Source organism: Azospirillum sp. 11R-A, from assembly GCF_049472615.1.
Classification (GTDB): Bacteria; Pseudomonadota; Alphaproteobacteria; order Azospirillales; family Azospirillaceae; genus Azospirillum; species Azospirillum palustre.
In genome coordinates this window covers 281,102-394,268 of record NZ_JBCEBL010000002.1, presented here as the reverse complement: position 1 = coordinate 394,268, position 113,167 = coordinate 281,102, and the positions used below count along the sequence as shown (strand labels likewise).

General features: G+C 67.8%; 101 protein-coding genes (1 of these 101 only partly in view). 49 read left to right on the top strand and 52 right to left on the bottom strand.

Annotated elements, in window-relative coordinates:
- Nucleotides 1–36, top strand: the 3' end of a protein-coding gene (locus tag VH569_RS05430; protein WP_423314466.1) for a PLP-dependent aminotransferase family protein. The gene continues 1,479 nt to the left of window position 1, outside the view; the window shows 36 of its 1,515 coding nt (coding positions 1,480–1,515); its start codon lies off the left edge, out of view; it ends in the stop codon at nt 34–36.
- Between the two features lie 49 nt (nt 37–85).
- Here the strand turns inward: VH569_RS05430 and VH569_RS05425 are convergent, their stop codons facing one another.
- The 4 genes from VH569_RS05425 to VH569_RS05410 form a co-directional block, all read right to left on the bottom strand.
- Nucleotides 86–865 carry an amino acid ABC transporter ATP-binding protein gene (locus VH569_RS05425; RefSeq protein WP_423314465.1) on the bottom strand — a complete coding sequence of 260 codons (780 nt, stop codon included), beginning with the start codon at nt 863–865 and terminating at the stop codon, nt 86–88.
- Entirely contained in the window at nt 852–1,502 is a 651-nt protein-coding gene (locus VH569_RS05420; protein WP_423314464.1) for an amino acid ABC transporter permease, read from the bottom strand. The genes VH569_RS05425 and VH569_RS05420 overlap by 14 nt, the downstream gene beginning before the upstream one ends.
- Nucleotides 1,495–2,169 carry an amino acid ABC transporter permease gene (locus VH569_RS05415; RefSeq protein ID WP_423314463.1) on the bottom strand — a complete coding sequence of 225 codons (675 nt, stop codon included), beginning with the start codon at nt 2,167–2,169 and terminating at the stop codon, nt 1,495–1,497. The genes VH569_RS05420 and VH569_RS05415 overlap by 8 nt, the downstream gene beginning before the upstream one ends.
- 186 nt (nt 2,170–2,355) lie before the next feature.
- Nucleotides 2,356–3,159, bottom strand: coding sequence for a transporter substrate-binding domain-containing protein (locus VH569_RS05410; protein ID WP_377811750.1), 804 nt, complete (start codon nt 3,157–3,159; stop codon nt 2,356–2,358).
- Nucleotides 3,160–3,369: 210 nt separating this feature from the next.
- On the opposite strand from VH569_RS05410, the gene VH569_RS05405 reads away from it, so the two are divergent.
- From VH569_RS05405 to pyk, 5 genes are all read left to right on the top strand, one after another.
- Nucleotides 3,370–4,311 carry a MurR/RpiR family transcriptional regulator gene (locus VH569_RS05405; RefSeq protein WP_423314462.1) on the top strand — a complete coding sequence of 314 codons (942 nt, stop codon included), beginning with the start codon at nt 3,370–3,372 and terminating at the stop codon, nt 4,309–4,311.
- Between the two features lie 327 nt (nt 4,312–4,638).
- Nucleotides 4,639–5,706: a hypothetical protein gene (locus tag VH569_RS05400; RefSeq protein WP_423314461.1), complete on the top strand. Its 1,068-nt coding sequence runs from the start codon at nt 4,639–4,641 to the stop codon at nt 5,704–5,706.
- Nucleotides 5,703–6,710: a hypothetical protein gene (locus VH569_RS05395; protein ID WP_423314460.1), complete on the top strand. Its 1,008-nt coding sequence runs from the start codon at nt 5,703–5,705 to the stop codon at nt 6,708–6,710. Before VH569_RS05400 ends, VH569_RS05395 begins: the two co-directional genes overlap by 4 nt.
- 10 nt (nt 6,711–6,720) lie before the next feature.
- A complete protein-coding gene (locus VH569_RS05390) occupies nt 6,721–9,711 on the top strand; it encodes a hypothetical protein (RefSeq protein WP_423314459.1) in 2,991 nt (996 codons plus the stop codon).
- A 279-nt stretch (nt 9,712–9,990) separates the two neighbouring features.
- Nucleotides 9,991–11,415 carry a pyruvate kinase gene (gene pyk / locus VH569_RS05385; RefSeq protein ID WP_423314458.1) on the top strand — a complete coding sequence of 475 codons (1,425 nt, stop codon included), beginning with the start codon at nt 9,991–9,993 and terminating at the stop codon, nt 11,413–11,415.
- A gap of 42 nt (nt 11,416–11,457) precedes the next feature.
- On the opposite strand, the gene VH569_RS05380 is transcribed toward pyk, so the two are convergent.
- The gene (locus tag VH569_RS05380; RefSeq protein WP_109453031.1) at nt 11,458–11,883 is read right to left on the bottom strand and encodes an Lrp/AsnC family transcriptional regulator; all 426 of its coding nucleotides are present in this window, start codon (nt 11,881–11,883) and stop codon (nt 11,458–11,460) included.
- Nucleotides 11,884–11,956: 73 nt separating this feature from the next.
- Nucleotides 11,957–12,442: an acyl-CoA thioesterase gene (locus VH569_RS05375; RefSeq protein ID WP_423314457.1), complete on the bottom strand. Its 486-nt coding sequence runs from the start codon at nt 12,440–12,442 to the stop codon at nt 11,957–11,959.
- A gap of 425 nt (nt 12,443–12,867) precedes the next feature.
- Here VH569_RS05375 and VH569_RS05370 point away from each other — a divergent pair, with 425 nt between their 5' ends.
- From VH569_RS05370 to VH569_RS05360, 3 genes are all read left to right on the top strand, one after another.
- A complete protein-coding gene (locus tag VH569_RS05370; RefSeq protein ID WP_423314456.1) occupies nt 12,868–15,132 on the top strand; it encodes a carbohydrate-binding domain-containing protein in 2,265 nt (754 codons plus the stop codon).
- Nucleotides 15,133–15,693: 561 nt separating this feature from the next.
- On the top strand, nt 15,694–15,888 hold the full coding sequence (locus VH569_RS05365; RefSeq protein WP_376966383.1) for a hypothetical protein: 195 nt from the start codon (nt 15,694–15,696) through the stop codon (nt 15,886–15,888).
- Nucleotides 15,889–16,037: 149 nt separating this feature from the next.
- Nucleotides 16,038–17,417, top strand: a complete 1,380-nt coding sequence (locus VH569_RS05360; protein WP_423314455.1) for a chloride channel protein — start codon at nt 16,038–16,040, stop codon at nt 17,415–17,417.
- 22 nt (nt 17,418–17,439) lie between these two features.
- On the opposite strand, the gene VH569_RS05355 is transcribed toward VH569_RS05360, so the two are convergent.
- The 3 genes from VH569_RS05355 to VH569_RS05345 all read right to left on the bottom strand — a co-directional run bounded on the left by VH569_RS05355 (nt 17,440) and on the right by VH569_RS05345 (nt 20,647).
- Nucleotides 17,440–18,393 carry an aldo/keto reductase gene (locus VH569_RS05355; RefSeq protein WP_423314454.1) on the bottom strand — a complete coding sequence of 318 codons (954 nt, stop codon included), beginning with the start codon at nt 18,391–18,393 and terminating at the stop codon, nt 17,440–17,442.
- Between the two features lie 27 nt (nt 18,394–18,420).
- The gene (locus tag VH569_RS05350; protein ID WP_423314453.1) at nt 18,421–19,653 is read right to left on the bottom strand and encodes an MFS transporter; all 1,233 of its coding nucleotides are present in this window, start codon (nt 19,651–19,653) and stop codon (nt 18,421–18,423) included.
- Nucleotides 19,654–19,759: 106 nt separating this feature from the next.
- A complete protein-coding gene (locus VH569_RS05345) occupies nt 19,760–20,647 on the bottom strand; it encodes a LysR substrate-binding domain-containing protein (protein WP_423314452.1) in 888 nt (295 codons plus the stop codon).
- Nucleotides 20,648–20,790: 143 nt separating this feature from the next.
- Between VH569_RS05345 and VH569_RS05340 the strand changes: the two genes are divergently transcribed.
- The 4 genes from VH569_RS05340 to VH569_RS05325 all read left to right on the top strand — a co-directional run bounded on the left by VH569_RS05340 (nt 20,791) and on the right by VH569_RS05325 (nt 26,377).
- Entirely contained in the window at nt 20,791–21,543 is a 753-nt protein-coding gene (locus VH569_RS05340) for a TSUP family transporter (RefSeq protein WP_376966371.1), read from the top strand.
- Between the two features lie 712 nt (nt 21,544–22,255).
- Nucleotides 22,256–23,668, top strand: coding sequence for a replication initiation protein (locus VH569_RS05335; RefSeq protein WP_423314451.1), 1,413 nt, complete (start codon nt 22,256–22,258; stop codon nt 23,666–23,668).
- A gap of 261 nt (nt 23,669–23,929) precedes the next feature.
- On the top strand, nt 23,930–25,447 hold the full coding sequence (locus tag VH569_RS05330) for a diguanylate cyclase (RefSeq protein WP_423314450.1): 1,518 nt from the start codon (nt 23,930–23,932) through the stop codon (nt 25,445–25,447).
- Between the two features lie 240 nt (nt 25,448–25,687).
- On the top strand, nt 25,688–26,377 hold the full coding sequence (locus VH569_RS05325; protein ID WP_423314449.1) for a hypothetical protein: 690 nt from the start codon (nt 25,688–25,690) through the stop codon (nt 26,375–26,377).
- 140 nt (nt 26,378–26,517) lie between these two features.
- Here the strand turns inward: VH569_RS05325 and VH569_RS05320 are convergent, their stop codons facing one another.
- From VH569_RS05320 to VH569_RS05305, 4 genes are all read right to left on the bottom strand, one after another.
- On the bottom strand, nt 26,518–27,288 hold the full coding sequence (locus VH569_RS05320; RefSeq protein ID WP_423314448.1) for a hypothetical protein: 771 nt from the start codon (nt 27,286–27,288) through the stop codon (nt 26,518–26,520).
- Nucleotides 27,289–27,447: 159 nt separating this feature from the next.
- On the bottom strand, nt 27,448–27,873 hold the full coding sequence (locus VH569_RS05315; RefSeq protein ID WP_423314447.1) for a DUF350 domain-containing protein: 426 nt from the start codon (nt 27,871–27,873) through the stop codon (nt 27,448–27,450).
- 27 nt (nt 27,874–27,900) lie between these two features.
- A complete protein-coding gene (locus VH569_RS05310) occupies nt 27,901–29,742 on the bottom strand; it encodes a DUF2491 family protein (RefSeq protein ID WP_423314446.1) in 1,842 nt (613 codons plus the stop codon).
- Nucleotides 29,743–29,868: 126 nt separating this feature from the next.
- On the bottom strand, nt 29,869–30,651 hold the full coding sequence (locus VH569_RS05305; protein ID WP_376966357.1) for a lysophospholipid acyltransferase family protein: 783 nt from the start codon (nt 30,649–30,651) through the stop codon (nt 29,869–29,871).
- A gap of 159 nt (nt 30,652–30,810) precedes the next feature.
- Here VH569_RS05305 and ftsE point away from each other — a divergent pair, with 159 nt between their 5' ends.
- The 4 genes from ftsE (at nt 30,811) to hemP (ending at nt 33,442) form a co-directional block, all read left to right on the top strand.
- Nucleotides 30,811–31,548, top strand: coding sequence for a cell division ATP-binding protein FtsE (gene ftsE, locus VH569_RS05300; protein ID WP_423314445.1), 738 nt, complete (start codon nt 30,811–30,813; stop codon nt 31,546–31,548).
- Between the two features lie 4 nt (nt 31,549–31,552).
- A complete protein-coding gene (locus VH569_RS05295; RefSeq protein WP_423314444.1) occupies nt 31,553–32,446 on the top strand; it encodes a cell division protein FtsX in 894 nt (297 codons plus the stop codon).
- A 52-nt stretch (nt 32,447–32,498) separates the two neighbouring features.
- Complete coding sequence (locus VH569_RS05290; protein ID WP_423314513.1) at nt 32,499–33,140, top strand: YdcF family protein; 642 nt, start codon at nt 32,499–32,501, stop codon at nt 33,138–33,140.
- Nucleotides 33,141–33,277: 137 nt separating this feature from the next.
- Nucleotides 33,278–33,442: a hemin uptake protein HemP gene (hemP, locus tag VH569_RS05285; protein ID WP_098735831.1), complete on the top strand. Its 165-nt coding sequence runs from the start codon at nt 33,278–33,280 to the stop codon at nt 33,440–33,442.
- A gap of 94 nt (nt 33,443–33,536) precedes the next feature.
- Here hemP and VH569_RS05280 read toward each other — a convergent pair whose 3' ends face one another.
- The gene (locus VH569_RS05280; RefSeq protein WP_423314443.1) at nt 33,537–33,737 is read right to left on the bottom strand and encodes a heavy-metal-associated domain-containing protein; all 201 of its coding nucleotides are present in this window, start codon (nt 33,735–33,737) and stop codon (nt 33,537–33,539) included.
- A 368-nt stretch (nt 33,738–34,105) separates the two neighbouring features.
- Here VH569_RS05280 and VH569_RS05275 point away from each other — a divergent pair, with 368 nt between their 5' ends.
- From VH569_RS05275 to VH569_RS05255, 5 genes are all read left to right on the top strand, one after another.
- Entirely contained in the window at nt 34,106–34,540 is a 435-nt protein-coding gene (locus tag VH569_RS05275) for an SRPBCC family protein (RefSeq protein WP_423314442.1), read from the top strand.
- A gap of 64 nt (nt 34,541–34,604) precedes the next feature.
- Nucleotides 34,605–35,996, top strand: a complete 1,392-nt coding sequence (locus VH569_RS05270) for a GntP family permease (protein ID WP_098735834.1) — start codon at nt 34,605–34,607, stop codon at nt 35,994–35,996.
- Between the two features lie 2 nt (nt 35,997–35,998).
- Complete coding sequence (locus VH569_RS05265) at nt 35,999–36,658, top strand: CoA transferase subunit A (protein ID WP_423314441.1); 660 nt, start codon at nt 35,999–36,001, stop codon at nt 36,656–36,658.
- Nucleotides 36,659–36,675: 17 nt separating this feature from the next.
- Nucleotides 36,676–37,329, top strand: coding sequence for a 3-oxoacid CoA-transferase subunit B (locus tag VH569_RS05260; RefSeq protein ID WP_098735836.1), 654 nt, complete (start codon nt 36,676–36,678; stop codon nt 37,327–37,329).
- Between the two features lie 6 nt (nt 37,330–37,335).
- Nucleotides 37,336–38,124 (top strand): 3-hydroxybutyrate dehydrogenase, encoded by a 789-nt coding sequence (locus VH569_RS05255; protein WP_376966340.1) that lies wholly within the window; start codon nt 37,336–37,338, stop codon nt 38,122–38,124.
- Nucleotides 38,125–38,333: 209 nt separating this feature from the next.
- On the opposite strand, the gene VH569_RS05250 is transcribed toward VH569_RS05255, so the two are convergent.
- From VH569_RS05250 to VH569_RS05230, 5 genes are all read right to left on the bottom strand, one after another.
- Nucleotides 38,334–38,714 (bottom strand): ribbon-helix-helix domain-containing protein, encoded by a 381-nt coding sequence (locus VH569_RS05250; protein WP_423314440.1) that lies wholly within the window; start codon nt 38,712–38,714, stop codon nt 38,334–38,336.
- A 107-nt stretch (nt 38,715–38,821) separates the two neighbouring features.
- On the bottom strand, nt 38,822–39,532 hold the full coding sequence (locus VH569_RS05245; protein ID WP_377811724.1) for a Crp/Fnr family transcriptional regulator: 711 nt from the start codon (nt 39,530–39,532) through the stop codon (nt 38,822–38,824).
- Between the two features lie 77 nt (nt 39,533–39,609).
- Nucleotides 39,610–40,362: a TfuA-like protein gene (locus VH569_RS05240; RefSeq protein WP_423314439.1), complete on the bottom strand. Its 753-nt coding sequence runs from the start codon at nt 40,360–40,362 to the stop codon at nt 39,610–39,612.
- A complete protein-coding gene (locus VH569_RS05235; protein WP_423314438.1) occupies nt 40,359–41,630 on the bottom strand; it encodes a YcaO-like family protein in 1,272 nt (423 codons plus the stop codon). Before VH569_RS05235 ends, VH569_RS05240 begins: the two co-directional genes overlap by 4 nt.
- Before the next feature lie 117 nt (nt 41,631–41,747).
- Nucleotides 41,748–41,945: a hypothetical protein gene (locus VH569_RS05230; protein ID WP_098735841.1), complete on the bottom strand. Its 198-nt coding sequence runs from the start codon at nt 41,943–41,945 to the stop codon at nt 41,748–41,750.
- On the opposite strand from VH569_RS05230, the gene VH569_RS05225 reads away from it, so the two are divergent.
- Entirely contained in the window at nt 41,932–42,393 is a 462-nt protein-coding gene (locus tag VH569_RS05225) for a ribbon-helix-helix domain-containing protein (protein ID WP_423314437.1), read from the top strand. The two genes, VH569_RS05230 and VH569_RS05225, sit on opposite strands and share 14 nt — an antisense overlap.
- A 7-nt stretch (nt 42,394–42,400) precedes the next feature.
- Here the strand turns inward: VH569_RS05225 and VH569_RS05220 are convergent, their stop codons facing one another.
- Entirely contained in the window at nt 42,401–45,472 is a 3,072-nt protein-coding gene (locus VH569_RS05220) for an ATP-binding protein (protein WP_423314436.1), read from the bottom strand.
- Between the two features lie 237 nt (nt 45,473–45,709).
- Nucleotides 45,710–47,575, bottom strand: a complete 1,866-nt coding sequence (ilvD, locus tag VH569_RS05215) for a dihydroxy-acid dehydratase (protein WP_423314435.1) — start codon at nt 47,573–47,575, stop codon at nt 45,710–45,712.
- 284 nt (nt 47,576–47,859) lie between these two features.
- Here ilvD and VH569_RS05210 point away from each other — a divergent pair, with 284 nt between their 5' ends.
- The 3 genes from VH569_RS05210 to VH569_RS05200 are packed head-to-tail and all read left to right on the top strand — an operon-like array spanning nt 47,860 to nt 51,043.
- Entirely contained in the window at nt 47,860–48,306 is a 447-nt protein-coding gene (locus VH569_RS05210) for a MarR family winged helix-turn-helix transcriptional regulator (RefSeq protein ID WP_423314434.1), read from the top strand.
- Nucleotides 48,307–48,339: 33 nt separating this feature from the next.
- Complete coding sequence (locus tag VH569_RS05205; RefSeq protein WP_423314433.1) at nt 48,340–49,464, top strand: biotin/lipoyl-binding protein; 1,125 nt, start codon at nt 48,340–48,342, stop codon at nt 49,462–49,464.
- 34 nt (nt 49,465–49,498) lie between these two features.
- Entirely contained in the window at nt 49,499–51,043 is a 1,545-nt protein-coding gene (locus VH569_RS05200) for a DHA2 family efflux MFS transporter permease subunit (RefSeq protein ID WP_423314432.1), read from the top strand.
- A 27-nt stretch (nt 51,044–51,070) separates the two neighbouring features.
- Here the strand turns inward: VH569_RS05200 and VH569_RS05195 are convergent, their stop codons facing one another.
- Both VH569_RS05195 and VH569_RS05190 read right to left on the bottom strand, forming a co-directional pair.
- A complete protein-coding gene (locus VH569_RS05195; RefSeq protein WP_423314431.1) occupies nt 51,071–51,415 on the bottom strand; it encodes a four-helix bundle copper-binding protein in 345 nt (114 codons plus the stop codon).
- Between the two features lie 93 nt (nt 51,416–51,508).
- Complete coding sequence (locus tag VH569_RS05190; protein ID WP_423314430.1) at nt 51,509–52,024, bottom strand: DUF2934 domain-containing protein; 516 nt, start codon at nt 52,022–52,024, stop codon at nt 51,509–51,511.
- Between the two features lie 278 nt (nt 52,025–52,302).
- Here VH569_RS05190 and VH569_RS05185 point away from each other — a divergent pair, with 278 nt between their 5' ends.
- Complete coding sequence (locus VH569_RS05185) at nt 52,303–53,934, top strand: hypothetical protein (protein WP_423314429.1); 1,632 nt, start codon at nt 52,303–52,305, stop codon at nt 53,932–53,934.
- On the opposite strand, the gene VH569_RS05180 is transcribed toward VH569_RS05185, so the two are convergent.
- Nucleotides 53,931–54,869 carry a glycosyltransferase family 9 protein gene (locus VH569_RS05180; RefSeq protein WP_423314428.1) on the bottom strand — a complete coding sequence of 313 codons (939 nt, stop codon included), beginning with the start codon at nt 54,867–54,869 and terminating at the stop codon, nt 53,931–53,933. The two genes, VH569_RS05185 and VH569_RS05180, sit on opposite strands and share 4 nt — an antisense overlap.
- On the bottom strand, nt 54,866–56,155 hold the full coding sequence (locus VH569_RS05175; protein WP_423314427.1) for an O-antigen ligase family protein: 1,290 nt from the start codon (nt 56,153–56,155) through the stop codon (nt 54,866–54,868). The genes VH569_RS05180 and VH569_RS05175 overlap by 4 nt, the downstream gene beginning before the upstream one ends.
- Nucleotides 56,156–56,886: 731 nt before the next feature.
- Here VH569_RS05175 and VH569_RS05170 point away from each other — a divergent pair.
- Nucleotides 56,887–57,771 (top strand): GNAT family N-acetyltransferase, encoded by an 885-nt coding sequence (locus tag VH569_RS05170; protein ID WP_423314426.1) that lies wholly within the window; start codon nt 56,887–56,889, stop codon nt 57,769–57,771.
- A 68-nt stretch (nt 57,772–57,839) separates the two neighbouring features.
- Here the strand turns inward: VH569_RS05170 and VH569_RS05165 are convergent, their stop codons facing one another.
- Complete coding sequence (locus tag VH569_RS05165) at nt 57,840–58,472, bottom strand: TetR/AcrR family transcriptional regulator (RefSeq protein WP_423314425.1); 633 nt, start codon at nt 58,470–58,472, stop codon at nt 57,840–57,842.
- A 98-nt stretch (nt 58,473–58,570) separates the two neighbouring features.
- Here VH569_RS05165 and VH569_RS05160 point away from each other — a divergent pair, with 98 nt between their 5' ends.
- On the top strand, nt 58,571–59,284 hold the full coding sequence (locus tag VH569_RS05160; RefSeq protein WP_423314424.1) for a DAPG hydrolase family protein: 714 nt from the start codon (nt 58,571–58,573) through the stop codon (nt 59,282–59,284).
- 10 nt (nt 59,285–59,294) lie between these two features.
- On the opposite strand, the gene VH569_RS05155 is transcribed toward VH569_RS05160, so the two are convergent.
- The 4 genes from VH569_RS05155 to VH569_RS05140 all read right to left on the bottom strand — a co-directional run bounded on the left by VH569_RS05155 (nt 59,295) and on the right by VH569_RS05140 (nt 62,507).
- Nucleotides 59,295–60,215, bottom strand: a complete 921-nt coding sequence (locus tag VH569_RS05155) for a LysR substrate-binding domain-containing protein (protein WP_423314423.1) — start codon at nt 60,213–60,215, stop codon at nt 59,295–59,297.
- A gap of 23 nt (nt 60,216–60,238) precedes the next feature.
- Entirely contained in the window at nt 60,239–61,243 is a 1,005-nt protein-coding gene (locus VH569_RS05150) for a sodium-dependent bicarbonate transport family permease (RefSeq protein ID WP_423314422.1), read from the bottom strand.
- Nucleotides 61,244–61,390: 147 nt separating this feature from the next.
- Nucleotides 61,391–61,663 carry a GNAT family N-acetyltransferase gene (locus VH569_RS05145; RefSeq protein ID WP_423314421.1) on the bottom strand — a complete coding sequence of 91 codons (273 nt, stop codon included), beginning with the start codon at nt 61,661–61,663 and terminating at the stop codon, nt 61,391–61,393.
- A 79-nt stretch (nt 61,664–61,742) separates the two neighbouring features.
- Nucleotides 61,743–62,507 (bottom strand): RluA family pseudouridine synthase, encoded by a 765-nt coding sequence (locus VH569_RS05140; RefSeq protein WP_423314420.1) that lies wholly within the window; start codon nt 62,505–62,507, stop codon nt 61,743–61,745.
- Nucleotides 62,508–62,909: 402 nt separating this feature from the next.
- Between VH569_RS05140 and galU the strand changes: the two genes are divergently transcribed.
- The 3 genes from galU (at nt 62,910) to pgmG (ending at nt 66,753) form a co-directional block, all read left to right on the top strand.
- Nucleotides 62,910–63,779: a UTP--glucose-1-phosphate uridylyltransferase GalU gene (gene galU, locus VH569_RS05135; RefSeq protein ID WP_098735854.1), complete on the top strand. Its 870-nt coding sequence runs from the start codon at nt 62,910–62,912 to the stop codon at nt 63,777–63,779.
- Between the two features lie 203 nt (nt 63,780–63,982).
- On the top strand, nt 63,983–65,314 hold the full coding sequence (locus VH569_RS05130) for a UDP-glucose dehydrogenase family protein (RefSeq protein WP_423314419.1): 1,332 nt from the start codon (nt 63,983–63,985) through the stop codon (nt 65,312–65,314).
- 38 nt (nt 65,315–65,352) lie between these two features.
- Nucleotides 65,353–66,753: a phosphoglucomutase/phosphomannomutase PgmG gene (pgmG, locus tag VH569_RS05125; protein ID WP_423314418.1), complete on the top strand. Its 1,401-nt coding sequence runs from the start codon at nt 65,353–65,355 to the stop codon at nt 66,751–66,753.
- Nucleotides 66,754–66,792: 39 nt separating this feature from the next.
- On the opposite strand, the gene VH569_RS05120 is transcribed toward pgmG, so the two are convergent.
- The 6 genes from VH569_RS05120 to VH569_RS05095 form a co-directional block, all read right to left on the bottom strand.
- Nucleotides 66,793–67,920, bottom strand: a complete 1,128-nt coding sequence (locus tag VH569_RS05120; RefSeq protein ID WP_423314417.1) for an ABC transporter permease — start codon at nt 67,918–67,920, stop codon at nt 66,793–66,795.
- Between the two features lie 3 nt (nt 67,921–67,923).
- Nucleotides 67,924–70,761 (bottom strand): ribosome-associated ATPase/putative transporter RbbA, encoded by a 2,838-nt coding sequence (gene rbbA / locus VH569_RS05115; protein WP_423314416.1) that lies wholly within the window; start codon nt 70,759–70,761, stop codon nt 67,924–67,926.
- The gene (locus tag VH569_RS05110; RefSeq protein ID WP_423314415.1) at nt 70,758–72,029 is read right to left on the bottom strand and encodes an HlyD family secretion protein; all 1,272 of its coding nucleotides are present in this window, start codon (nt 72,027–72,029) and stop codon (nt 70,758–70,760) included. The genes rbbA and VH569_RS05110 overlap by 4 nt, the downstream gene beginning before the upstream one ends.
- On the bottom strand, nt 72,026–73,657 hold the full coding sequence (locus VH569_RS05105; protein ID WP_423314414.1) for an MBL fold metallo-hydrolase: 1,632 nt from the start codon (nt 73,655–73,657) through the stop codon (nt 72,026–72,028). The genes VH569_RS05110 and VH569_RS05105 overlap by 4 nt, the downstream gene beginning before the upstream one ends.
- Before the next feature lie 161 nt (nt 73,658–73,818).
- Nucleotides 73,819–75,309, bottom strand: a complete 1,491-nt coding sequence (locus VH569_RS05100) for a thymidine phosphorylase family protein (RefSeq protein ID WP_423314413.1) — start codon at nt 75,307–75,309, stop codon at nt 73,819–73,821.
- Between the two features lie 119 nt (nt 75,310–75,428).
- Nucleotides 75,429–76,493: a substrate-binding domain-containing protein gene (locus VH569_RS05095; protein WP_174474906.1), complete on the bottom strand. Its 1,065-nt coding sequence runs from the start codon at nt 76,491–76,493 to the stop codon at nt 75,429–75,431.
- Nucleotides 76,494–76,865: 372 nt separating this feature from the next.
- On the opposite strand from VH569_RS05095, the gene VH569_RS05090 reads away from it, so the two are divergent.
- From VH569_RS05090 to VH569_RS05070, 5 genes are all read left to right on the top strand, one after another.
- Nucleotides 76,866–77,483 carry a gluconokinase gene (locus VH569_RS05090; protein ID WP_423314412.1) on the top strand — a complete coding sequence of 206 codons (618 nt, stop codon included), beginning with the start codon at nt 76,866–76,868 and terminating at the stop codon, nt 77,481–77,483.
- Nucleotides 77,480–78,073, top strand: coding sequence for a TRAP transporter small permease (locus VH569_RS05085; RefSeq protein ID WP_423314411.1), 594 nt, complete (start codon nt 77,480–77,482; stop codon nt 78,071–78,073). The genes VH569_RS05090 and VH569_RS05085 overlap by 4 nt, the downstream gene beginning before the upstream one ends.
- Nucleotides 78,074–78,113: 40 nt before the next feature.
- Nucleotides 78,114–79,391, top strand: coding sequence for a TRAP transporter large permease (locus tag VH569_RS05080; protein WP_423314410.1), 1,278 nt, complete (start codon nt 78,114–78,116; stop codon nt 79,389–79,391).
- 78 nt (nt 79,392–79,469) lie between these two features.
- Nucleotides 79,470–80,477 (top strand): TRAP transporter substrate-binding protein, encoded by a 1,008-nt coding sequence (locus VH569_RS05075; protein ID WP_423314409.1) that lies wholly within the window; start codon nt 79,470–79,472, stop codon nt 80,475–80,477.
- A 288-nt stretch (nt 80,478–80,765) separates the two neighbouring features.
- Nucleotides 80,766–82,850 carry a methyl-accepting chemotaxis protein gene (locus VH569_RS05070; protein WP_423314408.1) on the top strand — a complete coding sequence of 695 codons (2,085 nt, stop codon included), beginning with the start codon at nt 80,766–80,768 and terminating at the stop codon, nt 82,848–82,850.
- 52 nt (nt 82,851–82,902) lie between these two features.
- Here the strand turns inward: VH569_RS05070 and pcaG are convergent, their stop codons facing one another.
- The 8 genes from pcaG to VH569_RS05030 are packed head-to-tail and all read right to left on the bottom strand — an operon-like array spanning nt 82,903 to nt 89,717.
- Entirely contained in the window at nt 82,903–83,460 is a 558-nt protein-coding gene (gene pcaG / locus VH569_RS05065; RefSeq protein ID WP_423314407.1) for a protocatechuate 3,4-dioxygenase subunit alpha, read from the bottom strand.
- A 5-nt stretch (nt 83,461–83,465) separates the two neighbouring features.
- The gene (gene pcaH / locus VH569_RS05060) at nt 83,466–84,188 is read right to left on the bottom strand and encodes a protocatechuate 3,4-dioxygenase subunit beta (protein ID WP_423314406.1); all 723 of its coding nucleotides are present in this window, start codon (nt 84,186–84,188) and stop codon (nt 83,466–83,468) included.
- A 23-nt stretch (nt 84,189–84,211) separates the two neighbouring features.
- A complete protein-coding gene (locus tag VH569_RS05055) occupies nt 84,212–85,582 on the bottom strand; it encodes a 3-carboxy-cis,cis-muconate cycloisomerase (protein WP_423314405.1) in 1,371 nt (456 codons plus the stop codon).
- 5 nt (nt 85,583–85,587) lie between these two features.
- Nucleotides 85,588–85,986, bottom strand: coding sequence for a 4-carboxymuconolactone decarboxylase (gene pcaC / locus VH569_RS05050; protein ID WP_423314512.1), 399 nt, complete (start codon nt 85,984–85,986; stop codon nt 85,588–85,590).
- A gap of 14 nt (nt 85,987–86,000) precedes the next feature.
- A complete protein-coding gene (pcaD, locus tag VH569_RS05045; RefSeq protein WP_423314404.1) occupies nt 86,001–86,798 on the bottom strand; it encodes a 3-oxoadipate enol-lactonase in 798 nt (265 codons plus the stop codon).
- A 48-nt stretch (nt 86,799–86,846) separates the two neighbouring features.
- Complete coding sequence (pcaF, locus tag VH569_RS05040; RefSeq protein WP_423314403.1) at nt 86,847–88,046, bottom strand: 3-oxoadipyl-CoA thiolase; 1,200 nt, start codon at nt 88,044–88,046, stop codon at nt 86,847–86,849.
- Nucleotides 88,047–88,050: 4 nt separating this feature from the next.
- Entirely contained in the window at nt 88,051–88,830 is a 780-nt protein-coding gene (locus VH569_RS05035) for a CoA-transferase subunit beta (RefSeq protein ID WP_423314511.1), read from the bottom strand.
- Nucleotides 88,831–88,844: 14 nt separating this feature from the next.
- A complete protein-coding gene (locus tag VH569_RS05030) occupies nt 88,845–89,717 on the bottom strand; it encodes a CoA transferase subunit A (RefSeq protein ID WP_423314402.1) in 873 nt (290 codons plus the stop codon).
- 340 nt (nt 89,718–90,057) lie between these two features.
- On the opposite strand from VH569_RS05030, the gene VH569_RS05025 reads away from it, so the two are divergent.
- The 5 genes from VH569_RS05025 (at nt 90,058) to VH569_RS05005 (ending at nt 94,808) form a co-directional block, all read left to right on the top strand.
- Nucleotides 90,058–91,257 (top strand): ABC transporter substrate-binding protein, encoded by a 1,200-nt coding sequence (locus tag VH569_RS05025; RefSeq protein ID WP_423314401.1) that lies wholly within the window; start codon nt 90,058–90,060, stop codon nt 91,255–91,257.
- Nucleotides 91,258–91,464: 207 nt separating this feature from the next.
- Nucleotides 91,465–92,334, top strand: a complete 870-nt coding sequence (locus VH569_RS05020; RefSeq protein ID WP_423314400.1) for a branched-chain amino acid ABC transporter permease — start codon at nt 91,465–91,467, stop codon at nt 92,332–92,334.
- Nucleotides 92,331–93,353: a branched-chain amino acid ABC transporter permease gene (locus VH569_RS05015; protein ID WP_423314399.1), complete on the top strand. Its 1,023-nt coding sequence runs from the start codon at nt 92,331–92,333 to the stop codon at nt 93,351–93,353. The genes VH569_RS05020 and VH569_RS05015 overlap by 4 nt, the downstream gene beginning before the upstream one ends.
- A complete protein-coding gene (locus VH569_RS05010; RefSeq protein ID WP_423314398.1) occupies nt 93,350–94,105 on the top strand; it encodes an ABC transporter ATP-binding protein in 756 nt (251 codons plus the stop codon). The genes VH569_RS05015 and VH569_RS05010 overlap by 4 nt, the downstream gene beginning before the upstream one ends.
- Complete coding sequence (locus VH569_RS05005) at nt 94,095–94,808, top strand: ABC transporter ATP-binding protein (protein WP_423314397.1); 714 nt, start codon at nt 94,095–94,097, stop codon at nt 94,806–94,808. The genes VH569_RS05010 and VH569_RS05005 overlap by 11 nt, the downstream gene beginning before the upstream one ends.
- A 10-nt stretch (nt 94,809–94,818) precedes the next feature.
- Here VH569_RS05005 and VH569_RS05000 read toward each other — a convergent pair whose 3' ends face one another.
- The 7 genes from VH569_RS05000 to VH569_RS04970 all read right to left on the bottom strand — a co-directional run bounded on the left by VH569_RS05000 (nt 94,819) and on the right by VH569_RS04970 (nt 103,621).
- Complete coding sequence (locus tag VH569_RS05000) at nt 94,819–95,850, bottom strand: amino acid ABC transporter substrate-binding protein (RefSeq protein ID WP_423314396.1); 1,032 nt, start codon at nt 95,848–95,850, stop codon at nt 94,819–94,821.
- 53 nt (nt 95,851–95,903) lie between these two features.
- Nucleotides 95,904–98,117 (bottom strand): methyl-accepting chemotaxis protein, encoded by a 2,214-nt coding sequence (locus VH569_RS04995; RefSeq protein ID WP_423314395.1) that lies wholly within the window; start codon nt 98,115–98,117, stop codon nt 95,904–95,906.
- A gap of 565 nt (nt 98,118–98,682) precedes the next feature.
- Nucleotides 98,683–99,390, bottom strand: a complete 708-nt coding sequence (locus VH569_RS04990; RefSeq protein WP_423314394.1) for a response regulator — start codon at nt 99,388–99,390, stop codon at nt 98,683–98,685.
- 35 nt (nt 99,391–99,425) lie between these two features.
- Nucleotides 99,426–100,169, bottom strand: coding sequence for an amino acid ABC transporter ATP-binding protein (locus VH569_RS04985; protein WP_377811677.1), 744 nt, complete (start codon nt 100,167–100,169; stop codon nt 99,426–99,428).
- A gap of 20 nt (nt 100,170–100,189) precedes the next feature.
- On the bottom strand, nt 100,190–101,365 hold the full coding sequence (locus VH569_RS04980) for an amino acid ABC transporter permease (RefSeq protein WP_423314393.1): 1,176 nt from the start codon (nt 101,363–101,365) through the stop codon (nt 100,190–100,192).
- Nucleotides 101,362–102,519: an amino acid ABC transporter permease gene (locus VH569_RS04975; protein ID WP_423314392.1), complete on the bottom strand. Its 1,158-nt coding sequence runs from the start codon at nt 102,517–102,519 to the stop codon at nt 101,362–101,364. Before VH569_RS04975 ends, VH569_RS04980 begins: the two co-directional genes overlap by 4 nt.
- A gap of 67 nt (nt 102,520–102,586) precedes the next feature.
- Nucleotides 102,587–103,621, bottom strand: coding sequence for an amino acid ABC transporter substrate-binding protein (locus tag VH569_RS04970; RefSeq protein ID WP_377811675.1), 1,035 nt, complete (start codon nt 103,619–103,621; stop codon nt 102,587–102,589).
- A 317-nt stretch (nt 103,622–103,938) separates the two neighbouring features.
- On the opposite strand from VH569_RS04970, the gene VH569_RS04965 reads away from it, so the two are divergent.
- The 3 genes from VH569_RS04965 to VH569_RS04955 all read left to right on the top strand — a co-directional run bounded on the left by VH569_RS04965 (nt 103,939) and on the right by VH569_RS04955 (nt 107,290).
- The gene (locus VH569_RS04965) at nt 103,939–104,988 is read left to right on the top strand and encodes a sensor histidine kinase (protein WP_423314391.1); all 1,050 of its coding nucleotides are present in this window, start codon (nt 103,939–103,941) and stop codon (nt 104,986–104,988) included.
- A 110-nt stretch (nt 104,989–105,098) separates the two neighbouring features.
- Entirely contained in the window at nt 105,099–105,809 is a 711-nt protein-coding gene (locus VH569_RS04960) for a hypothetical protein (protein WP_423314390.1), read from the top strand.
- Between the two features lie 203 nt (nt 105,810–106,012).
- Nucleotides 106,013–107,290, top strand: coding sequence for an MFS transporter (locus VH569_RS04955; protein WP_423314389.1), 1,278 nt, complete (start codon nt 106,013–106,015; stop codon nt 107,288–107,290).
- A 21-nt stretch (nt 107,291–107,311) separates the two neighbouring features.
- Here VH569_RS04955 and VH569_RS04950 read toward each other — a convergent pair whose 3' ends face one another.
- Nucleotides 107,312–109,195, bottom strand: a complete 1,884-nt coding sequence (locus VH569_RS04950; protein WP_423314388.1) for an FHA domain-containing protein — start codon at nt 109,193–109,195, stop codon at nt 107,312–107,314.
- Nucleotides 109,196–109,346: 151 nt separating this feature from the next.
- On the opposite strand from VH569_RS04950, the gene VH569_RS04945 reads away from it, so the two are divergent.
- The 4 genes from VH569_RS04945 (at nt 109,347) to VH569_RS04930 (ending at nt 113,162) form a co-directional block, all read left to right on the top strand.
- Nucleotides 109,347–110,828 carry a D-alanyl-D-alanine carboxypeptidase/D-alanyl-D-alanine-endopeptidase gene (locus VH569_RS04945; protein ID WP_423314387.1) on the top strand — a complete coding sequence of 494 codons (1,482 nt, stop codon included), beginning with the start codon at nt 109,347–109,349 and terminating at the stop codon, nt 110,826–110,828.
- A 161-nt stretch (nt 110,829–110,989) separates the two neighbouring features.
- Entirely contained in the window at nt 110,990–111,640 is a 651-nt protein-coding gene (locus tag VH569_RS04940) for a chemotaxis protein (protein ID WP_098735888.1), read from the top strand.
- Nucleotides 111,641–111,709: 69 nt separating this feature from the next.
- Entirely contained in the window at nt 111,710–112,681 is a 972-nt protein-coding gene (locus VH569_RS04935; protein WP_423314386.1) for an endonuclease/exonuclease/phosphatase family protein, read from the top strand.
- Between the two features lie 112 nt (nt 112,682–112,793).
- Nucleotides 112,794–113,162 (top strand): hypothetical protein, encoded by a 369-nt coding sequence (locus VH569_RS04930; protein WP_423314385.1) that lies wholly within the window; start codon nt 112,794–112,796, stop codon nt 113,160–113,162.
- Nucleotides 113,163–113,167 lie beyond the last annotated feature (5 nt).

Genomic DNA, 113,167 nt, shown 5'->3' with positions numbered 1-113,167 from the left:
GAACGGCTGGGCGCCGCTCTCGACTCCCTGGCCTGATCCTCGGCCCGATCCCCGGCTTGATCTCTGCCCGATGAGGGCGCGCCGCTCAGCGCGCCTCGACCATGCCGATGAACTGCGCCAGTTCCGGCGTGGACGGCCGGTCGAACAGCTCGGCCGGCGGTCCCTGTTCGGCGATGCGGCCGCCATGCATGAAGACCAGCCGGTCGCAGACCTCGCGGGCGAAGCGCATCTCGTGCGTCACCAGGATCAGCGTCATGCCCTCTTCGGCCAGCTTGCGCACCACCCCCAGCACCTCGGCCACCAGCTCGGGGTCGAGCGCCGAGGTGATCTCGTCGCACAGCAGAACCTTGGGCGCCATCGCCAGAGACCGCGCGATGGCGACGCGCTGCTGCTGGCCGCCCGACAACTGCGACGGATAGGCATCGAACTTGTGGCCCAGCCCGACCTTGGCCAGCGCCGCTTCCGCGGCGGCGCGGGTGGCGGCCTTGTCCTGCTTCTTCACCACCTTCAGCGCCAGCATCACATTCTCGCCGGCGGTCAGATGGGGGAACAGGTTGAACTGCTGGAACACCATGCCGACCTTCTGGCGCAGCGCCCGCAGGTCGATCTGGCCGGGATCGACGCATTCGCCGTCCACCTCGATCACGCCGCCGTCGATGCGCTCCAGCCCGTTGATGCTGCGCAAGAGCGTGCTCTTGCCCGATCCGCTGCGGCCGATCATGGCGACGACCTGTCCCTCCTCCACCGCCATGTCGACGCCCTTCAGCACCTCCACCGGGCCGAAGGATTTGCGGATGGCCGACAGCTTCACCAGGGGCCTTCCGGTGGCCAGCCTGCCGGTGGGGGACGTCTTAACGGGCGACATTGAGCTTCCTTTCCAGCGCCTTGGCCGACAGCGACAGCGGGTAGCACAGGGCGAAATAGATCAGCCCGACCAGCCCATAGACCAGGAAGGGCTGGAAGGTGGCGTTGGTGATCATGGTCCCGGCCTTCGTCACCTCGACGAAGCCGATGATGGAGGTCACCGCCGTGCCCTTCACCACCTGCACCGAGAAGCCGACGGTCGGCGGCACGGCGATGCGCAGGGCCTGCGGCAGGATGACGTGGCGCATCTGCTCGGGAAAATTCAGGGCGAGGCTGGCCGAGGCCTCCCACTGGCCCTTCGGCACCGCCTCGACGCAGCCGCGCCAGATCTCGGCGAGATAGGCGGCGGTGAACAGCGTCAGCGCGACGGCGGCCGAGGTCCAGGCGGTCGTCTCGATGCCGATCAGCGGCAATGCGAAGAAGACGATGAACAGCTGCATCAGCAGCGGCGTGCCCTGGAACACCTCGATGAACAGCTTTGCCGCGATGCGCAGCGGCGGCACCGGCGACACGCGGGCGACCAGCAGCAGGAGCCCGGCGATCCCGCCGGAGACGAAGGCGATCAGCGACAGCAGCACCGTCCAGCGCGCCGCCAGCAGCAGGTTGGACAGGATGTCCCACAGGGTGAACTCAAGCACGCGACACCCCCTTGGCGAACATCCGCTGCCCCATCAGGCTGAAGATCCAGCGCAGGGCCACCGCCAGCGCCAGATACAGCGCGGTCGCCAGGAAATAGACCTCGAAGGGCCGGAAATTGCGGGACTGGATGAAGTTGGCGGCGAAGCTCAGCTCCTCCGCCGCGATCTGCGAGCAGACCGACGAGCCCAGCATGACGATGACGATCTGGCTGGTCAGCGCCGGCCAGATCTTCGCCATCGCGGGCCCCAGCACGACATAGCGGAAGATCTGCGGCCCGGTCATGCCCAGGCTGGCCCCGGCCTCGATCTGGCCCTTCGGCGTCGCCTCGATGCCGGCGCGGATGATCTCGGTCGAATAGGCGCCGAGATTGATCACCATCGCCAGCACCGCCGCCTGCCATTCCGCCAGCCTTATGCCCAGCGACGGCAGCCCGAAGAAGATGAAGAACAGCTGGACCAGGAAGGGCGTGTTGCGGATCAGCTCGACATAGGCGCCGACGACGACCGCCAGCAGCTTGACGGTCGAGGTCCGCGCCGCCGCCCCGCCGATGCCGAGTGCCACCCCCAGCACCGTGCTGACCGCGGTCAGCGCCACGGTGGTCGCCACCCCGTCCACCAGCACGGGCGTATAGTCCAGCAGGGACGAGAAATCGAAACTGTAGGCCATCCGAAGGTCCGTCGCGGAGAATCTCCCTCTCCCGCCCCGGGAGAGGGAAGGGGCCCAAGCGCAGCTTGGGAAGGGTGAGGGGTGCTCCAAGGATAAGGGGATCCATGTCCGGATCGCCCCTCACCCTCCCCACGCCTTCGGCGCGGGTCCCCTCCCTCTCCCGGGGCGGGAGAGGGCAGCCTTACGTCACAGATCCTTCGGCAGCGGCGCGTGCAGCCACTTCTTGGCGATGTCGTTCAGCGAGCCATCGTCCTTCACCTTGGCGATGATGGCGTTGACCTTCTCCAGCAGCGGACCCTCGTTCTTGTTCAGCCCGACGAAGCAGGGGGAGTTCTTGACCAGGAACTTCAGGATCGGCTGGCGCGGCGGGTTGCGCTCGAAGATGGCGGCGGCGACCACGTTGCCGGTGGCGACCAGCTGCACCTGACCTGACAGGAAGGCGGAGATGGTGCCGTTGTTGTCCTCGTAACGGCGGACGGTGACCTTGTCCGACACGATCTTCGACAGCTCGATGTCCTCGACCGAGCCGCGGGTGACGCCGACGGTCTTGCCGTCCAGATCCTCGACCTTCTCGGCCTTGATGTCGTCGGGACCGAAGACGCCGTTGTAGAAGGGGGCGTAGGCGGTGGAGAAGTCGATGACCTTCTCGCGCTCCGCATTCTTGCCCAGGCTGGAGATCACCAGATCGACCTTGCCGGTGGTCAGGTAGGGGATGCGGTTGGTGCTGGTCACCGGCACCAGCTCCACCTTGGCGCCCATTTCCTTGGCGATCAGGGTGGCGGCGTCGATGTCGTAGCCGACCGGCTTCAGGTCGGTGCCGACCGAGCCGAAGGGCGGGAAATCCTGCGGGACGGCGACGCGCAGCACCTTCTCCTTGGCGATGCGCTCAAGCGCGTCGGCTTTTGCATATGTCGGGGCGGTGGCGGTGAGACCGCCGGCCAGAACCGCCGTGGCAAGGCCGAGAGCACCCAGAATCTTCGCGAACCGCATGGCACCTGATCTCCGAACCGAAAGACGATGGACCCTCCTTTTCAAACCATGTGCCACTTTCGTCCTACGAATTCAGGTGTGCCGCAAAGGCGCGGGAATGTTACGATTATCCCGCCAACGCAAGGAACCGTTACAGATGTAACACCGCTTTGGTTGCATCCCGGAATTCCATTTTTTGTGCAAATGCCGAAGCCCAGAGGCGATCAGCCCATGAAACAGGCAATTCACGCCGCACAGGCCCCGGATGGACCGGAGGCAGGCGAACCGTCGCTGACCGCCCGCATCCGCAACCGCTATGGCGACCTCAGCCCTATGGAGCGACAGCTCGCCGATGTGATCCTCGCCTGTCCGGGCGAGCTGTCGGGCTATTCGGCGACCGAGCTGGCCGGCCGGGCCGGCGTGTCGAAGATGACGGTGTCGCGTCTGGTCCGCCGGCTCGGTTATGCCGGCTTCGAGGCGGCGCGTCTGGCCGCCCGGCGCGGCGGCGACTGGGGCTCGCCGCTGTTCCTGCTGCCGCCCGGCGGGCCGGGTCCCGCGTCGGCAGCGGTTTCCGACGGCGATCCCGCGCCGCTCGATGCGCATTTCCAGCGCAGTGCGGAGGCGCTCGCCGCCACCGCCCGCCAGACCGACCCGGCGATGCTGGCGCGGGCGGCCCGCGCGCTCGCCGACGCCCGGCGCATCTGGGTCTGCGGCGCCCGCAACAGCGCCTTCCTGGCCGGCTATGCCCGCTGGCAGTTCATCCAGGTCCGCGGCGAGGTCCACCAGCTGGCGGCCTCCGGCGAGACGATGGCGGAAACGCTGGCCGACCTCGCTGCCGGCAATCTGGATTCGGGCGATCTGGAGTCGGGCGACCTGCTGTTCCTGGTCGGCATCCGCCGCCGCCCGCCAGCCATCGTCCGCCTGCTGCGCATCGCGGGGGAGCGCGGCATCCCCACCATCCTGATCGCCGACAGCCATTCCGCGCTGGAGGCCCCGCCGCCGCCGCTGACCTTCCGCTGCGAGACGCGCAGCCTCGCCGCGCTGGACACCCATGTCGCCGCCCTGGCGGTGATCCACGCGCTCGCCGCCGAGCTGATCCCGCTGACCGGCGAGGCCGGCCGCGCCCGCATCCGCGCCATCGAGGATCTGCATGAGCGGTTGGGGGAGCTGTGAGGGATGCCAAAACCACCCTCGCCTTTTCAACCGCGTCAGGACGCCCCCTTCTCGCTGCCGATCCAAAACGCTGACGAATGAGCGGACAACCATTCACCGCATTGTTCTTGCGACCATCCCACCGTTGGATCCGTTCGATCCCGTTGCCATCAGACTCGCCCCATTCTGCGAAAAATCCGCAATTCTTTCCCAATTATCGGTAGAGGTCATGTAGTACACATTAGATCATACATGAGTATGACAACGCCTTGCTGGTGAATTCTTCTTTGAATCCCACGAAATTCGTCATATAATTCTAAAGTTTAGGCTTTAAAGGTTTTCATGAAAATGAAAATGAAGTACTGGTGCAAACAGGCCATTGAAGATCAAAATGAACACCTTAACAGCCATATTTATGCCAATTATCGACATACTCTTACATCAGGATTGATATCATCAGATGGCCGTAATTCTCTGACAATATCTTTGGAGAATTTGACCCCTCGCTTGTTGGGGACAGGCGGGATGGTCGAGGGTGGGCTTGCAGGGCATTACATCGACCTTGCACAACACCTCCACTACAGAGACAATCTCAAAGAAGACTTAGGAATCGATGTAGATTTTCGCCTTGCAAGTCCCAATAATTTCGGCAAAAAAGGTCAGATATTCGCAAATCTGCGCATGGAACCAGTTAAACCTCGGCCCAGCGCAACTGTGGGTCAATTGACTCCCAACTCGAATGGGGCGGCAAATGCCAATTCGGGGAAGGCTCTGATCTCGGCAGAAATGGCACCGCGGCCGCAGGTCAATGCACCAGCCATTCGCTGGCTAACGGCCCGGGATGTGCTTCTGAAAGAGTTGAGCAAGGCACATGAGATCGAAACCTCACTGGATCCGCTGAAATTTTTCCGAACTCTTGTTGCATTACTGGGCCTCAAATCCCGCACAAGGCCGCCTGAGACCGAAACGGTCTATACTCTCAACCTGTTTCGCCTGCTTGAGGACAGTGTTTTGCATCGCCCGCACGCTGCCAGCACTGGCTATCCAGACCGGCATTGCGGCGACACACCCTTCCACGATTTCGGCGCTACCGTCGACAATCGTAACGGCCAAGCCGCTCTGCCGGAGGCGATTGCTTTCGCAACGGACATCGAACAAGTTGTCCCGCCCGATGCGGAATATCAGAGATTTTCGAAGGATATCGCACCCTATGCTTCCTGGATATCAGGTCTGGGGGACGGCGCGATCACGGCGACGCTCAAGACCGCCGAAGTGCATGCCGGAGAGATGGCATACGTTGATATGCAGCCAAAAATTATCGAGCGTCTGGGAGGATATTCCGAATTATGCGATGCTGTTGCGGCAGGCCTTTGCTCGGGGTGTAAAGGAGAGGAATCCATGGGGGATGCGGCATGAATCACCCTGCTGATACGGAACGGACCCCGGAGAAGCGCTGCTATACGCGACGAGGCGCCCTATTCGCCGATCATGTGCTTGCACTTGGAGCGGAGGGCTTCTCCAAATGGCTGACCGACTCGTTTGGTGGTGAGCCCCCGGCACCGCGCGCAGGGTGGTTCCATTATGACGACGATGCCCTGTTTTCCGACGCGTTCGCCGAGGTGGCCCCGGAGTTCGGCCAAGACGTTCTAGCTATTGCCGGCGACGGAGTTCGCAGGGCGATCAAGGAGTTCGATCACCAGCAGGGAACCTATATAGGGCTTTACATTCTCACCGCTCTTGCCGAAACACTTGAAATCACGGAAGCCCTTCCAGACCTTGCGAAAAATTTCGAAGCATGGCTCCCGTCCAGCAATGATGCTTCCAGAAAGCCGGAAACGGTTGGGCAAATCGTCGCCTTCCGCGAAACACTGGAATGCTGCTTTCGGTTACTTCTTAACTCTGTCAATGGCGCCAGAAGATCGAGGCCAACTGTCAGCTGGGCGAATCTCGCGGATTTCAAAGCTCTTTGCTCATGGTCGCATGATGTCCTTCTGAACCACTCCGATTCGCGGGATCTCACGCCTGCACATGCGCCCCTCTACTTTTTAGCACTGACATCAGCCGCTCTAAGTAACGACTCCGGTGCAATCACGACATTCGGCATACGTCTCAAAAACGGTGACTGCACCAAAAGGACCCCTTTCGATATATTGTATACCTTCGAATCCCCGACTGATCTAAAAGCCCGATACCCTTACAATCTTGACGAAATACTGAGGCTCAAGGATCCGTTCTTACAAAGCCTGAAGGGCGACATTTTGCAGTCTGAGCGTAGAAAATTAATCCGCAAAGATATGCCGGGACACTATTTTACTGCGTCTGCTACGCAAGGAAACATACCCAGCGCCACAGAAGCGACCCAATACCTGAAAGCATTGCAGGATTGGGACAAATGCGGCTTCGATCAACTGGCGGCATAAGGATTACCCCATGATTACCTCTCTGTTCCGGTCTGACCAAATCGAAGACACGATTAAGCGGTTCGCCATTGCTACGCAAAGGCGCATTAATATCGCATTTCGGTTCCGCAATGCTCTTCACGCTTTTCTGCGCGATGTGGAGCGGGCGCAATGGGAAGATCCACCCGTCAAGATCCTGGCTGTCGATACATCGGAAATCATTTCAGCCGTTAATTATGGTAGCTCTAATTTTTCAGCATTCACCTTCGGTGGCCTTCTGTCGGATGCGCCACAACGGAACAACCCCGGCACTGCGGACGGCGACCGAAGCCGTCTTGCTGAAGAAATCGAACTAAAGACACTCGATCGCCTTATCCTTCAGCATCTGCTTGAAGGGAGAACTGACCGCTTCCTGCTTCTCGACGACCATGCGGATGAGGTAATGATCATCCGCAATGCTCTGATGCGGGATCATCAAAAGCATCGAGAAATGGTCGAAAGCGCTCTTCTTGAGAATTTCGGCGGTTTTACTATCGAGCATCTGGAACGCGTTCGTTCTTGGATTCAAGGCAACCGTGAAGACGCGTTACGAGAAGAATGGCACCGTTTTCGCAGACACTTCTTGCCGAATTGGCGGGACAGCATGCGTGATACGTTAAACAAAAATACAAAATCTCTGAATTCGATTGATGATCTTATCAGTAATGCAAAATACGTCTTCACACGCCCTCAATCCGCTGGCGATCATTCTCTGGTGTCTGCCTTGGCAAGGCAGCACCGTATTGATTTCGATTGGACCAGATACGAATCCTATACGGAACGCCAAGATGTCCAAAAACATTACGGCGACATCTGTGATATTGTCGATCAAGTTGCTGTGTCCATTCGCAAGAAAAGACCTCAAGACTTGGTTGATCAGGCAGCGCGAAGAGATGCACATGCCTTTGCCCAGATGCATCTACTGAACTGCTTCTTTCATGAAGAGCGTATCAACGCCCGCGTCGAATTGGTTACACGTAGCCCGACCTTGCATGACATTATTGCGGCGCTCCCGCCGGGACATATTCGTGTAACTTTACGCCATCCGCTGCTGATGCCCGACATCTATCGCTTCGACGCCGAAGCACTGGCGGCGATCGGGGGCGTGCTGCAACGGGTGGATGGCCTTATCAGGCCCTATATGGACGATGTGGCGATAGACGCTGGTGAAAATGCCAAGTTCAAACAGAACTTGAGCAGTATCGAGGATGAGAAAGACCTTCTCAAGCAGGTTGCCACCGCCGCACGCCAAGCCATTCCCTTGCTGCGTGACGTCTTGACGGTTCAGCAGGGCCTGGAACAGAGTCAATCCTCTTTTAAAACGATCATTCGTGAGACTGTCACAATTGATGCCGACCCCTCGGCGGAGGAGGAAAATCTTATTCAAGAAAAAATCAAAGATATTTTTGAAATTCTTTCGCGCGGCTTACGAGAGCGAAGCGATCCATTCTCGAGCAGTGCTATTCGCGATTTGGCTGATCAGAACAAGAAACTCATCGCGTTCGAGCGTCGCCGAACATTCGCCCAAGATGACACTTTCTCTGTCCGACTGTTATATTTTAGTAGCAACGTCGACAGCCAAAAGAGCGACTCCGACGTTTCCTCTAAAAAGCCAGTTGAAAACTGTCGGCCAATCCCGGAATTGCGCTATGCTGTGCGGCCCGTCGGCCCTGCATTCGGCCGCCTCTTCCATCTCTACTCCGAAAGTATTGCTAAATTCTTGGAGGAGAAGCGCAGGGAGATTCCGGATAACGATACGATTTTGAACGGTTATTCACCAACAGAAGTGCCGCTTCGTGTAGATTTTGTTCTCGACCAGCTCGACATATCCATTGATAAACTTAGAGAAAAAGAAAAAGGGTCCAACGCCGAAAAGTCAAAAGCTGACGCCGACGAGATTGTTTACCATCTTGGGGCAACATTACTGGCTTGCCTGGCATTTGCCAGCCGCAGAAAATTTGAGACTGCGATAAATATAGCATCAACAATTCTGCATCATATCATTGAACAGATGCGACGTGGATCTCTACCATATGATGCTGGAAACCTACGGCGTTACCTTGCCTATCGCGAACTTTTTCTTTTCAGACATTACTGCGAACGCTGCGTCGCCATGGACGAATATTTCTCAACCCGGCGCAGCTTTAACGACAGTAAGGGTGCTGTGCCGAAGAATTTTGCCCGTGCTCAGCGGGATCTCGACTTCGCGGCGTTCATGTCCGAGGCGGCTGAACGCTGCCATAGTGGCTATTCTAAATTCGTTGACGTGCCGCCGGCTGGAGCGAGTCATTTCAAGGATTTCAGACTACGCCTGACGCATACGGCGAGCATGATCGATCAGTATCTGATTCTGGCCATGGCGACAAAGGAGATTCCGCCGGAAAGTGATTGGCTCAAGCTTGAGTTCGAAGCAATGCGAAGCCGACTCGATATCTGGACGGCGGCCGGACTGGTCAAGGAATCGGTCACCGATGCCTTCTATGCGCGAGAACAGGTCAAGCTCCTTAAGTCAGGAGAAAGCGCGGCTCATAACAGCATAACGCGACGTTACTTTGCCCACATCGAAGCGCGGGCACTTCAAAATGCACTGACAATATTTATGATTTTCATGACATTTCGGATTGCACCTGAGATGCACCGGCTTTGGCATGTACGCCGCACGCCTTCTCCCGAGCGCATCTTGGTATTCCGAGACTGGAAAGAATGGTGGGAACGTTATAAAGAGTTGCGGAAAGATTATGGATTTTCTATGCGGATTGCCGATATCACCGATAGGTTTTTAAAATGCCTGGAAGAAATAGAAACCATGAGAAATCAAAGAAATTCAATGGAAAAGACCAATTCAGAACACAAGTATTTCCTTGGAAAACTTTATGATGATTTAGGAAAATACACCAAAGAAGGTGGTGGAGAGGAAACTTTTGTAAAGATAATGGCAACGCAAATCAGGAAAAGAACGCAAGAGCTTATAGAACCCATTTAACGACAACGACGTTACACGAGACGTTCGGCGGTAGGCGTTGGCGACGATGGAACATCGCATGGTGTTTCACCCCGGTCCACCCCCCATCCCCTGCCTGCCGCCTTGCTTTCCGGCGGCAATCGCGACACCCTGGTATGGCACGCGAACGGTAGACGGGCTTCCCCCGTCGTCGCCGCTCGCGCCGCTGACCAGTCACCACGCCGTCCTCCCATGGTGGCCGCCCCGGCGGCGCACCGGACGGCCCAGCCAAAAGAGGACGGCCCCCGCGGCCGGAACCATATGCGCCGTCATCGCCGCGCCAAGATCGTCGCCACCGTCGGACCGGCCAGCAACTCGCCCGAGATGCTGAAGACCCTGTTCCTGGCCGGTGTCGACACCTTCCGGCTGAACTTCAGCCACGGCACCCACGACGACCACGCCAAGGTCCACCGCGCCATCCGCGAGCTGGAGGCCGAGGTCGGCCGCCCCATCGGCATCCTTCAGGATCTCCAGGGTCCGAAGATCCGCGTCGGCACCATCCGCGACGGCAAGATCGCGGTATCCACCGGCGAGCAGATCCGCTTCGTGCTCCAGGGGACCGACGGCGACAAGCGGTCCATCCCGCTGCCGCACCCGGAAATCTTCGCCGCCATCATGCCGGGCCACCATCTGCTGATCGACGACGGCCGCGTCCGCGTCGAGGTGACCGAGCTGGGCGACGACTGGATCGAGGCGAAGGTCGTCGTCGGCGGCATCATCTCCAACCGCAAGGGCGTCAACCTGCCGGGCACCGTGCTCGACCTGTCGCCGCTCACATCCAAGGACCGCACCGACCTCGCCTTCGGGCTGGAGCTGGGCGTCGACTGGGTCGCCATGTCCTTCGTGCAGAAGCCGGGCGACATCCTGGAAGGCCGCGGCCTGATCGGCGACCGCGCCGGCATCATGGCGAAGATCGAGAAGCCGCAGGCGCTGGAGAAGATCGACGACATCATCCGCCTGTCCGATGCGGTGATGGTGGCGCGCGGCGACCTCGGCGTCGAAATCCCGCACGAGGACGTGCCCGGCCGCCAGAAGGAGCTGGTGCGCGCCTGCCGCCTCGCGGTGAAGCCGGTGATCGTCGCCACCCAGATGCTCGATTCGATGGTGTCCGCCCCGACCCCGACGCGGGCCGAGGCGTCGGACGTGGCGACCGCCATCTATGACGGCGCCGACGCGGTGATGCTGTCGGCCGAATCGGCCTCGGGCCAGTATCCGGTCGAGGCGGTCACCATGATGGACCGCATCATCCGCTCCACCGAGCAGCACAAGCTCTACCGCTCGCTGATCCAGGCGACCCATCCGGGCGAGGAGCACACGCCGCCGCACGCGGTGGCCGCCGCCGCCGCCGATCTGGCCGACACCCTGCATTCCTCGGCCATCGTCGCCTTCACCTCCAGCGGCACCACCGCGGCCCGCATCGCCCGCAAGCGGCCGGAGGTGCCGATCCTGGCGATCACCCCCGACACCGCGGTGTCGCGCCGGCTCTGCCTGCTGTGGGGCGCCCACAGCGTGCTGTCCGACGACATCCGCACCTACGAGGAGATGGTCGACCGCGCCATCGCCATCGGGCGCTCGGAGGAGCTGGCCGGCAAGACCGGCACCCTGGTGGTCGTCGCCGGCATCCCCTTCGCCCAGGCCGGCACCACCAACAACCTGCGCGTCATCCACATGGACGGCAAGGCCTGAGGCCGCAGCGGAGCGGCGGCACTCCCGCCGCTCCGCCGCATCTCACCGTTCCATCTTCGTCGACAGCACGATGGACGACATCGTCCGCTCCACCCCCGGCAGCCGGCCGATGGCGTCCAGTGCGGCGTCCATCGCGTCATGGGTTTCGGTGCCGACGGTGGCGCACAGATCGTACTGCCCGCTGATGCTGTGCAGCCGGAGAACCTCCGGCATCTTGCGCAGGGCATGGACGGCGCGGTCGGCCAGCCGGGCATTCACGCTGATCATCACCAGCGCCGACACGCCGCGCCGCGGCGCCGGGTCGCCCAGCTTCACGGTATAGCCGGAAATCACGCCCTGCCGCTCCAGCCGGGCGATGCGGTCCTGCACGGTCGAACGCGACAGCCCCAGCGCCCGGCCCAGCGCCGCCGTGCTGGTGCGGGCATTCACCGTCAACAGATCGATCAGCCGGCGGTCGAAATCGTCCATGATGGTCCGTCACAGCAGGGCAGGGCGCAGCATAATCCCCTCTCCCGTTGCGGGAGAGGGGATTATGCCCCCCTTACCCCTCGCAGCCCGCCTGATAGCGCTTCATGGCCGCCCGGATGTCGTCCGGGATCGGCACGGCGGCGAAATCGTCCAGCGAGGTGGTGACCACCGTCAGGCTGCCCGACAGCCGGACCTGCCCCTCATGCTCGCCGTTGATGCGCAGCTGGAGCGAGCTGCGGCCCAGCCGCTCCAGGAGGACGCCCAGCGTCAGCGTGTCGCCCATCCGGCTGGGAATGACGAAGTCGCATTCGGCATGCACGATGGGCAGGCCCAGGCGGCGCTGCAGGATCATCGTCGCATAGTCGATGTCCAGCCCCTGGGTGAACCAGTCCTCCACCGCCCCGTTGAACATGTCGAAATAGACCGGGAAATAGACGATGCCGGCCGGGTCGCAGTGGGAAAAGCGAATGGGCCGCTGCACCCGGAAACAGCCCGCCGGCAGGGGCCGGTGGCTGGCGTGGTCTTCGGCATGGCGCGTCCGCTCGCTGTACTCAGGCATCTCTCGGTCAATCCTTGTTCCGCTCCGGTCGCCTGACATATGGGGATGCCCGGTGCCTTGCGGTCGCCGCGTCTCGTTCCGGCGGCAAACAGTTGTAGCTATTCCAAACAATCCGGGAAAAGCACCTTTCGTTCAACGGCTTCCTTCATCAATAAGGGAAATCCGCAAGTTTCGTAGCCTGCGCTGTTGCGGAAATGCTGCACTGCAATCACGACAACGGCCGCAACAGGGCCCCAGCCCCGATGTCCGCAATTTGTCGCGGATTCCGCTCTTTTTAGGGCAAACATCACACAAAGATCCCGCAGCACCCCGCCATCCTGCGTCCCGCATCCGGGTTCAGGCCCAAAACGGACATCAGGCCCCGAAAGCCGGCCCCCAAGCAACGGCCAAGGCAGACGGGCACATCAGGCGAGGACACCGAACCGATGGCCACTTCCGCTACCAAGATCGTCGTGAACGCGCTCGGCAAGGCCGCAGGCGGCGTGAACGCCCATTTCACCCTGCTGGTCGACGGCCAGAAGGTGGGTGAGGGCGCCGCCGGCACGACGGCGAAGGATTTCGTCTTCACGCCCGTGCTGACCAGCGACGTCGCGCACAAGGTGCAGATCCAGTACGACAACGACGCCGTCATCAACGGCCAGGACCGCAGCCTGACCGTCAACAGCATCAGCATCGGCGGCAAGACGATCGCGCCGACCGCCGGCATCGTCAGCTACGACAAGGGCGCGCTGGACGGCAAGGACGTCGTCGCCGGCCAGTCGAACCTGTGGTGGAACGGCACGCTGGTCGTCAACGCCGACAAGAGCTATTTCCCCACCGCCGTCACCGCGACGCCCGCAGCGGGCACGACGGCCAAGGACACCATCGTGGTGAACGCCTCCGGCACCCCGGCGGGCGGCGTCAACGCCCACTTCAAGGTGCTGGTCGACGGCAAGCAGATCGGCGAGGGCACCGCCGGCACCGCCGCCAAGGATTTCAGCTTCACCGCCGACGTCGCCGACCGCGTCGCGCACAAGGTGCAGATCCAGTACGACAACGATGCCGTCATCAACGGCCAGGACCGCAGCCTGACCGTCAACAGCATCTCGATCAACGGCCACAAATACGCCGCGACCGACAGCGCCGTCAGCTATGACAAGGGCGCGCTCGACGGCAAGGACGTGATCGCCGGCCAGAAGGGCATGTGGTGGAACGGCACGCTGGTGGTGAACGCCCCGGCCTCCGATTTCCCGGCCGGCACCACGACGACCCCGACCACCCCCACCACGCCGACGACGCCCACCACCCCGACCAATCCCACCCCGACCGGCCCGGCCTTCTACGTCGCCACCAACGGCAAGGACAGCTGGTCGGGCAAGCTGGCGGCGCCGAATGCCGACGGCACCGACGGTCCCTTCGCCTCGCTGCAGAAGGCCCAGTTGGCGATGCGCGCCGACCCGAACATCGACACCACCTACATCCGCGGCGGCGACTACCGCCAGAACGGGCTGTGGCTGGACGGCCAGGACAGCGGCGTGCATTTCGTCGGCTACGGCAGCGAAAAGGCGGTGATCCACGGCGGCTCCAACGCCACGGTGTCCTTCGGCCTCGGCGGCGCCAAGAACGTCACCATCGAGGGGCTCAACTTCGCCGACGGCGTCGTCGGCGGCCACTATGTCTACGCCGACAATGCGGCTGGCCTGACCTTCTCCAACAATGTGGTCAAGGGCGGCGGCTACGGCATCACGGTGCAGAACAGCGCCAACAGCAAGGTCACCGGCAACCAGTTCGACAACACCGGCGCCGAGTCGATCTTCGTCAAGGCCGGCTCCAACGCCACGCTGGTGTCCGACAACCTGATCCGGCATCCGAACGCCGCCGACCGCGGCGACGCCGGCATCTGGATCAACGGCAGCTCGGACGTCAAGGTCACCCACAACCAGATCGAGAACTCGCCGGAGAAGGCCATCGCCGTCGGCTCGGTCCAGACGGACGGCAGCGACGCCGCCTACCGCGTGACCATCTCCTACAACAAGGTGATCAACGCCAACCTCGAGTCCAACGACGGCGGCGGCATCTACCTGATCAACCGCCAGCAGGATCTGGCCAACCACACCGTCATCAACAACGACGTGTCCGGCACCACCGCGACCAACCCGTCGAGCAGCGTGGCGAGCTGGGGCATCTATCTCGACGACTGGACCAGCGGCACCACGGTGAAGGGCAACGTCGTCCACGACAACATCGGCGGCGTCTTCCTGCATGGCGGCTGGAACAACACGGTCACCGAGAACGTCATCGCCGGCAACAGCGGCGCCCAGATCGGCCTCCAGCAGGATGTCGCCTGGAGCGGCTGGAAGGGCCACACGATGACCAGCAACGACATCTCGGGCAACGTCATCGACGTGCGCGAGGGCACGGCCGTCCACATCTACGGCCCGGCCAATGTCGGCAACCTCCACAACAACTTCTACAGCAGCCTGAACACCGCCGAGAAGGAGTTCGACGCCTGGCCGCAGGTGATGTCGAGCGGCGCCTGGGGCACGCTGTCGAACTGGCAGGCCGCCGGCTACGACAAGGGCTCGGTGATCCTGAACCCGGCCTTCGTCAATCCGGGTGCGGACGATTTCAGCCTGGCCTCGAACTCGCCGGTCTACGGCCTGGGCTTCGACCACATCGCCTACAGCGACATCGGCCTGTTGCACGCCTGATCCTGCCGTCTCACGACAAGATCCCCTCTCCCACGACTGGGACATATCCCCTCTCCCCCCCGGGGAGAGGGTTAGGGTGAGGGGGTCGCGCGGCGAGGATCCTCAAGCGTCGCGCAGTCCCCATTCTCCACCAAATCCTCCCCGTGCATCCCCCTCACCCCGACCCTCTCCCCGCTTTCGGCGGACCGAAGGTCCGCCTGTCGCGTCAGCGCAAACGAAGTTTGCGCGTGAGCGGGGGAGAGGGGGGAACCGCCTCATAAGCGAAATTCTCCCCCCAGACCTATCACCTGCGGCCGATAAGCCCCCGGCTGGAACCTTGGGTTGGGCGGGGCGTTATGGCTTTCGAAAAGTCGCCCGATCCGACACCGGGCGTATCTTGAAGTGAAGACCGACCGCCCCAACCTGTCAGTCGTCATGCCGCTCCCGCCTTCCAAAAGGAACGCTGGCGTCATCCTGATAAAAACGACGGATGACCCGCCCGCGATGCAGATCTCTGCAAGGGCGGCACGCCGCAGGTCTGTCCGGCATCCGGCCGGCGGCCAGCCAATATAAGAGGAAACCATGGATCGCCGCGAAATCTGGATGAACGACCCGGAGCTGAAGGCCGCCTACGAGGCGCTCGGCCCCAATTTCCGCCGCGAGGTCGAGCAGGCGCAGAAGCGCCGCAGCCAGCAGACCCTGCAAGGCGCCGCCATCGCCTCGCGCAGCAACCGTTCCGCTTCGAGGTCCCAGCCGGTCACCGTCGTCCGCCGCTGATGCCCGATTTTCACGCGTGAGAGGGCCTGCCCCCGGACCCGCGTGACCCCAGATCTGCATGACTGCCGCTGGTTCTGCGGAGAAAGACGGACCTAAATTCGGCCTCCCGCCGTTTCACCCGTCTGTTCCCCCCGCGTCCGGCCCGTCCAATGCCTTCCAACCGTCCGCTCCACCCGCTGCCTCCCCGGCTAACCCAGGGGCTGCGCCGCCCCCGCCATGTCTGGATGTCGCCCAGGAACTGGCGTCGGCGCCTGCTGTTCTGGTCCGGTGCCGGCGTGGTCGGTCTGGTCGCCGTGCTGTTCGCCCGCGCCGCCGATTACGCCCAGCAGCTGTTCCGGCTGGCGGAGGCGGCATCGCCCTGGCTGCCCTTCCTGCTGACGCCGCTGGGTCTGGCCGTCTCGGCCTGGGTGGCGCTGCGGGTCGTGCCGGGATCGCAGGGCAGCGGCATTCCCCAGGCCATCGCCGCCCGCCATGTCCAGGATCCGGCGGTCAAGCGCCGGCTGCTGTCGCCGCGCATCGCCGTGGGCAAGATCCTGCTGACCCTGGTCGGGCTGGCCTGCGGCGCCTCCATCGGACGGGAGGGGCCGACGGTGCAGGTCGGCGCCTCGATCATGCTGATGGCCGGCTCCCTCGCCGGGCTGGGGCGGGAACCGGGGCTGATCCTGGCCGGCGGGGCGGCCGGCGTCGCCGCGGCCTTCAACACGCCGCTGGCCGGCATCGTCTTCGCCATCGAGGAAATGGCCCGCAGCTTCGAGCGGCGGACCAGCGGCCTCGTGCTGGTCGCGGTGGTGGCGGCCGGTCTGGTCGCCGTGGCCTTGCTCGGAAACTACGCCTATTTCGGCCACACCGCCGCCTCGGCAAGCTGGCAGGACTGGAAGGCGGTGCTGGCGACCGGCCTCGTCGGCGGTCTGGCCGGCGGCGGCTTCAGCAGCCTGCTGCTGTGGCTGTCGCGCTGGATCCGCTGCGGCCTGGGCGGGCGGATTGGCCGCCATCCGGTGTTCGTCGCGCTCGGCTGCGGCCTCGCCCTGGCCGTCATCGGCACCGCCACCGGCGGCCTGACCTTCGGCACCGGCTACGAGCAGGCCCGCGCCGTGCTCGACGGGGTGGAGACCCTGCCCTGGTACTACGCCCCGGCCAAGCTGCTGGCGACCGCCCTGTCGGGCATCTGCGGCATTCCCGGCGGCATCTTCTCCCCCTCGCTGTCGGTGGGGGCGGGCATCGGCTCGATCATCGGCGGGCTGCTGCCGGGCACCTCGCTGGAGGCGGTGGTGCTGCTGTCGATGGTCTCCTATTTCGCCGGCGTCGTTCAGGCGCCGCTGACCGCCGTCGTCATCGTGACGGAGATGAGCGCGTCGCCCGACATGCTGCTGCCGCTGATGCTGAGCGCCGCGCTTGCCACCACGCTGTCGCGTCTGGTCTGCCCGCACTCGGTCTACCACGCCATGGCCGACGCCCTCCTGGCGGTGCTGCGGACCGACGAGGCCGGCAAGCCGGCCCCGCCCAAGGCGGCGGCGATCCCCTCGCCCTGACCTGACGCCCCGGTAAGCGCCCTCAGTAAGCGCTGGCCCGGTCCAGCTGCGCGATGTCGTCGGCATCCAACCGCAGCCGGGCGGCGGCGATCAGGTCGCCCATCTGCTCCGGCTTCGACGCGCTGGCAATGGGGGCGGTCAGGCCGGGCCGCGCGATCAGCCAGGCAATCGCCACCTGTCCCGGCGTCGCCCCATGCCGGCCGGCGACCTCGTCCAGCGCCGCCAGGATCGCCCGGCCGCGCTCGTTCAGGTATTTCGACACCACCCCGTTGCCGCGCGCACTCTTGCCGACATCCTCCGCCGAGCGGTACTTGCCGGTCAGGAAGCCGGCGGCCAGCGAATAGTAGTTGATGACGCCCAGCCCATTCTCCCGGCAAATCCCCTCAAGCTCCGCCTCGTAGCCTTCGCGGCTGTAGAGGTTGTATTCCGGCTGCAGGGTCTCATAGCGGGGCAGGCCGGTGCGGGCGCTGACCTCCAGCGCCTCGCGCAGCCGGGCCGCGGTCAGGTTGGAGGCGCCGATGGCCCGGACCTTGCCCTGGTCGATCAGCTCCTTGTAGGCGCCGAGCGTGTCCTCGAACGGGGTTTCGGGATCGTCCCAGTGCGACTGGTAGAGGTCGATGCGGTCGGTCTGGAGCCGCTTCAGCGAGTCTTCCACCGCCGTCCGGATCCAGGCGGGCGACAGCCCCTTCTTCCCCGGCCCCATCTCCGACCCGACCTTGGTCGCCAGCACGATGCGGTCGCGGTTGCCGCGGCTCTTCATCCATTTGCCGATGATGGTCTCGGACTCGCCGCCCGTGTTGCCGGGGGCCCAGGCCGAATAGACGTCGGCGGTGTCGACGAAGTTGAAGCCGGCATCGACGAAGGCGTCGAGCAGCCGGAAGGAGGTGGCCTCGTCGGCGGTCCAGCCGAACACGTTGCCGCCGAAGCAGAGCGGGGACACAGTCAGGCCACTACGACCAAGCGGGCGTCGATCCATTGCATCGTCTCCTTTGAAGATCACAGGTCAGGCGGCGGGCCGCCCGCGGAATTCGGTCAGGTAGAACAGCAGGCCGATGGCGGGAAAGGCGAAGCCGATCCAGGTCACCGGCGCCCAGCCGCCGACGGCGAAGGCATAGCCGGCGAGCGCCGAGCCGGCGGCCCCGCCCAGGAAGAAGATCGCCATATAGATGGCGTTCATCCGGCTGCGAGTCTCCGCCCCCAGCGAATAGATGGCGCGCTGCCCCAGCACCATGTTCATCTGCACGCCCATGTCGAGCAGCAGCCCGGCCAGCACCAGCAGCGCGATGGAGCCCTCGCCGGCACGCGCCACGAAGAAGGACAGCGCCGCCATCGCCAGGGCGAAGCCGGTCGCCGGCCGGGTCCAGCCGCGGTCGGCGATCCGCCCGGCAATCGGCGCGACCAGCGCGCCCGCCGCCCCCGACAGGGCGAACAGCGCGATGCCGCGCTGGCTGAGATGGAAGGGCGCCCCCGCCAGCAGCAGCGGCACCGAGGTCCAGTAGAGGCTGAAGGCGGCGAACATCATGGTCTGGTAGACGGTCCGCCGTTGCAGCACCGGCGTCCGCACCAGCAGCCGCCCCAGCGAGCCGAGCAGCGCGCCGTAGCTCGACCGGCTCGTCGGCCGGCGCTGCGGCAGCACCCGCCACAGCAGGACGGCGAAGCCGACCATCGCCACCGCCGACAGGACGAAGACCGCCCGCCAGCCCAGGCTGTCGGCGATCAGGCTCGACACCGGGCGGGCCAGCAGGATGCCGAGCAGCAGCCCGCTCATCACATTGCCGACCACCTGCCCGCGCGAGGCCTCCGGCGCCATGTGTGCGGCCAGCGGCACCAGCATCTGCACGGCGACCGAGGTGACGCCGATCAGGAAGGACGCCGCCAGGAACAGGGACGCGGTGGGGGCGACCGCCGCCACCAGCAGGGCCAGGACCGTGCTGGACAGGGTGACCACCACCAGCCGGCGGTTCTCCAGCAAATCGCCCAGCGGCACCAGCAGGATCAGCCCGGCGCCGTAGCCGACCTGGGTCAGGGTGACGACGAGGCTGGCGGTCTCCGGCGACAGCCCGACCGCCGGGCCGATCAGCCCGACCAGCGGCTGGGCATAATAGATGTTGGCGACCACCACGCCGCAGGCCAGCGCCATCAGCAGGACGAGCGAGCGCGACAGCGCCGGGTGGGCGGAGTCTTCGGTAGAGAGAGGGGCGGCGGTGGGCGGCATCGCGCGGTCCTGTGCGGTCATGACGGGTCGAAACTGAGACAGAACAGCGCACAGCCTATGTCGGCACCCGCGGCCGGCGCATCGGTCAATTGCGCCGCCCGGCCATGCGCCTCCTCACGCGATCTCCTCAGGCGATCTCGGCGCGCAGCCGGTAGAGCCAGTCGCGGAAGGCGCCGAAGCCGCCATCCTCGCGGCGCGAGGCGCGATAGACCAGATACCAGGAATGGACCATCGGCACCGCCAGCGCGAAGGGCGCGGCGAGGCGCCCGGCGGCGATGTCGTCCGCACTGTAGAGCCGCGGCGCCAGCGCCACCCCGACGCCGTCGATGGCCGCCTGCAAGGTCATGGCATAGCTGCCGAAGGACAGCCCCCGCGTTCCCGAGGCCAGCATAGGATCGGCCACCCCGGCGGCATCCAGCCAGCGCGGCCAGTCCTCCCCCCAATGCGAGACGTGCAGCAGCGTGGCGCCGGCCAGATCCGCCGGCTTGCACAGCGCCGCCGCCAGCCGCGGCGCGCAGACCGGCTCCAGGCTGGAGGAGAACAGCCGCTCCGCCTCATAGCCGGGCCACTGGCCGTCGCCGAGCAGGACGGCGCAGGTCCAGTCGTCGTTCATCGGCGCCCCGGCCCCGCCGGTGGCGATCCGCACCTCGATCTCCGGATGGTCGAGGTGGAAGCCCGACAGGCGCGGGATCAGCCAGCGCACCGCCACCGTCGCCCCCATGCCGACCGTCAGCACCGGCCCGGCCCGCATCGCCGACACCTGCTCGACCCGCCGGGCGATGCCGTCGAACGCGTCGGTCAGCGCCGGCTGGAGCGCCCGGCCGCGCTCGGTCAGTTCCAGCGCGTTGGCCCGGCGGTCGAACAGGGCGAAGCCCAGCCGGTCCTCCAGCAGCCTCACCATCCGGCTGACCGCCGCCTGCGAAACGTGCAGTTCCGCCGCCGCCGCGGTGAAGCTGCGATGGCGGGCCGCCGCCTCGAAGGCGCGCAGCCCGTTCAGCGAGGGCAGGCGGCGCATGCGTCCATCCCCAAGGTCATTCCGATCCCACCCCAACTTTTCCTGGGGCTGAGCATCGAACAATGCCGTTTGCGGCGCAACCGCGCGCGTGAGAGTTTCCGGGCATCCTCTCTGGCATTCCCTCTCTTGCATTCAGGCGATTCATGCTGACGCTTCCGCTGATGGTGGGGCTTGGCCTCACCGTTCTCGTGACCTCGTTTCTGTCGGGCCTGTTCGGCATGGCCGGCGGCATGGTGCTGATGGGCCTGCTGCTGATCCTGCTGCCGGTGCCGTCGGCGATGCTTCTGCATGGCGTGACGCAGTTCGCCTCCAACGGCTGGCGGGCATGGCTGTGGCGGAACCATGTCGTCTGGCCGGTCATCCTGCGCTTCGCGCTGGGCGGCTCCGTCGCCGGCCTGCTGTTCGCCCTGGCCGGCGCCGTGCCGGACCGGGCGGTGTCGCTGCTGATCCTGGGGCTGACGCCCTTCCTGGCGCTGGCCATCCCCGCCCGCTGGGCGCTGAACGCGCAGAAGCCGCTGCATGGCGTTCTGGGCGGCTTCCTCTGCATGGGCATCCAGCTGCTCGCCGGCATCTCCGGCCCCTTGCTCGACACCTTCTTCATCCGCAGCGCCATGACCCGGCAGAGCGTGGTCGCCACCAAGGCTGCCATCCAGTCGGTCGGCCATCTGGTCAAGATCGTCTACTTCGCCCCGCTGGTGGCCGGCAGCGGCGACGAGACGGTGGAATCGACGGTGATCCTGATGTCGATCGCCATGGCGCTGATCGGCACGAATCTCTCCCGCCGCGTCCTCGACCGCATGAGCGACGCCCAGTTCCGCCTGTGGAGCCGCTATCTGGTGATGGGAACCGCCAGCGTCTATCTCGGCCAGGGGCTTCTCCTGCTCGCGGCCCATTAAGAAAAAACATTATATAACAAAGTTTTATCCCGTTCCTTCTTCCCTATCCTTACTCCCTGGGGGCCACACTCCGGCCCGATGCGCACGACAGGCCCGCTCCCCGATCCTTACGGCTTGGGGGCGGGCTTCCTTACATCCTGGGGGCGTTTAAGGGCCTGTGACTCCTGGCATGGCTCAGAATCGGACGATGCGCTCCCTTGAATGCCTCGATCCTTACCCCTTGGGGGCCTGGATCCGTCTTTGAGCGCCCCCAAGCCGTAAGGATTGCGCTTGCCCACAGAGCCCCGGACAGCAAAACTGGGGTCACTCCCCCACGGAGTAAGGATGGAGCGCATCCCCTGAAGGCGCTTTTGGCGAATCGAGTCGGACCGATTCGAGAGGGGTAAGGATGCGGAAGGGCAGTTTCGGGCGAGATTCGCACGTTAGAAGCCGTTGCGGATCTGGCACTTGGCAAGCCTTTGCGACTCCCTTTCCCTTTTAAGAGGATTCGTCGGCGCGAATCTCCAGGCGAGTCCGCGAGTCGCTGCGAATCTTCCTTACAGCCTGGGGGAAACAGCCTTACCGGGTGGGGGCGATTCGCACACCCCCCGGGGCGTAAGGGTTCCGCCCCCAGGGCGTAAGGATGAAAAGGATTCTGCGGCGCGACCCTTTCCTTACTTGTTTTTCTGGTAAGGATTGATTTAGCCTCCCCCGATTCTGGCGGAGGACGGCTATGGCGGGGACGGGGCGCAGGAAGGCGCGCAGCACGGTGGCGGAGGAGTCCGTCCCGTCGGACGCGGCTGCGCCCATGGCGGCCCCGATGACTGCCGACAGGATTGCGGAACCGGCGAAGGGCGGACCGGGGCTGGTGGTGCTAGGCCCGCAGGATCTGGCCGGCGGCGCGGTGATCGACGGCGACGGCAGTGCGGCGACGCTGCCGGCCGTCAGTGCCGACTCCGCGGCTCCGGTCGCCGGCCTGACCGCCCGCGTCGCCAGCGCCACCTTCGAGCGCGACGGCTACAAGCATCTGATCAAGGCGGCGGAGGCGGTCTACAGCTATCCCGCCAACGGCACGCGCCTGTCGCTGCCGGCGCAGAAGATGCTGAACTTCATGATCCATCTCGCCGGCAGCCAGAATTTCGCCAACAAGCTCTACCGGATGCCCAAGCGCGTGGTGCGCGGCAACCACAAGGGCAACGAGCGCATCTTCGACGCGCTGAAGGAAATCTTCGATTCCAGCCTCGTGGTCATCGGCCCCTTCCGCGGCCGGCGGTCGCGCGCGGAACTGCGCATCCTCTCCAGCTATGTCCGGCCGGAGGAGGAGGAGGACAGCGACGCCGCCGACATCCATTTCCAGTTCACCGACGCCTTCCTGGAAATCCAGCGCTCGTCGCAGCTGTGGGCCAAGCTGTCCGGTCCGGCGATGGTCAAGGTCACCAGCACCTACGCGCTGAAGCTGTACGAGATCGGCATGCAGCGCTACCAGATGGACTATCCGTCGCTGGAGCTGGACATCGACACGCTGCGCAAGCTGATGAACGTGCCGGAGGGCGCCTACAAGGATTTCGGCATCCTGCGCACCCGCACCATCGACCGCGCGATTGCCGAGGTGAACCAGCTCGCCCCCTTCCGCGTCAGCATGCCGGAAGACAAGATGAAGCGGAAAGGCCGCAAGATCGAGGCGGTGACCCTCGAATTCCTCGCCAAGGATGAGGAGGAAGCGGCCGAGACCTATCTGGAGCGCGAACGCCACAGCGCCGGCCGCCGGGCGCGCCGCATCGGCAAGGTCGACACCGTGGCTCCCGCCGATCCGGTGGAGGCCGGCCTCGCCGACCTTGGCCCGCTGCCCGACGCCGACGACGTGACCGCCCTGTGGGCCGCCGTGCTGCATGCTTTGAAGGGCAAGGTTCCCGCCCCGCTGCTGGCCGAGCTGGAGCCGGACCGGGTGGAGGAAGCCCCCCAGGGCGGCCGCCGCCTCGTCCTGATGGCCAGGAACGCCGCCGTCGCCGACACCGCCCGCATGAATCACTGGCCGAGCCTGAAGTCGGCCCTGTCCTCGCTGACCGGCGGGCTGATCGAGGACGTCGCGTTCGAAGTGGCGGCGCGCAAGGCGAAGACGGCGAAGGCGGCCTCCCCCGAGACGTAAGGATCGGGGGCCGCGCTTCGCCTCCCATCGAATCGCGTCACGCGCCTCTCTCAGCCGTCATTCCCATGCGACGGAGCGGTCAGCCTGTCGCGTTATGCGGGAAACCCAGAGCATTTTGGGGTGGAGCCTCCAACTCTGCGAGGCGGTTTGCGACGGTTGACCGCTTCAACTGCGGGTAAGGCCTGAAGAATCAGACTATTTCTTTCGGCATAGTGTTTGCGTGGGCCTCCTGCAGTCAGCGTCCGTCGCAACGGAGTTTCCATGCAGAGACACTTCAGCCCCCTGCTTGCCGCTGCGTTGGCCTTGGCTGCTGTCGTTATGATGACGACCCACCTTGTCTGGCAGGACCGGCAGCGAACCTCCGCACGGATGGAGGCGCTTGCCGCCGACATGGCCAAAGTCGTCGAAGCTCACGTTCTGCACACGACAAAAGGCGCCGACATCGCCCTGCGTCAGGCGGCAACCCTGGTCGACGAGGCCGGCAGTCTGGGGGCCGTACAGAACCCCATCTATTGGCGTCGGCTGCGCGATGCGCTCGCCAATGTGGACGGTGGGGAAACCCTCTGGCTGTTCGACACCAAAGGCAATGGCGTTGCCGGCACCGGCCGTCAGATGGACGGGCCGCTCAACATCGCCGACCGCCCCCATTTCCAGGCGGTGCTGGCGGGGGCCGATCTCGTGGTCAGCCCGGCGCTGCGCAGCCGGTTGGACAACCGCATCGTCTTCACCATCTCGCGGCCGATCCGCGACTGGACCGGCGACATCATCGGCGTCGCGAGCGCCGGGATGAAAACTGAATGGCTGGTCAACTTCTACGCCATGATGTCGTTCGGGCTTGATACCACCGTCACAGTCTTCCGCACCGATGGCGAGATCGTTGCCCGGCAACCGGATCTCGCCGCCAATCTCGGCAAGAACAACCGGAATGGGCAGCTCTTTCGGGAGCAGCTCCCGCAGGCACCGGTCGGCACCTACTGGTCGCAATCCGTGTTGGACGGAAAGGAACGGCTCGCCGCCTACAGGCTCATTCCGGATCTGAACCTCGTCGTCTATGCCGGGATCGAGGGGGAGTCGGCCTTCGCCGCATGGCGGGTCCGGTCGCTGTGGTTCGTTGCCGAAGTGACCATGACCACGACGCTTGTGCTTCTGCTGCTTGTGGCGAGTGCCCGGATGATCCGCAGCGGTCACCGGAATCAGATGCGCGCACTGGAAGCCGAAAGCGTCGCGCTGCAATTGGGCGCCGAGCTTCATCAGGCGCGGCGCGATCCTCTGACCGGGCTACCCGCCCGCGGGCTGTTCCTGGAGTTGGCGGAGGGAATGCGCCAGAGCGCCGGCCAAAGGGGGCTGGTTCTCGCCTTCCTCTACATCGACCTGGATGGCTTCAAGGCGGTGAACGATCGGCAAGGCCACGATCAGGGCGACAAGGTTCTGACGATGGTGGCCGAGATCATGCGCCGGACGACCCGGGATGGCGACCTGCTTGGCCGGCTTGGCGGCGACGAGTTCGTCGTCTGCCTGTCCGGGCATGTTCCCGATATCAAGACCGTAGCCACCAGCGTGGCCACCCGCATCATCACTGAAGTCCGCGATCTGGATATGGGGGTCGGGTGCAGCATTGGAATTTCGCTCACCGCCGGCTCCTGCAACGATCTGCCCTGTTCCCTCCGTCAGGCGGACGCAGCGATGTACCGTGCCAAGCAGATGGGAAAGGGGGCCTGGTTCATTCATGAATCGGCGCAGGAGCCCTGTCCGTCCTGCGATGACAGGGCCATAGCCTGATCTGGACCAGATCAGGCTTGTCGCTGTCAGCGATGCCGGGCGCCCGTGTGCCGAATCGGTGGTCCCGCTTCTGGCTGGTCTGTTGGACGGCGGGCGGGAGAGGATTGCCGCCCTGCTACGACGTCTGGAAGGAACGCTCAATCGTTGGCGCGCCGCGCGTTTTGCACAAAAACGCCCCATGAAAGGATATATTTCCTATAACCTCTCCGCACATGTCCTTTCAGCTTGCGGAGCGACGCCATGGCCCTCGACAGCCGTACCTTCCAGAACGATAATTTCCCCCTCTGGGCCCAAGAGCCGCCGGTGCCGTCGGCAGGCTCTCTGGTCCCCGGTTCGCAGTTCCATGAGGAGCAGTGGATCATGGCCGCCGGCATGCTGGCGCGCGGCAGCAGCTTCCTCTATGTCGCCCGCGCCATGGGATGCAGCCGCACCACCCTGTGGCGGGCCTATTACGGCTCCAAGGATTTCCGTCACAGGGTGTGGTGGGAACGTCAGGCCCTGAACCGCGAGGCCGACCTGCGCCTCTCGTCGCTGCGCAGTCTGGTGGTCGAGCAGATCGAGCGGCTGGTCTCCTCCGGCGATCCCTCCACCGTGCGCTGGCTGGCTGACCGGCTCGGCATCCTCGACGGGCTCGCCGCACACCCGGCACAACAGCCGCAACCCCCGCAGCCGTCGCAAGACCTGTCTGCCGTGTCTGCCACCGACCTTGCCACCGGGATCGTCTCCGATCTCGACGACGACAGCATCCCCGGCGCCTTCCGCGAACGTACTCCCCCGGACCCGCGCGCCGTCGCCGCCATCCTCGCCCGCCCGGAAGCGGTGGGGCCGAAGGGCGTCTATCCCTACACCCTCAACCCCGACGATCCCTATCCCACCCTCGGCTCGGCGCTGGAGCGCAAGGGTGGACAGGCCGCCTTCGACCGTCTGTGAGGCGACCGTTTGTAAGGCGGCCGTTTGCGAGGTGGGCGGGGCGGTGACGATGGAACAGCAGCCGGAAACCGTTCCATGCTGTTCCATCCCCCAGGAGGTAAGGATCGGCGGAGTCTTCCCCCCGCCGATCCCTCGAATCCTCAGCCCTGCTTGGCCTTCAGCGCCGCCAGACGGTCGGACAGGCTGGTCGGGGCGGTCTTGCCCGACGCGGCGGCCAGCGCGGCGGCGATGTTGGGGTCTTCCTTTTCCGGGGCCGACGGGCGCAGCAGCTTGGCCTTGGCGTTCGCGGCCTCCGCTGCGGCCAGATCCTTGGCTGCCGTGTCCTGCATCGCCTTCAGCGCGACGGTCAGCCCACTGGTGGCCCCGGCGAGGCCGGCGGCCTGACGGGCGGCTTCGGCCTGACGCTCGGCCATGGCGCGCTGCTGGTCGGCGCGGCCCATGTCGCGCTGGGCACGGTTCAGGTCGGCGCGCGCGGCCTTCAGCTTGGCGCCGGCCTCGGCGTAGTTCTTCTCCAGCATCTCCAGGAACTCGCGCGCTTCGACCGCGTCGCGGACCTCGCGCTCGATGTCGGGGGCCATCTCCTCCAGCATGGCGACGACGGTCTCCAGGCTCTTTTCCAGGCCGGCCTTGCGCGACGGGTCGGTCTCGCCGTCGATCTGGCGCTGCAGATGCTCGGCCGCCGCCATGCGCTGGGCGGACAGCGCCTTGATCTCGTCGGCCTCGCGCTGCTCGCGGTCATGGATGGCGCGGGCTTCTGCCACCTGCCGGCCCAGCCCGTCGAGATGCTGCTCCATGGTCCGCAGCTCCGCCTCGGTCGCGGACTTCGGATCCCAGCGCACCAGCGCCTCCATGGCGCCCTGGACGGCCTGGTCGGTCTTGACACCCATAAGGTTGCGGATGAAGGCAAGCATGGCTGATTCCTGTCGAAGGAGGGTTGTTGGAGGCGCCCCGGACCAAGGCCGCGGACGCTTCGCCTGCACAGATGGGGTGGGAGCGATCCGGGAACCAGACCCCCATCCTTACCTCTCGGGGGCGATTCTCTTTATCCGGCCCCGTTCATTTGACCCCGATCATCCGGCCATGGCGGCGGCGTTGATCACCGCCACCCCGAGCTGGACGCCGACCAGCGTCGCCGCCGACGCGACGTTGCCCGATTCGATCTGGCCGCGCAGGTCGCGGATCAGCAGGGTCGCCACGGCGAAGGCGACCAGCTGGAGGATCACCGCCACCACGCCCCACAGCACGATGTCGAGCAGGAAGCTGCTGGTCGCCAGCGTCGCCGCCAGCGGAATGGCGAGCGCCACGATGGACCCGGCCAGCGTCAGGCCGCCGGCGGCATTGCCTTCCGCCACCAGCCGGCGCTCGTCGAAGGGGGTGATGCGGGTATAGACGGCGACGCCGGCCGCCAGCAGCGCCAGCGTGACGGCGAGCTGGACCAGCAGCACCGGAAGGCCGGTGCCGAGCGCGGTCAGGATGGAACCGAAGGTGCTTTCCATGGGGCCGGCACTCTTGTCGTGTGGGGGTTAGGACAGGGAGAGGGAGGCGGGGTTCACGTCGATGCCGGCGGCGATCTCGACCGACGCGCGGCCGGCGCGCTCCACCGCCTCCACCAGGATATATTCGGTGGCGGGCGCCGGATCTCCGGCGTTCGTCGGGGCGCCGTACAGCATCGACTGGCTGGTCACCGTCTCGGTCCCGCGCAGGGTCTGGCGCGCCTCGCTGAGGGTGAAGGGCTGGATGCGGCTGGCGCCCGGCTGCCAGATGCGGGGATAGAGCTTGCCGTCCTTGGTCTGGAACTCCGGCCAGCCGATCATCCCCTCCGCATCGTCCAGCCAGAAGCCCCACTCGCCCTCGTCGGACGGGGTGACGCTGTCGATGGGGGTGAAATAGCGGCACTCGTCCGGCTGCCCGTCGGGGCCGAGATGGATCTGGAAGAAACCACCTCCCGGCAGATGCAGGCGGTAGACGGTCGCCGGGCCGGAGGTGACGGTTCCCACCGCCTCGATCGACACCAGCCGGTCGGTGCCGGTGTCCGGCGCCTTGACCTTGGTGGCGCTCTCCGCCAGCAGGAAGGGGGTGGGGTCGATGGTGACCGTCATGCCCAGCCGGAACAGCGATGGGCTGTAGGCCTTGCCGCCGAGCTTCTGGTTCACATAGTTGCCGAGCGTTCCGAACAGGGGCACGTCCGATCCTCCCTTGGAGCCAGAGCCCTTGGAAACAGGGCTGTTGGCGACTGCATTCGGTTTGGATGGCGCATCCATCCGCCGCCGCGCCCGCCACAGCAGGAACAGCACCGCCGCTCCCAGCAGCAGCAGGCCCCACCACCAGAAGCCGTGCCCGGAGCTGCGCGACGCCTGCGCGGCGCTGGCGCTGTCCACCGAACTGGCCGAATCGGCACGGGCCAGATCCGCCGGCACGTCGGGCGGCAGCTGACCGGCCTGGCGCGGGGTGCCGGCCTGGGCCGCCACCGACTGGTCGAGCTGGTCCAGCTTGCCGCGCAGCTCCGCATTGTCGCGGGCCAGCCGGTCGGCCTCCTGGCGCCATTCGCGATAGCCCGGGTCGTCGGCGTTGTTGTGGAAGAAGGCGGCATGGCCCGGCCGGGTCAGCGTGTCGAGCATGAACCACAGGAACAGCCCATCCCAGACGCCGAAGCGGCGCGGGGCGCTGACGGTGTAGGGCGGCGGGCTCCAGCCATAGCCGCCATAGGGGTTGGCCGGCGCCGGGCGCGTCGATGGCGTGCGGTAGGAGGAGCCGCCCCAGCCCCAGCTGGACCCGCCGGAGCTGCTCGACCCGCCGGTCCGCCCCTGGGTGGAGGCGGCGGGCGGTGGCGCTCCCGGCTGGGCCGGCGGGGTGCGGTCGGCCTCCTGCTTGGTGCGGTAGCGGTTCAGCGCGTCGGCCGAGCCCTGCTGGCTGAAGGTCCGGTCCCCTGCCGAGGTCGGCGGGGCGGCGACCGACGGGGCGCTGTTGCCCGGCCGGGCATAGCCGCCGCTCGAACTCGAAGACCCGCCGGAGAACCAGCCGCCGCTTCCGGTGGAGGGCGTGCGCGAGGTGGAGGGGCGGGAGTATCCGCCGCTGCCGCCGCTGCTGCTGCCGACGGACGGGGTGCGCGACGGACGCGAATAGCCGCCGGACGACCTGCTGCTGGACCCGGCGCGGGCCTCGGCCTCGCCCGGCGCCAGCGTGACGGCTGCTGCGGTGACAGCGATTGCAAGCGGGGCGGGGGCCGCGGGAGCGGTCAGGATGGTGCCGACGGGGGCCGCCAGCGGCTGCACCATCATCAGCAGGGCGACGGCGGCTGCGCGCCATCGCTCTGTCCAGCGATCCTGATACCGGGTAGGCCTGGGGGGCTTCGCGGTCTGCGTCATCCGTCCTCTCGCGCGTCATCCGGAGCCGGTTCAACCGGCCCTCCCGGCGATTCGTTGCGCGAGGGTAGGCAGATACGCGGCGGCGCTCAAGGGATTAACCGTCGCGACCGGCCCCTATGCCTTTCGTCAGGAGACGGCGGTCGCCGTCCGCTTGCTCTGTGCCGGTTCCGGTGGCGGCGGGCGCAGGGTGGGTGGACCGCCGGCTGCGGTGACGAGGCGGTCGCTCGCGGCCTCCAGCCGCTCCTCCAGGTCGCGCATCGCTTCGGCGCGCGGCTGTCCGGGCATGATCGGCGGCAGGAACTCCACCACCACCGTGCCGGGGTACTTCAGGAAGCTGTGGCGCGGCCAATAGAGGCCGGCATTCAGCGCCATCGGCACGATGGGAATGCCGAGGCTGTCATAGAGCATGCCGACGCCGATGCGGTAGGGCCGGTAGGTGCCCGGCGCCACGCGGGTGCCCTGGGGGAAGATCACGATGGGGCGGCCCTCGTCCCGCACCGGGCGGGAGTTGCGGATCAGCGACTTGATCGCCGCCCCGCCGGCACCGCGGTCGACCGGGATCATCTTCGCCTTGGCGGCATACCAGCCCCAGATCGGGATCCACATCAGCTCGCGCTTCAGGATGATCGCGGGGTCCTTCACCAGCAGGTGAAGCTTCATGGTTTCCCACGCCGACTGGTGCTTGGCCGCCAGCAGAAAGGGACCGTCGGGCAGGTTCTCCCGCCCGCGCACCTCGTAGCGGATGCCGACGAGCGTGCGCTCCAGCCAGCCGACGGTGCTGAGATACCATTTCACCACCGCGACCATCTGCGGACGCGGCAGCAGCAGCATCCACAGCAGGGCGAAGCACATCAGCGCGGTCCAGAGGTGGAACGCGATGTTGAAGGCGAGGGACCGAATCCAGATCATGGCCGGCAACTTGTCAGGTCTTCACCGACTTCTCAAGTATTCCGCGCAGTGCGGGAGAGGACGGCCGGCGGATGGCGGCCGTTTGCCGGGCAGGGTGGACTCCGCTCCCCACCGGGTGCATTGTCCCGGCGTGGAGGGATGGCGAGCTGTGGTGGAACCGTGATCCGTTTCGAGAATGTCGGCCTGCGCTACGGCACCGAGGCGGAGGTGCTGCGGGACATCAATTTCACCCTTCAGCCGGGATCCTTCCATTTCCTGACCGGTGCCAGCGGGGCGGGCAAATCGTCGCTGCTGAAGCTGATGTACCTGGCCCACCGGCCGTCGCGCGGGCTGGTCACCCTGTTCGGCCGCGACATGGCGATGGTGACCCGCCGCGACCTGCCGGAACTGCGCCGCCAGATCGGCGTGGTGTTCCAGGATTTCGCCCTGCTCAACCATTTGTCGGCGCTGGACAATGTGGCGCTGCCGCTGCGCATGGCCGGCACGCCGGAGGCCGACGTGGTCGCCCATTGCAGCGAGATCCTGCGCTGGGTCGGGCTGGGCAACCATCTGCACGCCACGCCCTCGACCCTGTCGGGCGGGCAGAAGCAGCGGGTCGCCATCGCGCGGTCGGTGATCAACCGGCCGCGGCTGCTTCTGGCCGACGAGCCGACCGGCAACGTCGACGACGGCATCGGCATGCGGCTGCTCTACCTGTTCGAGGAACTCTACAAGCTGGGGACCACCGTGGTGATCGCCACCCACAACGAGGCGCTGATCCGCCGGTTCGACCATCCGCGCCTTCATCTCGACAATGGCCGGCTGATGGTGCTGCCGGCGCGCGGCCGTGCTCAAGAGGCCCGTGCGAAGGACGTACGGGCCAGTGACCCTGGCCCTATCGACCCAAGGTGGGAGTAGCGGCATGGCGCTTCGTCCGGTGCGGCCCCGTTCCGACCTGCCGCTGGCGGTCGATCCCTCCTCGCGCTTTCTCGGCTGGATCGCCGCGCTGATGGCGTTCCTGGCGGCGCTGGCGCTGGCCGGCGCCATGCTGGTGACGGACATGGCCCAGCGCTGGGACAGCGGGCTGGCCGGCGGCCTGACCGTGCAGGTCGCGCCGATGCCGGGCGCTCCCGTCGCCCCGCTGGACGAGCGGGCGGAGGCGGCGCTGACCGTCCTGCGCTCCGTCCCCGGCATCCGGTCGGCGACCCTGCTGGGCGGGGGGGAGATCGCCCGGCTGCTGGAGCCCTGGCTGGGGGCGGGGGCGGCGGACCCGCTGCTGCCGATGCCGCGGCTGATCGACGTCGTCGCCGACGGGCCGGTCGATGTCGGTGCGCTCCGCCTGCGCCTGACCTCCGCCGCGCCGGGGGCGACGCTGGACGACCATGCGGTGTGGCTGGCCGATCTGCGCTCCTTCGCCGGGGCGATCCGGCTGGCGGCGCTGGGCGTGGTGGTGCTGATCGGGGCGGCGGCGGTGATGACCGTTGTCTTCGCCGTGCGCACCGGCCTTGCCATCCACCGGCCGATGGTGGAACTGCTGCATCTGATGGGCGCCACCGACCGCTATGTCTCGCGCCAGTTCGAGCGGCATGTGGTGGGCCGCAGCCTGCGCGGCGGCGGGATCGGGCTGCTGCTGGCCGGCGGCACGCTGTATGGGCTGCACCGCGCCTCCCAGGGGCTGCGGGCCAGCCTGCTGCCCGACCTGTCGTTGCAGCCCTGGCAATGGGGGGCTCTGCTGCTGGTGCCGGCGGGGCTGGCCCTTCTAGCGCTGGTCACTGCGCGCTGGACCGTGCTGCGCACGCTGGAGTCCATGCCATGAGTCGGGCCATGAGTGGAGCCATGTCTGGGATCGGGGGTTGGGCGGCACCATGATGAGCCACGGTCACCGGCGGCGCGGCGGCGGAATGATGGCGCGGGCGATTGCGCATGTGATCGCCGGCATGCTGGTGCTGGCGGCCGTCTGGCTGGGTGGGCTGTTCTGGTATGCGGCCGACGTGCCGCGCTCGTCCCCCAGCGGCGACGATGCCGACCGTCCGACCGACGCCATCGTCGTGCTGACCGGCGGCAGCCACCGGCTGGGCACCGGGCTTGAACTGCTCGCCGCCGGCCGCGCGAGGAAGCTGTTCGTCTCCGGCGTCTATGACGGGGTGGATGTGCAGGAACTGCTGAAGCTGTCCCGCCACTCCCCGACCGAAATGGAGTGCTGCATCACGCTGGGCTATTCCGCCGACAGCACCATCGGCAACGCCTATGAGACGGCCGACTGGATGCGCGACCAGGGATTCCGGTCGCTGCGGCTGGTGACGGCCAACTATCACATGCGCCGCAGCCTGCTGGAGCTGTCGATGGCGATGCCCGACGTCGAACTGGTTCCCCATCCCGTCGTCGCCCCCACCGTCCATCTCGACGACTGGTGGATGTGGCCCGGCACCGCCAACCTGCTGGTCAACGAATACAACAAGCTGCTGGTGGTGGGGCTGCGCTGGGCGGTCCGCCGCGCGGTTCGGGACTGATCCTGGGACAAGGATGCCAATTTTCAAAAGCGAATGAGAATGACTTGCAATTGGTAGCGGGCAGGGTTAGGGTCCTGTCCAGGGTTCACGCCCGGACATCGCCAACCGCAACGTCCGTCCAGCAAGAAAGACTCGCCATGCACGACAGCGCCGTCTCCGTTCCCGCTTCCTTCGCCGCATCCCTGCCGGTGGTCGAATCCGGCCGCCTGATGTCGGGCAGCCGCGAGATCGTGATCCAGCACGCCGGGCAGAGCTACCGCCTGCGTGTGACCCGCGCCAACAAGCTGATCCTGACCAAATAAAACGACCTTCAAAGAACCTTCCGGGAAAAACGTCACCGAGAATGGGCGTCGGCCACAATGGTCCGGCGCCCATTTTCTTTTTTGTGATGACCTTTCACGCCCGGCCTTGTACCTCATAGCCGGCATCCTCGATGGCTTGGCGGATGGCGGATTCGTCAGCGCTGCCTTCGACGGTGACCTCGCCGGCCTTCAGGTCGACCAGGGCGCGTTCCACGGTGGGGAGGGCCTCCACGGCCTTGGTCACGGTCTGGGCGCAATGGCCGCAGGTCATTCCGGAAACCTTCAACGTCAGCATGAATCTTCTCCCTTGGGGGTTGAGGGGCACAGGTGATTTGGAAAGGCTGCACCTTCCAGCAACGGGAAGGTCAAGCGGCATTCCGCAGGTCCGCTCAACCACCTGCCGCCCTGATCGTCACGCCTCGAAGCGTCGTCTCAAAAAGAAGACTAAATCTTGAAAATGAGACAATTCTTCGACTGATAATCTCGGAAAAGAGAAATTTTGGTCTTTGGCGATTTTAGTGTGCACTGCAAAAAGTCCGCTATTCCAAAGGTTTCGCCTGCGACAACCTGTCAAGGCCGTCCTGGCATAACCCTTGCTGATACGGATGCATGCACCCGTCTCGGGATTTCCAGGCCTAGGATTTTCCAGGAAAGAGCGCCGCGATGCCGCTTGTCACCGCAACAACCCTTCTGCCTGTCCCGGCGCGCCGCGTGTGGCCGCTGGTGCGGTGGGATGGCGCTGTCGGTGAATGGTATCCCGGCGCGGTTTCCATGACCGTGGACGGGACGGAGAAGGGCGCGCTCAGGCGCCTGCGGCTTTACGACGGCTCGCCGGTCGTCCACCGGCTGGAACATGTCAGCCGGGTCGACGACGCCTACACCTATGCGGTGATCGAGGGGCCGTATCCGGTCGCCGACCTGCTGGCGCAAATCCGCCTGCGGGCCGATGGGGAGGGGCAAGCGGTGCTTCACTGGACCGCCACCTTCCATCCCTCCGCCTCCCACCTGCAAGAGGGGACGGAGGCGGAGGCCGAACGGTTCGTCCGCGACCTCTACGACGCCGGCATGGCCCGGCTCCGCACTCTGCTTCATCCGTGAATCGCGAAAACGACACTCCAGACGCCAAGCGTCGGAAAAGAATAACCGAGGGAGCATCGTCCAAATGAGTTTCCTGATCTGCCTGGGAGCGCTCGCGTTCCTCATGCTGGTCGCCTACCGGGGCTTCAGCGTCATCCTCTTCGCGCCGGTGGCGGCGCTGGGGGCCGTGCTGCTGACCGACCCGTCCGCGGTGCCGCCGATCTTCACCGGCCTGTTCATGGACAAGATGGTCGGCTTCGTGAAGCTGTACTTCCCGGTCTTCCTGCTGGGCGCGGTGTTCGGCAAGGTGATCGAGCTGTCCGGCTTCTCCAAGTCGATCGTCTCGGCCGTGATCAAGCTGGTCGGGCGCGAGCGTGCGGTGACCTCCATCGTCCTGGTCTGCCTGCTGCTGACCTACGGCGGCGTGTCGCTGTTCGTCGTGGTCTTCGCCGTCTATCCCTTCGCGGCCGAGATGTTCCGGCAGGGCGACATCCCCAAGCGCCTGATTCCCGGCGTGATCGCGCTCGGCGCCTTCACCGTCACCATGGACGCGCTGCCGGGCACGCCGCAGATCCAGAACATCATCCCCACCACCTTCTTCAAGACCGACGCCTATGCCGCTCCCTGGCTGGGCCTGATCGGTTCGGTCTTCATCCTGACGCTGGGCCTGCTGTATCTGGAATGGCGCGTCCGTTCGGCCATCGCGCGCGGCGAGGGCTATGGCAGCGGCCACACCAACGAGCCGGAAGCCGTGGCGTCCGAGGCGCTGCCGAACCCGATCCTGGCGCTGTCGCCGCTGGTCGCCGTCGGCGTGCTGAACAAGCTGTTCACCATGGCGATCCCCAGCGTCTACGGCGCCACGAATGAGGTGGCCCTGACCCCCGGTGCCAAGCCGCTGGTGACGCAGGTCTCCGCCGTCGCCGGCATCTGGGCGGTGGAAGGGGCGCTGCTCTGCGGTATCCTGCTGGTGCTGGCCTTCGCCTGGAAGCCGGTATCCCAGCGCTTCGCCGAAGGCACCAAGGCCGCCATCGGCGGTTCGTTGCTGGCCTCGATGAACACGGCGTCGGAATACGGCTTCGGTGCGGTGATCGCGGCGCTCCCGGGCTTCCTGGTGATCCGTGACGCTCTGGCCGCCATTCCCAACCCGCTGGTGAACGAGGCGGTGACCGTCACCGCGCTGGCCGGCATCACCGGATCGGCGTCGGGCGGCATGAGCATCGCGCTGGCGGCCATGGCCGACCAGTTCATCACCGCCGCCAATGCCGCCGGCATCCCGATGGAGGTCCTGCACCGCGTCGCCTCGATGGCCAGCGGCGGCATGGACACCTTGCCGCACAATGGCGCCGTCATCACCCTGCTGGGCGTCACCGGCTTGACGCACCGGCAATCCTACGGCGACATCTTCGCCGTCACCTGCATCAAGACGCTGGCGGTCTTCTTCGTGATCGCCGTCTACTACCTGACCGGGATCGTCTGATCATGAAGAACAAGCTCATTTCCCTGGAGGACGCCGTCGCGCGCATTCCCGATGGGGCGTCCCTGCTGATCGGCGGCTTCATGGCCGTCGGCGGCCCCAACCGGCTGGTGGACGAGTTGATCCGCCAGGGCAAGCGCGACCTGACCATCATCGCCAACGACACCGCCCGGCCCAACAACGGCCTGGGCAAGCTGGTGGTGGAGAAGCTGGTGCGCCGGGTCGTCACCAGCCACATCGGCCTGAACCCCGAAACGCAGAAGCAGATGATCGCCGGCGACATCGAGGTGGAGCTGGTGCCGCAGGGCACGCTGGCCGAGCGCATCCGCGCCGGCGGCGTCGGGCTGGGCGGCGTTCTGACCGCCACCGGCGTCGGCACCATTGTGGAGGAGGGCAAGCGCACGGTCGAGATCGACGGTGTCACCTATCTGCTGGAAATGCCGATCAAGGCCGATTTCGCGCTGGTCGCCGCCAAGCAGTCCGACCTGTACGGCAACCTCACCTACGCGCTGACCGCCCGCAATTTCAACCCGCTGATGGCGATGGCCGGCGCCACCGTGATCGCCGAGGCCGAAGACATCCTGCCCGTCGGCTGCATCCCGCCCGACGCGGTGATGACGCCGTCGGTGCTGGTCGATTACATCGTCGCCGCAACGCCGCGCTGATCGGGGAGTAGAAAGCCATGGATGAAAAGACCCTGATCGCCAAGCGCGTCGCGCTGGAGCTGATGGACGGCGACCTCGTCAACCTGGGCATCGGCCTGCCGACCCTGGTCGCCCGCTATGTCCCCCCCGGCCGCCATGTGTTCTTCCAGTCCGAGAACGGCATCGTCGGCATGTCCGGCCCGATCACCGGGGCGGAAAACCACGACCTGACCGACGCCGGCGGCTCGCCCATCTCGGCCCTGCCGGGGGCGGCGTCCTTCGACAGCGCCTTCTCCTTCGGGCTGATCCGCGGCGGCCATCTCGACGTCACCGTGCTGGGCGGCCTGCAGGTGGACCGCGAAGGGCGGCTGGCCAACTGGATGGTGCCGGGCAAGATGGTGCCGGGCATGGGCGGCGCGATGGACCTCGTCACCGGCGCCCGCCGGGTGATCGTCGCCATGCAGCACAGCGCCAAGGGCGAGGCGAAGATCGTCGAACGCTGCGCCCTGCCGCTGACGTCGGTCCGCCGGGTCGATCTGGTGGTGACCGACCTTGCCGTCATCGAGCCGACCGACGCCGGCCTCGTCTTGAAGGAAACCGCCCCCGGTGTCACGGTGGAGCAGGTGATCGCCAACACCGGGTGCGAACTGATCATCGCCCCGGACCTCCGTTCCATGCCGATCGAAGGATAAAGAAGAATGACCAATCTGAAGGGGAAGGCTGCGCTCGTCACTGGGTCCACCAGCGGGATCGGCCTTGGGATCGCACGGCAGTTGGCGGGCCAGGGTGCCGACCTGATGCTGAACGGCTTCGGCGATGCCGGCTACATCGCCGAACTGTGCCAGTCGCTGTCCAAGGAGTTCGGCGTGCGCGTCGCCCACAACGGCGCCGACATGTCGAAGCCCGAGGAGATCGAGGCGATGGTCGCCGCCACCGAGGCGGCCTATGGCCGGCTGGACGTGCTGGTCAACAATGCCGGCATCCAGCATGTGTCGCCCGTCGATGCCTTCCCGGTGGAGCGCTGGGACGCGGTGATCGCCATCAACCTGTCGGCCGTCTTCCACGGTACCCGCGCCGCTCTGCCGGGCATGAAGGCGCGCGGCTGGGGCCGGGTCATCAACATCGCCTCGGTCCATGGGCTGGTGGCTTCGGTCAACAAGTCGGCCTATGTCGCCGCCAAGCATGGCGTGATCGGCCTGACCAAGGTGACGGCGCTGGAGCTGGCGGAGACCAACATCACCTGCAACGCCATCTGCCCGGGCTGGGTGCTGACGCCTCTGGTGCAGAAACAGATCGACGCGCTGGCCGCCACGCGCGGCCTGTCGGTGGAGGAGGCCGGCCGCGAACTGCTCAGCGAGAAGCAGCCGTCCAAATCCTTCGTCACGCCGGAACAGCTGGGCGAGCTGGCGGTGTTCCTGTGCTCCGAGGCCGCCGGCAACATGCGCGGCGCGGCTCTGACCATGGATGGCGGCTGGACCGCCCAGTAAACGGAGCGTCGGCCCAAGCAGTTCTAGAGTCCGTCTGATGCTCATTGAAACACCAGACGGACTCTAAGCTTTTGGTTTTCCGTGTGATTCACGCTTCAAGCGATTCCGCTTGAACCGATCACACTCTAAAGCGGCTTGGGCTGGACGGGCACCGAAGCGTCCTGGGAGCGGATCGAAAGGTCCGTTTCCGGGGCTGCTTCTTTCCGGTTTCAGGTGTCGCTGGTGGCCGGAACCGTGTCGAAGGGCGTCGCGATGAACGGGCGGCCCTGTCCATGGCCGGCGCGGGCATGACCGCGTTCGGTCGCCGCCTGCCGGAAATAGCCGACAACGAACACGCGCAGGGCATTCGCAAGGGAAACGCCCGACCGCGATGAATGGCGGGCCTGCTGTTCCATGCGGTTACGGACATCGTCGCACAACTCGTCCACCGTCATAACTTCCCGCCGGCAGATCTCCTCCAGCCCCTCCCAGTAGGAAGGCTCAAGCCGGATCGAAACGTCACGTCCAGACAATTTCAGCGTGCGAGAGGCCAGAGAAGCGGCACCTGTAGATTGATCGACGCGAGATTTGCTGTCCCCAACGCTCGACATGTTCGTATGCCCTCGTGCTACCCGTGCGATTGCCCCCAACGCATGAACACTATAACGCGACCACAACGGGTTTTGGGAACAAAACTTTAGGCATGTAAGGATTCCCCCTAGGGGGTGCGTTCCGGATCCCCGGCCATGTCCTTGAGCAAAGCCAGATCGTTGATGACGATAAAACCTTTGGCATATGTCACTGTTCCGGTTCTGCGCAGGGCGCCAAGACACTTGTTCACCATTTCACGGGTGACGCCCAGCATGTTCGCCAATGCTTCCTGGGACAGGGGCAAAGTCAGCCGTCGGCCGGCGGAAGTATCCTGCCCGTAACTGTCCGACAGCAGCAGCAGCCGGCGCGCGAGCCTGCGTGGAACATCGTGGAACACGGCGTCCTCGATGTTCTCCGACACCCAGCGCAGCCGGTCGCAAAGGACGATCATCATGCGGGTGCAGAGGCGCGGGTGGCGCTCCAGGAACGGGATGAAGTCGGCGCGGTCGATCCGGAACAGCTCGACCGGCCGCAGGGCGACCGCGGCGGCGGTCCGCTCCCGGCCGTCGATCAGCCCGATCTCACCCAGGACATCGCCGGCTTCCAGGATGTTCAGCAGCATGGTCTTGCCATCCGCCGAGGAGGTGCGGATGGCGATCTGGCCCTTCAGCACGGCGAACAGGCTGTCGCCGGGGTCGCCCTTGTCGAAGATGATTTGGTCGGCATCGAAGCGTGCCATGCGGCCCAGAGTCACCATCTCGGCCATCTGCTCGGGATCGAGTTCCCCGAGCAGCCGGTTGCGCCTCAGAACCGATGCGACATCCACAGGCGCGTTCATCCGTCCGTCCAGACACAGTTTCGCGCCGGGCTGGCGGTCATCGCCACCCCGGCGCGATCAGTCTAGCCAAAACGCGCTTACATCGCGAGCGGTGCCGCATCGCGCAGGGCACGCTCCCACAGGACGGTGTGTTCGAAATGGAAACGGGCTTCGGTCGTCGCGTCATCGCTCGTCGCGCGGCCCAGCCGGCGTGCCATGCTGCGCAGCATCGCCTTGGCGTCCTCGCGCTTCTGGTCGAAGCGACCCTGAGGCAGCCAGCCGCGAAAAGCCGCCAGTTCGGAAGCCGGCAGAGCGATGTCGCCGCCCAGCCGCAGCATCCGGCCATAGCCGCGCTCGCGGTAGGGCAGCTCCTTGGCGATGGACTCCAGGCGCAGGGCCGTCCCGGCGGTCAGCACCCGGTCGGCGACCGCGTCGGACAGGGTGCGGCGGATGTTGACCATCGCCTCCGACAGGGAGGTGTAGCCCAGCTCGGCCGGGCCGTGAATCACCGCCACCTCGTCGTCGTCCTCCAGCCGGCCGTCGCGGAAGGCCTCGAAGATGGCGCCGACTCCGATCATGCCGAAGGGATACAGTTCCGCCGCGCGCAGGGCGCCCATGCTGGAGGCGCCGAACACCGGAATACCGGCGTGGATGGCGTAGAGGATTTCCTTGTGCCAGACCGACGGCACGCTTTCGAAAAAGCCGTCGATGATGCCGATGGCCGCCGGCTTTTCAGCGCAAAGCCGCAGAACGTCGCCCTGGGCGACCGGCGGCAGATAGGTGGCGTCCAGCTCCAGCGCCGCATCCTCGCGCGGCAGGGTGGGGCCCAGAAAGACATAGACGCCGCTCATGCCGCCTTCTCCATGGCTTTGCTGCCGAGAGCGCGCAGGCCGCGTTCACCCAGCAGGTAATCGGGGGATTCGTCGGCACCCTCCAGTCCGGGCACGACGACACGGACGACCGGGATGCCGAATTCCGGCTTGGTCAGGTCCACCGCCACCGCCTCCTCGATGCTGGCGGCGCGCAGCCTGTCGAGCTGATGGGCGAGATCGGCCTCGATGGTGGGGGCGGCGCCGGTCGGGCAGTGGCAGAAGGGCCGCCTGCCGGCGCCCTCCACGATCATCGCCTTCCAGCGGGCATAGTGGGCGGGGTCGAGGTGGCGCTCATACTCGGCACGGGGCATGTCGTCGCGGGCGCCGGCGATGAAGGTCAGGCGGCTCTGCGCCGCCTCGGTCAAGGCGCGGGACAGGGCGATCTCGCGTGCCACGTGGCAGCCCATGCCGGTGGCCGGGCGGATGGAATGCTGGGGCAGCTCCTCCCGCTCGACGATGCGGCAGAGGAAGGCGGGCAGGCCGACGTCGCTTGTGGTCTCCCACACACCGACGGCGACGCCAGCCGCCTCGAAGCGGTCTATGAGCGAGCGGCAGACCGGATCGTCGATGCTGTCCAGGTCGATGCGGGTCGCGGCCTGGGCTGCGGGATCCTGCAGGCGCCACAGGGTGGTCGCGTCGCGCTCCACCAGTTCGGTGACGGCGTGGCTGATCGCCTCGACCTTGTGGTTGCCGGATGCCAGGCCGTTGGAGCCGGCCAGGAAGGCGCCGTGGCCGGGGGCCATCGGCACGGTGAAATTCAGGTGGACCATTTCGAACGGCACCCATTTCGGGCCGCCGTTCAGCAAGTCCTGACCCTCGATCCACAGGATGGGGCTGTGGGGATTGAAACTTCCGGTCGACAGCCGGGGCAGGCGGTCGACGTCCACCACCGGATGGGTCCAGCGCAGCTCTTCGAAGCTGGCGAACTTCAGCGGCAGGGTGATGCGTTCGGCGTGGTAGCTCTCGATCGACTCCATGACCCCCGACGCCTTGGCTGCGGCGAGCGTCACCCCCTTGCCCTGCGACACCGAGATGGAGCGCGAATTCGGCCGCGTCACCATCACCACCGGAATGCCGACGGCATCCAGCCCGGTGACATTTGCGACCCGGGTGATCCCCATGATCGGCAGGAACGGGGCGACCCGCGCCAGGGTCTGTTCGGGTGCCACGACCCGGTGGGTGCCGACCGTATGGGCCTTCACCGCATCCGAAACGGAGGCTTTGATATCGAGCAGATCGAAGGGCATCGCGGCTGATCCGGGGCGGAGTGAAATCGAAGAGGCACCCTGTTTCCGGGTCCGTGGCCGGTCAGCACCTCATCGGTGCTGGTGGCCACGGTCCAAAAACCGGAACCGGGATCCCGATCAGGCGCCCGGGGTGATGCTGAAGCGGCCAGCCTCGTGATCGGCGGCATCGAAGGTGCTGCGGTCACCCGAGCGGACCAGATTCCGGGCGGTCGAGGCCTGGATCTCAGCAATTTCCGTGACGCCCTGAGCGGACACGGCATACAGGCGACCGTCGGCGCCACGGATCATCGACGACTGGGAGATGGAGAGCGACATTTCGAATGAACTCCTATCTGGCTTGCTGATGCCGCCAATTCTTAGGATTCGAACGGGTTCGGTCTGTGAAGTTTTTCACTTCATGACTGGGGCGGGCGGGGTATCAGGTGTGTCGAGCGGTGACGGATTGAGTGGAGAAACGAACATGCTGCGAGCCACCAACAAGAAGCGCGGTAGTATCGCATCCGGTCACGGCTCCGCCGACCTCGAAGACCTGATGGTTTGGCCTCAGCTCTCCGACCGTGTCGTTTTCATGAACGGAGCAAGATCCAGATTGCGCCTTGAAAAAGCGGTCTGGGAAGGGCTGGATGCTATTGCTAGAATGGAAGGAAAGCCGACACAGCAGTTATGTGCTGAGCTGGAGGAAAAGCGCCTGAAGACAGCCGCACTCAGCTCTACAATCCGCACTTTTGTGCTGGAATATTTTCGTGGAATCGAAGCCGCTTAAGTGGACTTCAAAAAAAAATTTCCTCGTTAATTTGGGAGGATATTTTCCTTCCATTCAGGCGGCCCAGCAATTCCCTAGCACGTGCTTGGCTTGAGATTTGGGTCGTCAGCAGCGCGGTTTCCAAGGCCGCATGCGCCATTTTGAGCGCTTCCACGCGCTTTCCTACAGATTCCAGGGCGTCCGCATACCAGATCTGGACATGAGGCAACCATCCTAGCGGATGCGGCTTGCCCCGAATCGCCCCCTGCTGGTGGAAAAGCGCGAAGCTGCGATCGAACATCGCGAAACCGGCCTCCCGGTTTCCTGTCAGGACCGACGCATATCCGATGCCGCCCATAACCAGCGGCAGCAGCAGCGGAGCGTGTATGGCGTGCCCGATGGACAATGCGGTTTCGAATGCAGGGACGCTGTCTTTCAAATGCCCGCAGATGATCTGCGTCCATCCCAGATGCGTCAGGGCAAACAGTCTCGAGAAAAGGTGATTGCTTTCCTCGGCGATCTCGACCGACCGGCGACCGGCCTCCACCGCCTCTTCGGCCCGTCCCAGTTGGGCAAGACAGCGTGCCGCGATGCTGCCCATATGCACCTGTGCGACGGTTGCCAGTCCGTAGCGGTCGTGCGGGCGGGATGTGGTGAGCATGGCGGCGCCAAGCTCGAACGTTTCCAGGGCGTCGACGAAAAGCCCCTTGTCCGTTTGCAGGCCGCCCAGCCGGAACAGAAGCTGGACGCGGGTGCGGCGGTCGTCCCGCTCGTCCAGCGCGGACAAGCCGTCCCGGCAAAGTGCCAGCCCCTGATCCAGATCGCCGAAGGTCCACAGGAACGACGCCAGCATCGAGCAGGCGCGGGCATAGCGGATGCGGTCGTCCGACTCCCGCGCCATGGCGATGGCCCGTTGCAGGTGGTCGTCCACACCCATCGACCCACGCGGCAGCAGCGACCGCGGGAGTGCGATCAGCAGATCGATCTGACGCGCCGTGTTCCTTGGATGATCCGGCAGATGCCGCACCGCGGCCAGGGCGTTGGCGTAATGCCGGCTGGAGTCCTCAAGTTTGGAGCGGCCCTCGGCCCTTTCGCCCGCCCGCCGGCCAAACAGGTGCGCGGCCGGCCAGTTCTCCGCCATGAAGGCATGGTGGGCCAGCAGGTCCAGGCGGTTCGGAAGGTCGTGGTCGCGGCGATGGCGCAACGCCTCCAGCACGCGGGCATGCAGCGCCCGGCGGTCGGACTTGGTCAGGGTGGCGTAGGCGACTTCCTGGATCAGTGCATGCTTGAAGGAATATTCCAGGTTGGGCAGCAGACGGGTGCGCAGCACGAAGCCGGCGCGCTCCAGATAGGCCAGGGAGTCGGACAGGACCGGCGTGGACAATCCAGTCAGCGCCTGGAGCAGCCCGACGTCGAAGGTGGTGCCGATCACGGCGGCATTCATCAGCAGCCGGCGCCGCTCCAGCGTCATCATGTCCATGCGCTCGGCCAGCAGGGCGTGAAGCGTGCGCGGCAGCTTGTGGACCACCAGCGGATCGATCAGCCGGTAGGCGCCCGGCGTGCCCTCGATGGCGTTCGACGCCTCAAGCGTGCGCAGAACCTCTTCCAGATAGAGCGGAACGCCCTGGCAGCGGCTGGCGACCTGGGCTTTCAGTTCCACCAGCGACCAGTCGGGGCCGAGCCAGTGGGCCAGGAAACTCTGCACCTGATCCGGCGACAGCATGCCCAGATCGATGCGGCGCCCGCCCGGACGGCCGCTCCAGCCCCGCTCCTCCGACTCCGGTCCCAGCGGGGGGGGCCGCCGGGTGGCGAGCAGCAGCAGCCGGGCCCTCGACCCCGGCAGCGCTTGGGCCAGCCGGTCCAGCAGCCGTACCATCACCGGTCGGGCCCAATGGGCGTCCTCCACCAGCACCAGCAGCGGTCGGCCCACTGCCCCACTCGCCGACCCATCCCCCGAGTCGCTTTCACCGCCGGTTCCGAGCGGTGCCGCCAGTTCCAGCGTCGCCCCCACCAGACCTTCGATGCCCAAGGACAGGCGCTGCGCCGCGTCCAGGCCGCTCCACAGCGGATCCAGCCCGGGTCGGCCGAACAGCGCGCGAACGGCATCGCCGGCCAGCGAACCGGACCGGCGGCGTGCCGCCTCGCAGACCCAGCCGATGCCTTCCTCGCTGGCGCAGCCGGCCACCTGTTCGGCCAGGCTCAGCGCCACGGCCTCAAGGTCGTCGGGATCTGCCAGCCGGCGGATCGGCATCTGCGGCCATTGCAGCAGGGTCCAGCGCCGGCTGCGCGGGTCGCGCAGGAACTCGCCGACGAGGCGGGATTTGCCGATTCCGGCCTCTCCCTGCAGCAGAAGCTGGGCGGGTGCCCCGGCCTCCACCGAATCGGCGATGGCGAACAGGGTCGCCACCTCCTCCTCCCGGCCGACATGCGGGGCGTCGGTGGCGGACAGCAGGTCGGTGGCGGTGCGGCGGACGGCACGCGCCCCGTCGAGCAGGAAGGCCGGCATCGGCTCCACCTCGTCGGACAGGCGCAGGCTTCCCATCGGGCGCGCCGCCACCCCAACCGGGATCAGGTCCAGCGTGTCCCGGCTGAGCTGCGCGGTGTCGGAAGCCGCGCGCTGCTGCAGCTTGGCGGCCATATGCACGCACTCGCCGACCGCGCGATAGTCGGTCCACAGGCCATTGGTCACCACATGGGCGACGACGTCACCCGAACTGATGCCGATGCGGATGTGGAAGAGAGGCCGCCCCTGTTCGTCGCGGGTGGCACTGAGGATGTCCTGGGCGGCAAGGCAGGCGCGCAGCGCATGGTCCTCCTTGGCGCCGGGGGCGCCGAAGGTCGCCAGGAAGCCGTCACCCAACATCTGGGTCACCGTGCCTTCGAAGCGCGGCACAGCCTCCGTCACACGGTTCAGGATCGAAAGGAGTAGATCGTCCGCATCCTCGGGATCGCGGCCTGCCACCATGGCGGAGGAACGGACGATGTCGACGAACATCGCCGTGACGACCTTGCGTTCGCGCGGCTTATCGCCCGGCAGGCGAGATGCCTCCTGCCAGGGACGGCCTTCGTCCGTCGCTGCGCCCAACATGGTGTCCGCCACGTCCGCCCCCCTCGCGGAATTCGCGTTGGCATATTAGAGCATGCATTTCGAATTTTGCGAACATCCGAGCGATGCGACACCCGAAGATTTTCCCGCCAACGGAAAGTAACATATCTGTGTATGTAATTCCTGGCAAAAAGAAAGCGCCGCGACTTGCGCGGCGCTTTGATTGTTACTTGTGATGAATGTTCATTGTGCCTGATTGCGGCGCTGTCGGCGCCCGTCGCCTAAGCCATGTCAGCGGCGGACGGCGATGTTCTCCACCTGGGTCACGTCACGCACGGCGCCGCGGTCGGCGCTGGTGGTCAGGGCGGCATAGGCGCGGAGCGCCGGGGAAACCAGACGGTCGCGGTTGACCGGCTTCCAGGCATCCATGCCCTTGGCGTTCATCGCGTCGCGGCGGCGCTGCATCTCCTGCTCGTCGACGGCGAGACGGATGATGCGGTTGGGAATGTCGATCTCGATGCGGTCGCCGTCCTGCACCAGCCCGATGGCGCCACCCTGGGCCGCTTCCGGAGAGACGTGGCCGATCGACAGGCCGGATGTGCCGCCGGAGAAGCGGCCGTCGGTCACCAGCGCGCAGGCCTTGCCCAGCCCCTTCGACTTCAGATAGCTGGTCGGGTACAGCATTTCCTGCATGCCGGGACCGCCGCGGGGCCCCTCGTAGCGGATGACCACCACCTCGCCAGCCTTGACCACGTCGCCCAGGATGCCGGCGACGGCGTCGTCCTGGCTTTCGAAGACGCGGGCCGGGCCGGCGAAGACGAGGTTGGAGGCGTCGACGCCCGCCGTCTTCACGATGCAGCCGTTCTCCGCGATGTTGCCGTAAAGCACGGCGAGGCCGCCGTCCTGGCTGAAGGCGTTCTCGGCCTTGCGGATCACGCCCTTCTCGCGGTCGAGGTCCAGTTCCGGCCAGCGGCGTTCCTGGCTGAAGGGCACGACGGTCGGGATGCCGCCGGGGGCGGCCCGATACAGGGTGTGGACGGACTGGTCCTGGGTGCGCATCACGTCCCAGCGGTCCAGCGCCTCGCCCAGCGTCGGGGCATGGACGGTGGGGGCCTCGCGGTTCAGCAGGCCGGCGCGGTCCAGCTCGCCAAGGATGCCGAAGATGCCGCCGGCGCGGTGGACGTCCTCGATGTGGACGTCGGCCACGGCGGGAGCGACCTTGCAGACGTTGGGGACGCGGCGCGACAGCCGGTCGATGTCTTCCATGGTGAAATCGATGTCGCCCTCCTGCGCCGCCGCCAGGATGTGCAGGACGGTGTTGGTCGAACCGCCCATGGCGATGTCGAGCGTCATCGCGTTCTCGAACGCTTCCTTGGTGGCGATGCCGCGCGGCAGGGCGGTGGCGTCTTCCTCCTGGTACCAGCGGCGGCAGAGATCGACCGCCATCCGGCCGGCGGCGAGGAACAGCTCCTTGCGGTCGGCGTGGGTCGCCAGGATGGTGCCGTTGCCGGGCAGCGACAGGCCCAGCGCCTCGGTCAGGCAGTTCATCGAGTTGGCGGTGAACATGCCGGAGCAGGAGCCGCAGGTCGGGCAGGAGCCGCGCTCCATCTCCGCCGCCTCTTCATCCGAGACGGTCGGGTCGGCGGCGGCGACCATGGCGTCGATCAGGTCGACCGACTTGATCTTGCCGCGCCACTTGACCTTGCCGGCCTCCATCGGGCCGCCTGAGACGAAGACCGCCGGGATGTTCAGGCGCATCGCGGCCATCAGCATGCCGGGCGTGATCTTGTCGCAGTTGGAGATGCAGACCAGCGCGTCGGCGCAATGGGCGTTCGCCATGTATTCCACCGCGTCGGCGATCAGCTCGCGCGAGGGCAGGCTGTACAGCATGCCGCCATGGCCCATGGCGATGCCGTCGTCCACGGCGATGGTGTTGAACTCCTTCGCCACGCCGCCGGCCTTCTCGATCTCGCGCGCCACCAGCTGGCCCAGATCCTTCAGATGGACATGGCCGGGGACGAACTGGGTGAAGGAGTTGGCGATGGCGATGATCGGCTTGCCGAAATCGCCGTCCTTCATGCCGGTTGCCCGCCACAGGCCGCGCGCGCCCGCCATGTTGCGGCCGTGGGTGGAGGTGCGGGAACGGTAGTGCGGCATGGATCGGTCCTCAGCTGGTCGATTTTGGCGAATTGGCGAAAGGAATGGAACGAAACGGGTGGGCACCTTAGCAATCTCCTGTCGCGCGCGCCAGAGGCGCGATCCCGTCCAGGGCGCCGGAGGCGCGACGCGGGCGTGGCCCTGCCATGCACGCCGCGAGGATTGCCGATGATAAGCATGCTTATTAGTTTTGAGGAACCGATAAGCAAGCTTACGATCTGCCGATGCCCTCCCCTGTCGATCCCCGCTCCGCAAATGCCCATTCGACGAGTCTGGGCGCCGTTTTGACCGACACGGCGCGCCTGATGCGCGTCCGTTTCGACCAGCGCGCCCGCCATCTCGGCCTGACCCGCGCGCAATGGTCGGTGATCGCCACGCTGGCGCGGAACGAGGGGATCAAGCAGGCGGCGCTGGCCGACCTGCTCGAGATCGAGCCGATCACCCTCTGCCGGCAGATCGACCGCATGGAGGAAGGCGGCTGGATCGAACGCCGCACCGATCCGACCGACCGGCGCGCCCGGCTGCCGCACCTGACGCCGAAGGCGCATGCGGTGCTGGAGCAGGGCCGGGCGCTCGCCACCGGGCTCTATGCGGAGGCGCTCGCCGGCCTGCCGCCCGATGCCGAAGCCATGCTGGTCGAGATGCTGGCCCACATGCGCGCCAACCTCTCCGACCGCCGGGCCGAACCGCCCGCGAAGACCTCAGCTCAAAAGATCGCCGCCAAAGCCTGACGACCCCGCTTTTTTCTTCGGGACCCGACCGCCATGACCGCCGTGACCGACCGCGATACCGATACCCGCCCGGATGCCCAGAATCCGGCCGCCAAGCCTGTCCGACGGACGCGCTGGCGCCGCTGGCTGCTGATGGCCGCCCTGCCGCTGCTGGTGGCGGTCGGCGGCGGCTATGAATATGTCGTGGGCGGACGCTATGTCTCGACCGACAACGCCTATGTCCAGCAGGACAAGGTGACGATCAGCCCGGACATCTCCGGCCGCATCGTCGAGGTGGCGGTGCATGAGAACCAGCCGGTCCATCGTGGCGACCTGCTGTTCCGCATCGACGACGAACCCTACCGGCTGGCCTTGCAGCAGGCGGACGCCGCGCTGGCCTCGGCGCGGCTGAAGGTGGAGCAGCTGCGCGCCGACCTGGGCGAGGCGCAGGCCAAGCAGGCCGCGGCTGAAGAGAAGGTCTCCTTCGAGCAGCGCGAGTTCCAGCGCCAGCAGGATCTGCTGAAGACCGGTGTCGCGGCGCGGGCCACCTACGATTCGGTGCGCCATGACCTGATGGCGGCGCAGCAGGACCTGAACACGGAGAAACAGGCGGTGATCAGCGCCCGCGCTGCCCTTGGCGGCGATCCCGACATCCCCACCGACCGCCATCCGACGGTGCTGGAGGCGCTGGCGAAGAAGGCATCGACGCAGCGCGACCTCGACCACACGGTGGTGGCGGCGCCGGCCGACGGCGTGGTCAGCCAGACCGACCGGCTTCTGGTCGGGCAATACGCCTCGGTCGGGCTGTCGGCGGTCAGCCTGGTGATGAGCGGGTCGAGCTGGGTCGAGGCCAATTTCAAGGAAACTGACCTGACCCATATGGCGGTCGGCCAGACCGCGACGGTGGTGCTGGACGCCTATTCCGCCCGCACCCTGACCGCCCATGTCGAGAGCATCGGCGCCGGCACCGGATCGGAATTCTCGGTCCTGCCCGCCCAGAACGCTACCGGCAACTGGGTGAAGGTGGTGCAGCGGGTGCCGGTCCGCCTCCGCATCGACCGGACGGAGGGCGAGCCCGTGCCGTTGCGCACCGGCCTCAGCGCCGAGGTGGAGGTCGACACCCACTACAGCCGGCCCTTGCCGGGCGCCATCGGCAACGCGGTCGCGGCGATCCGCTAAGGCAACCACGCATCCCATCATCGGCAGGCATTCCATGGCCGTTCCCCAATCCCCGGCAGCCCCGCATGAGGTGAAGCATCGCGGCATGATCACCGTGTCGATCATGCTCGCCACCATCATGCAGGTGCTGGACACCACCATCGCCAACGTCGCGCTTCCCAGCATGCAGGGCAGCCTGGGGGCGGCGCAGGACACCATCACCTGGGTGCTGACCTCCTACATCGTCGCGGCGGCCATCGCGACGCCGGCCACCGGCTGGATGGCGGACCGGTTCGGGCGCAAGCGCCTGTTTCTGATCGCGGTGGCGGGCTTCACCGCGGCGTCGGTGCTGTGCGGGCTGGCCGGCAGCCTGACGCAGATGGTGGCCTTCCGGCTGGTGCAGGGCATCTTCGGCGCGGCGCTGGTACCGCTGTCGCAGTCGGTGCTGCTGGACATCAACCCGAAGGAGCGGCACGGGCAGGCGATGGCGCTGTGGGGCGCCGGCATCATGGTCGGCCCGATTGCCGGGCCGACGCTGGGCGGCTGGCTGACCGACAGCTTCAGCTGGCGCTGGGTCTTCTACATCAATTTGCCGGTCGGGCTGCTGGCCTTTGCTGGCATGGCGGTCTTCCTGCACGAGACCAAGGGACGCATCCGCAGCTTCGATTTCTTCGGCTTCGCCATGCTGGGTCTGGCGGTCGGCGCCTTCCAGATGCTGCTGGACCGCGGCGAGCAGCTGGACTGGTTCGGTGCGACCGAGATCTGGATTGAGACGGCGCTGGCCGCCTGCGCCTTCTGGGTCTTCGCCATCCACATCGCCACCGCCCATGGCAACACGAAGACGGAGCCCTTCATCGACCCGGCGCTGCTGCGCGACCGCAATTTCGTCACCGGGCTGGTCCTGATCTTCGTGATCGGCGTGATCCTGCTGGCGACCATGGCGCTGCTGCCGCCGATGCTGCAGAACCTGCTCGGCTACCCGACGGTCACCACCGGGCTGGTGCTGGCGCCGCGCGGCGTCGGCACGATGATCTCGATGCTGATGGTCGGCCGGCTGGTGCGCAGGGTGGATGCGCGGCTGCTGATCCTGGCCGGCGTGCTGCTGACCAGCTGGTCGCTGTGGTACATGACCGGCTTCACCATCGTGATGGACCGCGAGCCGATCATCATCAGCGGCGTGGTGCAGGGGCTGGGCCTGGGGCTGGTGTTCGTGCCGCTCAGCACCATCGCCTTCGCCACGCTGGAGCCGCGGCTGCGCACCGACGCCGCCAGCCTGTTCAGCTTGGTCCGCAACCTGGGAAGCAGCGTCGGCATCTCGGTGGTGATGACCCTGCTGTCGCAGAACACCCAGATCAACCACGCCAGCCTGGCCGCGCATTTGACGCCTTTTTCCCAGGCGATGACCGAGCAGGTCACCGCCGCGCCCGAGGCGCTGGCGATGCTGAACGCCCAGGTCACGCAGCAGGCGGCGATGATCGCCTACATCGACGACTTCAAGCTGATGATGTATGTCGCCCTGCTGGTCATCCCGATGCTGCTGCTGCTCCGGCGGCCGAAGGCAGGGGCCCCGGCGCCGGAAGAAGCGGCGGTGATGGAGTAGGGGTGCACGCCCAATCGGAGTTTCCGGTCAGGCGGCCATGCTCGACATCGCCCGGCAGCTTTCGGCGCAGCGTCGGCACATCTCGGCGCACCGCTTCATCATGGCGTCGTCGGCCATGCGGTCGCATTGGTCGGCGCAGGCCGCACAGATCTCGGCGCAGGCGCCGCAGGTCAGATGGTGGAAGCGGGAGCCGCGGATCATGAAATCCGCGCTGGTGCGGCAGATGTCGACGCAATCCAGCATCAGGCGGACATGCCCGGCCTCCGCATGCGCACCGCCCTTGGTCAGGCAGTGCGATACGGTTTCCAGGCAGATCGTGTGGCAGTCGGTGCAGTTGCGGATGCAGTCGTCCATCGACGGCGTGCCGGCCATGGCGGGTCCTCCGGAGAAGAGTGCAGGGATGACCCGACAACCGGCTCCGGGGCCGCTGAGTTCCGACGCTGAGTTCCGGCAAGGAAGGTTAAGTCAGCCGGCCGTGGCGCTCTTGCCGCCGTCCTTCTTCGAGCTGCGCGGGGGCTTTGCAGCCGGAGTTTTGGTGGCTGTGGATTTGGCTGCCGTAGACTTGGTGGGTGCTGCCTTGGCGGTGGTTTTCGCCGGAGCCTTGACGGAGGCGGCCTGCTCGGCCGGAGCGGCATCGGCCTTCGGCTTGGAGGCAGGCGCCTTGGAGGCGGCCGGCTTGGCCTTCGCAGGCTTGGCCGCTTCGGATTTGGCGCTCTCCGCCGGGGTGCTCGCGACCTCCGACAGGGATTCGGCGGCGGCCCGGGTGCTCTTGCCGGCGGTCTTGGAGGTGGCCTTGGAAATGGGGGGCTTCTTGCGCGAGCCGGCGACCTTGCCGGTCGGCTCCAGCGCACCGGCGCCGCGGACTTCCGCCTCGGCCTGGGTCCAATGGTCGGAGTCGCGGCCGTGCGGACGGCCCTCGCTCTCCCACAACTCGTGGGCGCGGCGTCGGATACGCTCCTGGATATCGTCGGTATCGGCCATCGAGTTCCCCATGTGTCTGTGCGGCAATTGTCTGCCCGGCGGGTCTGCCATACCGTATTTTGTGGCAGCGCCCCGCCAACGTTGCAAAGCCACTCGTGGGAGGCACCACGAAAGAGACGGAGACTCCCGACTCCGCCGTTCCATGAGGGCAACACCGGAGCAGGCGTCTGGTTCCCGAAGGGAATGGGAGATGCTTCCCGAGGGGAACGGGAGATGGTTCCCAACCGGCCTGTTCCGTGCCACAAGGCGGCCAACCCGACCCTTGAGCCGTGCCAATCATGATGCCTGCACCCTCCGCCGCCCGTCCCTCCCTGTTCGACCGCGTCGCGGCGGCGCCCTGGTGGCTGCTGTGCGCCGGGCTGGCGGCGGCGATGGCGCTGTCGGTCCTGCTGGTCGGGTTCCGGCTGCCCTACTGGGTGCATTCCGATCAGGATCTGGTGATGGCCTATCACGGGCTGCTGTTCGGCGACGGGCTGCCGCAGGAGTATTTCGACCATCCCGGCTACGGCTATTTCCTGGTGATCGACCTCTGGTACCGGCTGCTGCATGCGGTTGGGCTGCTGCCGGCCGCCAGCCTGTCGGCCCTGCCGCCGGGCAGCGACGTCGCCGCGACCGAAGCGGTGTGGCAGTCGCTGGTCCAGGCCGGGCGGGCGCTGTCGATCCTGCTGACCGCCGCCTTCGCCGTCAGCTATGCCACGCTGCTGCGCGGGCTGGTGGAGGACCGGCGGGTGGCGCTGCTGGCCGGCATCCTGCTGGCCTTCGGCGTCGGGTTGACGGCGCAGGGACGGCAGATGCGCACCGACCTGCTGTCGGCCGGCTTCGTCGTGCTGGGGCTGCTGCTGGTCCTGCGGGCGGTGCGGCCGGCGGCCGGCAAGCTGTGTGGCGGCGCATCGCTGCTGCAACTGGCGCTGGGCGGCCTGCTGGTCGGGCTGGCGATGGTGACCAAGGTGCAGGCGGTCTTCCTGGCGATGGGGCTGCCGGTGGCGGCGATCCTGTTCGGACGGCGGGCAGAGGCCGTGCCGGAAAAGGGCTGGGGCGTTGCCGCGCTGGTCGGGCTGCTGGCGGTGGCGGCTGCGGTGCCGGCCTTCGGGCTGATCCAGGCCGGGCTGGCCGGCTGGGGGCGGGCGGTCTATCCCTACACGCCCGTCGGCAGTTGGCCCGGCGGCGGGCTGTCGGGCGGCGGCTATCAGAGCATCGTCGCCGGCTGGGTGCTGGTCGGCATCCTGGTCCATGCGGCGGTCCACCGGGTGCCGGCGGCCCGCGTGGTCGCCGGGGCGGCGGCGGTGCTGCTGGGGCTGGCGGTCGGGCTGCTGGCGCTCGACATCCGCTGGAACGAGCAGAACGCCATCGCCGTGGCGAACTTCGTCGAGCACATGTTCGTCTTCTCCTCCTGGCGGCATGGGGCGGAATTGCAGGGCCAGGGGAATGTGGTCGGGCAGGGGACGCTCGGGCTGCTGCTGGCCGGCATCGGCCGGACGCTGGCGATCCGCACCATCGTCCTGCACCCCGACAACATTCCGCAGACCATCGTGGTGGAGTGGTTCGCGCTGGCGGGCGCCGTGGTGCTGTGGCGGCGGGGGGAAAGACTGGCCGCGGTGCAGGCGCTGTTCCTGCTGCTGGTTGCCTGGGGGCTGGAGTCCCTGTTCTCGCTGCGCGGCTTCCAGCGCGCCTATGCCGCCTACACCGACCCGCTGGCGATCCTGTCCGCGGCCTGGGTGCTGGCGCGGATGCCGGGGCTGCTGGAGGGCAAGAAGCCGCGGCGCTGGATCCTGGGCGGCGTGGCGCTGGTCGTCGTCGCGGCCCATGCCTGGCCGGTCATCGAAACCCGCAAACTGCCGAACCCGGCGACCCATTGCGAGTGGATCCCGATCTACATGCCCAAGGTGGCGCCGTTTCCCTTCTGCCGTTAGGAACCTCCCAGGGTCCGCGCGCGGTCGAGCGCCTCGACCACGCCGGCGCTGTCGATGTCGTTGAAGTCAGGGCGGTGGTGGATCAGCACGCGCGGGCCGGTGCTGTGGATCGGGTTGGAGGCGTCGGAGAACACCACGACGGTGGGGCAGCCGACGGCGGCGATCAGGTGGGTCGGGCCGGTGTCGTTGCCGACCGCCCCCCAGGCCCGGCGCGCCAGCCCGCCCAGCTCCGGCACGCTGGTGCGGTCGGTCAGGTCGACCGCCTGCGGGCAGGTTTGGGCGATCACGCGGGCGAGGTCGCGTTCGATGCCGGTGCCGATCACCGCCGGCACGATGCCGCGCTCCGTCAGCGCCGCCGCCACCTCGGCATAGCGGCGGGCCGGCCAGCGCTTGTCCGGCCGTCCGGGGGAGGAGCCGGGAACCAGCAGGGCGAAGCGCTCCGGCAGACCGAATTTGGCGATGTCGGCGTCGAGCCAGGACAAATCCGGCGTCTGGTCCGGGACGATGCCGAAGGGGGCGAGCTGGCGGACATAGCGGTCGCGCACCGGCACTTTGCGCCGGCCTTCGTAGCGGTCGGGATGCGAGGCGCCGCGGGCGGTGCCCGACCATTCCGGCCAGGGGCCGGGGAACAGCAGGCGGTGATAGAGGTCGGTGCGCGTCTGCGCCTGGAGATCGTAGACGCGGTCGAAGCGGTGGGCGCGCAAGGCCCGGCGGATCGCCAGATAGGCTGACAGCGAGCGGTCGCGCGGGTCCTCCAGCACCTCGTCGAACAGGCCGCTCATCCGGGCGAGCGGGGCGAGCGAGGGAAGGGTCAGCAGGGTCAGCCGGTCGCCGGCATGGTGGCGGCGGATGGCGGCGAAGGCGGTCTGGGCCAGGAAGAAGTCGCCGAAGGCGCCCAGCTTGATGACCAGGATGCGGAGCGGACGCTTGCTCATCGTGTCTTGTTCCCGGTACGGGCCCCGATACGGGTTGCCAGCCGCAGCATCAGTGCGGCGGAAAGGAAGCCTGCCATCCACCAGGGCTGCCAGATGCCGTAGGCGGTGCTGCCCATCGCCATCGCCGTGGCGAACAGCGCCAGCGCGAAGGGTTGGTCGCGGCGCTCCAGCCGGGCGGTGGCGGCCAGCAGCAGCAGCATCGCCGCCAGCGCCAGCGCCGCCCCGACCGCCCCGGTCTCCAGCCAGACCTGGAGGAAGGCGTTGTGCGGATGCAGCGGCAGCAGGCTGTCGCCGATCGGCGAGAATTCCGACACGGCACCTTCCGGCGGCAGGGAGCGCGAGGCGTCGATGCCCTGGCCGAACACCGGCGTGCGCAGCGCGCGCTCCGCCGCATGGCCCCAGATCTCCACCCGGTGCTGGGCGGAGCGGAACAGCAGGCCGGAATGGTCGAGGTCAAGCGGGCCGGAGAACAGCAGGGCGGCGGGCAGCACCAGCAGGAAGGCGGCGGTCACTGCGGCGCTGAACAGCCGGCGGGTCCAGGTGGCGGACAGGCGGGCGGCGGCCAGCGTGACCAGTCCGGCGGCGATGCCGAGCATGGCCGACCGGCTGGTCAGCGGCAGGCAGGCCAGCGCATAGCCGACCGGCACCAGCAGGGCCAGCGCCTTGCGCCCGAAGCGGTCCACCGCCAGGGCGGCGGGCCAGACCAGCAGGCAGAGCAGCGCCGCCGTCCGTTTCGGCACATTGCCGTTCAGCAGGTTGGGCAGCTGGTCGTCGGGCACGCTGTTCCACCAGCGGTTCAGCGGGAAGTCCAGCGCCGCCTCCACCGCGAACAGCAGCCCGCCGGCCAGCCCGCCGGCCAGGAACAACCCGGCCAGCCGGCGCGCGTCGGCTGCCGGCAGTCCGGCGATCCAGGCGCCGCCGGCCAGCGCGCCGAGCGCGATGTAGCCGATCTCCAGCACCGTCGCGAGCGCGCGGTCCGACGGACTCCACAGGGTGGAAGCCAGGGCCAGAAGAAGGAAGCCGCCAACGGCGACGACCGGCGGCGTCGGCCGCAGGATGCGCCCGAAGGCGCCGCGCCGGGCGAGCCCGACGAGCGACAGCACCAGCACGAGGATGGCCCAGACCGGCAGTCCGCGCGGGGCGAGTGCGGCCAGCGGCCCCAGCACCAGGGCGGCGGCCCCGGCCACGCCATGCAACGCGGCATCGACCCCGCGGCCGGCGGGAGACGGGCGGGTGGCTGTGGGAGCGGGGCGCGACGCGGTGGCGTCCAGGGACTTGACGGGCATGACCTTGACGCGGATCAGCGGAAACCGGCGGCGACTTAACCGCACTCCCGCCCCGAAAGCAACGGCGCGCGGTCGGGGCATGCGGCCAGTGGGGTCGGACGCCGGAGCGAAGGCTTGGAACAGCGTGGAACAGGATTGCGGAGGCTGTTCCAGTGTTTCATGGGTGCTGGGGAGGTGCCGGGGGCGGGCCGGAATGAAGACTTGGAACAGCGTGAAACAGGATTGTGGGGGTTGTTCCAGTGTTTCACCCGGCGTCTGAGCGGTGCCGGGACGCGCTGAAGGTTTGGAACAGCATGGAACAGAAATCCGGGTGTGTTCCACTATCTCATCAAGGGTGAAGCCGTTGGCGGGAAATGCAGATCTGGTGAACGGCTTCCGGCGGCGCATGGCGGCTCCTGACCGGCAGTGGCGAGGACGATAGTCCTATCACGGTTGTCGCGGCTTGGGGAAAGGGTGGATGAAAATTGCGGGTGTAACTCCCTCTCCCGTCCCGGGAGAGGGAAGGGGCCCGCCGCGAAGCGGTGGGAAGGGTGAGGGGTGATCCAAGGATAAGGAGTCCATGTCCGGATAGCCCCTCACCCTCCCCACGCCAATGGCGTGGGTCCCCTCCCTCTCCCGGGACGGGAGAGGGCGGTGGTAACGGTCGCAGTTCCCATCGCGCCCCGGATTGCGTTGCAGCGATGCTGACGGTTAGGCTCTCAGTCGCAGCGGATCGTTCGAAGGGGGCGGAGATGGAACGCAGCGAGGGGCAGGGGACCGGCGGCTATCGGGTCCGCGTGATGAGCCGGGCCGAACTGGATTTGGCCGTCGACTGGGCGCGGCTGGAAGGGTGGAACCCCGGCCTGCACGATGCCGGCGCCTTCCATGCCGTCGATCCGTCCGGCTTCCTGGTCGGGCTGCTGGACGGGCAGCCGGTGGCCTCGCTGTCGGTGGTCCGCTATCCGGGGAATTTCGGCTTCCTCGGCTTCTACATCGTGCGGCCGGAGGCGCGCGGGCGCGGCTATGGCTGGACGCTGTGGCAGGCGGGGCTGCGCCATCTGGCGGGCTGCACCGTCGGTCTCGACGGCGTGGTCGCGCAGCAGGACAATTACCGCAAATCCGGCTTCGCCCTGTCCCACCGCAACATCCGCTTCGGCGGCAGCCTGCCGGAGGGTGGGGCCGGCGGGACGAGGCTGGTGGACGCCCGCACCGTGCCCTTCGACCGGCTGACGGCCTTGGACGCCGCGCTGTTCCCGGCGCCCCGCCCCGGCTTCCTCGCCAACTGGACCGCCCTTCCCGGTGCGACGGCGCTGGCGGCGGTGGGAAACGGCAATGTGACGGGCTTCGGGGTGATCCGGCCCTCCCACGATGGCTGGAAGATCGGCCCGCTCTATGCCGCCGACGCGGCGGTTGCGCGGGATCTGCTGCTGGCACTGGGCCGGACGGCCGGGGACGGGGCCAAGGGCGGAGTCGGTCCGGTGTTCCTCGACGTGCCGGAGCCGAACGCGGCGGGGGTGCGGCTGGCGGAGGAGGTGGGGCTGTCGCCGCAGTTCGAGACGGCACGCATGTATCTGGGGCCGGCTCCGGCGGCCGAGCCGGGGCGGGTGTTCGGGATCACGAGCTTCGAGTTGGGGTGAGGGGACGCGGCCGGCGCGACCGCTCCGTCGCTTTGGCTGGGCCGGGCAGGTCTACAGCGTCGGCAGGCCTATAGTTTCAGCAGGTCGAGTGCCGCACGCACGCGGGGACGGATGTCCCAGCCCGGCTGCGGCTCCGCGATCCCGATGGCGATCTGCCGCAACGGCTCGGCGACGACCATGGACAGGATGAGATCGGCGGCCAGGACCGGATCGGCCAGGGTGAGGACGCCGCGTGAGCGGTGGCGCGCGAGCCAGTCGGCCAGCATGCGGCGCGACCGCTCGATGCCGTTGCGGCCATAGATCGCCAGAACCTCGTCGCGGGCCGGCAGGTCGTTGACGAGGACCCGGAAGAGCCCGACGGCCTCCACGGTAAGAACCCGCTCCGCAATCAGCACCAGAATGGTTTCGAGCAGGCGGATCGCCTCGGCGGGATCCGCGGCTTCAGCCTCGAAGACCGGGGGCAGGCTGTCGGTCCAGTTGCCGACGATGAGCCCGACCAGCTCCTCGCGGTTCGCGGCGAACCGGTACACCGTTTTCTTGGCGACCCCGGCCTGCTGCGCCACCGCCTCCATCGTCATGGCCGAATATCCCTGGCTCAGGATCAGCCGGGTGGCGGCCCCGGCCACCTTCCCGCGCAGCAGCTCCTCCGACAGCGGCGGCCGGCCGCGGGGCTTCTGCGGTTTGGGCGTGGCGTCCGGCACCGAAATCTCCGTTTGACAAAGCTGCCTGCCTGACATACCCGGTATTTAGGAAACGATCAACGTTTCCTAAATAGCCCAGCCATTGTGAGGACACCATCATGACCGGATATGCGGAGCGTTCCCCGGATGCCGCCCGAGCGGGCATCGCCTACATCGACGATTTGCTGAACCCGGCGCCGGTCCGCCTGGAAACCGGCATCAGCCGCCTGGAAAGCGGCGCGCTGGTCGTCGCCGTGCGGACCGACCTTCCCGGCTGCAAGGGGCGGATGCTCGACTGGTGGTTCAAGCAGTTCGACACCACCCGGCACCTGCACTGGTGGCATCCGCTCGACCATGTCGAGCATCGCGGCTGGGACCGGCACTGGCGGAAGGGGGAAAGCTACATCGGCGCGACCATCCGTGCGGTGGAGTCGCTGGGCGACATTCCACCTGTTTCCGCCGTCATCAAATTCCACGATCCGGCCGAGCTGTTCGCTCCGGATGCCTACCGTAGGGCGATGGCAGGCGGGCAGGTGTCCGCCGCGGTCTATGCCCGGATCGGCTTCGGCGACGATGTGGCGCTCGACGCCAACGGCGACCCGATGGACGGCCAGATGGTCCATGTGGCGCGCGACACCAGCTATGGGGCCGTGCTGAGAAGCCGCTTCATTCTCGGCCAGACCGCGAAGGCGGCCGGGCACGAGCTTCCCGACGCCATCGGCTTCGGGCTGCTCCAGCACTGCTACACCGAGTTCAGCTATCTGGCGAAGCTGCTGCCGTCGCTGTACTGGGGCGACCGGGCGAACCGCGGGGAGGTGCCCTTGCTGTGGTGAGAAACGCGCCTCACCCCGCAACCGTTCTGTCCGCCGTTCTTTCCAGCGAGCGGACGATGTGCTCGGCCAGCAAATCCACCGCCTTGGGCAGCGGGCCGGGCTGGCGGTAGAGGGCGGTTTCGATGTCGGGCAGGTCGGGCAGGCCGTGTTCGGCGTTCACGATGTGGAAGCCGGGCGCCAGCATGTCCTTCGGCAGGATGGTCACGCCGAGCCCGGCGGTCACCGCGGCCTTGATGCCGGCGAGGCTGGGGCTGGTGTAGGCCATGCGCCAGGGACGGCCGTGGGCGTCCAGCGCGTCGATGGCGCGCCTGCGGTGGATGTCCGGCGCCGGGGCGAGGACCAGCGGGACCGGGGCGCCCGCGTCGAGGATCAGCCGGTCCGACGCCACCCAGAACAGCGGCTCGCGCCAGACCCGGACGCCGCCGGCCGGTCCCTGCGGCTCCCGCTTGCACAGCACGAGGTCGTATTCGCCGCGGGCGAAACGGTCGAGCAGGTTGACGGTGAAGTCGCACTGCACCTCCAGCGCCACCTGGGGATGGGCGCGGGAGAAGCGCCACAGCACGTCGGGCAGATGGGCGGTGGCGAAATCCTCCGGCGTGCCGAGCCGCACCACGCCGCCCACCTCCGGCTCCATCAGCAGGGCGCAGGCCTCGCCCGCCATGCCCAGCAGGCGGCGGGCGTAGGTCAGAAGAACCTCGCCGTCGGGGGTCAGGTCGAGGCCGCGGCCCTCGCGCAGGAACAGCCGCTTGCCCAGCCCGTCCTCCAGCCGCTTGATCTGCAGGCTGATGGTGGACTGGGTGCGGCCCAGCCGTTCCGCCGCCCGGGTGAAGCCGCCGCTGTCCACGATGGTCACGAAGCTGCGCAGCAGGTCGAGGTCGAAGGGCGGCAGCGGAGCGGGCATGGCGGGCGGAGGGGCGGGCGGGGATGGCATGGCGGTGGTTCCGGCTCGGCCGGTCAGGTCAGCACCGCCCGGCTCACTGCGAGGTAGAGTGGAATACCGACGAGGATGTTGAAAGGAAATGTGATGCCGAGCGATAGCGGAAGCGAGAGGCCTGGTTCCGCCGCCGGCAGGGCGTGGCGCAGCGCCGCCGGCACCGCGATGTAGGAGGCGCTGGCGCACAGCGTCACCAGCAGGGCGGCGTCGCCGAGGCCGAGCCCCAGCGAGGCGGCGGCGGCCAGACCGATGACCGCGCCGGCCAGCGGCATGACGATGCCGAAGGCGATCAGCCGCGGGCTGAGCGACACCGCTTCCCGCAGGCGGGAGGTGGCGAGATAGCCCATCTCCAGCAGGAACAGGCAGAGCACGCCGTCCCAGGGCGCGATGAACAGGCCGTGCAGGCTTTGCAGTCCGGGCTTGCCGATGACCAGCCCGACCAGCAGCGACCCGGCCAGCAGCAGGACCGAGCCGTTGAAGGCGGCCTCGCGGATGGCGCCCTTGATCGAGCCGCCGTTCCCGGTGCCGCCGAGAGGAACCGACAGGCTGCCGCCACCGCCCGCCGCCACGCCGGACATCATGCCGGCGGCGCCCGCCAGCAGCAGGCCGCTGACGATGGCCGGGCCTTCCATGATCGCCAGCGCCGCGACCATGTGGCCGCCGACGGTGACGCCCTGGCTTTCCAGCAGCCTGGTGGCGGTGACGAAGGTGACGAGGCTGACCGAGCCGTAATGAGCGGCAATGGCCGCCGCATTGACCTGATCCAGCCCGACCGCCGAGCGCAGCAGCCCGAAGCCGAGGACCGGCATCAGCAGGCTGAGCAGTCCGGCGGTCAGCAGCAGCGGCAGCACCGCGCCGACATCGGCGCCCGCCAGCGCCACGCCGCCCTTCAGGCCGATGGCGACCAGCAGGTAGGCGGCGAGCGCCTTGCCGAAGCCGTCCGGGAACGGAATGCGCGCGCGAGTGAGCGCGATGGCGGCGCCGAGGCCGAAGAACAGAATCGGTGCCGACAGCAGCGTGTCCATGATGGATCGTCCCTCGTTTCGATCGTCTGCACGGGTTTTTCCGCATTGCGGCAAACCATGGGGCGGACGCTAACGGGGTATCTTCCTCATGGAAAATTGATAGTTTTCAGCGCTTCCATTGATTTTCTCAATGGAAGGTGGCCGGCTTCAGGCCAGCAGGTCGTCCTGGCGGTTGCGTCGCATCCACAGGGCGGCGTAGCTGCACAGCGGGAGGATCTTCAGCCCCTCGGTGCGGGCGGTCGCCACCACGCCTTCCATCAGGCGGCCGGCGGCGCCGGTGCCGCGCAGCGAGGGCGGGGCCTCGACATAGGAAATCACCAGGGTCTGGCCGTTGCGGCGGTAGTTGGCGAACACCGTCTGGGTGCCGACCGCCAGTTCGAACCGGTTCATCGCGCGGTTGTCTGTGACCGCCTGTGCCATGCCTTGCTCTCCGTCTGGTGTGGGACTTTCCTCCTTCAACAGATGGGAGGCGGAGAAGAGGCCGGCAGCCCCCCTTTTTTTACTCGCCTTGCCAGCCGCAGGCGGACAGCGCGTCCCGCATATGCTCCGGGGCCGGGGCGACGGCGCTGACGGGGGCGTACTCGAAGGCCATGCGGAAGGCGACGGAGCGGGCCAGCAGATGCAGGTTGCCGGGCGGCCGGCGCTCAGGCCCGTAGAAGGGCTCGCCCACCAGCGGGCAGCCGATGGCGGCGCAATGGACGCGGATCTGGTGAGTGCGGCCGGTGCGCGGGCGAAGCTCCAGCCAGGAGCGGCCGTTGCCGGTGCCGAGAACCCGGTAGTCGGTGACCGCCGGCTGTCCGGCCGGGTCGGGCAGGATCGTCCAGGAGGAGCGGCCGGCACCCGCGGCCGATTTGGGTTCGATCCGCTTCAGCAGCGGCAGGTCGATGACGCCGGTCTCGGCCTCCGGGATGCCTTCGGCCACCGCCCAGTAGGTCTTCCCGACATGGCCGGCGGCGAACATCTGGCCGAGACGCTTCAGCGCCCAAAGCGTACGGCCCAGGATCAGGCAGCCGGCGGTGTCGCGGTCGAGCCGGTGGGCGAGCTTCGGCGGCTCTTCGTCCGGCTCCGACAGGTGGGGCAGGTACAGTTCCAGATGGTCGGTGATGCGGCCGGCCTTGTGGACGGCCAGACCGGCCGGCTTGTCGATGACCAGGCACAGCTCGTCCCGGTGCAGCACGCGGGCGCGCAGCTGCTCCGCGGTGAGCGAGCCGGGAGCGGGCTGGGCTTGAGTCGGGGGAGTCGGGGTAAGCGAGTCGGGGATCATGGCCGGCACCATGACCGCGGACGCACCCTTCGTGCAAGTATTCGCAATAAAACGTCATACGGAAAGTTCGTTATTGAAGCCATGACACCCTACAGGCAGCGGCACGGTGTCGCGCCGGTGGATTCCGCCGCGTTTCCAAGCGTTCCCGCCTATGAGAAAGGTTTGGTGCCAGCTTGGACGTAACGGATAAAGATCGGCTTGATTGAGGAGTTTCAGCCGGTTTTCATTTGATTTCGGCCTCTAGGACTAGCCTTTTGCCCGGTCTCGGAAGGTTTGTTGCGCAGTGACGGAAGGCGTGGCAGAAAGCCGGAACCACGGTCGTGCTTCCGCAGGCTTCGCTTGCGGTCGGGTGCCGCCGTGGAACCATGGATTTGACTTCGCCTCAACCACAAGAGACGTCCAATGCGGAAACCCGTGCGCAAGGTGGTGTTCCCGGTCGCCGGTCTCGGCACGCGCTTCCTGCCGGCCACCAAGGCCATCCCGAAAGAGATGCTGCCCCTGGTCGACCGCCCCCTGCTGCAGCACGCCGTCGAAGAGGCGCGCGCCGCCGGCATCGAGGATTTCGTTTTCGTCACCGGCCGCTCCAAGCGCGCCATCGAAGACCATTTCGACGCCGACACCGAACTGAACCGCACGCTTGAAGAGCGCGGCAAGATGGACGCGCTGGAAGAGGTCCGCCACAGCGAGATCGCTCCCGGCCGCTGCTTCTACACCCGCCAGCAGGTTCCGCTGGGCCTCGGCCACGCCGTGTGGTGCGCCCGCGCCCTGATCGGCAACGATCCGTTCGCCATCGTGCTGCCCGACGACTTCGTGCAGGGCAAGACCCCCTGTCTGAAGCAGATGGTCGAGGCGTATGAGGAGGTCGGCGGCAACATCGTCGCCGTCGTCGACGTGCCGCGCGAAAAGACCAGCAGCTACGGCATCCTCGACGTCGAGAAGGACGACGGCCGTCTGGCCACCGTCCGCGGCCTCGTCGAGAAGCCGAAGCCGGAAGACGCGCCGTCGACCCTGTCGATCATCGGCCGCTACATCCTGCAGCCGGAAATCTTCGACCATCTGGAAAAGCAGCAGCGCGGCGCCGGCAACGAAATCCAGCTGACCGACGCCATGGCCAACCTGATCGGCAACCAGCCGTTCCACGGCCTGCGCTTCGAAGGCACCCGCTACGACTGCGGCGACAAGGTCGGCTTCATCGAGGCGACGCTCGCCCACGCGCTGAACCGGCCGGACATGGCCGACAAGGTGCGTGCCATGCTGCGTAAATATTGCTGACCGACGGGCAGCATGCCTGACGCGGTGCCCGCCCCCGTCCCCTGATCCGGACGGGGGCGGGCGCATGCGTTTGCACTGCATTTCAACAAGAGCCGGCCAGATGCACAAAGGCCGGCCGTGAGGAACGCCCCGCGGCGAAGACCCGCCAGGGCATCCCGAAGACATACAGGTTTTCCTTTTTTCAAGGACATGAGGGGGACGCGATGCGCATTGCGATGATCGGCACGGGCTATGTCGGCCTGGTCTCCGGCGCCTGCTTTTCCGAATTCGGCGTGCACGTCACCTGCGTCGATAAGGACGCCGGCAAGATCGAGCGGCTGAAGAACGGCGAGATTCCGATCTACGAGCCCGGCCTGGACGACCTCGTCGCCCGCAACGTCGCCGCCGGCCGCCTGTCCTTCACCCTGGATTTGAAGGAGGCGATGCAGGGCGTCGACGCCGTCTTCATCGCGGTCGGCACCCCGTCGCGCCGCGGCGACGGCCATGCCGACCTGTCCTACGTCTATGGCGCCGCCGAGGAGATCGCCCAGCATCTCGACCACTACACGGTGGTGGTGACGAAATCGACGGTTCCGGTTGGCACCGGCCGCGAGGTCGAGGCGATCATCCGCCGCGTCCGTCCCGAGGCCGAGTTCGACGTCGCCTCCAACCCGGAATTCCTGCGCGAAGGCTCCGCCATCGGCGACTTCATGCGGCCCGACCGCGTCGTCATCGGCGCCACGTCCGACCGCGCGGGCGAGGTGATGCGCCGGCTCTACCGGCCGCTCTACCTGATCGAGACGCCGATCGTGGTGACCTCGCTGGAGACGGCGGAGCTGACCAAATACGCCGCCAACACCTTCCTGGCCGCCAAGATCACCTTCATCAACGAGATCGCCGATCTCTGCGAGAAGGTCGGCGCCAACGTCCATGACGTGGCGCGCGGCATCGGTCTGGACGGCCGCATCGGCAAGAAGTTCCTGCACCCCGGTCCGGGCTATGGCGGGTCCTGCTTCCCGAAGGACACGCTGGCGCTGGTCCGCACCGCCCAGCAGGTCGGCAGCCCGCTGCGCATCATCGAGACGGTGGTGGACATCAACGACAAGCGCAAGAAGCAGATGGCCGAGCGCATCATCGCCGCCTGCGGCGGGTCGGTGGACGGCAAGACCGTCGCGGTGCTGGGCGTCGCCTTCAAGCCGAACACCGACGACATGCGCGACAGCCCGTCGCTCGACATCGTCCCGGCGCTCCAGGCGGCGGGGGCCCATGTGCGCGCCTTCGATCCGGCGGCGATGCACGAGGCCGGAAAGCTGCTTCCCGGCGTGGAATGGGCGAAGGACGCCTACGGCACCTTGGAAGGGGCCGATTGCGTCGCTATTCTCACGGAGTGGAACGAATTCCGTGCGCTCGACCTGCGTCGGGTCAAGTCGATGCTGAAGCGGCCGGTGATGATCGACCTGCGCAACATCTACAACCCCGAGGACATGGCGAAGGCCGGCTTCACCTATACCTCCATCGGCCGGCCGTCGCCGGCCGGCGGGATGGACCGCGGTTAAGGTCCAAAGACGGCGTCCAACAGAGGACTAACGAGACGATGAGCGAAGCCCATACCTTCCACCCCACGGTGCTGCGCGAGTACGACATCCGCGGCATCGTCGGCAAGACGCTGACCCCGGCGGACGCCCGCGCGGTCGGCCGCTCCTTCGGCACCGTGGTGGTGCGCAAGGGCGGCAAGACGGTCTGCGTCGGCTACGACGGCCGTCTGTCCTCGCCGGACCTGGAGGAAGCGCTGGTCGAGGGGCTGGTTTCCACCGGCCTGCACGTCCTGCGCATCGGGCTCGGCCCCACGCCGATGCTGTATTTCGCCACCCGCGACCGCGAGGCGGCGGCCGGCATCATGATCACCGGCTCGCACAACCCGCCGGACTACAACGGCATCAAGATGATGCTGGGCAAGGGTCCGGTCTATGGCCAGCAGATCCTGGAACTCGGCACCATGGCGGCCAAGGCCGACTGGGAGCAGGGCCAGGGTTCGTCGGAGAAGATCGACGTCCAGGACGAGTATGTCGCCCGCCTGCTGAAGGACTATGACGGCACCCGCGACCTGAAGATCGCCTGGGACTCTGGCAACGGTGCGTCGGGCGAGATCCTGCGCCGCCTGACCGCCAAGCTGCCGGGCACGCATGTCCTGCTGTTCGACGACATCGACGGCAACTTCCCCAACCACCATCCGGACCCGACGGTCGAGGCCAATCTGGTCGACCTGAAGAAGGCGGTGGCGGAGCATGGCTGCGACATCGGCATCGGCTTCGACGGCGACGGCGACCGCATCGGCGCCATCGACCACAAGGGCCGCGTGGTGTGGGGCGACCAGCTGGTGGCGCTCTATGCCGCCGACGTGCTGAAGAGCCATCCGGGCGCCACCATCATCGCCGACGTCAAGGCCAGCCAGGCCCTGTTCGACGAGATCGCCAAGCATGGCGGCACCCCGCTGATGTGGAAGACCGGCCACTCGCTGCTGAAGGCCAAGATGGCCGAGACCGGCTCGCCGCTGGCCGGCGAGATGTCGGGCCACATCTTCTTCGCCGACAAGTGGTACGGCTTCGACGACGCGCTCTATTGCGGCGTCCGCCTCGCCGGGCTGGTCAGCAAGCTGGACACCACGCTGGCGGCCCTGCGCGACGGCCTGCCGGACATGGTCAACACGCCGGAGACCCGCTTCCAGATCGACGAGGAACGCAAGTTCGCCGTGGTCGAGGAGGTCAAGGGCCGCGTCAAGGCGTCGGGCGCCAAGGTCAACGACATCGACGGCGTCCGCGTGACGACCGACGACGGCTGGTGGCTGCTGCGCGCGTCCAACACCCAGGACGTGCTGGTGGCCCGCGCCGAGTCCTACAGCCAGGAAGGGCTGGAGCGGCTGAAGGGCGCGCTGATCGAGCAGCTGGTGGCTTCGGGGCTGGCGGCACCGTCCTTCGAGGGCGGCGGGTCGCACTGAGCGTTTTGGTGGGGGGCGCCGGCCGACGGCGCCCCCATTTTATCTGAAGCTCGCCAGATGGCGCCGGAACCGGGCAAGGCTCCAGGCGAAGAACAGCGCACCGATCCCGGCCGTCGCGGCGAAGCGCGGCCACACCACGTCGAACCCCGCCCCGCGGAACAGGATCGCCTGGGCGAAGGCGACGAAATGGGTCGAGGGTGACAGCTGCATCGCCAGTTGCAGCCACTCCGGTTCGCTTTCCAGCGGGGTGAAGCCGCCGGACAGCATGTTCATCGGCAGCACGATCAGGATGAACAGCAGGCCCAATTGAGGCATGGACCGGGCCACCGTGCCGAGGAAGATGCCGAGCGCCGTCGCGAAGAACAAATAGAGCGCCGTCCCGGCCAGGAACAGCGGGACCGATCCGGCCAGCGGCACCGACAGGAGGCCGCGCAGCACGGCATAGAGCGCCACCAGCGTCAGCACGAGGATCACCGCGCCATTCGCCAGCACCTTGGCGGCCATGATCTCGGCCGGGCGCACCGGCATCACCAGCAGATGCTCCAGCGTGCCGTGTTCGCGCTCGCGGATCAGGGCGGCGCCGGCCAGCAGCACCGCCAGCATGGTGACGTTGCTGACCACCGACATGGTGCCGGTGAACCATTTCGTATCCAGCGCCTCGTTGTAGGCGACGCGGAGTTGCAGGCTGACCGGGGCGGCGCTGCCGTCGGCCTCGCGGCGGACGAAGCGGCCGACCTCGTCGTCGACGATGCCCTGGATGGTGCCGGCGCCGATGCCGGCCTGCATCATCGCGGTGGCGTCGATCAGCAGCTGGATCGCCGGGCCGCGGCCGGCCAGCACGTCGGCCTGAAAGTTGGGCGGGATGTCGAGGACGAAGGTGTAGCGGGCGGAATCCATCGCCGGATCGACCTCGGCATGGCCGATCATCGCCGGGGTCTGGAACTCCGGCCCGTGGAAGCTGGAGGCCAGCCGCTGCGACAGGGTCGAGCGGTCCTCGTCGACGATGGCGATGGCGGCGTTGCGCAGCTCGTGCGAGATGCCGGTGGCCTGGCTGTAGACGGAGAAGGTGAAGGAATAGACGACGAAGCCCAGCATGAAGACGTCGCGCAGCAGGCTGATCCACTCCTTGCGCGCCAGTGTCAGGCTGTTGCGGAGGAAGCGCGTCATCGTTCAGCGCTCCTGTTTCGGCAGGAAGGCGACGCCCAGCGCCAGGAAGACGGGCACGAAGGCGGCGGTCGCCAGGATGAAGGGGATGAGTTCGGGCAGGGCGAGGCCCTTGGTGAAGGCGCCGACCGACAGTTTCAGGAAATGGGTGGTGGGGAACAGCGTGCCGAACAGCCACGCCCCGCCTTCCAGGGTCGCCACCGGTTGCAGCATGCCGGAGAACTGGGTGGCCGGCAGCATGGTGACGATGGCGGTGCCGAACACCGCCGCCGTCTGGGTCGCGGTGAAGACCGAGATCAGCAGCCCCAAGGCCGTCGTCGCCACCACATAGACCAGCCCGCCGAGCAGCAGCCCGAACAGGCTGCCCTTCACCGGCACGCCGAACAGGGTGACGGCCATCGCCACCATCAGCAGCAGGTTGAAGGCGGCCAGCCCGATATAGGGCAACTGCTTGCCCAGCAGGAATTCCAGCCGCGTCACCGGGGTGACGTAGAGGTTGGTGATGGAGCCGAGTTCCTTTTCGCGCACCACGCCCAGCGCGGCGAGGATGGCGGGGATGAAGACCAGCAGCAGGCCGATGGTGGCGGGCACCATGGCGTCGAGACTGCGGAAGGCTTGGTTGTACCGGTAACGCATCTCCAGGGTGGCGGGGGCTGCGGGCAGGGCGATGCCGGACGCGGTGGCGGCGTCCTGGATGAAGCGCTGGTGCAGGCCGGCGACGTAACCCTGGATGGTCTCGGCGCGGAAGGGCATGGCGCCGTCGATGCGCACGGCCACCTCGGGGATGCGGCCACGGCGCAGCTCGCGGCCGAAGCCTTCGGGGATCTCGATGGTCAGCGACGCCTCACCGCGTTGCAGGCGGAGCGCGAGGTCATGCGCGTCAACGGCGGGAGGGGTGGCGCGGAAACTGCGGGAGCCGTCGAACTGCTCGATGTAGGCGCGGCTTTCGGGGGAGCGGTCGTGGTCGAGGACAGCAAAGGTCAGGTTCTCGACGTCCATGGTGATGCCGAATCCGAAGACCAGCATCAGCAGGACGGTGCCGAGCAGGGCGACGGTCAGGCGGACGGGGTCGCGGCGCAGTTCGAGGGTTTCCCGCCATGCGTAGGCGAGCAGGCGGCGGCGGGAATGTCCCCTCTCCCCCCCAACACAAGCTTCGCTTGTGTTGCTGGCAGGCGAAGCGAAGCTTCGCCGAGAGGCGGGGAGAGGGTTAGGGTGAGGGGGAGGCGCTGCGGCCCCTTTCCAAGAATCTTCGCTGTGCGGSSSCCTCACCCCGACCCTCTCCCCGGGGGGGAGAGGGGGATTCTGCGGGGTGTCGGCTTGAGCATCACCCATGAACCCGATGAAGGCGTCGTCCAGGCTGTCGGCCTGCTGCTGGCGGCGCAGCTCGTCGGGCGGGCCGGCGGCGATGACGCGGCCGGCGTTCATGAAGGCCACCCGGTCGCAGCGCGCCGCCTCGTTCATGAAGTGGGTGGAAACGAAGATCGTCACCCCCTGGTCGCGCGACAGCGCGATCAGGTCGCGCCAGAACTGGTCGCGTGCCACCGGATCGACGCCGGAGGTCGGCTCGTCGAGGATCAGCAGTTCCGGCCCGTGCAGGATGGCGACGGCCAGCGACAGCCGCTGCCGCACGCCCAAGGGCAGCCGGTCGGCCACCGCGTCGACGTAGGGCGACAGGCCGAACCGCTCGACCAGCGCCGCCAGCCGGGTTTCGGCATCCGTCAGGTCGAACAGGCGGGCGTGCAGGTCGAGGTTCTGACGCACCGTCAATTCGCCATAGAGCGAGAAGGCCTGCGCCATGTAGCCGACGCGGCGCCGGCTTTCCAGATCGGCGGCGTCCACCGGCCGGCCGAACAGCCGCGCCTCCCCGGCGCTGGCGGGCAAGAGGCCGGTCAGCATCTTCATGGTGGTGGTCTTGCCGCAGCCGTTGGATCCGAGGAAGCCGAAAATCTCGCCGCGGCCGATGCGGAAGCTGATGTCCGACACCGCGGTGAAATCGCCGAAGCGGCGGGTCAGGCCGATGGCCTCGATGGCGGGTTCGGCGCCGGCCGGCTCGGGCGGGCGGGGCGGCACGGTCAGGCGCCGGTGACCGCGTTTGGCGTCCTCCGGCAGCAGGGCGACGAAGGCCTCCTCCAGATCGGCGGCGCCAGTGCGCGCCTTCAGTGCGGCGGCGGTGTCGTGGGCGAGCAGGCGGCCGGCGTTCATCATGACGACCTGGTCGAAGCGCTCCGCCTCGTCCATGTAGGAGGTGGCGACCAGCACGGTCATGCCGGGGCGGCCGGCGCGGATGCGGGCGATCAGGTCCCAGAACTGCCGGCGGGACAGCGGATCGACGCCGGTCGTCGGCTCGTCGAGGATCAGCAGGTCGGGGTCGTGCAGCAGGGCGCAGCACAGGCCGAGCTTCTGCTTCATGCCGCCCGACAGCTTGCCGGCCGGGCGGTCGGGGAAAGGGGCGAGGCCGGTGGACTCCAGGAGGTCGGCGATGCGGCGGCGGCGCTCGGCGGCGTCGAGGCCGAAGAGACGGCCGAAGAACTGGAGATTCTCGGCGACGCTGAGGTCGGCGTAGAGGTTGCGCCCGAGCCCCTGCGGCATGTAGGCGATGCGCGGCTGGAGCGCGGCGCGGCCGTGGCGGTCGGCAACGTCGGTGCCAAGCACGCGGACGCTGCCCTGCTGGATCTTCTTCGCCGTGGAGATCAGGCCGAGCAGGGTCGACTTGCCGACGCCGTCGGGGCCGATGATCGCCACGCTGGTGCCGGGAGCGATGTCGAGCGAGGCGTCCGCCAGCGCCACCGTCCCGCCATAGCGGTGCCGCACGCCCGACAGCGAGACGGCTGGGGCGGGAGTCATGATGATGCCCTCTCCCGCCCCGGGAGAGGGAGGGGACCCGCCGCAGGCGGGGAGGGTGAGGGGTGACCCAAGGATCCCGAGCCGCATGGCCCCGAAGCGGATGGCCCCGAACTGCATGGCTTCGTGCCCAACCCCTCACCCTTCCCATGGCGATGCCATAGGCCCCTTCCCTCTCCCGGGGCGGGAGAGGGAGCCATCTCGGCGAAGTCACGCGGTGCATCCCCCTCACCCCGACCCTCTCCCCGGGGGGGAGAGGGAGTATTCCCAGGAGAAGAGGTCGCTTCGCGCGTCAGTTTCGATTCCAGCCAGTCGGGCCAGACCGCCTTGTCGTCCAGCTTCACATAGGCCATGCCGGTCAGGCCGGTCTTCACCCGCTCGATGTAGCGGGTCACCAGCGCTTCCGGGACGCGGGCCTTGACGCGGAACATCATGCGGTCGCGTTCGGACTTGGTCTCCACCTGCTTGGGCGTGAACTGGGCGCGCGGGGCGACGAAGGTGACGGCGGCGGGGATCGCGGTGTCGGGAACGGCGTCCAGCAGGATGCGGGCCTCGGCGCCCAAGGCGAGGGTCCCCGCCGTGTCGGTCGGCAGGAAGAAAGTCATGTACACGTTCGACAGGTCGAGCAGCGTCGCCGCCTTGCCGCCGGCCGCCAGCACCTCGCCGGGTTCGGACAGGCGGTAGAGCACGCGGGACCTGCGCGGCGCCTTCAGCACGCCGTCGGCGACCAGATCGGCCAGACGGTCGACATCGCCGGCCGCGGCGGCGATGGCCTCCTCGGCGCTGGCGAGGTGGCTCCTGGCGGCCTCGAGCGCCGCGTCGGCGGTGCGGCGGCTGTTGCGGGCCTGATCGACGCGCTGTTCGGCGACATGGCCCTTGCCGAACAGGATCAGCGCCCGCTCCATCTCCTTGGCGGCGAAGTCGGCCTCGCTGACGCGCTGGGCGACCAGGGCCGCCGCTTCCTCGCGGCTGCTGCGGGTCTGGCGCAGCTGGGCCTCGGCGGAGCGGAGCTGGGCTTCGAGGTCGCGGGTGTCGAGCGTGGCGATGACGGCGCCGGCCTCGACCAGATCGCCTTCCTCGACCGGGATGGTCAGGACGCGGGCGGCGTATTTGGTGGCGATGTCGATCTCGTTCGCCTCGATCCGGCCATTGCCGGAGGCGAAGCCGGCCGGCAGTCGGTTGCCCTGCATCGCCCGCCAGCCATAGGCGGCCCCGGCGCCGAGGATCGCCAGCAGGGCGACGGCGACGAGAAGGCGCTTTGCAATGGTCATGGCTGGGTTCCTTTCCCGGCGTCTTTCCCAGTGTCGAGCGCGCCCATCACGCCGGCCAGGATGCGTTCGCGCGCCGCGTCGTCGGGGGCGGCGTCCAGCGTGCGGCGGAGCGCCAGCAGCGCCTCGGCATAATGGTTGTGCCAGTCGAGGCCGGCGAGGCCGGCGGGGGCGAGGCGGGGGTGGCGGTCGGCCGGGGCCAGCGGGCGCGGGGCGGCGAGATCGACGCGGTCGTCCAGCGCCGGCTGGGCGATGCGCTCCGCCGACCAGCCCTTGTCGAGCAGGGCCTGACGGATGGAGGCGCGGGCGGCATCCTCGCCATGGACCAGGAACAGGCCGTGGCCGACGCCGTGGCGGGCATCCACCCAGTCCAGCAGGGCGGTGCGGTCGGCATGGCCGGAATAGACGTCGATGGAGCGGACCTTCGCCTTGACGGCGATCTCCTCGCCATGGATGCGGACTCGGGGCGTGCCCTCCTGCAACAGGCGGCCCAGCGTGCCGGGAGCCTGGTAGCCGACCAGCAGCACGGTGTCCTGCGGGCGCCACAGGCGGTTCTTCAGATGGTGGCGGATGCGGCCGGCGTCGCACATGCCGCTGGCCGCCATGACGATGGCGCCGCCGGCGATGCTGTTCAGGCGCTGGCTTTCCGGCACGCCGCGGACATGGTGGAAGTTGGCGCGGGTGAAGGGGTCGCCGTCGGTCTCCAGATCGGCGAGATGGCGGCGGAAGACGCCGGTCACCGCGTCGGCCAGGGGGGAGTCGAGGAAGACGTCCACCGCCGGCAGCTGGCCGCTGTCGAACAGGCAGTCGAGGTCGTAGAGCAGCTCCTGAGTCCGCTCCACCGCGAAGACCGGGATCAGCAGGACACCGCCGGCCGCGAGGGCTGTGGAGACTTCGGCGCGCAGAACCGCCTGCCGTCCCGCCTCGTCGAGGTCGGTGCGCTCGCGGTCGCCGTAGGTGGTCTCCAGCACCATCCAGTCCGGCCGCTCCGGCGCCTCGGCGTCGGCGTGGAAGCTCTTGCCGCCGGGGCCGAGGTCGCCGGAGAACAGGATGCGGGTGGGGTCGCCGGCGCCGTTTCCAAGGCCGTCGGAGACTTCGACCTCGATGGAGGCGGAACCCAGGATGTGGCCGGCCTGCCAGAAGCGGGCGCGCAGGCCCGGCAGGATCTCGGTCCAGCGGTCGTACTCGACCCGGCGGAGCCGGCGCAGGCTGCGGATGGCGTCGTCCTGGGTGTAGATCGCCTGGACCGGCGGACGGCCGCGCTGGCGGTTGCGGCGGTTGAGGCGCTCGACCTCGCCCTCCTGGATGTAGCCGCTGTCGGGCAGCATGTATTCCAGCAGATCGACCGTGCCGCCGGTGGCGTAAATCCGGCCGCGGAAGCCCAGCTTCGTCAGCTTCGGCAGCAGGCCGGAATGGTCGATGTGGGCGTGGGTCAGCAGGACGGCCTTGATCGCCGCCGGATCGAAGGGGAAGGGGCGGTAGTTCAGCTCCCGGATCGTCTTGGTGCCCTGGAACATGCCGCAATCGATCAGCACGTCGCCCGCAGGCGTGGACAGGCGGAAGCAGGAGCCGGTCACCGTTCCGGCGGCGCCATGGAAGGTCAGCGACAGGGACATGGGCGACTGGGACATGGGGTCGGCTCCTTGTTTTTCCTCTGCGGGACTATCCCCTCTCCCCCCGGGGAGAGGGTCAGGGTGAGGGGGAACCGCTTCGTGGATCTCTTCGGCTGCGCCGAACCCCCTCATCCCGACCTTCTCCCCAGGGGGGAGAAGGAGATTGGCTCTTGCTCAACTCACCCCACCACCGCCACCCCGCTGTTCTCCGCCGCGAAGGCCTGGGCGAAGGTGAAGTCGGCGTTGGTGCTGGCGTGGATGCGGTAGAGCGGCTCGCCCCGGCGCACCGGCTCGCCGACCTTGCGCAGCAGGTCGATGCCGGCGCCCTTGTCGGTGGGGGCACCGGCAAGCCGGGCGATACGGGCGAGGCGGTAGCAGTCGAGCGACGACACGATGCCGTCGGCCGGCGAGGCGACCTCCGCCACCAGCGAGCCCAGCGTCGCCACGGCGGGCGGCGGGCCCTGCAGGGCGATGATCCGCTCCATGGCGGCGAGCGCGGCCCCCGACCGCAGCAGCTCGCGCGCCCGGCGGTTGCCGCTGCCGCCGCGGACGGCGGGGTCGAACTCCAGGATGCGGCCGGCCAGCAGCAGGGCGCGTTCCCGCAGGTCGGCGGGCCCGGCGGGCTCGTTGCGCAGCACGGCCATCACGTCGCGCGCCTCCAGCACCGGGCCGATGCCGCGCCCGACCGGCTGCGAGCCGTCGGTGATCGCCACCTCCAGCGTCAGGCCGAGGCGGTCGCCGACATGCTCGAACAGCTTGCGCAGCCGCACCGCCTCGCCGGCCGTGCGGATCTTGGCGCTGGGGCCGACGGGGATGTCGATCAGCAGATGGGAGGAGCCGGCGGCCACCTTCTTCGACAGGATGGAGGCGACCAGCTGTTCGCGGGTGTCGATGGCGAGCGGCCGTTCGACCGAGATCAGGATGTCGTCGGCCGGCGACAGCCGGACATGGCCACCCCAGACCAAGCAGCCCTTGGCCTCGCGCACCAGGGCCTGCATGCGCTCCATCGGCACGTCGACGTTGGCCAGCACCTCCATGGTGTCGGCGGTGCCGGCGGGCGACGTGATGGCGCGCGACGAGGTCTTGGGGATCGGCAGGCCGTGGGCGGCGACGATGGGCACGACGATCATCGAGGTGCGGTTGCCGGGGATGCCGCCGATGCAGTGCTTGTCGGCAATCGTACCCAAATCCTGCCAGTGCAGCCGGGTGCCGGCGGCGATCATGGCGCGGGTCAGGCCCAGCACCTCCGCCGTCGTCATGAAGCTGGCGCAGGCGATCAGGAAGGCGGCGATCTCGATCTTGGAGTAACGCTGGTCGGTGATGTCGCGGATGATCGCGGACAGCTGCGCGTCGGTCAGGGCGGCACCGCCGACCTTGGCGCGCACCAGCTCGAAGCTTTCCGGCGGGGTCGGGGGCACGAGATGGACGGCGGAGCCCGCCGCCAGCCCGAGCTGGCCGAAGGCGGGGTCGGACAGGCCGATCTCGTCGGGGGCGACGATGGCGGGGTCGTCGACGACGTTCAGAACCGCCAGCAGGGAACGGCCGTCGTTCCGCACCTCCACCCGGCCCAGCCCGAGGAAATCCTCGACATGGTAGCGGGTGCAGCGGCGGTTGAGGAAGGCGACGTTCTCCCGGACGGTGTCTATCGCCAGATGTCGAAGCGTCAGCATGCGCACAGTCTACGCCCGGTCGGGCGCGTCAGCGTCGCCGAGCCTGCGCGTCAGCCATGCCGCACCTTACGCGCTGCGGTTGATCCGGATCATTGGCGGGGCGGAGGGGGTATGCTTCCTCACGTGCTTTCCCGCGCGATGAAGGTCAGGCCGAGGTCGAGCCGCCGCTGCGGCGGCTCCTTGCCGTCCATCAGGTCGAGCAGCATGGCGGCGGCGTGGCGGCCGATGGCGTAGCGCGGCGTGGCGACGGTGGTCAGGGTCGGCGTGGTCCAGGCGGACGCCGGCAGATCGTTGAAGCCGGCGACGGCAAGCTGGTCGGGCACGCGGATGCCGCGGCGCTGGCACTGGAACAGCGCGCCCTGCGCCAGGTCGTCGTTGCAGAAGAAGACGGCGTCGCAGTCGGTGTTCTCTGCCATCAGCCGGTCGATCATCGCCGCCCCCAGATGGATCGAGGACGGATCGGGCAGGCGCCAGACGCGCGCCTCGTCATACAGCCCGGCTTCCTCCAGCGCATGGCGGTAGCCGTCGAGGCGGGCCAGCGTGCGCGGGTCGAGCTGCACGGCGACGAAGCCGATGCGGCGGTAGCCGCGCTCCAGCAGGTGGGTGGTCATCAGCCGGCCGCCCTCCTCCTGCGAACAGCCGACGCTGAGGCTGTCGGGGTCGTCCAGCAGCTCCATCATGTGGACGGTCGGGCTGGCGAGCGCCGACAGGTAGGTGCGGGCGACCGCGGTGTGGTCGGTGCCGGTCAGCAGGATGCCGTCGGGCTGGAACTGGAGGTAGGTGCGGATCAGCCGCTCCTCCTCCTCCGGCGAATAGTGGGTGACGCCGATCAGGGCGCGGTAGCCGCGCGGCAGCAGCATGTCGTGGATGCCGGCCAGCGTCTCGACGAAGACCATGTTGGTCATCGACGGGATCAGCACCGCCACCGTCATCGATCGCGCCGAAGCCAGCGCGCTGGCGGCCTGATTCGGCACGTAGCCCATCGACTGCGCGGTGTCGAGGATGCGCTGGCGCAGCTCCGGCATCACCAGCTCGGGACGCTTGAAGGCACGCGACACGGTGATGGCGCTGATGCCCACCCGCTCCGCCACGTCCGCCATCGTCGCGCGGCCGGTGCGCGAGGAGCGCGGCTTGCGCGTCTTGACCGCCGGGGTTGCCGTCCCATCGCCGCCACGGGTCGTCACAGGGCTTCGTCCTTCCGTTTCCGGCCGGCGCGACGGAAGGTCGCGCGGGCTCGCTTGTCAGCGGTGTGTATCATACTCGGCAACGGCAGGGTTCCATGCGCGGGCGTCCCATTTGGGGCCCAATTCTGCAACCCGCGGCCCGCCTCCGATCCGTTTGTCCGCAACTCAAACAAAACTCTTTACGGCCGTCAAGGTTAGCGCTAACAGTATCGCCACCTCATCCCGGCGTCATCCGCGATTTCCGGCCGGCAGGCCGCAGACGTCCTTTTGACCTGATGATGATAGCGCTAACATAACTGTGTCGGTGCGAAGGCCGCCGCGATCCTGGTCAAGGGGGGCGGTGCCGCACCGGTCTTCGGGAACACGAGCCTCATGAATGGTCCCCCCATCGCGCCGTCCCCCGGCATGAACGCCATTCCCCCCGAGCTATCGGGCGGTGCGCCGCTGATCGTCGTGGTGATGGGCGTCGCCGGCTGCGGCAAGTCCAGCGTCGGCCAGAGCCTTGCCGCCAAGCTGGGCGACGAATTCATCGAGGGCGACGCCCACCATCCGCCCGCCAACATCGAGAAGATGTCGGCCGGCATCCCGCTGACCGACGCCGACCGCGACGGCTGGCTGGCGACGCTGGCCGGCTTCATCGCCGAGGCACATCGGGCGGAACGCGGGCTGGTCGTCGCCTGTTCGGCGCTGAAGCGGCGCTACCGCGACCGGTTGCGCGGCGACTGCGAGCGGGTGGTCTTCCTGCACCTGCATGGCGACAAGGCGCTGATTTCGTCCCGCATGGGGGCGCGCACCGCCCATTTCATGCCCACCGCCCTGGTCGACAGCCAGTTCGCCGACCTGGAGATGCCGACGGCCGACGAAGTCGTGCTGTCCTACGAGGTGACGCTGCCGGCCGAGGCCATCGTCGCCGATGCCTGTGCCCGCCTGACCGGCGCCCGGAAGACCGGCGACTGGAAGACCGGGGAAAAATCTGGGAGGAACGCATGAAGAGCGTTGCGGATCTGCTGGAGCGGATCACCGAATGGATCATGGCGGCGATGCTGGCGGTCATGGTCGGTCTCGTCTTCGGCAATGTCGTCCTGCGCTACATCTTCAACAGCGGCCTCGTCGCGGCGGAGGAGATCGCGCGGCTGATGTTCGTCTGGCTGGTGTTCCTGGGCGCCACCGTGGCGCTGCGCCACCAGCGGCATCTCGGGCTGGAGATCCTGCAGGCCCGCCTGCCGTTCAAGGTGCGCCGCGCCTGCGCGGTGATCGCGCACCTGTTGATGCTGTACGCGCTCTATCTGTTCGTGCAGGGCAGCTGGATCCAGCTGCTGATCGGCATGGAGACCTTCTCCACCGTCCTGCGCTTCCCGATGGCCTTCTATGCCGCGGCCGGCTTCTTCCCGGCCATCGCCATGGCGCTGATCGTGCTGGCGAACCTGTGGCGGATCGTCACCGACCAGCCCGGCGCCCGCATCCCCGGCGACCCCGACACGATGTTGGACCATCCGGACTCGCACGGCCCGGCCGTCGCGCCGCCGGCACCCGGCAGCCATCCCGGCAGCGCCCCAGGCCCGGCCGTCGCCAAGCGCTGAAGCCCAGCCCAGAAGACCTTTTGCGGACGGAGACGCCGCCATGACGCTCACCATTTTCCTGGGCTCGCTGTTCGGCTTCATGCTGCTCGGCATGCCCATCGCCTTCGCGCTGATGCTGACCGGCGTCGCGCTGATGGTCCACCTCGACTTCTTCGACGCCCAGTTGGTCGCCCAGAACATGCTGAGCGGCGCCGACAACTACCCGCTGATGGCGGTGCCCTTCTTCATCCTGGCCGGCGAGTTGATGAACGCCGGCGGCATCTCCCAGCGCATCATCAACCTGGCGGTCAGCCTGGTCGGCCACATCAAGGGCGGCCTGGGCTTCGTGACCATCGGCGCCTCGGTGATGCTGGCCAGCCTGTCCGGCTCGGCCATCGCCGACACCGCGGCGCTCGCCACGCTGCTGATCCCGATGATGCGCGACCACGGCTATCCGGTGCCGCGCTCCGCCGGCCTGATCGCGTCGGGCGGCATCATCGCCCCGATCATCCCGCCCAGCATGCCCTTCATCATCTTCGGCGTGACCACCAACACCTCGATCAGCTCGCTGTTCATGGCCGGCATCGTTCCCGGCCTGCTGATGGGGCTGGGCCTGATCGGCGCCTGGATGTTCGTCGTCCGCGACATGACGGTGAAGCTGCAGCCGAAGGCCAGCGGGCGGGAGCGGCTGAAGGCGCTGGGCGACGGCGTCTGGGCGCTGGCCCTGCCGGTCATCATCATCGGCGGCCTGCGCGGCGGCATCTTCACGCCGACCGAGGCCGCGGTGGTCGCCGCCGTCTATTCGCTGTTCGTGGCGCTGTTCATCTACCGTCAGGTGACGCTGCCGCAGCTGGTGCCGCTGCTGGTCCAGGCGGCGCGCACCACCAGCACCGTCATGTTCCTGTGCGCCGCCGCCCTGGTGTCGTCCTACATGGTGACGCTGGCCGACCTGCCGCAGCAGATGACCGAGCTGCTGGCCCCGCTGATGGGCCATCCCAAGATGCTGATGCTGGCCATCGCCGTCCTGCTGCTGGCCGTCGGCACGGTGATGGACCTGACCCCGACCATCCTGGTGCTGGGTCCGGTGCTGACCCCGCTGGCGATCAAGGCCGGCATCGACCCGACCTATTTCGGCGTGATGTTCGTCCTGATCGGCACGCTGGGCCTGATCCATCCGCCGGTCTGCACGGTGCTGAACGTGGTGTGCGGCGTCGCCCGCATCTCACTGGAAAGCGCCACCAAGGGCATCTGGCCCTTCCTTCTGACCTACATCGTGCTGGTGGGCCTGCTGATCGCCGTGCCGGAGATCGTCACCGCGCCGCTGCACATGTTCCACTGACGCCTGCCCCAAGTCCAAAAGCCCAAAACCAACCAAACACCAGACGCCAATCACCAGATGGCAAGGGAGATCGACCCCATGTTCCGCAAACTGCTGCTCGCCACCGGCATCGCCGCCGCCCTGCTCGCCCCGGTCGCCGCTTCGGCGCAGGACGTGAAGACCCGCATCATCCGCTTCGGCTACGGCCTGTCGGAAAGCAGCAACCAGGGCCGCGCGGTGAAGTATTTCGCCGAGGAGCTGTCCAAGCGCAGCGGCGGCAAGCTCAAGCTCAAGGGCTTCGGCGACGCCAGCCTGGGCAGCGACATCCAGATGCAGAACGCCCTGATCGGCGGCGCGCAGGAGATGATGGTCGGCTCCACCGCCACCCTCGTCGGCATCGTCAAGGACTTCGGCGTCTACGACCTGCCCTTCCTGTTCAACAACGAGAAGGAGGCCGACGCCGTCCTCGACGGCCCGTTCGGCGAGAAGCTGCTGAAGTCGCTGAACGACAAGGGGCTGGTCGGGCTGGTTTATTGGGAGAATGGCTTCCGCAACCTGACCAACAGCAAGCGGCCGATCACCAAGCTGGAGGACATGGGCGGCATCAAGCTGCGCGTGATGCAGAACCCGGTCTACATCGACATGTTCAACCGCTTCGGCGCCAACGCGGTGCCGCTGGCCTTCTCCGAGCTGTTCACCGCGATGGAGACCGGCACGGTCGACGGCCAGGAGAACCCGGTCACCACCATCCAGTCGTCCAAGTTCTATGAAGTGCAGAAGTACCTGACGATCTCCCGCCACGTCTACAGCCCGTGGATCATGCTGGCCAGCAAGCGCTGGTACGACGGCCTGTCGGCCGACGAGAAGAAAATCCTGAACGAGGCCGCCGTCGCCTCGCGCGAGTTCGAGCGCAAGGACAGCCGCGAGGCCTCGGCCCAGAGCATCGCCTACCTGAAGGAAAAGGGCATGCAGATCAACGAGCTGAGCCCGGCCGAGCTGGAGCGCATGCGCGAGATGGTCAAGCCGGCCTTCGACAAGTACGCCGCCGACGGCGGTGCCGATGTGCTGAAGGACCTGCAGGGCGCCATCGCCGCCTCGCGCAAGTAAGCGCGGCGGCCCCGGTTGCGGGGATGACGGGGGCGGACCGGATCGACCGGTCCGCCCTTTTTGTCATCCGGGTGTCCGGTCCGGGTTGCAGCGATTGGAACGATTCTCGGATTGGTTCCAAGGTACGGTTTGCCGATGCCGGTCCGAGGTCTTCGTGGCTTTGAGAGCAGATCGCGGCAACTGTCGGCTGAACGGATTGAAGAATAATTTACTCGAATTTAATAGAACTGCGGGACAGTTGCTCCGGGGTGTCCGTGCCCTTGTCCGGGTGTGTCGTGGGGACTGTCGATGTTCAAGAAGCTGCCTTTGGTGACCAAGCTGGTTCTGGCGATCGGACTGGTCATGACGATCGGGCTGGGGGCAGGGTCGGTCGTGATCTCCGTCAAGAGCGGGGCGGACACCGACGCGCTGTCCTTCCAGGTCGGGGAGGAGCTGGGCAAGTACCATGCGGCGACGGTCGAGCGCCGGTTGAACGATGCCCTGGACATCAGCCGCAACATGGGCACGACGCTGCTCAGCCTGAAGCGGAGCGGCGTCACCGACCGCGGTGCGCTGAACGACTGGCTGAAAAGCCTGCTGGAGGCCAACACCGGCCTGATCGGCGTCTGGATCGGCATGGAGCCGAACGCGCTGGACGGCAAGGACTCCGCCTTCGCCAACAGCCCCGGCACCGATGCCAGCGGCCGCTTCATCCCCTACTGGAACCGCGGCAGCGGCAAGGCCCAGCTGGAATCGCTGGTCGGCTATGACGATCCCGGAGCGGACGGCCTCTATTACCAGCAGGCCAAGCGCACCGGCAAGGAGGTGATCGTCGAACCCTACAGCTATGTCGTCGCCGGCAAGACCGTGCTGATGGTGTCGCTGGCGGTGCCGATCCTCGACAACGGCAAGTTCATCGGCGTCGCCGGCGTCGACATCGCCACCGACGCCATCTGGAACGAATTGAAGACGGCAAAGCCGTTCGAGACGGGGTCGGTGTTCCTGATCTCCAACGCCGGCGCCTGGGCGGCCTACAGCAACCCCGACCATCTGGGCAAGCCGATCCTGGAGACCAACGCCCGGCTGAAGGACGCGATGCCCGCCGTCCGCGAAGGCCGGCCCTTCGCCCATTTCTCGGTGTCGGCCAGCCTCGGCACCGAGGTGAAGCAGCTGTTCCGGCCGGTCGCCATCGGCAACACCGGCACGCCCTGGTCGATCCTGGTCAACCTGCCGCTCAACAAGGTCGAGGTGCCGAAGCGGGAACTGCGGACCTTCATCGCGGTGGGGGCGGTGCTGCTGACCGCCGGGCTTCTGGTTGCGCTGTGGCTGACCAGCCGGGTCGTGGTCGGTCAGCCGCTGCGCCGGATCATCGCCACCATCCAGGCGCTGACCGCCGGCCGGCGCGACGTGGAGGTCGCCGACCGCGACCGCGCCGACGAAATCGGTTCCATCAACACGGCGTTGCAGCTGTTCAAGGAGAATGCCGGCCGCGTCGCCGAGATGGAGGAGCAGCGCCGCCTGGACGAGCAGCGCGCCGCCGAGCAGCGCAAGCAGGATCTGGCCGGGCTGGCCCAGCGCTTCGAGGGGTCGGTCGGCGACGTGGTCGCCAGCGTCGCCCGGCAGGCCGAGGCGATCCGCGCCGATTCGGAAGGGCTGTCGGCCATCGCCGAGCAGACCAACGCCCAGGCTTCCGCCGTCGCCAGCGCCGCCGACGTCGCCAGCGGCAACGTGCAGACGGTGGCCGCCGCGGCGGAGGAGCTGGCGCACTCCATCGAGGAGATCAACCAGCGCATCGCCGCCTCGTCGCGCATGGCGAACGACGCGGTGGGCGAGGTCGAGAAGACCAACGGCACGGTGGCCGGTCTGGCCCAAGCCGCGCAGAAGATCGGCGACGTGGTGAATTTGATCCAGTCCATCGCCGGCCAGACCAATCTGCTGGCGCTGAACGCCACCATCGAGGCGGCGCGGGCGGGCGAGGCCGGCAAGGGCTTCGCCGTCGTGGCGCAGGAGGTGAAGAACCTCGCCAGCCAGACCGCCAAGGCGACGGAGGAGATCGCCGCGCAGATCGCCGAGATCCAGTCGGTCAGCGGCAGCGCCGTCGGCGCCATCCAGGCCATCGGCCGCACCATCCTGGGCATCAGCGAGACGGTGACCGCCGTCGCCGCCGCCGCCGAGGAGCAGGGGGCGGCGACGCGCGAGATCAGCCGCAACGTCCAGCAGGCCGCCAGCGGCACCCGCGAGGTGTCGACCAACATCGAGGGCGTGACCCGCGCCGCCAGCGAAACCGGCAGCATGGCCTCCCAGGCGCGCGCGGCGGCCGACACGCTGTCGCACCAGTCGGCGCAGCTGCGTGGCGAGGTGCAGCGCTTCGTGGCGACGATCCGCGAGGCGTGACGAGGCTGGGGGGCCGCCGGTCGACGGCTCCCTGCTTCTCAGCAGTCGCCCCTCAACAGTCGAAGAAGACCGTTTCGCCATCGCCCTGGATGCGGATGTCGAAGCGGTAGACCACCCCGCCGGGCGTCTCGGCGCGGGCCGCGATCAGGGTGTCGCGGCGGTCGGCCGGAACGCTCGCCAGCACCGGGTCGGCCGCGTTCGCCGCAGCCTCGTCGGAGAAATGCAGGCGGGTGAAGGCGTGGCTCAGCATGCCGCGGGCGAACACCGTTACCGCGATGTGCGGGGCGTGGCCGGGGTCGCAGGCGCCGGGCTTCACCGTGTCGAAGAAGTAGTGGCCGGCGTCGTCGGTGCCGCAGCGGCCGAAGCCGGCGGCGCCGGGGGCGTGCCTGCCGTCGGCGCCGGCCTGCCAGATCTCCACCACGCAGTCGCGGATCGGCGCGCCCTGGCCGTCATAGACCACGCCCTCGATGCGGATGTGCTCGCCGGCCATGTCGGGGGTGGCCAGCCGGTTGGTCGCCAGCGGGCGGCGGCCGTAGAGTTCCGGCGTCCAGGCATAGGCGAAATAGGGGCCGACGGTCTGGGACGGGGTCTGTTTCAGCATCTGGCTCATGACGGTCAGCCTTCCATCGGCGTGGCGTGGCGTCCGCGCAGGACGATGTCGAACTCGTAGCCGAGCGCCCACACCGGCTCGGTCACGTCGATGGAGAAGCGGGAAACCAGCAGCTCGCGCGCACCCTCCGGCACCCCGTTGTAGATGGGGTCGAGCGGCAGCAGCGGGTCGCCCGGAAAATACATCTGGGTGACCAGACGGGTCAGGAAGGACGGCCCGAACAGCGAGAAATGGATGTGCGCCGGCCGCCACGCATTGTGGTGGTTGCCCCAGGAATAGGCGCCGGGCTTGATCGTGGTGAAGCGGTAGCGGCCGTCGGCATCGGTGAGGCAGCGGCCGGCCCCGAAGAAGTTGGGGTCGAGCGGCGCGTCGTGCTGGTCCCAGCGGTGGACGTAGCGGCCGCAGGCGTTGGCCTGCCAGATCTCCAGCAGCGTGTGCGGCACCGGCCGGCCGCTCTCGTCCAGCACGCGGCCGGTGACGATCATGCGCTCGCCGATCGGCTCGCCGTTGACGCGGCCGTTCTTCGTCAGGTCGTGGTCGAGCGGATCGAGGCTGTCATGGCCGAACACCGGGCCGGTGCGCACCGACAGCCCCTGCTTCATCGGGATCAGCGGCTTGGACGGCGAACGCAGCACCGTCGATTTGTAGAGCGGCGACAGGTAGGGCGGGTGTTGCGCCCAGTCGCGGGGGTTGAAATCGCCTTCAGCCTCGTGAACGGCTGTGTCCATCTCGGGTGTCCTCCTTGGGGCGGTCAGTTCTGCTGACGCTGTTGGGCTCTGTGGCTGTCCAGCACGCGGTCGATGAAGTGGGAGGCGGCGCCGGTGTAGCGCAGCGGGTCGAACAGCCGGTCGAGGCCGTCCGCGCCCAGCGCCTGCACCACCTCCCCATCCTCGGCCAGCACGTCGCGCAGCGGACGGGCGTCGGCGGCGGCGCGGCGGCTGGCCTCGGCCACGCGGGAATGGGCGGCCATGCGGCCCATGCGGTCGCCCAGCGCCATCGTCACCGCCTCGGCCAGGATCAGGCCGCGGGTCAGGTCGAGGTTGGCGCGCATGCGCTCCGCATCGACGGTCAGGCCGGCGATGGTCTCGCGGGCATGGCGGGCGGCACCGGCGACGAGGCGGCAGAGGTCGGGCAGCGCCTGCCACTCGGCATGCCAGCCGCCGAGACCGCGCTCATGCTCCTGCACCTGCGCCGCCAGCAGCCCGCCGACCAGGGCCGGGGCGCGGATGGCGGTGGAGAGCAGGACGGCGCAGGACACCGGGTTGCGCTTGTGCGGCATGGTGGAGGAGCCGCCGCGGCCGGGGGCGCTGGGCTCGAAGGCTTCGCCCACCTCCATCTGCATCATCAGCGAGATGTCGCGGCCGAGCGTGCCCAGCGTGCCGGCGAGGATGCCGAGCGCGGAGGCCAGTTCGGCGATGCGGTCGCGGCTGGCGTGCCAGGGCAGGGCGGGCAGGGGGAGGTCCAGCTCCTTCGCCACCGCCTCCGCCACCGCCGGGCCGGAATCGCCGAGCGCGGCCAGCGTGCCGGCGGCGCCGCCGAATTGCAGGGCGAGGCGGGTGCGGGTGGCGGCGATGCGCTGGCGGTCGCGGCCGAGCGCGTCGAGCCAGCCGGCGGCCTTCAGCCCGAAAGTCGTCGGCAGGGCGTGCTGAAGCCAGGTGCGGGCGACCATCGGCGTGGTGCGGTGGTGCTCGGCGAGCCCGGCGAGGCCATCGGCGAGCGCCGCCAGATCGGCGTCGAGACCGTCGAGGAAGCGGCGCAGTTGCAGCATCAGGCCGCTGTCCATCGCGTCCTGGCTGGTGGCGCCCCAATGGACGTAGCGCGACGCCTCCTCGTCGGCGGCCTTCACGGTGGCGGTCAGGTGCTTGACCAGGGGGATGGCGGTGTTGCCGGCCAGCGCCGCCTCCGCCCCCAGCGCGGTCAGGTCGTAGAGACCGGCCCGGCAGGCCGCCTCGATGGCCGCGACGGCGCGGGCGGGGATGACGCCGACCGCCGCCTCCGCCCGCGCCAGCGCCGCCTCGAAATCCAGCATGCCCTGTAGCCTTGCCGAAGGGGAGAAGGCGTCGGCCGCCGCGTCGCTGGTGAAGAGCGGGTCGAGGAGGGGATCGGCGTGGATGGTCGTCATGCTGCTCACCCCTTCTTCGCGTCTTCCTCGTCCATCTCGGCATAGACGGCGCGGGCGAGCGCTATCGCGTGGTTGGCGGCGGGGACGCCGGCATAGATACCGGCCTGCATCAGGATTTCCTTCACCTCGTCGCGGGTGACGCCGGTGTTGCGGGTGGCGCGGATGTGCAGCTTCAGCTCGCCGTCCTTGCCCAGCGCCGCCAGCATGCCGATGGTCAGCATGCTGCGCGTCCGGATGTCCAGGCCCGGCCGGGTCCAGATCTGGCCCCAGGCGGTCTTGGTGATGAACTCCTGGAAATCGGCGTCGAACCCGGTGGCGCGCTCCAGCGAGCGGTCGACATGGGCGTCGCCGAGGACCGAGCGGCGCACCGCCATGCCGCGGTCGTACAGGTCCTTGTCCGTCATGTCATGGTCGGCCATCACAGGTCCCTCAGGAAGCCGTCGATCAGGGCGGCAAGCTCCGCCGGCTTCTCGACGCCGGGGATGTGGGCGGCGCCGGGCAGCAGTTCGAACCGGGCGCCGGGGATGCCGGCCGCCAGCTCGCGGGCAGCGTCGGGCGGGGTCGCCACGTCCTCCGCGCCGCAGATCACCAGGGTGGGAGCCGTGATGGCGGCGTTGGCGGCGCTGAGGTCGGCGTCGCGGATCGCCATCGAACAGCCGACATAGCCGTCCTCGGTGGTGCGGGCGACCATGGCGGTGTAGCCGCGGATCTGGTCGGGACGGCCGTCGCGGAAGGCTTGGGTGAACCAGCGCGCCATCACCCCGTCGGCAATCGCCGTCATGCCGCGGGCGCGGATGGCGGCGATGCGGTCGGTCCAGACCGAGACCGGGCCGATGACGCCGGCGGTGTCGCACAGGATCAGGCCGTGCACCCGGCCCGGCGCCTTGACGGCGAGGCGCTGCGCCATCATGCCGCCGATGGACAGGCCGCAGACATGGGCGCGTCCGATGCCGAGCGCGTCGAGCAGGCCGGCGGCATCGTCGGCCAGCAGATCCATGCTGTAGCCGGCGTCTTCCGTGACCGGCGTCACCTGGGTCAGGCCATGGCCGCGCATGTCGTAGCGCAGGATGCGGTAACGCTGCGACAGGTGCGGCACCACCGCATCCCAGATGTGGAGGCTGGTGCCGATGGAGTTGGCGAACAGCAGCACCGGCGCGTCGGCCGGGCCGGTCAGGTCGTAATGCTGGGTGATGCCGGCGGCTTCGATGAAGGGCATTGGGTCTGCCTTCGCTTGTTGTGGTGCGGGCGCAGGTGGCTCCTGACGCTACACCCGCTCGATCATCACCGCGATCCCCTGGCCGACGCCGATGCACATGGTGCAGAGCGCCGTCCGGCCGCCGGAGTGTTCGAGCTGGTGGAGCGCGGTGGTCGCCAGACGGGCGCCGCTCATGCCGAGCGGATGGCCGAGCGCGATGCCGCCGCCGTTCGGGTTCACATGGGCGGCGTCGTCCGGCAGGCCAAGCTCGCGCAGGACGGCCAGCGCCTGGGCGGCGAAGGCCTCGTTCAGCTCGATCAGGTCGATGCCGCCGATGGTGCGGCCGAGCCGCTCCAGCAGCTTGCGGGTGGCGGGGACCGGGCCGATCCCCATGACGCGGGGCGGCACGCCGGCGGTGGCGCCGCCGAGGATGCGGGCGCGCGGGGTCAGGCCATGGCGCTTCACCGCAGCTTCGGAGGCCACCAGCAGGGCGGCGGCACCGTCGTTGACGCCCGACGCGTTGCCGGCGGTGATCGTGCCGCCGGGGCGGACGATGGGCTTCAGCGCCGCCAGCGCCTCGATGGTGGTGGCGCGGGGATGCTCGTCGGTGGTCACCACCGTCTCGCCCTTGCGGGTGCGGATGGTGACGGGGACGATCTCGCGGGCCAGGCTGCCGTCGGCGATGGCGCGGGCGGCGCGCTCCTGGCTGCGCAGCGCGAAGGCGTCCTGGTCGGCACGGGCGATCTTCCAGTCGTCGGCGACATTTTCCGCCGTCTCCGGCATCGAATCGGTGCCGTAGGCCGCCTTCATCGCCGGGTTGACGAAGCGCCAGCCGATGGTGGTGTCGAAGATCTCGGCCTGCCGCGAGAAGGGGGCGTCGGACTTGCCCATCACGAAGGGGGCGCGGCTCATGCTCTCCACCCCGCCGGCGATCATCAGATCGGCCTCGCCCGCGCGGACGGCGCGGGCGGCGGTGGCGAGCGCGTCGAGGCCGGAGCCGCAGAGCCGGTTCATCGTCGTGCCCGGCACCGCGTCGGGCAATCCCGCCAGCAGCGCCGCCATGCGGGCGACGTTGCGGTTGTCCTCGCCGGCCTGATTGGCGCAGCCATAGATCACGTCGTCCACCGCGGCCCAGTCGACCGAGGGGTTGCGCTGCATCAGGGCGCGGATCGGCGCGGCGCCGAGATCGTCGGCGCGCACCGACGACAGGGCTCCGGCATAGCGGCCGATGGGGGTGCGGATGGCGTCGCAGATGTAGGCGTCACGCATTATGTCATCCTTCTCCGCCGACCTGACCATGGGCGGCGGCGGTGCGGGAGTGCAGGTCGCGCAGCGCCGCCAGGGTTGCGGCGTCCGGGATTTCGGTGGTCTTCAGGTCGGGCGAAATCTTCAGGTCCCAGCCGGTGGCCGCCTTCACCTGCTCCACCGTCACGCCGGGATGGATGCCGGTCAGGGTCAGTTCCTTGCTCACCGGGTCGGGGGTGAGGATGCCGAGGTCGGTGATGACCGCGGTCGGCCCGGCGCCGGGAATGCCGGCCCTGGCCCGCGCGTCCCCGCCGTCGAGATGGCCCGCCGAGGTGACGAAGGGCAGCTTGGCGACGAAGGCCTTGGGGCTCTGCTTCAGGACGATAAACACCTCCTTGGCCTGGGAGGCGATCTCCGGCGCGCCGCCGGCACCGGGCAGCCGCACCTTGGGCGCGTCATAGGACCCGATGACGGTGGTGTTGATGTTGGCGAAGCGGTCGACCTGGGCGGCGCCGAGGAAGCCGACGTCGATCCGCCCGCCCTGCAGCCAGTAGCGGAAGATCTCCGGCGTGCCGACCACGGTGTCGGCGGTCAGCGCGAGGTCGCCGTCGCCGATCGACAGCGGCAGAACCGTCGGCTTGGCGCCGATGGGCCCCGATTCATAGATCAGCACGACGTCCGGCGCATGGGTCAGCCGGGCGAGGTTGGCGGCGGTCGAGGGCAGGCCGATGCCGACGAAGCAGACGGTGCCGTCCTTCAGCAGGCGGCTGGCCGCCACCGTCATGATCTCGGTCGCGGTGAAGTCCAGAGTTTCGGAACCCATCACGCAACCTCATTCATGATCTGGGCCATGCTTTCGGCCAGCACCCGGCGGAAGCCGGCGAAATCGTCGGTGTCCAGCACATGGCGCTGCATCCAGGCCTGGAAGCCGTCGCGCGAGCGGGCGATGGGGTCCCAGGCCTTGTAGAAGCGGTTGTCGCGCTCCGAATAGCCCTGCGCGTAGGACGGATAGGCGCCGCCGGGAACAGGGCAGACGGCCGACAGCGCCCAGTAGGGCAGCACGCAGGCGTTGGGCGGGGCGTCCAGCTCGTCGACGATCTCCTCCACCGTGACGATGGAGCGTTTGGCGGCCAGCACGGCCTCCTTCTGGACGCCGAGGATGCCCCAGAGCAGCACATTGCCGCGGCGGTCGGCCTTCTGGGCGTGGATCACCGTCACGTCCGGCCGGACCGACGGGATGGCGGCCAGCTTCTCAGCCGTAAAGGGGCACTCGATGAAGCGGATGTTCGGGTTGACCTTCGGCAGGTCGGAGCCGGTGTAGCCGCGCAGCAGGGCGAAGGGCAGGTTGGAGGCGCCGGCGACATAGGCGTTCGCCATGCCGGCGTGGCTGTGCTCCTCGATCTCCAGCCGGCGCGGCCAGCCCTGCTCGACCGCATCGCGGAAGCGGTGGAGGGAGCCGACGCCGGGGTTGCCGCCCCAAGAGAAGATCAGCTTCGCGGCACAGCCCATGCCGATCAGCTGGTCGTAGATCAGGTCCGGCGTCATGCGCACCAGAGTCAGGTCGCGCCGGCCCTGCCGGATGATCTCATGCCCAGCGGCATGGGGGATCAGGTGGGTGAATCCTTCCAGGGCGACCGTGTCGCCGTCGTGCACGAGGCTCGCCACCGCCTCGCGCAGGGGCGTGATCTTCGCCATATGACCTCCCGGATGTGCGAAAATCGCACGAACATTCGTCGTTACGCACAGAGTGGCGAGCAGTGCGCCGCGGTGTCAAGGGCGAAAAAAGCATTGTAAGTGCGGTGATCGCCCATATTGCGACGCAACATGAGGAATGTGTGGTCTGTGGAGTAAATTTCTTGATGAAAATTGATGATTATCAATGAGTTGACTTGAGGATCAGTTTTGTGCGATTATAGAACATAATATCAAATATCGCACTTGACGGTTCGGTCATCCCTCAGTACGGTGGACGGAACAGTCAATGACCGGAATCGCGAATTCCGGCGCCGGCATATGGTCACATGTGGGAGGGACAATGACGAGGACTCTGCGCAACGCGCTGTTGGGCAACGCGCTGCTGGGTGCGGCGTTCGGTCTGGCGCTGGCGGCCGGTCCGGCCGGTGCCGCCACCATCAAGGTCGGTGTCGTGGCGCCCTTCTCCGGGCCGTTCGGCGTGGTGGGCAAGAGCTTCAAGGAAGCCATCGAGGTCTATCAGGCCGAGCACGGCAAGACCGTCGGCAACGACACGGTGGAGTTCATCTACAGGGACCTCGACCAGGCGAACCCGGCGCAGAGCAAGGCGCTGTCGCAGGAGCTGATCGTCAAGGAGAAGGTGTCCTTCCTCGCCGGCTATTTCTTCACTCCGGATGCACTGGCGGTCGCCCCGCTGATCGACGAGGCGAACATCCCCTGCGTGATCTTCAACGCCGCGACCTCCGCCATCACGGAGAAATCGCCGCGCTATGTCCGCACCTCCTTCACGCTGTGGCAGAACACGGTGCCGCTGGCCGAACACATGGCCAAGCAGGGTCTCAAGAAGGCGATCTCGGCGGTCAGCGACTACGGTCCCGGCATCGACGGCGAGGCCGCCTTCAAGTCCACCTTCGAGAAGAACGGCGGCACGGTGGTCGACACCATCCGCATGCCGCTGAAGTCCACCGACTTCGCCCCCTTCATGCAGCGGATCAAGGATTCGGGCGCCGAGGCGGTCTATGCCTTCCTGCCCGCCGGCCCGACGACGCTGGCCTTCGCCAAGGCCTTCAACGACACCGGGCTGAAGGCGGCGGGCATCAAGTTCTTCGGCCCCGGCGACCTGACCCAGGAACCGGACCTGCCGGCGCTGGGCGAGGCGGCGATGGGCATCACCACCAGCTTCAACTACAGCCGGGCGCATGACTCGGCGATGAACAAGGCCTTCGTCGCCAAGCACAAGGAGATGTTCGGCTCCTACGACAGCGTCACCTTCACCTCGGTCGGCGCCTATGACGGCACGCACGTCATCTATCAGATGATCAAGAACAGCGGCGGCAAGATCGACGGCGCCAAGGCGGTGGAGTCGGTGAAGGGCATGAGCTGGGAAAGCCCGCGCGGCCCCCTGACCATCGATCCCGACAGCCGCCACGTCACCCAGACGATCTATCTGCGTACCGTCGAGATGGTCGACGGCAAATTGGAGAATGTCGAGAAGCAGTCGTTCCCGAAGCAGCCGGACTATGGGTACAAGTTGGCGAAGTGAGGGGAAGTGCCCCTCTCCCGTCCCGGGAGAGGGAAGGGGCCCGCGAAGCGGGAAGGGTGAGGGGTGAGGCACGGAGCCATGCGGTTCTGGATTCTTGGATTGCCCCTCACCCTCCCCACGCCTGACGGCGCGGGTCCCCTCCCTCTCCCGGGGCGGGAGAGGGTGATTTGGGGCAACCACCGTTAACGGGCCGAACGGACGCACATCATGGAAACCATGTTCGGGATCGCCGTCGACGGGGTCGCCTACGGCATGATCCTCTTCATCATCTCCGTCGGGCTGTCGGTGACGCTGGGGCTGATGCGGGTGGTCAATCTGGCGCATGGCGCCTTCGCCATGGTCGGCGGCTATGTCGCCTCCTATGCCGCACAGAGCGCCGGGCTGTCCTATGGGCTGGCGCTGGTGGTGGCGGTGGCGCTGACCGTGCTGGCGACGCTGCCGCTGGAACGGCTGCTGTACCGCCGCATCTACGGCTCGGCCAACGAACTGGCGCAGGTGCTGCTGACCATCGGGCTGACCTTCGTCATCGTCGCCGGCATCAATTACCTGTTCGGCCCGACGCTGAAGCGCATTCCGCTGCCGGACCTGCTGACCGGCACGGTGCAGCTGGGGCCGAAGTCGATCCCCACCCACCGCGCCTTCGTCATCGGCGCCGGGGCGGCCACCCTGCTGGGGCTGTGGTGGCTGCTGGAGCGCACCGATTTCGGTATCCGGCTGCGCGCGGCGGTCGACGATCCCGCCATGGCGGCGGCGCTTGGCATCCGCACCGAACGGCTCTATCTGGCGACCTTCGCGCTCGGCACCGGGCTGGCGGCGCTGGGCGGCGTGCTGGGGGCGGAACTGCTGCCGCTGGAGCCCTATTACGCCATCCGCTACATCGTGCTGTTCCTGGCGGTGGTGGCGGTCGGCGGGGCGGGGAGCATCTTCGGCTCGGCGGCGGCGGCGCTGGCGCTGGGCATCGTCGACACCGCCGGCAAATACCTGATCCCGAATTTCGGCGAGTTCTTCTTCTACGCCGCCCTGATCCTGATCCTGTTCCGCTGGCCCCACGGCTTCTTCAAAGGGAGGACGGCATGACGAGCGTCGCCGAGCGCGACGGAAAGGCCGGCCAGATGATCCGGCCTGCTCCGCTTGGCAAGCGCCGCGATCTCGGCTGGATCGGCATTCCGCTGGTCGCATTGGCCGGGCTGGCCGCCTATTGGCTGCTGCCGGACGATCTGGCGCTGCTGACCCGCATCGCCGCCTCGGCGCTGTTCGTGCTGTCGCTCGACCTCGTGCTCGGCTATGGCGGGATCGCCACGCTGGGGCAGGCGGCGATGTTCGGCACCGGCGCCTATGCCGCCGGCATCGTCGCGGTCAACTGGAACAACGACCCCTTCGTCATGCTGGCGGCCGGCGGGCTGGCCGGCGGGCTGGTCGCGCTGGCGACCGGCGCCCTGATCCTGCATGCGCGCGGGCTGACCCTGCTGATGCTGACCATCGCAGTCGGGCAGATCGTGCAGGAGGTCGCCAACAAGGCGCGCGACTGGACCGGCGGCAGCGACGGGCTGTCGGGCATCGACCCGGCCCCGGTGCTGGGGCTGTTCCGCTTCGACATGTTCGGCCGCACCTCCTACCTGTTCGCGCTGGCGGTGCTGGTGGTCGGGCTGGTGGTGGCGCGGCGGATCGTGCGCTCGCCCTTCGGGCTGGCCTGCCGCGGCGTGAAGGAAGACCCCTTGCGGATCTCCGCCATCGGCGGGTCGCCGAAATCCTATCTGGTGGCGCTCTATGGCGTGGCCGGGGTGTTCGCCGGGGTGGCGGGGGCGCTGACGGCGGTGACCAGCGGCATCGTCGGGCTGGACAGCGCCGGCTTCCCCTGGTCGGCGGAAGCGCTGGTGATGCTGGTGCTGGGCGGCACCGGGCGGCTCTATGGCGCGGTGATCGGCACGGCGGCCTTCATGGGCATCCACCATATCCTGGCCGCCAGCGATCCCTTCCACTGGATGGCCTTCATCGGCCTGTTCCTGATCGGCATCGTCCTGTTCCTGCCCGGCGGCATCGCCTCCGGCGTGGAGCGGCTGGGCGGGCTGCTGCGCCGGAAGGAGGGCGGGGCATGACGAAGCTGTTGGAAGTCGAGGGGCTGGCCAAGAATTTCGGCGGCCTCCAGGTGTCGTCCGACATCACCATGGCGCTGAATGCCGGCGACCGCTGCGCCCTGATCGGGCCGAACGGGGCGGGCAAGACGACCTTCGTCAACCTCGTCACCGGGGTGATCCCGCCCAGCGCCGGCACCATCCGGCTGGACGGCCGCGACATCACGAAGCTGTCGGCGGCGGAGCGGGTGCGGCTGGGGCTGATCCGCAGTTTCCAGGTCGCGCGGCTGTTCAAGTCGATGACGGTGCGCGAGCATCTGGAATTGGCCGTCCTCCAGCGCGACCGCCGCACCTTCCGCCTGTTCGCCAGCGTCGCCAGGGTGGCCGGGCTGGCCGACGAGGTGGCGGGGCTGCTCGATGCCATGGGGCTGACCCATGCGGCGCACACGGCGGTCGGCTCGCTGGCCTATGGGCAGCAGCGGCTTCTGGAGATCGCACTGGCGCTTGCCATGAAGCCGAAGGTGCTGATCCTCGACGAGCCGGCGGCCGGCGTGCCCCATTCGGAGAGCCAGCGCATCCTCGACGCCATCGACCGGCTGCCCAAGGATCTGGCGGTGCTGATGATCGAGCACGACATGGATCTGGTGTTCCGCTTCGCGAAGACCATCGTCGTGCTGGCGCAGGGGCGGCTGCTGTGCAGCGGCACCGCCAAGGAGATCGTCGCCGACCCGCGCGTGCGCGAAGTCTATCTGGGGAGCCGTGCCCATGCCCACTGAACCGCGTGGCGCTTTCGAGGTCGCGGATCTGCGCGCCGGCTACGGCAAGACGCTGATCCTCGACGGCGTGTCGCTGGCCGTGCCGGCGGGCGGACGGCTGGCCCTGCTCGGCCGCAACGGGGTGGGCAAGACGACGACGCTGGCGACGCTGGTCGGCCAGACCACCCGCCATGGCGGCAGCATCCGGCTGGACGGGGTCGAGCTGGGCACGATGAGCAGTTCGGCGCGGGCGGCGGCGGGGCTCGGCTATGTGCCGCAGACGCGCGACATCTTCAAATCGCTGACGGTGGAGGAGAACCTCGTCGCCGGGCTGAAGGGTCGGCCGCGCTCGGCGCTGGAGGAGGCGTACGAGCTGTTCCCCCGGCTGGCCGAGCGGCGGCGCAACGGCGGCGGCGAGCTGTCGGGCGGCGAGCAGCAGATGCTGTCGGTCGCCCGCGCCCTGCTCGGCAAGCCGACGGTGCTGCTGCTGGACGAGCCGCTGGAGGGGCTGGCGCCGGTGATCTGCGACACGCTGATGGCGGCGCTGTCGAGGCTCGACATGACCATCCTGCTGGTGGAGCAGCAGGTCGACCGCGCGCTGGACTTCGCCGACCGCGTGGTCTTCCTCGACCGCGGCCGGGTGGTGCATGCCGGGCCGGCGGCGCAGGCGAAGGCGGATTTGCTGCTGCTGGAGCGGCATCTGGGCGTGGCGCTGGCGGCGTAGGGCGGGCGCATCACCTGAACGGCGGCGCGTAGAGCAGGCCGCCCTGGGTCCAGGGCTTGTTCATTCCGCGGTCCATGCCGTAGGGGGTGCCGAGGTTCCGGTCGAAGATCTCGCCGTAGTTCCCGACCTGGGCCAGCACCTGCAAGGCCCAGTCGTCGGGCAGGCCGAGCGTGCGGGAGACGCTGCCGGCGTGGCCCAGCATGCGGTGCAGCTCGGGATCGTCGGGGATGCGTCCGGCCTGAACGTCGGCGGACGTGACGCCCTTGGCATCGGCCAGAATGATGGCGTGGAGCACCCAGCGGGTGATGTCGTACCAGTTGCGGTCGCCGCGCGCGATGTAGGGCGTCAGCGGCTCGCGCGAGATCACGTCGGGGTAGATGGTGATGCCCATCCCCGCCTGGCGGTAGCCGGCCAGCGAGGTCACCAGCACCGTTCGGTCGGTGGTCAGCAGGTCGCATTCATGGGCGAGGAAGGCCTGCAACGCTTCGTCCAGCGTCTGGAAGGTGCGGATCGTCCAGGGCAGGTCCGACTTGCGGATATGGTCCTCCAGATTGCGGACCGTGGTGGTGGCGGTCTTGACGCAGACGGTGCGGACGCCCAGCCGGTCGAGCGGCGGCGGCGGTGTGCCGTCCGAGTGGATGGCGAAGCCCTGGCCGTCATGCAGCAGCGGCATCAGGAACTCGATGTCGTGCGACAGCTCGCGGCTGAAGGTCCAGGTCGTGGTGGTCAGCGCCACGTCGACCTCGTGCTTCTCCACCGCCTGGAATTCCTGCGGCTTTTCCGGCAGGCGGACGACGCGGACCGCCTGGGCGTTGCCGAGCGTCGCCGCGGCGAAGACCCGGCAGACATCGACCAGGAAGCCGTCGAGATGCCCCTGCGGGTCGGAGAAGGAGATGCCGCTGACGCCGCTGCGCAGGCCGCAGATCAGGAAGCCGCGGCCATGGATGCGCTCCAGCGTATCGCCGTCCTCGGCATAAGCCGGTAATGTGAGCGCCGGCAAGGCCGATACCATCGCCAGCAGCACAAGCAACACCAGCCGCATCCCGACACCCATCCCCTGACCAGCCCCAGCCGCCGCACCTCTGCGGCGGGCGATCAGGCCGCCTGCCCGGCGCGCAGCGTGCCGAGCAGACTATGCAGCGAAGCCGCTTCCTCGGCCAGCGTGTTCGCCGTCTCGGTCAGCGAGGCGGCGATGTCGCCGGTGCGGGCGGCCTGGGCGCTGACGCCGTCGATCAGGCTCGCCACCTCGCCGGTGTTGCCGGCGATCACGCCGACGCGGTTGCGGATCTCGGTGGAGGAGTCGGTCTGGCGGGCCACCGCGCCGCCGATCAGCTCCTGCACCTCGCTGATGCGCTCGACCGAGCCGGAGATGCGGGCGAAGGTGCCGACGGTGTTCTGGATGCTGCCGTTGATGGCGCTGACCGAGCTGGCGATCTGCACGGTGGCGTTGGCGGTCTCCTCCGCCAGCTTCTTCACCTCCGCCGCCACCACGGCGAAGCCGCGGCCCGCCACGCCGGCCGCCGCCGCCTCGATGGTGGCGTTCAGTGCCAGGAGCTTGGTCTGGTGGGCGATGCCGGTGATGACGTCGACGATGCGGCGGATCTGCTCGGTGTTCTCGCCCAGCTGGCCGACCACCTCGCGGGCGGCGGTCAGTTCGCCCAGCGTATCGCCGACCACGCCGGCCGCCTCGCTCGTCAGGCTGGAGACGGTGCCGATGGTGTCCATCAGCACCCCGGCGCTGTCGTTGCAGGTGTTGGCGTTGCGGTTGCTCTCGGCGACGAAGCTGCCGGCGCTGACCGTGCTGTCGATGGTGCCGGACGATTCGCGGCGCAGCGCGTCGGCCAGCTCGCGCAGCTGGCCCGACTGGGCGGCGACGCCCGACGCCACCTGATGCACGTCCTCCATCAGCTGGCGGGCCAGTGCGGCGGAGCGCATCTGCTCGGTCACGTCGGTCCAGGACAGGGTCTTGCCCAGCACGTTGCCCTGGTCGTCGAAGACGGTGTCGACATGGGCCTCCACCGTCGTCTCGTCCACGGTCAGGGTGCGGCGCGGGATCGGCGGGCGGGCGGGGTCGGTGCAGGCGGCGGTGAAGTCCGGCCCCTGGGCCAGCAGGTCGGGGCCGGCCGGATCGATGCCGTGCGCCTCGCAGAAGTTGCGGGCGGCGGGATTGACGAAACCCACCTGTCCATCCGTGCGCAGGAGCGCCGTCGGCACCGGGCTGCTGTCGACCATCCGCTTCATCAGCAGCACCTGCTCGACGCTGCCGCGCAGGCGGCGGAGCGCGGCGGCCATCACCGCCAGCTCGTCGCGGCCGGTGCGGGGAACCTCGATGGACAGGTCGCCGGCGGCGATCTGCTCCATGGCGCGGGCGAACTTGCGCAGGTTGGCGATGACGGCGACGCGCAGCAGCAGGGCGGCGGCGATGGCGACGGCCAGCGCGAAGGCGGCGACCATCTTGAGGGCGTCGTTGCGCAGGGCCTCGGTCGCGCCGACGAATTCCGACACGTCGCGCGAGATCTCCGCCGTCGCCCAGGGCAGCCCGCCGTCGCCGCCGAGCGACACGGTGGTGGTGGAGAGCTGCGCATGGGCCGACGGCTCGCCGCCTTTGGCCTCGAACAGCATGCCGCCCTTGGCGTCGGTGATGCGGATGTCGGCGTCCAGCACCGCGCCCAGGTTGGACAGGGCGGGTAGGGGATCGGTCACCACCTCCAAAAAGCCGAGGACGCGGAAGCCGCCGATGGGGACGATCATGCTGAACAGCGGCCGGCCCTGGCCGTCGCGCCACAGCAGGCTGGCCGGGCGGCGCTTGTCGGCGATGTCGCGGGTCTTCAGCGCCTCGAACAGCGGGGTGACGGTGGCGACGCTGTCCTGTTCCCCGCCGGTGGCGGCGATGCGGGTCATGTCGGCGTCGAACACGGCGACCGAGACCAGCCGCACCTCGCGGTCGACCACCACGGGCCGGGCGTTGATGTTCTTCAGCGCCAGCATCGTCTTGGCCGGGTCCTTCTGGTTGATGCTGTCGACCAGGAAGGCGTCGCGGCTCCATTCGTTGGCGTGGCCCTGGAGCCAGTCCGTGTAGTTCTTGCGGATGCGGTCGTTGGCGAGCACCCGCAGGGTGGCCGCCGCACTGCTGTTGAAGGTGGTCAGCGCAAAGTCGGTGTAACGCTGCGACACCCAGGCCTGGCTGGCGATCAGCGCCACCACCAGCACGCCCACCACCGATACCATGGCGCGGCGCAGGGTCCAGAAGCGGTGGCGCGCACTGCCATCGTCCAGGGTGCTGCCCGCATTCGTCGAGATCGCCGTCATGCCCAAACCCCCGCCGCCAGTGAACGGTTTCAACGGATTGCTACACGCACATCGTCGCAGGGCCCTTTGAACGGTTTAGCGTTCATTTGTGAACAGTTCGTGTCTTTTCGTTTGCATTTGAGGCAAGTGGCGATGACCGGAGCAAGGAAACAGGTGGGATTTTTGGCGGACGGACGGCCTATGACTTTCCCATGGAGGAATTCTCCAAGATGAAAAGCAACCGGATGTGGTGAATTGACTTCGGAAGAGGCCGGTTGCCTGCGTCGATGCATAAAAAATGGGCCACGGAAGCGCGCGAAAAATTTTCGCGATTTCCGTGGCCCAGGCTGCCGAGCGCGTGGCCGCCGCGAGACTGAAGCGACGGGGGAGTTTGCTCGGGGTTGGGTGTGTCGCCCTATACCCCCTCTCCCCCCCGGGGAGAGGGTCGGGGTGAGGGGGATGCATAGGGTGGATTCGGTGGCGAATGGGGACTGTGCGGTTCTTGGGAATCCTCGCCGCGCGACCCCCTCACCCTAACCCTCTCCCCGGGGGGGAGAGGGGACCCGAAGGGCGGGAGAGGGAGTGTTCATCCATCCTGCGTGACGTCGCCGGCGAACAGGTAGCCCGTGCCGTGGACGGTGACGATCAGCCGGGGGTCCGCCGGATCGGTCTCGATCAGGCGGCGCAGGCGGCGGACCAGGCTGTCGATGGTGCGGTCGGTGGCATCCGTCTTGCGCCGCGTCGTCGCCGTCAGCAGATAGTCGCGGTTCATCACCCGGCCGGGGTTGCAGACGAAGGTCGACAGCAGCTCGAACTCCGCACCGGTCAGCCGCACCGGGTTGCCCTGCGGGTCGGTCAGGCGCATGCGGTCGAGCCACAGCGTCCAGCCGGAGAAGCAGCGCTTGCGGTCGTCGCGCTGGTCGCCCGGCGCCTTCAGCCGGCGCAGCAGGTTCCGCACCCGGGCCAGGATCTCGCGCGGTTCGAAGGGCTTCGCGATGTAGTCGTCGGCCCCCATCTCCAGCCCGATGATGCGGTCCAGCTTCTCCGCCCGGCTGCTGACCAGGATGATGCCGATCTCCGACACCGCGCGAAGCTCGCGGGTCAGGGTCAGCCCATCCTGGCGCGGCAGCCGGATGTCGAGCAGCACCACGTCCACCGCCGCCGCCGCCAGCAGATCCTTCAACTCCTCCGCGCTTCGGGCCAGCAGGACGTCGAAGCCCTCATCCGTCAGATAGGACTTCAGCGTCTCGCGCGTCACCGCGTCGTCGTCGGTGATGGCAATGGTCGCCGCCATGACCCTCTTGTCCGCCTCTCAGCGCGCCTTAAGCCTCAATGTTCCAGGATCTGGCCCAGGAACTGGCGGGTGCGCTCGCTTTTCGGGTTTTCGAAGAATTCGGCCGGCGACCCGCTCTCGATGATCGAGCCTTCGGCCATGAAGACAATAGAGTCGGCGACCTGCCGGGCGAAGCCCATTTCGTGGGTGACGCAGACCATGGTCATGCCCTCGCCCGCCAGCTCGGTCATGACGTCCAGCACCTCCTTGACCATTTCGGGGTCGAGCGCCGAGGTCGGCTCGTCGAACAGCATGATCTCGGGGCGCATGCAGAGCGCGCGGGCGATGGCCACGCGCTGCTGCTGGCCGCCGGACAGCTGGCCGGGGAACTTGTGCGCCTGGTCGGGGATGCGCACCCGCTTCAGGTACATCATGGCGATTTCCTCGATCTCGGACTTCGCCATGCCGCGGACCCAGATCGGGGCCAGCGTCAGGTTCTGGAGCACCGTCAGGTGCGGGAACAGGTTGAAGTTCTGGAACACCATGCCGACCTTGCGGCGGATCTTCTCCACCGCCTTGACATCGTCGGTCAGCTCGATGCCGTCGACGATGATGTGGCCGGTCTGGTGCGCTTCGAGCCGGTTGATGCAGCGGATCATCGTCGACTTGCCCGACCCGGAGGGTCCGCAGACGACGACCTTCTCGCCCTTGCCGATGCTGATGCTGACGTCGCGCAGCGCGTGGTAGCTGGCGTACCACTTGCCGACCTTGCGGAGTTCGATGATGGCGTTCTCGGTCATTGCTCGGTCTCCAGAGCCGGTCAGCGGCGGGTGTAGCGGTTGGCCAGACGCTCCAGCCACTGGCTGTAGCGCGACATGCTGAAGCAGAAGATCCAGAACATCAGCCCGGCGAAGACATAGACCTCGGCGAAATAGGGGCGCCATTCGGGGTCGGTCGTCGCCACGGTGGCGGCGGTCAGCAGGTCGTACAGGCCGACGATGGTGACCAGCGAGGTGTCCTTGAAGGCGCTGATGAACTGGTTGACGATGGGCGGGATGACGATGCGCAGGGCCTGCGGCAGGACGATCAGCATCGTCTTCTGCCAGTAGCTGAGGCCAAGCGCGTCGGCGGCCTCGTACTGGCCCTTGGGGATCGCCTGCAAGCCGCCGCGCACGGCCTCGGCCAGATAGGCGGCGGTGAAGAGCGTCATGCCGGCAAGCGCGCGCAGCAGCTTGTCGACCGTGACGCCTTCCGGCAGGAACAGCGGGAACATCACCGAGGCCATGAACAGCACGCTGACCAGCGGCACGCCGCGCATCGTCTCGATGAAGCCGACGCAGAAGGTGCGGATGGCGGGCAGCGAGGACTGACGGCCCAGCGCCAGCAGGATCGACAGCGGGAAGGCGAGCGCGATGGAGAAGACCGACAGCATCAGCGTGATCGGCAGCCCGCCCCAGCGGTCGTTCGGCACATAGGTGAGGCCGGCGACGCCGCCCCACATCAGCACGCCCATGCCGACCAGCGTCAGCGCCCAGGCGACGGCCAGCCAGGGCCGCCAGAAGGCGCGCACGCCGCTGGCCCCCAGCATCGCCACGAACAGGGCGCAGGCCAGGAAGGGGCGCCACTGCTCGTCATAGGGGTAGGTGCCGAAGAAGATCAGCCGGTGCTTGACCACGATCACCGACCAGCAGGCGCCGGCCGCCTCGCGGCAGGCCTCCGACGAACCGGACCAGTTGGCGTTCAGCAGCAGCCAGTTCGCCATCGGCGGCACCACCAGCCACAGCAGGAACAGGCAGGCCAGCGTCAGCGCCGTGTTCAGCGGCGTGTTGAACAGATTGTCCTTGGCCCAGCCGAAGGGCTTCAGCGCCGTCATGCCGTTGGCCTGCGGCGGGGCGGAGGCCTGGCTCGGCTCCTCTTCATAAGAGGCGGCCCAGCGGGCGGGGGAGACGGGACCGGTGGGAATGGGGGCCTGATCGGCCGGGGAGTGCTTGCTCATCGGGTCACCAGAGCCACGCGGCGGTTGTACCAGTTCATGAAGCCGGAGATCGCGAGGCTGATGATGAGATAGACGAGCATCATCATCGCCACCGCCTCCACCACCTGACCGGTCTGGTTGGCCGAGGTGTTGGAGACGCTGACCAGATCCGGATAGCCGATGGCGACGGCCAGCGAGCTGTTTTTGGTCAGGTTCAGATATTGGCTGGTCAGCGGCGGCACGATGACGCGCAGCGCCTGCGGCAGGATGACGAGGCGCAGGATCTTGCCCGGCGACAGGCCCAGCGCCAGCCCGGCCTCGGTCTGGCCGTGCGGCACGGCGAGGATGCCGGAGCGCACGATCTCGGCGATGAAGCCGGCGGTGTAGACCGACAGGCCGATCAGCAGCGCGGTGAATTCCGGGGTGACCGACCCGCCGCCTTCGAAGTTGAAGCCGGCCAATGCCGGCACATCGAAGGCCAGCGGGGCGCCGGTGACGATGAAGGCCAGGGCCGGCGGCAGCAGCAGGGCGGCGATGACGGCCGGCAGGGTCGGGAAGGGCTTGCCGGTGGTCTCGCGCCGGCGGCGGCCGTAGCGGACGGCGGCGAAGGCGGCGGCGATGCCGGCGACCAGCGCCAGCAGGATCCAGCCATGACCGGCATGCTCCACCAGGACCGGGAACTTCATGCCGCGGTTGCTGAGGAAGATGCCCGGCAGCACCTCCAGCGCCTCGCGCGGGCTGGGGAGCCGGTTCAGGATCGTGTACCAGACCACCAGCTGCAAAAGCAGCGGCACGTTGCGGACCGTCTCGACATACAGGGTGGCGAAGCGGTTCACCATCCAGTTGGACGACAGCCGCCCGATGCCGATCAGCACGCCCAGCACGCTCGCCAGCACGACGCCTGCGGCCGACACCGCCAGCGTGTTCAAGAGGCCGACGACCAGCGCCGTCAGGTAGGTGTCGGAGGCGGAATAGGGCAGCAGGCTCTCGCCGATCTCGAAGCCGGCCTCGCGCTGAAGGAAGCCGAAACCGGTGGCGACGCCGCGGGTGGCGAGGTTGGTCAGCGTGTTGGAGACGAGATACCAGGCGACGGCGAGGGCGCAGGCCAGGAACAGAGCCTGATACAGCCACCCCCGCACGCGCGCGGAATTCAGCGCCTGGACCGGGTTTGTCATGGTGTTGCTCCGTGCGGGGGTGAAAGGCCCTCTCTTCCCCCGGAAGGGGAAGAGAGGGAGGGCGCCCTTACTTCATCGGCGGGGCGTACATCAGGCCGCCTTCGGTGTAGAGGGCGTTCTGGCCGCGCGGCATCTTCAGCTTGGAGCCGGCGCCGACGTTGCGCTCATAGCTCTGGGCGTAGTTGCCGACCTGCTTGATGATGGCGTAGGCCCAGTTCTCCTCGACGCCCAGCGCCTTGCCGTTGCCGGCGGTGACGCCCAGCAGGCGCTTCACGTCCGGATCGGGCGAGGTCATGGCGGCGTCGACGGTCTCCGACGTCAGGCCCTTCTCCTCGGCCTGGACCATGGCGTAGAAGGCCCAGGTGACCAGGTTCATCCATTCCTCGTCGCCCTGGCGCACGGCCGGGGACAGCGGCTCCTTGGAGATCAGCTCGGGCAGGATGACGTAGTCGTTGGGGTTCTGCACCTCGGCGGCGCGGATGGCGGCCAGCTGGGAGGCGTCGGAGGTCAGGGCGTCGCAGCGGCCGGCGAAGAAGGCCTTGTTCAGCTCCTCGTTCTTCTCGATGACGACCGGCTTGAAGGTCATCTTGTTGGCGCGGAAGTAGTCCGACACGTTCTGCTCGGTCGTGGTGCCGGGCAGGACGCAGACGGTGGCGCCGTTCAGCTGCTTGGCGCTCTTCAGGCCGAGCTTGGCCGACACCATGAAGCCCTGGCCGTCGAAATAATTGGTCGGCGCGAAGTTCAGGCCGTTGGCGGTGTCGCGGGTCAGGGTGCGGGTGGTGTTGCGGGCCAGCAGGTCGATCTCGCCGGACTGGAGCGCCGGCAGGCGCTGCTGCGCCGACAGCGGGGTGTACTTCACCTTTTCGGCATCGCCGAACATGGCGGCGGCGACGGCGCGGCACATGTCGACGTCGAGGCCCGACCACTTGCCCTTGTCGTCGGGCGAGGAGAAGCCGTACAGGCCCAGGTTGACGCCGCACTGGACGTAGCCCTTCTGCTTCACGCCGTCGAAGGTGGCGCCGGCCTGGGCGGTACCAGAGAGGGCAATGGCGGAGACGGACAGGGTGGCCGCGATGGCGAGTGCGCTCAGATGGGACTTCACGGGGCGGGGCTCCTTCAGCCTTGTGGTTCATTGGACGCCGGGGCAGAGGGCTCCGGCCGCCGCATGCCGCCACAATCGCTCCGTGGATTGAACAAAGTGCCCGCCCGTCATGAACGGATGTGGCGAAGATGTGAACAGCTTTGGACAGATGGGCCGCGTGCACGGCGAAGGCGATGGCCGGGCTTCGCCCGCCGATGGTCACGGCTGCCGGCCGATATTTCACGTGCACGGGCTTCCCCATGCCCTTACAAGCGATGGGTGCCGGTCATATGTGTGCGCCGGGAGTTCTGGGGGGCGCTCTGGGAGTCATGGAGGCAATGGGGTCCGATCGGCCGGTCTGGCAGTGGGTCGCGCGTTTTTCGCTGCTGCGCCACGGTCCGGTGCCGCGCTACGGCGCAGCGCTGCTGATCTTCGCCGCCGCCCTTCTGATGCGACAGGCCGCGGACAGCACCCTGCCCACCGGCTTTCCCTATCTCACCTTCTTCCCGGCGGTGATCGTGACCACCTTCATGGCCGGTCGGGGGCCGGGGGTGGCGACGGCGGTGCTGTCCGGACTGGCGGCCTGGTATTTCTTCATTCCGCCCTACCGTTCCTTCGCCCTCGATGCGTCGGTCGGGGTGGCGCTGGGCTTCTATGCGGTGGTGGTCGCGGTGGACATCGCGCTGATCCACGGCATGCAGGTGACGCTGGCCCGGCTGCAGGAGGAGCGTGGCCGCACCGCCTCCCTGCTGGAGGCGCAGACCACCATGTTCCACGAGCTGCAGCACCGCGTCGCCAACAACATGCAGTTCGTCTCCGCCCTGCTGGATTTGCAACGGCGGTCGATCGACCGGTCGCCGGACGCCGCGGTGGCGGCGCTGGAGGAGGCGGGGCGGCGGCTCGACACCATGGCGCGGGTGCACCGGCGCCTGCACGACCCGCGTTCCGGCGACGATTTCGGCAGCCACATCGACGCGCTGTGCCGGGACATGCTGGCGGCGGCCGGCATGTCCGGCGTCACCTGCCGGGTGACCGTGCAGGCCGCGCCGCGGTCGCCCGAACGGCTGCTGGCGCTGGCCATGCTGATCGTGGAGGCGCTGACCAACAGCCTGAAGCACGCCTTCGCCGGCCGCGACGGCGGCACCGTCACCATCGAACTGGCCGAGCTGCCGGACCGGCCCGGCCAGCTGCGCCTGCTGGTGATGGACGATGGAGTCGGCCTGCCGGACGGCTTCGACGTGCAGCGGCTGCCCAGCCTGGGCTGGAAGATCATCCAAAGCCTGGCCGCCCAGCTGTCCGGCCGGCTGAGCCATGGACCCGCAAATGGCCCGGCAAATGGCCATGACGGCGGCACCGGCACGCGGATCGAATTGCATTTTCCGGCCTGATGCGGCATCTGCACCGGCTGAGATCGCGGCTTTTCCGTCGCCATCGGAAGAACTATCTGTGATCTTGCCGGTTGCTGCGGGGATCGGCAGGGGAAAGCGGGAGAGGGATTATGGCGACGCTGAAGGAATTCGAGGACGCATTGAAGGCGTCGGGCAACACGGCCGCGCTGGAGATCCTGGAGTCCCTGCGGGCGCGCGACCGCTCCCAGCGTTCCGTCCGGCCGGCGCGCCGCCTGACCGGGCGCAAGATGACTCCGGAGCTGGCGACCGAGATCCTGCACCTGCACGAGACCACCAACATGACCCAGCAGGAGATCGCCTTCCAGCTGGGGGTGAACCAGGGCCGGGTGAACGAGGTCATCAAGCGCCGCAAATGGCTGAGCGAAGACCCCGCCGCCCCGGAGGCGCAAGCCCGCGACCAGGCCAAGCAGCGCGCCAAGGAAGGCGTCGGCATCCCGCCGCGCCGGCCGTCCCGGAAGAAGAAGGCGAAGCCCGAGGCCGAGGCGGCACCCGAGATGGCCCCCGGTTTGCCGCCCGAGGTGGTGGCGCCGGTGGAGCCGCCGGCGGCACCGGAGGCAGTGGCGGTGGAGCCGGAGGTTGTCGTGGCGCCGGAGCCCGCGCCGCCGGTGGCACCGGAGCCGGTCGCCGAACCGCCTGCCGCCGCGCCTCTTGCCGCCGAGCCGCCTGCTCCCGAACCGCCGATGCCGGTGGCAGCGCCGGAGTTGCCGCTGGAGCAGCCGGAAGCGGCGAAGGACAAGCCGAAGAAGGCGCGCAAGCGGGACAAGGCGGCGGAGATGCCGCTGTTCAAGGACCTGCTGTAACGTTCCGTGAAAGCCCTCTCTCGCCTGGGGAGAGGGCATAAGCCATGCCCGCCGGTCATTTCGCACCTGCGGAATTAACGGCCTGCGGCGGATTGCCTCAGTGGGGGGTAGGCAAATATCCTGACCCTGCCCCGGTTGCTTTCGATTCCCCCTGCCGCCGGGCTTCGCATTCCTTGACCCAGCGCGACAGCGGAGAAACGACAATGGCGTCTGCCGGCCATCACGGCGACCTGCGTGCCGAGGCACAGCTGGCTTCGGCCCATCCCGGCCTGGTGCTGCTGGCGCTCGCCATGGGTGGCTTCGCCATCGGGACGACCGAATTCGCGACCATGAGCCTGCTGCCCTATTTCGCCCAGGGTTTGGGCATCGACGAGCCGACCGCCGGCCATGTCATCAGCGCCTATGCGCTGGGCGTGGTGGTGGGCGCGCCGGTGATCGCGGTGCTGGCGGCGCGGGTGGCGCGGCGGACCCTGCTGATCGGGCTGATGGCGGTCTTCGCCGCCGCCAACGTGGCCAGCGCCTTTTCGCCCTCCTATGGCTGGATGCTGGCCTTCCGCTTCATGAGCGGGCTGCCGCACGGCGCCTATTTCGGCGTCGCCGCCCTGGTCGCCGCCTCGCTGGTGCCGCCGCAGCGCCGGGCGCAGGCGGTGGCGCGGACCATGCTGGGGCTGACGGTGGCGACCGTTATCGGCGTGCCGATGGCGAACTGGATCGGGCAGGTGCTGGGTTGGCGCTGGGGCTTCGGCGTGGTCGGGCTGCTGGCCCTGCTGACCGTGGTGCTGGTCTGGATCTTCGCCCCCAACGACCGGCCGCACCCGAATGCCAGCCCGCTGCGCGAATTGGGCGCGCTGAAGCGCCGTCAGGTCTGGCTGACGCTCGGCATCGGCGCCATCGGCTTCGGCGGCATGTTCGCGGTCTACACCTATGTCGCCTCCACCCTGATGGAGGTGACGCAGGTGTCGCCGGCGATGGTGCCGGTCGTGCTGGCGGTGTTCGGGGCCGGCATGACCGTCGGCACGCTGGTCAGCGCCTGGGCCGCCGACCGCGCCCTGATGCCGACCGTCGCCTTCACCCTGCTGTGGAGCGCCGGGTCGCTGGCGCTCTATCCCTTCGCCGCCGGCAATGTGTGGCTGGTGTCGATCGTCGTCTTCATGATCGGCTGCGGCGGCGGTCTCGGCACGCCCTTGCAGACCCGGCTGATGGATGTGGCGGAGGATGCGCAGACGCTGGCCGCCGCGCTGAACCACAGCGCCTTCAACGCCGCCAACGCGCTCGGCCCCTGGCTGGGCGGCATGGCGATCGCCGCCGGCTGGGGCTGGACCTCCACCGGCTGGGTCGGTGCGGCGCTGGCGCTGGGCGGTCTGGCGGTGTGGGCGGTGGCGCTGCTGGACGACCGGGCGACGGCCAATCGGGCCGCCAGCCGCGCGGCCGAGTCGCTGAAGTCCGAGTCCCGGCTGGCCGAGGCCTGCGCCGGGGACTGAAGACCCGGCATTGCCGGAAAGTCAGCGTCCCCCTGCCACGCTCCAGGCGATGCGCGCCGGATGTTCGCCGAGGTCGAGGGAGCCGATGACGATCTCTCCCCGGCCGGACAGCGGCGCCACGTCGCCCATCTTCAGCAAACGCTGCTCGCCGGCCTGCGGCACCAGACGGGTGCCGTTGCGGCTCAGATCCTCCAGCGTGAAGACCCCGTCGCGCAGCCGGATCAGCGCATGCCGGCGCGAGGCGGAGGCATGGTCCAGCATGATGCCGCAGTCCGCCCCGCGTCCGATCACCAGATCGGCCCCCGCATCGGGCACCGCCACCGTCCGGCCCTGGTAGCTGAGCGTCAGGCGCAGCGCCAGCGCCGGCGGGGCCTGCATGTCGACCGTCATGTCCGTCGGCCGGGCATGCGGCACGGCTCCGGTCCGCATGCCCGTCACCACGCCGATGCCGGTCATCGACACGCGCTGGTCGTCGGGGATGGCGGCGATCTTGGCGATCAGCCCGTCGGCCAAAGCCCGCGGGATGCCGGCGGCGCGCAGGCGGCGGCCCAGCCCCTCGCGCACCTCCTGGAGCGAGGCGCCGGGAGCGGCCAGTTCCGCCGCGGACTTAACCCGGTTGAATTCGTCGGCGACGCGCTGGATGACGGTGCTGATCTTCTTGTGGCCATAGGCGCTGGCGCCGAGGTCGAGCAGATAGCCGAGCCGCCCCGCCGCCGTGTTGAAGCGGCCGGCCAGCCGCGCCATCGTCTCCTCGAAGGGCAGGTCGGTGCCGCCGGTGGCCCACACGGTCTTGCCGCGGCGGGTCAGCGACTCGGCCATGGCTGGACCGCCCATATAGCCGTCGAAGGCGATCATGCCGTCGACGATGGATGAGAAGGCGCGGGCGTCGCTGGCCGCCCCGCTGCGGGTCAGCGGGGTCAGACCGTCCAGCCCGCCGCGGATGCGGTGCAGCAGCGCCTCGCGCGTGCGGGCGAAGCCGAAGCCGGTTCCGTCCGACGCCAGCGCGTTCGACAGCGCCAGCAGCGGCTCGGTGTGGGGCAGCCGGTCGTCCAGATCGCCGCGCAGCGCCGCCAGCAACGCCAGCAGGGCGGAGGCGAGATCGGGCGCATAGCCGATCAGGGCGCGGATCGGCTCCCGCCCGTCGACGATCTCCGCGGAGAATTCATCGACCAGCCGGGTGTTCTCGCCATCGTCCTCCTGGTGGAGTCGCAGGACGGCGGTCAGCTTGGCCCCCCATTCCCGGTGCGGCTCCAGCAGGGTGGCGAAGGCGTGGGTGACGATGCGGTCGCGCTCCTCCACCGGCCGGTCGACGGCGGCCAGCAGCAGGCCGGAAATCCCGCCGCGCATCAGCGCCTGGTCGAAGGGGGCCAGCGTGTCGGATTTCTGGGCGAGCTCCTTCAGCGCGGTGAACAGGCGGGTGATCTGGTCGTAGCGCTCATGCGGCTTCACCCCCAGCATCGGCGCCTGGATGGTGGCGAGCCGGCTGACCGCCGGGTTGAACAGCAGAGCCTCGCGTTCGAAGTAGCGCAACGGATAGTAGCGGTGAAGCTGCTCCGACGGAATGACGCCCTGGTCGTCCCAGTAACCGCGCAGAAGCCGCAGCAGGGTCATCCGGCTGTCGAAGGAGAAAACCTGCAACACGTCGGTGCAGAGGTTGGCCGTCTCGATGGGCGAGATGGTCGTCAGCTTGGCGCCGCCGGAGGACGTCTTCTGGAAGACGGTTTCTTCCCGCCCGGTGCCGGTGACCTTCACCACGCGCACCACCGGGAACTTGGCAAGGCGCAGCAGGAAGTTGGCGCGTTCCGTCGCCGACTTCTCGTCTTCGAAGACGCCGTCGATGTTCGGCTTGCCGCCCTGTTCGACCACCACCTCGAAGCGCGCTTCGCGCCGCTTGGACATCGCCATCCCGTCCCCCTTTGGCCTGCCGCCCCGGCCTGCCCATGTCGGACCGCTCTTTTCCGACCGCCGTCCAGCTACGTCCCTGTTCGCGATTCCCGGCGATTTTTTCCCAAAATACTTTATGAAAGCTTCCATCAGAAGCGGAAAGACCCGAACCGTGACCGCATTCCGTCACTCCGGCAACTGGCCCGGCAGCCGACCCGATAACCGGCCCGAAGACCGCCTGATGTTGGGTCGCCGGCCTTTCCTCGGCCTGCTGGGATCGCTGGGCCTGCCGGCGGTGCTGGGTCCGCTGCCGGCCCTGGCGTCAACCACCAATGGTTTAGAAAGTGCCGCAGTCGGCTATATCCTGTTCGAGCCGGACAGCGGCACCGTGCTGGAGTCGCGGGCGGCGGACACCCCCTTCATCCCGGCGTCGGTGGCGAAGCTGCCGACGGTGGCGGCGGCGCTGGCCCTGCTGGGGCCAGACCATCGCTTCACCACGCGGCTGCTGGCGACGGGACCGCTGACGGGCGGGGTGCTGCGCGGCGATCTGATCCTGCAAGGCGGCGGCGACCCGGCGCTGGCGACGGAAGGGCTGGTGCAGCTGGTGGGCGGGCTGTCCGCCGCCGGGCTACGCCGGGTGGACGGGCGGTTCCTGTACGACACCGCCCTGCTGCCCGATCTGGCGGAGATCGATGCCGGGCAGCCCTGGGCGGCACCCTACAACACCGGGGTCGGGGCGCTGTCGCTGAACTACAACCGCGCCCTGCTGAACTGGCGGCGCGGCGGCGCCGGGCCGGAGGTGCTGACGGTCGCCGATGCCGGGCGCCTGCCGCTGGACAGCGTCGCCGTGCGGCCGATGGCCGGGAGCAAAGGATTTCCGCTGCTGCCGGACGGCGCCGACCGCTGGCTGATGGCGCCGCCCGCCGCCGGGGAGGCGGGGGGCGCCTGGGTGCCGGTGGCGCGGCCGGGGCTGGCCGCCGCCGCCCTGTTCCGCCGGCTGGCCGGCGATGCGGGCATCGCCCTGCCGCTGCCCGAGGTCGGGCGGGCGCCGGCCGGGGCAGCAATACTGGCGGCGCTGGACAGCCTGCCGCTGAACGAACTGGCGCGCGGGCTGCTGCGCCATTCCAACAATTTGTCGGCGGAGGTGATCGGGCTGGCGGCCTCGAAGCGGCTGGATCCGTCGGCCGCGACGCTGGACCGTTCGGCGGCGCTGTTGCAGGGCTGGCTGACGCGGCAGCCGATGGAGACGGGCGGGCCGGCTGCTGGCTGGCGCGGGCTGCGGCTCGCCAACCATTCGGGGCTGGGCACCGGGTCGCGCGCCACGCCGCGGCAGATGGCGGCGCTGCTGCGGGCCGGCGGACCCGCCTTGTGGGAGCTGCTGCCGGGGGAGGAGGACGGCAAGGCGCTGCCGTCGGGCGTCCATGCCAAGACGGGCACGCTGGCCTATGTGAAGGGGCTGGCGGGGCTGCTGACGGCGGGCAGCGGCCGGCAGCTGGGCTTCGTCCTGTTCATCGCCGATCCGGCACGCCGGGCGGCGCTGGACGCCGCGCTCGACCGCCGGGTGACCGCCATTCCGGCGGAGGCGCGCGGCTGGGCCGCCGCCGCCCGCAGGGTGCAGGACGAGACGTTGGGGCGCTGGGTTGCGACCTATTGACTGACATAGGTCATAGGGCGGAGGATGGCCCGTCCGGTAAAATGCAGTTCAAAGTCGATTCGATGACAGGTCGATTTCAGAAAAGTTACGCCTGCGTCGATTGATCGCGTGCCTATCCAGACCATATGCGTCGGCAACCAGCAGCGAGAGCCCGCGACCCGATGATGACAGACCGTTCCGCCACTTCACCCGCGCGCAAAATCCTGCGCCGCCGGCTGGAACGTCAGGATGTGGCCGCCAACCGCTATCACGACCGCCGGCTGGGGGCGGAGGTGGTCAACATCGTCGTCGGCGGCTGCGTCGTCACCGACGATCCGAACGTCGTCATCACCACCACGCTGGGCTCCTGCGTCGCCGCCTGCCTGTACGATCCGGTGGCGGAGATCGGCGGCATGAACCATTTCCTGCTGCCCGACGCCGGAACCGACACGCTGTCGCTGTCGTCGCGCTATGGCGCCACGGCGATGGAGCATCTGATCAACCGGCTGCTGGCCGTCACCGGCCGGCGCGACCGGCTGCGCGCCAAGCTGTTCGGCGGCGCCAACGTCAACCTGAACACGCTGCGCAGCGCCAACATCGGCCAGCGCAACGTCGATTTCGTCATGGAGTATCTGGCGACGGAGGGCATCCCCACCGTCAGCTGGGACGTCGGCGGCGTCAGCCCGCGCGCCGTGCGCTTCTTCCCCACCACGGGACGCAGCCAGCGCCGGCTGATCGGCGACGAGACGCTGCACGACATCGCCCGCAACGAGTCGTCCTACATGGAGCATCTCGGCCGGACGCGGATCGAAGGCGACGTCGAGCTGTTCTGATAGGCTCGACCGGGGGCGCGCCCGCTCGCCGCTCGCTCCCAACCCCGCCGTTCTTCTGCGGAGCCCTTCATGGCCGATACGCTGTTCCGGATCGCCACCTTCAACCTGGAAAACCTGGACGACGATGCCGACGAGCCGCCCTTCGAGGCGCGGATCGCCACGCTGCGGCCGCAGCTGGAACGGCTGGAGGCCGACATCCTCTGCCTTCAGGAGGTCGACGCCCAGCATCCGGTGAAGAGCGAGCCGCGCATCCTGCGTGCGCTGACCCGGCTGCTGGAGGACACGCGCTATGCCGGCTACCACGTCACCGCGGGCGACGCCGCATCGCCGGCCGACCGCCACAACCCGGTGATCGTCAGCCGCTGGCCGATCCGGGCCGCCCGGCTGCTGCGCCACCATCTGGTGCCGCCGGCCCGCGTGCGGCTCGCCACCGCCGATCCGGCGGCGGAGGGAGAGACCGAGGTCGGCTGGGACCGGCCGGTCCTCCATGCCGAAATCGAGATGCCGGACGGCCGCATCCTGCATGTGTTCGACCTGCATCTGCGGGCGCCCATCGCCGCGCCGGTGCCGGGACAGAAGGCCGGCGCCCAGATCTGGAAGACGGCGGCCGGCTGGGCGGAGGGCTTCTATCTCGCCTCGATCAAGCGGGCGGGGCAGGCGCTGGAGACGCGGATGGCGGTGGACCGGCTGTTCGACGCCGATCCCGACGCGCTGATCCTGGTGGCCGGCGACTGCAACGCCGACCTGGAGCAGACCGCCGTCCGCATCATCCGCGCCGGACCCGACTTCACCGGCAATGCCGAGCTGGCCAACCGCGTGCTGGAGCCGCTGGAGCAGGCGATCCCGGAGGAACGGCGCTACACCGTGCTGCATGGCGGCACACCGGTGCTGCTCGACCATCTGCTGGCCTCGCCGCGGCTGACCGAGCGGATGCGCGACGTGGCGATCCACAATGAGGATCTCACCGACGAGGTCGAGCACGCCGACGAGCCGTCGCCGGTCAGCTACCATGCGCCGGTGGTGGCGGGTTTCGTGCTGTAGCGCTGGATTTGCCGGCGAAACTGGTGGAAAACAGCGTCTTCGGGATTTTTGCGGCGTTCCGGCCCGGTTGAGAGGGCCAGCGTCATTCAGCAGGTGCCATTTGGGAGACAGCATGTTCACTGCCGCCAGCTTCCGCGTCGGCGACCGCGTGACCATCCGCAGCGGCCAGTCCATTCCGCAATCCATCGCCACGGTGGAGCGCTACACCGAAGGGGGGCGCTGCATGGTGCTGTCCGACGGCAGCGAGTGGCGCGCCGACGGCCGCCGCCAGTGGAGCTTCCGCGGCGGCTATTACAAGGGTCCGGTGGTCGAGCCATTCGAGCAGGGCGACGACGAGTTCGTCGCGCGCCGCCGCGTTATCGGCGCGCTGCGCAAGTTCGGGGACAGCCTGACGATGGACTCAGGCTTGAGCACCGAGGCCTTGCAGCGGATCCTGGATGCGGTGGACAAGGAAAAGGCGGCGCTCGGCAAGAAGGGGTGAGGAAG

Coding starts and splice junctions, on each gene's coding strand:
- VH569_RS05425 (WP_423314465.1), bottom strand. CDS start 865: ATGTCGCCCGTTAAGACGTCCCCCACCGGCAGGCTGGCCACCGGAAGG.
- VH569_RS05415 (WP_423314463.1), bottom strand. CDS start 2,169: ATGGCCTACAGTTTCGATTTCTCGTCCCTGCTGGACTATACGCCCGTG.
- VH569_RS05410 (WP_377811750.1), bottom strand. CDS start 3,159: ATGCGGTTCGCGAAGATTCTGGGTGCTCTCGGCCTTGCCACGGCGGTT.
- VH569_RS05405 (WP_423314462.1), top strand. CDS start 3,370: ATGAAACAGGCAATTCACGCCGCACAGGCCCCGGATGGACCGGAGGCA.
- VH569_RS05400 (WP_423314461.1), top strand. CDS start 4,639: ATGAAAATGAAGTACTGGTGCAAACAGGCCATTGAAGATCAAAATGAA.
- VH569_RS05395 (WP_423314460.1), top strand. CDS start 5,703: ATGAATCACCCTGCTGATACGGAACGGACCCCGGAGAAGCGCTGCTAT.
- VH569_RS05390 (WP_423314459.1), top strand. CDS start 6,721: ATGATTACCTCTCTGTTCCGGTCTGACCAAATCGAAGACACGATTAAG.
- pyk (WP_423314458.1), top strand. CDS start 9,991: ATGCGCCGTCATCGCCGCGCCAAGATCGTCGCCACCGTCGGACCGGCC.
- VH569_RS05380 (WP_109453031.1), bottom strand. CDS start 11,883: ATGGACGATTTCGACCGCCGGCTGATCGATCTGTTGACGGTGAATGCC.
- VH569_RS05375 (WP_423314457.1), bottom strand. CDS start 12,442: ATGCCTGAGTACAGCGAGCGGACGCGCCATGCCGAAGACCACGCCAGC.
- VH569_RS05370 (WP_423314456.1), top strand. CDS start 12,868: ATGGCCACTTCCGCTACCAAGATCGTCGTGAACGCGCTCGGCAAGGCC.
- VH569_RS05365 (WP_376966383.1), top strand. CDS start 15,694: ATGGATCGCCGCGAAATCTGGATGAACGACCCGGAGCTGAAGGCCGCC.
- VH569_RS05360 (WP_423314455.1), top strand. CDS start 16,038: ATGCCTTCCAACCGTCCGCTCCACCCGCTGCCTCCCCGGCTAACCCAG.
- VH569_RS05355 (WP_423314454.1), bottom strand. CDS start 18,393: ATGGATCGACGCCCGCTTGGTCGTAGTGGCCTGACTGTGTCCCCGCTC.
- VH569_RS05350 (WP_423314453.1), bottom strand. CDS start 19,653: ATGACCGCACAGGACCGCGCGATGCCGCCCACCGCCGCCCCTCTCTCT.
- VH569_RS05345 (WP_423314452.1), bottom strand. CDS start 20,647: ATGCGCCGCCTGCCCTCGCTGAACGGGCTGCGCGCCTTCGAGGCGGCG.
- VH569_RS05340 (WP_376966371.1), top strand. CDS start 20,791: ATGCTGACGCTTCCGCTGATGGTGGGGCTTGGCCTCACCGTTCTCGTG.
- VH569_RS05335 (WP_423314451.1), top strand. CDS start 22,256: ATGGCGGGGACGGGGCGCAGGAAGGCGCGCAGCACGGTGGCGGAGGAG.
- VH569_RS05330 (WP_423314450.1), top strand. CDS start 23,930: ATGCAGAGACACTTCAGCCCCCTGCTTGCCGCTGCGTTGGCCTTGGCT.
- VH569_RS05325 (WP_423314449.1), top strand. CDS start 25,688: ATGGCCCTCGACAGCCGTACCTTCCAGAACGATAATTTCCCCCTCTGG.
- VH569_RS05320 (WP_423314448.1), bottom strand. CDS start 27,288: ATGCTTGCCTTCATCCGCAACCTTATGGGTGTCAAGACCGACCAGGCC.
- VH569_RS05315 (WP_423314447.1), bottom strand. CDS start 27,873: ATGGAAAGCACCTTCGGTTCCATCCTGACCGCGCTCGGCACCGGCCTT.
- VH569_RS05310 (WP_423314446.1), bottom strand. CDS start 29,742: ATGACGCAGACCGCGAAGCCCCCCAGGCCTACCCGGTATCAGGATCGC.
- VH569_RS05305 (WP_376966357.1), bottom strand. CDS start 30,651: ATGATCTGGATTCGGTCCCTCGCCTTCAACATCGCGTTCCACCTCTGG.
- VH569_RS05295 (WP_423314444.1), top strand. CDS start 31,553: ATGGCGCTTCGTCCGGTGCGGCCCCGTTCCGACCTGCCGCTGGCGGTC.
- VH569_RS05290 (WP_423314513.1), top strand. CDS start 32,499: ATGAGCCACGGTCACCGGCGGCGCGGCGGCGGAATGATGGCGCGGGCG.
- hemP (WP_098735831.1), top strand. CDS start 33,278: ATGCACGACAGCGCCGTCTCCGTTCCCGCTTCCTTCGCCGCATCCCTG.
- VH569_RS05280 (WP_423314443.1), bottom strand. CDS start 33,737: ATGCTGACGTTGAAGGTTTCCGGAATGACCTGCGGCCATTGCGCCCAG.
- VH569_RS05275 (WP_423314442.1), top strand. CDS start 34,106: ATGCCGCTTGTCACCGCAACAACCCTTCTGCCTGTCCCGGCGCGCCGC.
- VH569_RS05270 (WP_098735834.1), top strand. CDS start 34,605: ATGAGTTTCCTGATCTGCCTGGGAGCGCTCGCGTTCCTCATGCTGGTC.
- VH569_RS05265 (WP_423314441.1), top strand. CDS start 35,999: ATGAAGAACAAGCTCATTTCCCTGGAGGACGCCGTCGCGCGCATTCCC.
- VH569_RS05260 (WP_098735836.1), top strand. CDS start 36,676: ATGGATGAAAAGACCCTGATCGCCAAGCGCGTCGCGCTGGAGCTGATG.
- VH569_RS05255 (WP_376966340.1), top strand. CDS start 37,336: ATGACCAATCTGAAGGGGAAGGCTGCGCTCGTCACTGGGTCCACCAGC.
- VH569_RS05250 (WP_423314440.1), bottom strand. CDS start 38,714: ATGTCGAGCGTTGGGGACAGCAAATCTCGCGTCGATCAATCTACAGGT.
- VH569_RS05245 (WP_377811724.1), bottom strand. CDS start 39,532: ATGAACGCGCCTGTGGATGTCGCATCGGTTCTGAGGCGCAACCGGCTG.
- VH569_RS05240 (WP_423314439.1), bottom strand. CDS start 40,362: ATGAGCGGCGTCTATGTCTTTCTGGGCCCCACCCTGCCGCGCGAGGAT.
- VH569_RS05235 (WP_423314438.1), bottom strand. CDS start 41,630: ATGCCCTTCGATCTGCTCGATATCAAAGCCTCCGTTTCGGATGCGGTG.
- VH569_RS05225 (WP_423314437.1), top strand. CDS start 41,932: ATGGAGAGCGACATTTCGAATGAACTCCTATCTGGCTTGCTGATGCCG.
- VH569_RS05230 (WP_098735841.1), bottom strand. CDS start 41,945: ATGTCGCTCTCCATCTCCCAGTCGTCGATGATCCGTGGCGCCGACGGT.
- ilvD (WP_423314435.1), bottom strand. CDS start 47,575: ATGCCGCACTACCGTTCCCGCACCTCCACCCACGGCCGCAACATGGCG.
- VH569_RS05205 (WP_423314433.1), top strand. CDS start 48,340: ATGACCGCCGTGACCGACCGCGATACCGATACCCGCCCGGATGCCCAG.
- VH569_RS05200 (WP_423314432.1), top strand. CDS start 49,499: ATGGCCGTTCCCCAATCCCCGGCAGCCCCGCATGAGGTGAAGCATCGC.
- VH569_RS05195 (WP_423314431.1), bottom strand. CDS start 51,415: ATGGCCGGCACGCCGTCGATGGACGACTGCATCCGCAACTGCACCGAC.
- VH569_RS05190 (WP_423314430.1), bottom strand. CDS start 52,024: ATGGCCGATACCGACGATATCCAGGAGCGTATCCGACGCCGCGCCCAC.
- VH569_RS05185 (WP_423314429.1), top strand. CDS start 52,303: ATGATGCCTGCACCCTCCGCCGCCCGTCCCTCCCTGTTCGACCGCGTC.
- VH569_RS05180 (WP_423314428.1), bottom strand. CDS start 54,869: ATGAGCAAGCGTCCGCTCCGCATCCTGGTCATCAAGCTGGGCGCCTTC.
- VH569_RS05175 (WP_423314427.1), bottom strand. CDS start 56,155: ATGCCCGTCAAGTCCCTGGACGCCACCGCGTCGCGCCCCGCTCCCACA.
- VH569_RS05170 (WP_423314426.1), top strand. CDS start 56,887: ATGGAACGCAGCGAGGGGCAGGGGACCGGCGGCTATCGGGTCCGCGTG.
- VH569_RS05160 (WP_423314424.1), top strand. CDS start 58,571: ATGACCGGATATGCGGAGCGTTCCCCGGATGCCGCCCGAGCGGGCATC.
- VH569_RS05155 (WP_423314423.1), bottom strand. CDS start 60,215: ATGCCATCCCCGCCCGCCCCTCCGCCCGCCATGCCCGCTCCGCTGCCG.
- VH569_RS05150 (WP_423314422.1), bottom strand. CDS start 61,243: ATGGACACGCTGCTGTCGGCACCGATTCTGTTCTTCGGCCTCGGCGCC.
- VH569_RS05145 (WP_423314421.1), bottom strand. CDS start 61,663: ATGGCACAGGCGGTCACAGACAACCGCGCGATGAACCGGTTCGAACTG.
- VH569_RS05140 (WP_423314420.1), bottom strand. CDS start 62,507: ATGATCCCCGACTCGCTTACCCCGACTCCCCCGACTCAAGCCCAGCCC.
- galU (WP_098735854.1), top strand. CDS start 62,910: ATGCGGAAACCCGTGCGCAAGGTGGTGTTCCCGGTCGCCGGTCTCGGC.
- VH569_RS05130 (WP_423314419.1), top strand. CDS start 63,983: ATGCGCATTGCGATGATCGGCACGGGCTATGTCGGCCTGGTCTCCGGC.
- pgmG (WP_423314418.1), top strand. CDS start 65,353: ATGAGCGAAGCCCATACCTTCCACCCCACGGTGCTGCGCGAGTACGAC.
- VH569_RS05120 (WP_423314417.1), bottom strand. CDS start 67,920: ATGACGCGCTTCCTCCGCAACAGCCTGACACTGGCGCGCAAGGAGTGG.
- VH569_RS05110 (WP_423314415.1), bottom strand. CDS start 72,029: ATGACCATTGCAAAGCGCCTTCTCGTCGCCGTCGCCCTGCTGGCGATC.
- VH569_RS05105 (WP_423314414.1), bottom strand. CDS start 73,657: ATGTCCCAGTCGCCCATGTCCCTGTCGCTGACCTTCCATGGCGCCGCC.
- VH569_RS05100 (WP_423314413.1), bottom strand. CDS start 75,309: ATGCTGACGCTTCGACATCTGGCGATAGACACCGTCCGGGAGAACGTC.
- VH569_RS05090 (WP_423314412.1), top strand. CDS start 76,866: ATGAATGGTCCCCCCATCGCGCCGTCCCCCGGCATGAACGCCATTCCC.
- VH569_RS05085 (WP_423314411.1), top strand. CDS start 77,480: ATGAAGAGCGTTGCGGATCTGCTGGAGCGGATCACCGAATGGATCATG.
- VH569_RS05080 (WP_423314410.1), top strand. CDS start 78,114: ATGACGCTCACCATTTTCCTGGGCTCGCTGTTCGGCTTCATGCTGCTC.
- VH569_RS05075 (WP_423314409.1), top strand. CDS start 79,470: ATGTTCCGCAAACTGCTGCTCGCCACCGGCATCGCCGCCGCCCTGCTC.
- VH569_RS05070 (WP_423314408.1), top strand. CDS start 80,766: ATGTTCAAGAAGCTGCCTTTGGTGACCAAGCTGGTTCTGGCGATCGGA.
- pcaG (WP_423314407.1), bottom strand. CDS start 83,460: ATGAGCCAGATGCTGAAACAGACCCCGTCCCAGACCGTCGGCCCCTAT.
- pcaH (WP_423314406.1), bottom strand. CDS start 84,188: ATGGACACAGCCGTTCACGAGGCTGAAGGCGATTTCAACCCCCGCGAC.
- VH569_RS05055 (WP_423314405.1), bottom strand. CDS start 85,582: ATGACGACCATCCACGCCGATCCCCTCCTCGACCCGCTCTTCACCAGC.
- pcaC (WP_423314512.1), bottom strand. CDS start 85,986: ATGACGGACAAGGACCTGTACGACCGCGGCATGGCGGTGCGCCGCTCG.
- pcaD (WP_423314404.1), bottom strand. CDS start 86,798: ATGCCCTTCATCGAAGCCGCCGGCATCACCCAGCATTACGACCTGACC.
- pcaF (WP_423314403.1), bottom strand. CDS start 88,046: ATGCGTGACGCCTACATCTGCGACGCCATCCGCACCCCCATCGGCCGC.
- VH569_RS05030 (WP_423314402.1), bottom strand. CDS start 89,717: ATGGCGAAGATCACGCCCCTGCGCGAGGCGGTGGCGAGCCTCGTGCAC.
- VH569_RS05025 (WP_423314401.1), top strand. CDS start 90,058: ATGACGAGGACTCTGCGCAACGCGCTGTTGGGCAACGCGCTGCTGGGT.
- VH569_RS05020 (WP_423314400.1), top strand. CDS start 91,465: ATGGAAACCATGTTCGGGATCGCCGTCGACGGGGTCGCCTACGGCATG.
- VH569_RS05015 (WP_423314399.1), top strand. CDS start 92,331: ATGACGAGCGTCGCCGAGCGCGACGGAAAGGCCGGCCAGATGATCCGG.
- VH569_RS05010 (WP_423314398.1), top strand. CDS start 93,350: ATGACGAAGCTGTTGGAAGTCGAGGGGCTGGCCAAGAATTTCGGCGGC.
- VH569_RS05005 (WP_423314397.1), top strand. CDS start 94,095: ATGCCCACTGAACCGCGTGGCGCTTTCGAGGTCGCGGATCTGCGCGCC.
- VH569_RS05000 (WP_423314396.1), bottom strand. CDS start 95,850: ATGCGGCTGGTGTTGCTTGTGCTGCTGGCGATGGTATCGGCCTTGCCG.
- VH569_RS04995 (WP_423314395.1), bottom strand. CDS start 98,117: ATGACGGCGATCTCGACGAATGCGGGCAGCACCCTGGACGATGGCAGT.
- VH569_RS04990 (WP_423314394.1), bottom strand. CDS start 99,390: ATGGCGGCGACCATTGCCATCACCGACGACGACGCGGTGACGCGCGAG.
- VH569_RS04985 (WP_377811677.1), bottom strand. CDS start 100,169: ATGACCGAGAACGCCATCATCGAACTCCGCAAGGTCGGCAAGTGGTAC.
- VH569_RS04980 (WP_423314393.1), bottom strand. CDS start 101,365: ATGAGCAAGCACTCCCCGGCCGATCAGGCCCCCATTCCCACCGGTCCC.
- VH569_RS04975 (WP_423314392.1), bottom strand. CDS start 102,519: ATGACAAACCCGGTCCAGGCGCTGAATTCCGCGCGCGTGCGGGGGTGG.
- VH569_RS04965 (WP_423314391.1), top strand. CDS start 103,939: ATGGGGTCCGATCGGCCGGTCTGGCAGTGGGTCGCGCGTTTTTCGCTG.
- VH569_RS04960 (WP_423314390.1), top strand. CDS start 105,099: ATGGCGACGCTGAAGGAATTCGAGGACGCATTGAAGGCGTCGGGCAAC.
- VH569_RS04955 (WP_423314389.1), top strand. CDS start 106,013: ATGGCGTCTGCCGGCCATCACGGCGACCTGCGTGCCGAGGCACAGCTG.
- VH569_RS04950 (WP_423314388.1), bottom strand. CDS start 109,195: ATGGCGATGTCCAAGCGGCGCGAAGCGCGCTTCGAGGTGGTGGTCGAA.
- VH569_RS04940 (WP_098735888.1), top strand. CDS start 110,990: ATGATGACAGACCGTTCCGCCACTTCACCCGCGCGCAAAATCCTGCGC.
- VH569_RS04935 (WP_423314386.1), top strand. CDS start 111,710: ATGGCCGATACGCTGTTCCGGATCGCCACCTTCAACCTGGAAAACCTG.
- VH569_RS04930 (WP_423314385.1), top strand. CDS start 112,794: ATGTTCACTGCCGCCAGCTTCCGCGTCGGCGACCGCGTGACCATCCGC.